The 115,343-nt window shown below is 44.7% G+C and carries 102 protein-coding genes, 16 tRNA genes, 3 rRNA genes and 4 pseudogenes (2 of these 125 cut by a window edge); 43 read left to right on the top strand and 82 right to left on the bottom strand.

Annotated elements, in window-relative coordinates; genetic code table 11:
- On the bottom strand, positions 1 to 1,526 hold the 5' portion of the coding sequence (locus tag OF158_RS12995) for a transglycosylase domain-containing protein (RefSeq protein WP_014097456.1). It extends 571 nt beyond the left edge of the window; 1,526 of the gene's 2,097 nt are visible here — the first part of the coding sequence; it begins with the start codon at positions 1,524 to 1,526; the stop codon falls past the left edge of the window.
- Between the two features lie 228 nt (positions 1,527 to 1,754).
- On the opposite strand from OF158_RS12995, the gene OF158_RS13000 reads away from it, so the two are divergent.
- On the top strand, positions 1,755 to 2,258 hold the full coding sequence (locus OF158_RS13000; protein ID WP_014097455.1) for a universal stress protein: 504 nt from the start codon (positions 1,755 to 1,757) through the stop codon (positions 2,256 to 2,258).
- Positions 2,259 to 2,556: 298 nt separating this feature from the next.
- A pseudogene (locus OF158_RS17570) lies at positions 2,557 to 2,637 on the top strand (YjcZ family sporulation protein); the annotation flags it as partial.
- A 139-nt stretch (positions 2,638 to 2,776) separates the two neighbouring features.
- On the opposite strand, the gene OF158_RS13010 reads toward OF158_RS17570, so the two are convergent.
- The 7 genes from OF158_RS13010 to OF158_RS13040 all read right to left on the bottom strand — a co-directional run bounded on the left by OF158_RS13010 (position 2,777) and on the right by OF158_RS13040 (position 10,703).
- On the bottom strand, positions 2,777 to 3,793 hold the full coding sequence (locus OF158_RS13010) for an ABC transporter ATP-binding protein (protein ID WP_035184070.1): 1,017 nt from the start codon (positions 3,791 to 3,793) through the stop codon (positions 2,777 to 2,779).
- Between the two features lie 132 nt (positions 3,794 to 3,925).
- Positions 3,926 to 4,834 (bottom strand): C40 family peptidase, encoded by a 909-nt coding sequence (locus OF158_RS13015; protein WP_014097452.1) that lies wholly within the window; start codon positions 4,832 to 4,834, stop codon positions 3,926 to 3,928.
- A gap of 163 nt (positions 4,835 to 4,997) precedes the next feature.
- Positions 4,998 to 6,608 (bottom strand): peptide ABC transporter substrate-binding protein, encoded by a 1,611-nt coding sequence (locus OF158_RS13020; RefSeq protein WP_035184068.1) that lies wholly within the window; start codon positions 6,606 to 6,608, stop codon positions 4,998 to 5,000.
- 97 nt (positions 6,609 to 6,705) lie between these two features.
- Entirely contained in the window at positions 6,706 to 7,713 is a 1,008-nt protein-coding gene (locus OF158_RS13025; RefSeq protein ID WP_017551332.1) for an ABC transporter ATP-binding protein, read from the bottom strand.
- Between the two features lie 5 nt (positions 7,714 to 7,718).
- Positions 7,719 to 8,672: an ABC transporter permease gene (locus OF158_RS13030; RefSeq protein WP_014097449.1), complete on the bottom strand. Its 954-nt coding sequence runs from the start codon at positions 8,670 to 8,672 to the stop codon at positions 7,719 to 7,721.
- 146 nt (positions 8,673 to 8,818) lie between these two features.
- A complete protein-coding gene (locus OF158_RS13035) occupies positions 8,819 to 9,748 on the bottom strand; it encodes an ABC transporter permease (RefSeq protein WP_014097448.1) in 930 nt (309 codons plus the stop codon).
- A 250-nt stretch (positions 9,749 to 9,998) separates the two neighbouring features.
- Positions 9,999 to 10,703 carry a gamma-glutamyl-gamma-aminobutyrate hydrolase family protein gene (locus OF158_RS13040; RefSeq protein ID WP_014097447.1) on the bottom strand — a complete coding sequence of 235 codons (705 nt, stop codon included), beginning with the start codon at positions 10,701 to 10,703 and terminating at the stop codon, positions 9,999 to 10,001.
- Positions 10,704 to 10,976: 273 nt separating this feature from the next.
- Here OF158_RS13040 and corA point away from each other — a divergent pair, with 273 nt between their 5' ends.
- Positions 10,977 to 11,927 (top strand): magnesium/cobalt transporter CorA, encoded by a 951-nt coding sequence (gene corA / locus OF158_RS13045; protein WP_014097446.1) that lies wholly within the window; start codon positions 10,977 to 10,979, stop codon positions 11,925 to 11,927.
- A gap of 79 nt (positions 11,928 to 12,006) precedes the next feature.
- Here the strand turns inward: corA and OF158_RS13050 are convergent, their stop codons facing one another.
- Positions 12,007 to 12,273 (bottom strand): YhdB family protein, encoded by a 267-nt coding sequence (locus tag OF158_RS13050; protein ID WP_014097445.1) that lies wholly within the window; start codon positions 12,271 to 12,273, stop codon positions 12,007 to 12,009.
- Between the two features lie 372 nt (positions 12,274 to 12,645).
- Between OF158_RS13050 and OF158_RS13055 the strand changes: the two genes are divergently transcribed.
- Positions 12,646 to 14,055: a SpoVR family protein gene (locus OF158_RS13055; RefSeq protein WP_035184057.1), complete on the top strand. Its 1,410-nt coding sequence runs from the start codon at positions 12,646 to 12,648 to the stop codon at positions 14,053 to 14,055.
- Between the two features lie 95 nt (positions 14,056 to 14,150).
- On the opposite strand, the gene OF158_RS13060 is transcribed toward OF158_RS13055, so the two are convergent.
- Entirely contained in the window at positions 14,151 to 15,134 is a 984-nt protein-coding gene (locus tag OF158_RS13060; protein ID WP_035184054.1) for an acyltransferase family protein, read from the bottom strand.
- Positions 15,135 to 15,442: 308 nt separating this feature from the next.
- Positions 15,443 to 16,144, bottom strand: coding sequence for an SGNH/GDSL hydrolase family protein (locus tag OF158_RS13065; RefSeq protein WP_017553126.1), 702 nt, complete (start codon positions 16,142 to 16,144; stop codon positions 15,443 to 15,445).
- 303 nt (positions 16,145 to 16,447) lie between these two features.
- On the opposite strand from OF158_RS13065, the gene OF158_RS13070 reads away from it, so the two are divergent.
- Entirely contained in the window at positions 16,448 to 16,876 is a 429-nt protein-coding gene (locus OF158_RS13070; protein ID WP_035184051.1) for a disulfide oxidoreductase, read from the top strand.
- Positions 16,877 to 16,895: 19 nt separating this feature from the next.
- Entirely contained in the window at positions 16,896 to 17,378 is a 483-nt protein-coding gene (locus OF158_RS13075; RefSeq protein ID WP_035184048.1) for a thioredoxin family protein, read from the top strand.
- Between the two features lie 61 nt (positions 17,379 to 17,439).
- Here the strand turns inward: OF158_RS13075 and OF158_RS13080 are convergent, their stop codons facing one another.
- Positions 17,440 to 17,835 (bottom strand): YhcU family protein, encoded by a 396-nt coding sequence (locus tag OF158_RS13080; RefSeq protein ID WP_026104608.1) that lies wholly within the window; start codon positions 17,833 to 17,835, stop codon positions 17,440 to 17,442.
- A gap of 337 nt (positions 17,836 to 18,172) precedes the next feature.
- Here OF158_RS13080 and OF158_RS13085 point away from each other — a divergent pair, with 337 nt between their 5' ends.
- The 4 genes from OF158_RS13085 to OF158_RS13100 all read left to right on the top strand — a co-directional run bounded on the left by OF158_RS13085 (position 18,173) and on the right by OF158_RS13100 (position 20,763).
- Positions 18,173 to 18,793, top strand: a complete 621-nt coding sequence (locus tag OF158_RS13085) for a DUF47 domain-containing protein (protein ID WP_014097437.1) — start codon at positions 18,173 to 18,175, stop codon at positions 18,791 to 18,793.
- Between the two features lie 12 nt (positions 18,794 to 18,805).
- Positions 18,806 to 19,804, top strand: coding sequence for an inorganic phosphate transporter (locus OF158_RS13090; protein ID WP_014097436.1), 999 nt, complete (start codon positions 18,806 to 18,808; stop codon positions 19,802 to 19,804).
- Between the two features lie 129 nt (positions 19,805 to 19,933).
- Positions 19,934 to 20,494: a GNAT family N-acetyltransferase gene (locus tag OF158_RS13095; protein WP_014097435.1), complete on the top strand. Its 561-nt coding sequence runs from the start codon at positions 19,934 to 19,936 to the stop codon at positions 20,492 to 20,494.
- Positions 20,495 to 20,526: 32 nt separating this feature from the next.
- Positions 20,527 to 20,763, top strand: a complete 237-nt coding sequence (locus OF158_RS13100) for a hypothetical protein (RefSeq protein ID WP_026683964.1) — start codon at positions 20,527 to 20,529, stop codon at positions 20,761 to 20,763.
- A 100-nt stretch (positions 20,764 to 20,863) separates the two neighbouring features.
- Here OF158_RS13100 and yhbH read toward each other — a convergent pair whose 3' ends face one another.
- From yhbH to queG, 5 genes are all read right to left on the bottom strand, one after another.
- On the bottom strand, positions 20,864 to 22,030 hold the full coding sequence (gene yhbH / locus OF158_RS13105; protein ID WP_014097433.1) for a sporulation protein YhbH: 1,167 nt from the start codon (positions 22,028 to 22,030) through the stop codon (positions 20,864 to 20,866).
- A gap of 222 nt (positions 22,031 to 22,252) precedes the next feature.
- Entirely contained in the window at positions 22,253 to 24,148 is a 1,896-nt protein-coding gene (locus OF158_RS13110) for a PrkA family serine protein kinase (protein ID WP_014097432.1), read from the bottom strand.
- 654 nt (positions 24,149 to 24,802) lie between these two features.
- Complete coding sequence (trmL, locus tag OF158_RS13115) at positions 24,803 to 25,276, bottom strand: tRNA (uridine(34)/cytosine(34)/5-carboxymethylaminomethyluridine(34)-2'-O)-methyltransferase TrmL (protein ID WP_026104609.1); 474 nt, start codon at positions 25,274 to 25,276, stop codon at positions 24,803 to 24,805.
- Positions 25,277 to 25,311: 35 nt separating this feature from the next.
- Positions 25,312 to 26,193: an amidase domain-containing protein gene (locus OF158_RS13120; RefSeq protein ID WP_014097430.1), complete on the bottom strand. Its 882-nt coding sequence runs from the start codon at positions 26,191 to 26,193 to the stop codon at positions 25,312 to 25,314.
- Positions 26,194 to 26,512: 319 nt separating this feature from the next.
- On the bottom strand, positions 26,513 to 27,643 hold the full coding sequence (gene queG, locus OF158_RS13125; protein ID WP_014097429.1) for a tRNA epoxyqueuosine(34) reductase QueG: 1,131 nt from the start codon (positions 27,641 to 27,643) through the stop codon (positions 26,513 to 26,515).
- A 375-nt stretch (positions 27,644 to 28,018) separates the two neighbouring features.
- On the opposite strand from queG, the gene OF158_RS13130 reads away from it, so the two are divergent.
- Complete coding sequence (locus tag OF158_RS13130; RefSeq protein WP_014097428.1) at positions 28,019 to 28,642, top strand: MarC family protein; 624 nt, start codon at positions 28,019 to 28,021, stop codon at positions 28,640 to 28,642.
- A gap of 328 nt (positions 28,643 to 28,970) precedes the next feature.
- On the opposite strand, the gene OF158_RS13135 is transcribed toward OF158_RS13130, so the two are convergent.
- Positions 28,971 to 29,900, bottom strand: a complete 930-nt coding sequence (locus OF158_RS13135) for a manganese-dependent inorganic pyrophosphatase (protein ID WP_017551344.1) — start codon at positions 29,898 to 29,900, stop codon at positions 28,971 to 28,973.
- 172 nt (positions 29,901 to 30,072) lie between these two features.
- Here OF158_RS13135 and OF158_RS13140 point away from each other — a divergent pair, with 172 nt between their 5' ends.
- On the top strand, positions 30,073 to 30,537 hold the full coding sequence (locus OF158_RS13140; RefSeq protein ID WP_014097426.1) for a ferritin-like domain-containing protein: 465 nt from the start codon (positions 30,073 to 30,075) through the stop codon (positions 30,535 to 30,537).
- Positions 30,538 to 30,545: 8 nt separating this feature from the next.
- On the opposite strand, the gene OF158_RS13145 is transcribed toward OF158_RS13140, so the two are convergent.
- Positions 30,546 to 31,403, bottom strand: a complete 858-nt coding sequence (locus tag OF158_RS13145) for a proline iminopeptidase-family hydrolase (protein ID WP_035184042.1) — start codon at positions 31,401 to 31,403, stop codon at positions 30,546 to 30,548.
- Positions 31,404 to 31,553: 150 nt separating this feature from the next.
- On the opposite strand from OF158_RS13145, the gene OF158_RS13150 reads away from it, so the two are divergent.
- Genes OF158_RS13150 through OF158_RS13160 form a run of 3 tightly spaced genes read left to right on the top strand, consistent with a single transcriptional unit; the run spans position 31,554 to position 33,780 of the window.
- A complete protein-coding gene (locus OF158_RS13150; RefSeq protein ID WP_035184039.1) occupies positions 31,554 to 32,351 on the top strand; it encodes an amino acid ABC transporter substrate-binding protein in 798 nt (265 codons plus the stop codon).
- Positions 32,338 to 33,030 carry an amino acid ABC transporter permease gene (locus OF158_RS13155; protein ID WP_014097423.1) on the top strand — a complete coding sequence of 231 codons (693 nt, stop codon included), beginning with the start codon at positions 32,338 to 32,340 and terminating at the stop codon, positions 33,028 to 33,030. Before OF158_RS13150 ends, OF158_RS13155 begins: the two co-directional genes overlap by 14 nt.
- A 12-nt stretch (positions 33,031 to 33,042) precedes the next feature.
- On the top strand, positions 33,043 to 33,780 hold the full coding sequence (locus tag OF158_RS13160) for an amino acid ABC transporter ATP-binding protein (RefSeq protein WP_014097422.1): 738 nt from the start codon (positions 33,043 to 33,045) through the stop codon (positions 33,778 to 33,780).
- 62 nt (positions 33,781 to 33,842) lie between these two features.
- Here OF158_RS13160 and OF158_RS13165 read toward each other — a convergent pair whose 3' ends face one another.
- A complete protein-coding gene (locus tag OF158_RS13165; RefSeq protein WP_014097421.1) occupies positions 33,843 to 34,679 on the bottom strand; it encodes a formate/nitrite transporter family protein in 837 nt (278 codons plus the stop codon).
- A gap of 667 nt (positions 34,680 to 35,346) precedes the next feature.
- Positions 35,347 to 36,396, bottom strand: a pseudogene (locus OF158_RS13170) (IS630 family transposase).
- Between the two features lie 146 nt (positions 36,397 to 36,542).
- Here OF158_RS13170 and OF158_RS13175 point away from each other — a divergent pair.
- Positions 36,543 to 36,794 (top strand): hypothetical protein, encoded by a 252-nt coding sequence (locus tag OF158_RS13175; protein WP_128890970.1) that lies wholly within the window; start codon positions 36,543 to 36,545, stop codon positions 36,792 to 36,794.
- Between the two features lie 365 nt (positions 36,795 to 37,159).
- On the opposite strand, the gene OF158_RS13180 is transcribed toward OF158_RS13175, so the two are convergent.
- Positions 37,160 to 38,320: an iron-containing alcohol dehydrogenase gene (locus OF158_RS13180; RefSeq protein ID WP_017551801.1), complete on the bottom strand. Its 1,161-nt coding sequence runs from the start codon at positions 38,318 to 38,320 to the stop codon at positions 37,160 to 37,162.
- A gap of 378 nt (positions 38,321 to 38,698) precedes the next feature.
- Between OF158_RS13180 and pflB the strand changes: the two genes are divergently transcribed.
- Positions 38,699 to 40,963: a formate C-acetyltransferase gene (gene pflB, locus OF158_RS13185; protein WP_017551800.1), complete on the top strand. Its 2,265-nt coding sequence runs from the start codon at positions 38,699 to 38,701 to the stop codon at positions 40,961 to 40,963.
- An 89-nt stretch (positions 40,964 to 41,052) separates the two neighbouring features.
- Positions 41,053 to 41,790 (top strand): pyruvate formate-lyase-activating protein, encoded by a 738-nt coding sequence (gene pflA / locus OF158_RS13190; protein WP_035184032.1) that lies wholly within the window; start codon positions 41,053 to 41,055, stop codon positions 41,788 to 41,790.
- Between the two features lie 260 nt (positions 41,791 to 42,050).
- Here pflA and OF158_RS13195 read toward each other — a convergent pair whose 3' ends face one another.
- From OF158_RS13195 to OF158_RS13220, 6 genes are all read right to left on the bottom strand, one after another.
- Positions 42,051 to 42,608 carry an NADPH-dependent FMN reductase gene (locus tag OF158_RS13195; RefSeq protein WP_014097417.1) on the bottom strand — a complete coding sequence of 186 codons (558 nt, stop codon included), beginning with the start codon at positions 42,606 to 42,608 and terminating at the stop codon, positions 42,051 to 42,053.
- Positions 42,609 to 42,626: 18 nt separating this feature from the next.
- A complete protein-coding gene (locus OF158_RS13200; protein WP_035184029.1) occupies positions 42,627 to 43,160 on the bottom strand; it encodes a DUF6241 domain-containing protein in 534 nt (177 codons plus the stop codon).
- A 118-nt stretch (positions 43,161 to 43,278) separates the two neighbouring features.
- Positions 43,279 to 44,259 (bottom strand): DUF2705 family protein, encoded by a 981-nt coding sequence (locus tag OF158_RS13205; protein WP_035184026.1) that lies wholly within the window; start codon positions 44,257 to 44,259, stop codon positions 43,279 to 43,281.
- On the bottom strand, positions 44,256 to 45,167 hold the full coding sequence (locus tag OF158_RS13210) for an ABC transporter ATP-binding protein (RefSeq protein WP_014097414.1): 912 nt from the start codon (positions 45,165 to 45,167) through the stop codon (positions 44,256 to 44,258). The genes OF158_RS13205 and OF158_RS13210 overlap by 4 nt, the downstream gene beginning before the upstream one ends.
- Positions 45,164 to 45,967: a GDSL-type esterase/lipase family protein gene (locus OF158_RS13215; RefSeq protein ID WP_017551795.1), complete on the bottom strand. Its 804-nt coding sequence runs from the start codon at positions 45,965 to 45,967 to the stop codon at positions 45,164 to 45,166. Before OF158_RS13215 ends, OF158_RS13210 begins: the two co-directional genes overlap by 4 nt.
- A 420-nt stretch (positions 45,968 to 46,387) precedes the next feature.
- Positions 46,388 to 46,618 (bottom strand): hypothetical protein, encoded by a 231-nt coding sequence (locus OF158_RS13220; protein ID WP_014097412.1) that lies wholly within the window; start codon positions 46,616 to 46,618, stop codon positions 46,388 to 46,390.
- Between the two features lie 636 nt (positions 46,619 to 47,254).
- On the opposite strand from OF158_RS13220, the gene OF158_RS13225 reads away from it, so the two are divergent.
- Positions 47,255 to 48,046 carry a hypothetical protein gene (locus OF158_RS13225; RefSeq protein ID WP_225620910.1) on the top strand — a complete coding sequence of 264 codons (792 nt, stop codon included), beginning with the start codon at positions 47,255 to 47,257 and terminating at the stop codon, positions 48,044 to 48,046.
- Here the strand turns inward: OF158_RS13225 and OF158_RS13230 are convergent.
- A complete protein-coding gene (locus OF158_RS13230) occupies positions 48,009 to 49,370 on the bottom strand; it encodes an IS4 family transposase (RefSeq protein WP_043052472.1) in 1,362 nt (453 codons plus the stop codon). The genes OF158_RS13225 and OF158_RS13230 overlap by 38 nt on opposite strands.
- 162 nt (positions 49,371 to 49,532) lie before the next feature.
- Between OF158_RS13230 and OF158_RS13235 the strand changes: the two genes are divergently transcribed.
- Positions 49,533 to 49,772 carry a hypothetical protein gene (locus OF158_RS13235; protein ID WP_035184016.1) on the top strand — a complete coding sequence of 80 codons (240 nt, stop codon included), beginning with the start codon at positions 49,533 to 49,535 and terminating at the stop codon, positions 49,770 to 49,772.
- 405 nt (positions 49,773 to 50,177) lie between these two features.
- Here the strand turns inward: OF158_RS13235 and OF158_RS13240 are convergent, their stop codons facing one another.
- Positions 50,178 to 51,215: an RpnC/YadD family protein gene (locus OF158_RS13240; RefSeq protein ID WP_014097410.1), complete on the bottom strand. Its 1,038-nt coding sequence runs from the start codon at positions 51,213 to 51,215 to the stop codon at positions 50,178 to 50,180.
- Between the two features lie 443 nt (positions 51,216 to 51,658).
- On the opposite strand from OF158_RS13240, the gene OF158_RS13245 reads away from it, so the two are divergent.
- The gene (locus OF158_RS13245; RefSeq protein WP_035184018.1) at positions 51,659 to 52,345 is read left to right on the top strand and encodes a response regulator transcription factor; all 687 of its coding nucleotides are present in this window, start codon (positions 51,659 to 51,661) and stop codon (positions 52,343 to 52,345) included.
- A complete protein-coding gene (locus OF158_RS13250; RefSeq protein ID WP_035184012.1) occupies positions 52,345 to 53,703 on the top strand; it encodes a sensor histidine kinase in 1,359 nt (452 codons plus the stop codon). The genes OF158_RS13245 and OF158_RS13250 overlap by 1 nt, the downstream gene beginning before the upstream one ends.
- A gap of 179 nt (positions 53,704 to 53,882) precedes the next feature.
- Here the strand turns inward: OF158_RS13250 and OF158_RS13255 are convergent, their stop codons facing one another.
- Complete coding sequence (locus tag OF158_RS13255; protein ID WP_014097407.1) at positions 53,883 to 54,515, bottom strand: DUF5666 domain-containing protein; 633 nt, start codon at positions 54,513 to 54,515, stop codon at positions 53,883 to 53,885.
- A gap of 292 nt (positions 54,516 to 54,807) precedes the next feature.
- Here OF158_RS13255 and OF158_RS13260 point away from each other — a divergent pair, with 292 nt between their 5' ends.
- From OF158_RS13260 to OF158_RS13290, 8 genes and pseudogenes are all read left to right on the top strand, one after another.
- On the top strand, positions 54,808 to 55,335 hold the full coding sequence (locus OF158_RS13260) for a folate family ECF transporter S component (RefSeq protein WP_026684938.1): 528 nt from the start codon (positions 54,808 to 54,810) through the stop codon (positions 55,333 to 55,335).
- 277 nt (positions 55,336 to 55,612) lie between these two features.
- A complete protein-coding gene (locus OF158_RS13265) occupies positions 55,613 to 56,446 on the top strand; it encodes a transposase family protein (RefSeq protein ID WP_226979850.1) in 834 nt (277 codons plus the stop codon).
- Between the two features lie 92 nt (positions 56,447 to 56,538).
- Positions 56,539 to 56,922 carry a hypothetical protein gene (locus tag OF158_RS13270; RefSeq protein WP_368013971.1) on the top strand — a complete coding sequence of 128 codons (384 nt, stop codon included), beginning with the start codon at positions 56,539 to 56,541 and terminating at the stop codon, positions 56,920 to 56,922.
- A 275-nt stretch (positions 56,923 to 57,197) separates the two neighbouring features.
- A complete protein-coding gene (locus OF158_RS13275; RefSeq protein WP_035185274.1) occupies positions 57,198 to 57,920 on the top strand; it encodes a GntR family transcriptional regulator in 723 nt (240 codons plus the stop codon).
- A 132-nt stretch (positions 57,921 to 58,052) separates the two neighbouring features.
- Positions 58,053 to 59,564: a peptide MFS transporter gene (locus OF158_RS13280; protein ID WP_035185271.1), complete on the top strand. Its 1,512-nt coding sequence runs from the start codon at positions 58,053 to 58,055 to the stop codon at positions 59,562 to 59,564.
- Positions 59,565 to 59,589: 25 nt separating this feature from the next.
- Entirely contained in the window at positions 59,590 to 60,717 is a 1,128-nt protein-coding gene (locus OF158_RS13285; protein WP_088775936.1) for an NAD(P)/FAD-dependent oxidoreductase, read from the top strand.
- Between the two features lie 408 nt (positions 60,718 to 61,125).
- Entirely contained in the window at positions 61,126 to 61,281 is a 156-nt protein-coding gene (locus OF158_RS17640; RefSeq protein ID WP_367387804.1) for an ATP-binding cassette domain-containing protein, read from the top strand.
- Positions 61,259 to 61,876 (top strand): annotated as a pseudogene (locus OF158_RS13290) (ATP-binding cassette domain-containing protein); the annotation flags it as partial. The gene OF158_RS17640 and the pseudogene OF158_RS13290, both read left to right, overlap by 23 nt.
- A gap of 15 nt (positions 61,877 to 61,891) precedes the next feature.
- Here OF158_RS13290 and OF158_RS13295 read toward each other — a convergent pair.
- Complete coding sequence (locus tag OF158_RS13295; protein ID WP_043052461.1) at positions 61,892 to 63,412, bottom strand: IS5-like element ISBco3 family transposase; 1,521 nt, start codon at positions 63,410 to 63,412, stop codon at positions 61,892 to 61,894.
- Positions 63,413 to 63,684: 272 nt separating this feature from the next.
- Here OF158_RS13295 and OF158_RS13300 point away from each other — a divergent pair, with 272 nt between their 5' ends.
- A complete protein-coding gene (locus OF158_RS13300) occupies positions 63,685 to 64,188 on the top strand; it encodes a hypothetical protein (protein ID WP_035183920.1) in 504 nt (167 codons plus the stop codon).
- A gap of 971 nt (positions 64,189 to 65,159) precedes the next feature.
- Here OF158_RS13300 and OF158_RS13305 read toward each other — a convergent pair.
- Positions 65,160 to 66,034, bottom strand: a pseudogene (locus OF158_RS13305) (YitT family protein).
- Between the two features lie 113 nt (positions 66,035 to 66,147).
- A complete protein-coding gene (locus OF158_RS13310) occupies positions 66,148 to 66,612 on the bottom strand; it encodes a MarR family winged helix-turn-helix transcriptional regulator (protein ID WP_035183918.1) in 465 nt (154 codons plus the stop codon).
- A gap of 145 nt (positions 66,613 to 66,757) precedes the next feature.
- Between OF158_RS13310 and OF158_RS13315 the strand changes: the two genes are divergently transcribed.
- On the top strand, positions 66,758 to 68,095 hold the full coding sequence (locus OF158_RS13315) for an IS1380 family transposase (protein WP_080966404.1): 1,338 nt from the start codon (positions 66,758 to 66,760) through the stop codon (positions 68,093 to 68,095).
- Positions 68,096 to 68,471: 376 nt separating this feature from the next.
- Here OF158_RS13315 and OF158_RS13320 read toward each other — a convergent pair whose 3' ends face one another.
- From OF158_RS13320 to OF158_RS13380, 14 genes are all read right to left on the bottom strand, one after another.
- Entirely contained in the window at positions 68,472 to 69,287 is an 816-nt protein-coding gene (locus OF158_RS13320; protein ID WP_035185124.1) for a cytochrome c oxidase assembly protein, read from the bottom strand.
- Between the two features lie 8 nt (positions 69,288 to 69,295).
- Positions 69,296 to 69,778, bottom strand: a complete 483-nt coding sequence (locus OF158_RS13325; RefSeq protein WP_035185129.1) for a DUF2243 domain-containing protein — start codon at positions 69,776 to 69,778, stop codon at positions 69,296 to 69,298.
- 353 nt (positions 69,779 to 70,131) lie between these two features.
- Positions 70,132 to 70,665 carry an ATP-binding cassette domain-containing protein gene (locus tag OF158_RS13330; RefSeq protein ID WP_061466630.1) on the bottom strand — a complete coding sequence of 178 codons (534 nt, stop codon included), beginning with the start codon at positions 70,663 to 70,665 and terminating at the stop codon, positions 70,132 to 70,134.
- 302 nt (positions 70,666 to 70,967) lie between these two features.
- On the bottom strand, positions 70,968 to 72,383 hold the full coding sequence (locus OF158_RS13335; RefSeq protein WP_014097040.1) for an ISLre2-like element ISBco6 family transposase: 1,416 nt from the start codon (positions 72,381 to 72,383) through the stop codon (positions 70,968 to 70,970).
- A 42-nt stretch (positions 72,384 to 72,425) separates the two neighbouring features.
- On the bottom strand, positions 72,426 to 72,602 hold the full coding sequence (locus OF158_RS13340) for a hypothetical protein (RefSeq protein ID WP_155375936.1): 177 nt from the start codon (positions 72,600 to 72,602) through the stop codon (positions 72,426 to 72,428).
- Positions 72,603 to 72,608: 6 nt separating this feature from the next.
- Positions 72,609 to 74,855, bottom strand: coding sequence for a DUF1430 domain-containing protein (locus OF158_RS13345; protein WP_035183915.1), 2,247 nt, complete (start codon positions 74,853 to 74,855; stop codon positions 72,609 to 72,611).
- A 108-nt stretch (positions 74,856 to 74,963) separates the two neighbouring features.
- The gene (locus OF158_RS17645; protein ID WP_080738167.1) at positions 74,964 to 75,098 is read right to left on the bottom strand and encodes a lactococcin 972 family bacteriocin; all 135 of its coding nucleotides are present in this window, start codon (positions 75,096 to 75,098) and stop codon (positions 74,964 to 74,966) included.
- A gap of 478 nt (positions 75,099 to 75,576) precedes the next feature.
- Positions 75,577 to 76,803 (bottom strand): MFS transporter, encoded by a 1,227-nt coding sequence (locus tag OF158_RS13350; protein WP_035183913.1) that lies wholly within the window; start codon positions 76,801 to 76,803, stop codon positions 75,577 to 75,579.
- Between the two features lie 121 nt (positions 76,804 to 76,924).
- The gene (locus OF158_RS13355) at positions 76,925 to 78,310 is read right to left on the bottom strand and encodes an MFS transporter (protein WP_035183911.1); all 1,386 of its coding nucleotides are present in this window, start codon (positions 78,308 to 78,310) and stop codon (positions 76,925 to 76,927) included.
- A 346-nt stretch (positions 78,311 to 78,656) separates the two neighbouring features.
- Positions 78,657 to 78,929 (bottom strand): hypothetical protein, encoded by a 273-nt coding sequence (locus OF158_RS13360; RefSeq protein ID WP_061577275.1) that lies wholly within the window; start codon positions 78,927 to 78,929, stop codon positions 78,657 to 78,659.
- Positions 78,930 to 79,057: 128 nt separating this feature from the next.
- Positions 79,058 to 79,942 (bottom strand): DMT family transporter, encoded by an 885-nt coding sequence (locus OF158_RS13365; RefSeq protein ID WP_017550135.1) that lies wholly within the window; start codon positions 79,940 to 79,942, stop codon positions 79,058 to 79,060.
- Positions 79,943 to 80,352: 410 nt separating this feature from the next.
- Positions 80,353 to 81,480, bottom strand: a complete 1,128-nt coding sequence (locus OF158_RS13370) for a zinc-dependent alcohol dehydrogenase family protein (protein ID WP_264302927.1) — start codon at positions 81,478 to 81,480, stop codon at positions 80,353 to 80,355.
- 387 nt (positions 81,481 to 81,867) lie between these two features.
- Positions 81,868 to 81,949 (bottom strand) — tRNA-Leu (locus OF158_RS13375).
- 117 nt (positions 81,950 to 82,066) lie between these two features.
- Positions 82,067 to 83,086: an LLM class flavin-dependent oxidoreductase gene (locus OF158_RS13380; RefSeq protein WP_017550137.1), complete on the bottom strand. Its 1,020-nt coding sequence runs from the start codon at positions 83,084 to 83,086 to the stop codon at positions 82,067 to 82,069.
- Positions 83,087 to 83,459: 373 nt separating this feature from the next.
- On the opposite strand from OF158_RS13380, the gene OF158_RS13385 reads away from it, so the two are divergent.
- Both OF158_RS13385 and OF158_RS13390 read left to right on the top strand, forming a co-directional pair.
- The gene (locus tag OF158_RS13385) at positions 83,460 to 83,663 is read left to right on the top strand and encodes a DUF421 domain-containing protein (RefSeq protein WP_017550138.1); all 204 of its coding nucleotides are present in this window, start codon (positions 83,460 to 83,462) and stop codon (positions 83,661 to 83,663) included.
- Between the two features lie 48 nt (positions 83,664 to 83,711).
- Positions 83,712 to 83,924, top strand: coding sequence for a YetF domain-containing protein (locus OF158_RS13390; protein WP_267471905.1), 213 nt, complete (start codon positions 83,712 to 83,714; stop codon positions 83,922 to 83,924).
- Positions 83,925 to 84,165: 241 nt separating this feature from the next.
- On the opposite strand, the gene OF158_RS13395 is transcribed toward OF158_RS13390, so the two are convergent.
- From OF158_RS13395 to OF158_RS13485, 19 genes are all read right to left on the bottom strand, one after another.
- Positions 84,166 to 84,247: transfer RNA gene (locus OF158_RS13395), tRNA-Leu, on the bottom strand.
- Positions 84,248 to 84,256: 9 nt separating this feature from the next.
- Positions 84,257 to 84,330, bottom strand: a tRNA-Cys gene (locus tag OF158_RS13400).
- 5 nt (positions 84,331 to 84,335) lie between these two features.
- Positions 84,336 to 84,410: transfer RNA gene (locus OF158_RS13405), tRNA-Gly, on the bottom strand.
- Positions 84,411 to 84,413: 3 nt separating this feature from the next.
- Positions 84,414 to 84,485, bottom strand: a tRNA-Gln gene (locus tag OF158_RS13410).
- Positions 84,486 to 84,492: 7 nt separating this feature from the next.
- Positions 84,493 to 84,568 (bottom strand) — tRNA-His (locus OF158_RS13415).
- A gap of 8 nt (positions 84,569 to 84,576) precedes the next feature.
- Positions 84,577 to 84,650: transfer RNA gene (locus OF158_RS13420), tRNA-Trp, on the bottom strand.
- 8 nt (positions 84,651 to 84,658) lie between these two features.
- Positions 84,659 to 84,740 (bottom strand) — tRNA-Tyr (locus tag OF158_RS13425).
- 8 nt (positions 84,741 to 84,748) lie between these two features.
- Positions 84,749 to 84,824 (bottom strand) — tRNA-Thr (locus OF158_RS13430).
- A gap of 4 nt (positions 84,825 to 84,828) precedes the next feature.
- Positions 84,829 to 84,904 (bottom strand) — tRNA-Phe (locus OF158_RS13435).
- A gap of 18 nt (positions 84,905 to 84,922) precedes the next feature.
- Positions 84,923 to 84,998 (bottom strand) — tRNA-Asp (locus tag OF158_RS13440).
- A 12-nt stretch (positions 84,999 to 85,010) separates the two neighbouring features.
- Positions 85,011 to 85,084 (bottom strand) — tRNA-Met (locus tag OF158_RS13445).
- A gap of 9 nt (positions 85,085 to 85,093) precedes the next feature.
- Positions 85,094 to 85,169, bottom strand: a tRNA-Val gene (locus OF158_RS13450).
- An 11-nt stretch (positions 85,170 to 85,180) separates the two neighbouring features.
- Positions 85,181 to 85,252: transfer RNA gene (locus tag OF158_RS13455), tRNA-Glu, on the bottom strand.
- Positions 85,253 to 85,265: 13 nt separating this feature from the next.
- Positions 85,266 to 85,355: transfer RNA gene (locus OF158_RS13460), tRNA-Ser, on the bottom strand.
- Between the two features lie 4 nt (positions 85,356 to 85,359).
- Positions 85,360 to 85,434 (bottom strand) — tRNA-Asn (locus OF158_RS13465).
- A gap of 6 nt (positions 85,435 to 85,440) precedes the next feature.
- Positions 85,441 to 85,556, bottom strand: a 5S ribosomal RNA gene (gene rrf, locus OF158_RS13470).
- A 176-nt stretch (positions 85,557 to 85,732) separates the two neighbouring features.
- A 23S ribosomal RNA gene (locus OF158_RS13475) occupies positions 85,733 to 88,665 on the bottom strand.
- Between the two features lie 318 nt (positions 88,666 to 88,983).
- Positions 88,984 to 90,537, bottom strand: a 16S ribosomal RNA gene (locus tag OF158_RS13480).
- Together the 16S, 23S and 5S rRNA genes with 15 tRNA genes alongside form the textbook arrangement of a ribosomal RNA operon.
- Before the next feature lie 217 nt (positions 90,538 to 90,754).
- Entirely contained in the window at positions 90,755 to 91,627 is an 873-nt protein-coding gene (locus OF158_RS13485; protein ID WP_017551383.1) for a nucleotidyltransferase-like protein, read from the bottom strand.
- A 138-nt stretch (positions 91,628 to 91,765) separates the two neighbouring features.
- Between OF158_RS13485 and OF158_RS13490 the strand changes: the two genes are divergently transcribed.
- Positions 91,766 to 92,125, top strand: coding sequence for a YgzB family protein (locus OF158_RS13490; RefSeq protein ID WP_035183901.1), 360 nt, complete (start codon positions 91,766 to 91,768; stop codon positions 92,123 to 92,125).
- A 111-nt stretch (positions 92,126 to 92,236) separates the two neighbouring features.
- Here OF158_RS13490 and budA read toward each other — a convergent pair whose 3' ends face one another.
- Both budA and alsS read right to left on the bottom strand, forming a co-directional pair.
- The gene (gene budA, locus OF158_RS13495; RefSeq protein ID WP_017551385.1) at positions 92,237 to 92,986 is read right to left on the bottom strand and encodes an acetolactate decarboxylase; all 750 of its coding nucleotides are present in this window, start codon (positions 92,984 to 92,986) and stop codon (positions 92,237 to 92,239) included.
- An 85-nt stretch (positions 92,987 to 93,071) separates the two neighbouring features.
- A complete protein-coding gene (gene alsS / locus OF158_RS13500) occupies positions 93,072 to 94,760 on the bottom strand; it encodes an acetolactate synthase AlsS (RefSeq protein WP_035183899.1) in 1,689 nt (562 codons plus the stop codon).
- A 193-nt stretch (positions 94,761 to 94,953) separates the two neighbouring features.
- Here alsS and alsR point away from each other — a divergent pair, with 193 nt between their 5' ends.
- Positions 94,954 to 95,841, top strand: coding sequence for an acetoin biosynthesis transcriptional regulator AlsR (alsR, locus tag OF158_RS13505; RefSeq protein WP_014097391.1), 888 nt, complete (start codon positions 94,954 to 94,956; stop codon positions 95,839 to 95,841).
- Positions 95,842 to 96,035: 194 nt separating this feature from the next.
- On the opposite strand, the gene perR is transcribed toward alsR, so the two are convergent.
- The 3 genes from perR to OF158_RS13520 form a co-directional block, all read right to left on the bottom strand.
- On the bottom strand, positions 96,036 to 96,485 hold the full coding sequence (perR, locus tag OF158_RS13510) for a peroxide-responsive transcriptional repressor PerR (RefSeq protein WP_014097390.1): 450 nt from the start codon (positions 96,483 to 96,485) through the stop codon (positions 96,036 to 96,038).
- A gap of 211 nt (positions 96,486 to 96,696) precedes the next feature.
- Positions 96,697 to 97,251, bottom strand: coding sequence for a cob(I)yrinic acid a,c-diamide adenosyltransferase (locus OF158_RS13515; protein ID WP_017551388.1), 555 nt, complete (start codon positions 97,249 to 97,251; stop codon positions 96,697 to 96,699).
- Between the two features lie 309 nt (positions 97,252 to 97,560).
- Entirely contained in the window at positions 97,561 to 97,965 is a 405-nt protein-coding gene (locus tag OF158_RS13520; protein WP_014097387.1) for a potassium channel family protein, read from the bottom strand.
- Positions 97,966 to 98,108: 143 nt separating this feature from the next.
- Here OF158_RS13520 and OF158_RS13525 point away from each other — a divergent pair, with 143 nt between their 5' ends.
- From OF158_RS13525 to OF158_RS13545, 5 genes are all read left to right on the top strand, one after another.
- Complete coding sequence (locus OF158_RS13525) at positions 98,109 to 99,401, top strand: glutamate-1-semialdehyde 2,1-aminomutase (protein WP_017551390.1); 1,293 nt, start codon at positions 98,109 to 98,111, stop codon at positions 99,399 to 99,401.
- Between the two features lie 823 nt (positions 99,402 to 100,224).
- The gene (locus tag OF158_RS13530; RefSeq protein ID WP_225620911.1) at positions 100,225 to 101,112 is read left to right on the top strand and encodes a sulfonate ABC transporter substrate-binding protein; all 888 of its coding nucleotides are present in this window, start codon (positions 100,225 to 100,227) and stop codon (positions 101,110 to 101,112) included.
- Positions 101,109 to 101,891, top strand: a complete 783-nt coding sequence (locus OF158_RS13535; RefSeq protein WP_014097384.1) for an ABC transporter permease subunit — start codon at positions 101,109 to 101,111, stop codon at positions 101,889 to 101,891. The genes OF158_RS13530 and OF158_RS13535 overlap by 4 nt, the downstream gene beginning before the upstream one ends.
- A 16-nt stretch (positions 101,892 to 101,907) precedes the next feature.
- Positions 101,908 to 102,696 (top strand): ATP-binding cassette domain-containing protein, encoded by a 789-nt coding sequence (locus OF158_RS13540; RefSeq protein WP_014097383.1) that lies wholly within the window; start codon positions 101,908 to 101,910, stop codon positions 102,694 to 102,696.
- 514 nt (positions 102,697 to 103,210) lie between these two features.
- Positions 103,211 to 103,852 carry a YitT family protein gene (locus OF158_RS13545; protein ID WP_014097382.1) on the top strand — a complete coding sequence of 214 codons (642 nt, stop codon included), beginning with the start codon at positions 103,211 to 103,213 and terminating at the stop codon, positions 103,850 to 103,852.
- A 104-nt stretch (positions 103,853 to 103,956) separates the two neighbouring features.
- On the opposite strand, the gene OF158_RS13550 is transcribed toward OF158_RS13545, so the two are convergent.
- Complete coding sequence (locus tag OF158_RS13550; protein ID WP_225621000.1) at positions 103,957 to 105,228, bottom strand: MFS transporter; 1,272 nt, start codon at positions 105,226 to 105,228, stop codon at positions 103,957 to 103,959.
- 130 nt (positions 105,229 to 105,358) lie between these two features.
- Between OF158_RS13550 and OF158_RS13555 the strand changes: the two genes are divergently transcribed.
- Entirely contained in the window at positions 105,359 to 105,739 is a 381-nt protein-coding gene (locus OF158_RS13555) for a hypothetical protein (protein WP_035183893.1), read from the top strand.
- A gap of 250 nt (positions 105,740 to 105,989) precedes the next feature.
- On the opposite strand, the gene OF158_RS13560 is transcribed toward OF158_RS13555, so the two are convergent.
- Positions 105,990 to 106,268, bottom strand: a complete 279-nt coding sequence (locus OF158_RS13560) for a YqhV family protein (RefSeq protein ID WP_014097379.1) — start codon at positions 106,266 to 106,268, stop codon at positions 105,990 to 105,992.
- A 237-nt stretch (positions 106,269 to 106,505) separates the two neighbouring features.
- Between OF158_RS13560 and OF158_RS13565 the strand changes: the two genes are divergently transcribed.
- Positions 106,506 to 107,585, top strand: a complete 1,080-nt coding sequence (locus OF158_RS13565; protein ID WP_014097378.1) for an aromatic acid exporter family protein — start codon at positions 106,506 to 106,508, stop codon at positions 107,583 to 107,585.
- Between the two features lie 155 nt (positions 107,586 to 107,740).
- Here OF158_RS13565 and OF158_RS13570 read toward each other — a convergent pair whose 3' ends face one another.
- From OF158_RS13570 to OF158_RS13605, 8 genes are all read right to left on the bottom strand, one after another.
- Positions 107,741 to 108,610 carry a MurR/RpiR family transcriptional regulator gene (locus OF158_RS13570; protein WP_035183891.1) on the bottom strand — a complete coding sequence of 290 codons (870 nt, stop codon included), beginning with the start codon at positions 108,608 to 108,610 and terminating at the stop codon, positions 107,741 to 107,743.
- Positions 108,610 to 110,079, bottom strand: coding sequence for a PTS transporter subunit EIIC (locus OF158_RS13575; RefSeq protein WP_014097376.1), 1,470 nt, complete (start codon positions 110,077 to 110,079; stop codon positions 108,610 to 108,612). The genes OF158_RS13570 and OF158_RS13575 overlap by 1 nt, the downstream gene beginning before the upstream one ends.
- A 17-nt stretch (positions 110,080 to 110,096) precedes the next feature.
- Positions 110,097 to 110,984 carry an N-acetylmuramic acid 6-phosphate etherase gene (murQ, locus tag OF158_RS13580; protein ID WP_035183889.1) on the bottom strand — a complete coding sequence of 296 codons (888 nt, stop codon included), beginning with the start codon at positions 110,982 to 110,984 and terminating at the stop codon, positions 110,097 to 110,099.
- On the bottom strand, positions 110,975 to 112,054 hold the full coding sequence (locus tag OF158_RS13585; RefSeq protein WP_035183885.1) for a DUF871 domain-containing protein: 1,080 nt from the start codon (positions 112,052 to 112,054) through the stop codon (positions 110,975 to 110,977). The genes murQ and OF158_RS13585 overlap by 10 nt, the downstream gene beginning before the upstream one ends.
- 331 nt (positions 112,055 to 112,385) lie before the next feature.
- Entirely contained in the window at positions 112,386 to 114,134 is a 1,749-nt protein-coding gene (locus OF158_RS13590) for an ABC transporter ATP-binding protein (RefSeq protein ID WP_014097373.1), read from the bottom strand.
- 100 nt (positions 114,135 to 114,234) lie between these two features.
- The gene (locus OF158_RS13595) at positions 114,235 to 114,765 is read right to left on the bottom strand and encodes a nucleoside tri-diphosphate phosphatase (protein ID WP_014097372.1); all 531 of its coding nucleotides are present in this window, start codon (positions 114,763 to 114,765) and stop codon (positions 114,235 to 114,237) included.
- Between the two features lie 154 nt (positions 114,766 to 114,919).
- Complete coding sequence (locus OF158_RS13600) at positions 114,920 to 115,174, bottom strand: YgaB family protein (protein WP_014097371.1); 255 nt, start codon at positions 115,172 to 115,174, stop codon at positions 114,920 to 114,922.
- A gap of 146 nt (positions 115,175 to 115,320) precedes the next feature.
- Positions 115,321 to 115,343: the 3' portion of a gamma-type small acid-soluble spore protein gene (locus tag OF158_RS13605; protein ID WP_014097370.1), read on the bottom strand. 208 nt of this gene lie beyond the right edge of the window; the window shows 23 of its 231 coding nt (coding positions 209-231); the start codon falls outside the window, past its right edge; its stop codon occupies positions 115,321 to 115,323.

The following is a 115,343-nucleotide window of genomic DNA, read 5'->3' on the forward strand; positions in this document are numbered from 1 at the left end:
ATGTGCGCTTCGGAACGTTTTCCGTTGTTTGGAAACGTGGTGTAGGCCTCTGCAATGTCTTCGGGGGAAACGCCGTTTTGAATATTCCCGAGCGCAATGCCGAGCTGCTTATCCTTCTTTGTGACCGGGATGCCGAATTTTTTCGCCGACTCGTACCCTTTTTCCACCCCGATTTTATTCAACAGCCAGACAGCAGGAAGATTAAGCGATTTTTCGACCGCCATGTACATCGGCACTTTACCGAGATATTGGTTGTTATAGTTTTTCGGCGCATAACCGCCTTTAAACGTCATTTCTTTATCTTCTAGCATCGAGTCGGGGCTGTACCCTTCTTCAAGCGCCGGCGTATAAACGGTAATCGGCTTCATGATCGATCCGGGTTGCCGTTTCAGCTGCGTTGCCCTGTTGAAGCCGCGGAATACTTTTTCTCCCCTTCCTCCGACAAGCCCGCGGACGCCGCCGGTTGACGGATCTACAAGTATTGCGCCGCTTTGGATGATCTGACCGGATGTGCCGGAAGGAAAGAGTGATGATTTCTGGTAAACATTTTCCAATGCTTTTTGAATATTTTGATCCATGGCGGTATAAATTTTATACCCTCTTGTTAAGATCTCTTCCTGTGTCAGTCCATACTGATCGATTGCCTCGTCCAGCACCGCATCGACGTAATACGGGTATTTGCCTGTCAGTGCATCTGTTTTTTTATCTTTTAGCACAAGCTTTTCGCTTTTTGCCTGTTTATACTCGGATTGCGTGATCATCCCGTACTCTTTCATGGCGAAAAGCACGACATTACGGCGGTGAATGGCGCGTTTATAATGACGGTACGGGTCGAGTGCATTCGGTGAATTAACAAGGCCCGCCAAAGTTGCCGATTCGGATAAGTCCAGATCTTCCACGTCTTTTCCAAAATATTTATTGGCCGCTTTTTCAACACCCCAGGCGCCTTCCCCGAAATAGACCTGGTTTAAATACATCTCCAAAATTTCTTTTTTTGTGTAATGCTTCTCAATTTCAATCGCCAAAAAAAGCTCCTGAATTTTCCTTTTTAATGTCCGTTCCGGGGAAAGCAGCGCATTTTTCGTTAACTGCTGGGTAATGGTGCTTCCCCCGGCAGCCGCCCCTCCGATCCGGATATCTTTTAAAAGCGCGCTCAAGGTACCGATGATATCAAACCCATGGTGTTTGTAGAAACGGTGGTCTTCGATGGCTACCACCGCATTTTGCAGGTCTCCCGGCATTTTTTTAATCGATACGCCTTCCGAGCGGTTTGCCGAAATTCTGCTTGCTGTGTCCCCGTCTTTGTCATAAATAACGGTCGTCTGTTCCAGCCCTTTTTTTAACTGCCCGACATTCGCGCTTTTTGCATAATAAGCAAAAAAAGCTAAAAAGCCAAGCAATGAAAGAGAAGCTGCCAGAATGATGATTTGAGTCATATGGGCTCTTTTCCAAATTTTTTTGAACCCGTCCCAAAACACCCGGAAATAAGGTTTGATTTTATCTATATAAGGTTTGAATTTGTTCATATCTGTTGATGTCCTCATCTTTCCCCAATCTGTGAACCTTCTATCTCAAACACCATGCTGATTTGCCCTTTAGCAAAAGGATATTATGAATGGCCGGAAAAATCAATGACAACTATAGAAAATACAGTGCTTTAAAACCGTAAAAATGCACTGAAACCGTTTTTTTCCTTCTGGTTCCGGGTAAAGAAAAGAGGGTGTTTCAAGCCATACATGAAAGGATGATGGTACATGTACAAGCATATTGCCATTGCATACGATGACTCAGAGGGGAGCCGGAAAGCGCTGGACAGAGCCTGTTCATTGGCCCTTGCCTTAAGAGATATAAAATTATCCGTTGTCCACGTGAACCAGGAAAGTGAAGTGGCAGCACCGGTACCGGATGAAAACATCGGCGTGCCGCCAACCATTTCCGTGCCGGGGCTGGACGGTCGGGTTTACCCGGTTGACCCACCGCCGGTTGATGAACCTTCCACACAGCAATTCATCTTAAACGATGCGGAGGAAGTCATGAATCATGCCCGCGAATTATTAGATGCAAAAGGGGTCAAAGCCGATACCCATATTTTAGAAGGCAAGGTGGCCGACAGCATCATTGATTTCGCCCGCAACGAGAATGTAGACTGCATCATTACTGGAAGCAGCGGAAAAAATGCTGTGAAAAGTCTATTCATTGGAAGTGTGAGCAAAAGCCTTGTAAAAAATGCGGAGGTGGATGTGCTTGTCGTGAAATAACCAACCATCGGCACCGCTAATGGCAAAAATGGAAGGGAAACAACTATTTTGACAATAGACAAAAAATTGTATCCCTATAAACGATAACAGATTGGCAAACATGATCGCATTCTGGTGGAAAACCGTGGCGGACGTACAGGAAAGTCGCAATTCCAGAATGCTTTTTTGTATTCTTTGATAAACGTCCAAACTTCTGTCTTCCGTCTTGCATACATTAACATTGCATGACGGAAAGATGGAGGTGAAAAATATGGGCTTTTGGGGCTGCGGATACGGCGGCTATGGCGGTGGCTATGGCGGCGGATACGGCAACAGCTTTGCGCTGATTGTTGTACTGTTTATTCTGCTGATTATTGTAGGTGCCGCATACCTGTTCTAAGAACCGAGGCCCGGCCTTATTGGGCTTGGGCCCGGCTTCTTTTTCCCAAACGCTTATAAGAAAACCATTCGTACGGTTTCTACATACCACTCCCGCGCTGTTCCACCGGCTTGCCGCAGCTGCATGTCTTTTCAAACAATCAAACTTTTCCTACCTGATTTGCACTGGAAGAAACGGTTGCTGCCGGACTGCCCTTTCCATCGTAAAGATGACATGCGACATAATGGTGGTCTTCAATCTCCAGCCATTCCGGTTTTACACTTGCACATATATCCATTGCTTTCGGGCATCTTGTCCGGAATACACACCCGCTCGGCGGCGTAACCGGGCTCGGGATTTCCCCTTTTAAAATAATTCTTTCCCTTTTATCTTCAATTTTCGGATCCGGAATCGGAATGGCCGACAGCAACGCTTCCGTGTAAGGATGCAGCGGTTTGCGGTACAGGCTCTTGCTCTCCGTCAATTCGACTAGATGGCCGAGATACATGACGCCGATCCGGTTGCTGATATGCTTTACCATCGATAAATCATGGGCAATAAACAAGTAGGTGAGGTTTTTTTCCCTTTGCAGTTTTTTCAATACATTGACAACCTGGGCCTGGACAGAAACATCCAGTGCGGAAATCGGCTCATCGCAAATCACAAACTCCGGGTCAAGCGCGAGCGCCCTTGCAATCCCGATCCGCTGCCGCTGCCCCCCGCTGAATTCATGCGGGTACCGGCCTGCATGCTCTCTGTTTAGCCCGACTTCTTCGAGCAATTCATATATTCTTTCAAGCTCTTCACGTTTGTTTTTATAAATGCCATGGACTTCAAGCGGTTCAGCAAGGATCTCGCGGACAGTGGAACGGGGATTCAGAGAAGCATACGGATCCTGAAAAATCATTTGGACATTTCTTTTCATCAGAAAACGCTCCCGCTCATCCAGTGCGTGGATATCTTTGCCGCCGTAAAGGATTTGCCCTTCAGTTGGGGTGTAAATCCCCATCATCAGCCGCCCTGCCGTCGATTTTCCGCATCCCGATTCCCCGACAAGCCCGAACGTTTCCCCTTTATAAATATCAAAAGAAAGATCGTCCACCGCTTTTAAAAATTGTTTCTTCCCAATCTCAAAATATTTTTTGACATGCTTGACTTCCAACAGTTTTTCCATCATGGTGCACTCCCTTCACCCGGCTGCTGTAACCCGTATTGCTTTTGCGGCAGGTTTGCCGCATTCTTCCGGCCACCAACGCCGCGCTGCACTTCATTCGCAACCAGTTGCGTTGCGGTTTCCCATTGCGCGGCTTTACATCCAGTAACGCCGCGCACAGCATAGTTCTTTTTCGTAAATCGTTCCTTCCATATCCAGCAGTTCAACAGGCCGGCCTGTTTTCGGCGAGTGGAGTAGCTTCCCCTCCCCCGCATAAATCCCGACATGGTGGATGGCGCCTCTTCCTTCCTCATGGGCAAAAAATAAAAGATCGCCGGGTGCGATGCTTCCAAGCGGGACGGCTGCTCCTCCTTTTGCCTGTTCATGGGCGTCACGGGCAATGGTCCTGCCTGTCGCAGCAAGCACCATCGTATAGGAAAATCCTGAGCAGTCATAGCCATATCCGCTCATGCCGCCCCATAAATACGGCAGGCCGAGAAACATTTTTCCGGCGTCAAGCATATACCTGTTCTGGCTGCCGGGACTGCTCCCTTTCAACTGCACATCTTGTTTTTTGAGCGATGCCGGTTTCCCGTGCACCGTTTTTACAACGAACTGGTCCTTTGTTTCATCCACTACAAAAAAACGTGTTTGAAAGCTCACTTCAAATAAAGGGAGTTGATTTTCATCATAGAGCATTGCAAATGGTTTTTTGACGGCACAAACAGCAGCATCTTGCGGCCATCCTTCTCCCTGCTTCAGCTGGCAGCGGGGAACCCAGCCGGGATAGCCGTCCGGATGTTTGCTGGAACGCTGTTCCGGAACAGAAATATACGCCCACTTCCCCTCTGTTTTGTGGACAATGACTTTCCGGCCGTAGAGCACCTGTGTCTGGATTTTATTTTTCCGCCAAAGTTCGTGCCGCTGTTCCAATGAGAGGCCGGTGAGCCACTGCTTCATATTCGCCGGGTTCCGGAGGGCTTCTTCGTCTCCGGCACCCGGTGATTGTGCGGAAGTCCAAACGGTGGCGACAGGGGTATCTACCAAATAAACTTGCTTTCCCATGTTCAACCCCCTTTCCCTCAGATTTCCATTTTGGGCAGTATCAAGCGGGAACTCCCCCGCTTGATACTGCCCATTCTTTTCCATTCGTCCAGACAGCCGGGCTGCGGATAATGCCTGCCATATGGCTCTCATGGGCAAACCGTCCCCTGCCAAAAACAGAACATTATTTTACATTGGCCCATTTCAGTTCAAGATAGCCGACAGGGTGGCGGACAATGCCTGTTACATGATCTTTTTGCAAAAATACCTGGTTGTAAAAATAGAGCGGGAAGATCGGCAAGTCGTCAAACAGCATTTTTTCCGCTTCGTGCATCAGCTCGTAACGTTTCGTTTCATTGGTTTCATTTTTTGCCTGCTGGATCAACTGGTCATATTTCTTATTGCCCCATCCAGTCCTGTTCATCGCTTGCCCGGTTGTGAAGCTTTCGAGGAAGTTAATCGGATCCCCGTAATCAGCAAGAAATGAACTGCGGGACAATTGGAATTTCAATTTTTTCTGCTCAGCCTGGAAGACATTCCATTCCATATTGGCAAGTTTTACCTGGATGCCGAGATTTTCTTTTAGCATCTGTTGGATTGTTTCAGCAATTTTTTTATGAACCGCGTCCGTGCTGTAAGTGAGGGTGACCTCAGGCAGTTTCGTATACCCCTCTTCTTGCATTCCCTTTTTCAGGAGGGTTTTCGCTTCTTTTGCATTTGAAGTATACAAATTGCCGCCTTTTTTCCGGAAGTCGTTGCCGTCAGGTTCGGTAAACCCGTAAGAAACAAAACCGTAAGCCGGCTTTTCATCATTTTTTGTGACATATTTGACAATTTGTTTCTGGTCAATGGCCATCGCGAATGCTTTCCGGATATTTTTATTCTGGAACGGTTCTTTATTGACATTAAACCGGTAAAAATAAGTGCCGGCCTGGTCCTCTACTTTCACTTTTCCTTCCTTAAACAGCCGGGCTGCCATATCTGCCGGAACATCTGAAACATCCAGTTCCCCGTTTTGGTACATTTGGTATTCAGTGTTCGGATCGTCAACCTCCGCCCATTTCACTTTATCAAGTTTTACATTTTTGGCATCCCAATAGTTTTCATTTTTTTCCATGATGAAATGGTCATCGTGTTTCCATTCTGTGAGCTTAAACGGCCCGTTCGAAACATACGTTTTCGCTTCTGCAAACCATTTCGGATTTTTTTCTGCCACTTTCTCGTTGATCGGGAAGAAAGCAGGGTTTGCGATGACGTTCAGAAAATAAGATTGCGGCCCGGTTAACGTGACTTCCAGTGTTTTGTCATCGGCCGCTTTCACTTTGACGCCGTCTTTTGATCCTTTTCCGGTGTTATACGCCTCCCCGCCTTCAATAAAGTATCCTAAAAATGCGGCAGGCGAAGCGGTTTTCGGGTCGAGCATTCTTTTCCACGCATATTCAAAATCACCCGCTGTCACCGGATCCCCATTTGACCATTTTGCATTGTCCCGGAGGTGGAACGTATACGTCTTGCCTCCATTTGTGACATCCCAGCTTTTTGCAATCGCAGGGTGCGGCTTATTGTCTTTGCCGAGGCGGACAAGCCCTTCCATTAAATTGTTCAGTGCATTCCATGAAACGGAATCGAACCCGATTGGCGGGTCAAATGAGGTGGGCTCAGACCCGTTGTTTAAATTTAATACCTTTTCTTTGCTGCTTCCACCCGGACTGTTTTTTGAGCTTGACTGGCTCGTACAGGCAGCAAGCGAAGCAATAAGCGCCAAACTGACAATCATACTCCAAAATTTCTTCATACATTTCCCCCTTTTCTTTTCCGCATTGCGGGCAGCCCTGACCCGTTTGTCCCCCTTGCAGTATCTGGGCGCCGTAAATGCCTGTTTTCTATTTCATCTACAGGCGTACACCCGTAGTTGAAAACGCAAATTTTGCCCGTTCGTCCTGCAGCCAACAATAAACCTGATGGGAAGCTGATTTTTTCGTGCGAAAAGGTTCCACACGGCTGCATACTTCCATTGCCATTGGGCATCTCGCCGTAAACGGGCAACCGGGAGGCGGCGCAAATAAATCCGGCGGCGTACCGGGAATCGGAATCAGTTCTTCCTCTTCCATATCAAGCCTTGGGACCGAGTTTAGCAATCCTTTTGTATAAGGGTGTTCCGGATGATAAAAGATTTCTTCTCTTGTGCCGGTTTCGACAATCTTACCGGCATACATCACCGCTATCCGGTCGGCAACCTGGGCCACAACACCGAGGTCGTGCGTGATCAAAATAATGGATACGCCCGTCTCCCGCTGGATTTTCTTAAACAGTTCAAAAATCTGCGCTTGAATGGTGACATCCAAAGCAGTAGTCGGTTCGTCCGCGATAATGATCTCCGGATTGCAAATCAAAGCCATCGCAATCATGATCCGTTGGCGCATGCCGCCGCTGAACTGGTACGGGTATTGTTTTAACCGTTCATGCGGGCTCGGAATGCCGACCATGTGCAACATGTCAATGACCGTTTTTTTCGCTGCCTCGCGGGATAGATTTTGATGCTCCTGAACCGCTTCAAGCAACTGGTTCCCGATGGACAAAGTTGGGTTCAGACCTGTCATCGGATCCTGGAAGATCATGGAGATTTCCGCCCCGCGGATTTTCCGCATTTGCTTTTCGCTGTATTTTAAAATATCCGTTCCTTTAAAGTGGATCGAGCCGCTTAATTGTTTCACATTATTATTGGGAAGAAGCTTGAGGATCGCTTGCGATGTCACGCTTTTGCCGCATCCGGATTCACCGACAATGGCAAGCGTCTCGCCTTTGTTTAAATAAAAGTTCACCCCGCGCACAGCCTGCACCGTTCCGCCGTATGTCGAAAACGAAACGTGCAGGTCTTCCACTTCCAGAATCTTGTTCATTTCCGTCACCTCCTCAGCTTCGGATCGAGCGCATCCTGCAGCCCGTCGCCAAGCACATTAAATGCGAACATCGTCAGCGAAATAAAGAATGCCGGGAAAAATAAGCGCCACCACTCGCCCGTTAAAATCGCCGACAACCCGTCATCCGCCATCACGCCCCAGCTCGCATGCGGCGCCTGAACCCCCAATCCTAAAAAACTGAGGAATGCTTCACTGAAAATGGCACTTGGCACGGTCAGCGTCATTTGGACAATAATTGGGCCCATTGTATTGGGGAGCAGGTGTTTGCGGATGATCCGTGACGTTTTGGTGCCGAACGTTTTGGAGGCCATTACAAATTCATAGTTTTTTATCTGTAATACCTGGCCGCGGACAATCCTGGCCATGCCGACCCATCCTGTTACGGTAAGCGCAACAATAATTGTGCCGAGCCCCGGCCCCATCACAACCATCAACAAGATCACAACAAGCAAATAAGGAAGGCCGTACAGCACTTCAATAATCCGCATCATCACTTGGTCGGTGCGACCGCCTTTGTAACCTGCAATACCGCCGTATATCACCCCAATGAAAAATTCAATGATAGCCGCCATAAACCCGACAAACAGCGAAATACGCGCGCCATACCATGTTCTTGAAAACATATCGCGCCCGAGCTGGTCGGTCCCGAACCAATGCTCCTTGGAGGGCGGCAAATTCTGGTTCGTTAGTGACAGTTTCGTCACGCTTTCAGGTGCAATCAGCGGGCCGATGATGGCCATCATGATCAAAAGAATCAGCACGACAAGGCCGAGCATCGCGAGCTTATTTTTGGCAAGCCGGTTCCATACATCATGCCAGTATGATATGCCCGGCCTGACAACGGCTTCCTGCATTCCGGCTTCTTTCTTTTTCGGGACAAACCATTCATCCGGAATCTCTGAAATGGTATCCACTCTATCCTGATTGGCTGTTTGCAAGATGTCCACCCCTTATTGCTCTATTTTATGCACCAGATTTTGTGAATCGGGACGATGGTTGTTTTTGCTCGCCTGCACCTTGTGTTACGAAAAGCCAAGGCCCGATACTTATGTAAAGCCGGGCTGCTTCTTTTCGAAACCAGGGCTCACTGTTCTTTTTTATGTAATTTGATCCGCGGATCGAGAATGCCGTACGCGATATCCACGAGAAACAGCATAATAATCAAAAAAATGCTGTAAAATACGGTTGTCCCCATGATGACAGGATAATCCCGATTATTGATGCTTTCGACAAAATACTTTCCCATGCCCGGAATGGAGAATATTTTTTCAATGACAAAGCTTCCCGTCAAAATGCTCGCCGTCAATGTCCCTAAAATGGTAATAACCGGCATCAGCGCATTTCTGAGGGCATGTTTGATGATAATTTTAACAGGAGAAAGACCTTTTGCACGGGCGGTTTTGATGTAATCCTGCGTCAGCACTTCCAATAGGCTTGACCTTGTCAGGCGGGCGATGATGGCCATCGGGCTGACTGCCAAGGCGGCAGTTGGCAGGATCATATGCGCCGGGGATGTCCACGTTGCAGCCGGCAGGATTTTCAGATTGACCGCAAACTCCTGGATTAACATCGTTGCCAGAATAAAGTTCGGAATCGAGATGCCAAGCACGGCGATGGTCATCGCCAGATAGTCGATGATGCCGTTATGTTTTAATGCAGCAAAAACGCCAAGCACGATGCCGGATAAAACCGCAACCAGAAGTGCTGTCATACCAAGTTCGAATGAAACCGGAAAGCCCCTGCCCAGCATGTCGTTTACCGTCTGGGACGGCTGTTTGATGGACGGGCCGTAATCAAATAAAAGAATGGATTTCACATAATACAAATACTGGATATAAACCGGCTGATCCAGATGGTACTGCGCCTCCATATTTCTTTGCACGGCTTCGGATGTATTGCGTTCTTGGTTAAAAGGCGATCCCGGAATGGCCTGCATCATGATAAAAGTCAGGGTGGTGATCACCCACAGTGTGACAACCATGGCGGCAAGCCTTTTGAGTACATACTTTGCCATACGCAGACACCTTCTCACGTTTAAAATGGGCATACTGTTGTGGTATATTTTTATTATTAAATAAATAGACGAAAAATTCAATAGCGTTCAATATTTATTTTAATTCCACAATATCAATATTTTCGGAATACAGGAAGCGCTTTTATTTTTTCTTGTTCTCCACCGGTAGAAGACAGGAGTTAAGCAAGCGCCTGCAAATTTTCCGGTTTAAAAAATACGAGGAGGCAAGCATTTCATAACAGCAAACGGACTAAACGGTTTTACAGGAAGCGATAAAGGCGGAAAATATTTTCAAGGAAACAGGATCCTTTATGGCGGCCAAAGCTTCAGGATGCCACTGAACGCCAATCATAAAACGGGCATTGCGATTTTCCACCGCTTCAATGATTCCATCAGGCGCACGAGCAGAAACCATAAGCGGCGCTTTCACGGTCCGGACTGCCTGGTGATGAAAAGAGTTTACTTTCATCGTTTCGCTTCCGGCCCATTTTTCCAGTAAACTTCCCGGCAAAACATGGACCGTGTGGGAAAGATGGGAACGGGCGGCCCGCTGTTTGTGCTGCAACAGCGGGGGTTTTCCCTGGCTGTAAATATCCTGGAACATATCCCCGCCGGATGCAACAGCGAGAATCTGGATGCCCCTGCAAATGGCGAGAATCGGCACATCCGCCTGAATCGCAAACCGGCATAGCGCAATCTCAAATGCATCGCGGCCGGGCTCAATTTCACCGAGCCCCGGAACCGGCTCTTCCCCGAACCAGGATGGATCTACATCACCTCCCCCGGAAAGCAGAATTCCGTCCGTTTTGGACAATAATAAAGGGATGTCCGCTTCACCGCCGGCCGGAAGCAATACCGGGACGCCGCCCGCCATGCGGACAGCCTTGATGTAGTCATCAGCCAAATACTGGGAAGTCTGATTGGCACTGCATGTAATGCCGATCACCGGTTTCATTTTTCATCATCCTTTCGCATTTTTTGTATCAACAGCACGGGCGCCTGTCTTTGCGCCCGGTTTTTCTGCCAGGCCCAGCGTGAATGGCCGTGACGTTTATGTTCTTGCTGCTTTCGATATCGCGGATGCCCTTCTTTTTTCGCGCCCGTTATCCCGAAAAAAAGACGAGCGAATTGCCTTTCATTTTGATTTAATGCAAGGCCGTCTGCGACATAGTAAAATAATGCTAAACGGACGATTGGCAAACCTCATGTGAAAAGGATGTGCCTTTTTATGATACATATTATGGCGATGACAAAAGAAAATGTACTGAAAGCCCCCGCTTCCATTGAAGAATTGGAAGGGACCAGCTGGAAATGGTATTGGATTGATTTCGACCAGCCTTCACAAGAAGAAATATTAAAACTGCGCCATCCGCTCGGTTTCCATCCGCTGGCCATCGAAGACTGTATTCATAAGCTGCAACGGCCGAAACTGAATGATTACGAAGACCATGTCTTTTTTGTATTCCAAAGCCTGAATCCCGACAGGCTGCAGAAAGAAGAATTGAACCTGTTTCTCGGGGAGCATTTTGCCGTGACCTTTCACCATCTCCCGTCAAAAGAAATCAGCGAAGTGCGGGATAAGCTGAAAAAAACGGATAAACCGGGCAAATGGGGGCCGGCCATTATTCTTTATGAAGTACTGGACAAGATTGTCGATCAATATTTTCCTTATTTGTATAAGATTGAAGACCGTCTGAATGAAATTGAAGATAACTCAAAAAATGAATCGATGGAGGATCTGCTTACAAGCCTGTATTCAACGAGGCATGATTTGCTTGTGTTAAGGAATACGATTATGCCGATGACGGATCTTGTGTACCGGATGCTGAATTCCCATACGATTCCAGGCATTCAGGAAAAACGCGCGTATTTTCATGATATCCATGACCACTTGCTGAAACTATCCGGGATGGTGGAGTCCAATCGTGAGTTTACGACCGATATCCGGGACAGTTATTTGTCTTTAAACTCACACCAAACGAACCGGGTAATGAAGATTCTTACCATTTTCACTACGATTTTTATGCCTTTAACTTTTATTGCAGGGGTGTACGGCATGAATTTCAAATATATGCCCGAACTGGAATGGAAATACGGTTATTTCGCTACCCTTATTGTCATGTTTCTGATCGGCGCCGGCATGACTTACTGGTTTTTCAAAAAAGGCTGGCTGAAATGAATTTGCAAACACCCCGCATCCGCCCAGAATAAAGCAGGACTGGAACAAGGTGCAAAGCAAAAAAGCGGAGGCGCCTTTTTCAGGCATGGCCTCCGCTTTGGTACACAAAACCCGGTTCCGCCCCGCTCCGGTCCGCCATTTCGTTGGCATGGTCAATATAGCGGTGCAGCGCAAACAGGCATCTTTCAATTACGTTATAGTCATGCGAAAAATGATAAGCATGTAAGACATGCTCAATTTTTTTGGAAAGAAAATCATCTTTCGTCCGCACCATCAAAATCAGCAAATTATCCCATTGCGAGCGGTGTGTGTAATATAAAGCGCGGTCATAATCAATGGGATTCATCCCGGCTCCCCCTTTCTTGTGCATTTGCTTGAAAAAAGCAAATCCTAATAAAAGGAGTCAACATTATTGTATGTGTTTTTCCTGATTTTGCGCGCTGAAAAACTTGCCTGGAGGGAAAACAAAAGGCTGTTATCATTTGGAATGCATTTTGCTGGTTTTCAGCCCGTGGCAAGCTTTTATGCAGCCGGGTCAGAATCATTCGGATCTTTTTTACCGGAAATAACGGGTGATTTCCAGTGCTTTGTCGCCTGCTCGTGCGCGGGCTGTTTCATTTCTCGTGATCATGCGAAAATCCTTCTTTGTGTCCTCATGTTTTTTCCCTTTCATTCATACATTGGAAAAAAGGGTGACTTTTAAAGGGAGGAACATTTCATGCGTGATCATGAAAGCCTGCAATATGCGATTGATGAGATAACGGAAATCGCGTCCGGTTTTGGGCTTGACTTTTACCCGATGCGCTACGAAATCTGCCCGGCGGATATTATTTATACTTTTGGCGCTTACGGCATGCCGACCAGGTTTTCGCACTGGAGTTTCGGTAAGCAGTTTTTCAAAATGAAGTTACAGTATGATCTCGGGCTGAGTAAAATTTATGAGCTTGTCATCAATTCCGATCCGTGCTACGCCTTTTTGCTGGATTCCAACACGCTTGTTCAAAACAAGCTGATTGTGGCGCATGTTTTGGCGCATTGTGATTTTTTCAAAAACAATGTCCGTTTTCAAAACACGAAGCGTGATATGGTGGAGAGCATGTCTGCAACGGCGGAAAGAATCCGGGCATATGAGCTGAAATACGGTAAAAAGGAAGTGGAGCAATTTATTGATGCCGTGCTGGCAATTGAAGAGCATATCGACCCGTCGCTCATGCGGCCGAAATTGAACTGGAGCATGGAAGACGCGGAAGAATGGGATGAGGAACCGAAACGCAAAGAGGGACCTTATGATGAATTATGGTCGCTTGATGAGAAAAAGCCGGAACAAAAAGCAGTGAAAAAAACGAAAAAGTTCCCGCCACAGCCGGAAAAAGATATTGTCCTTTTTATTGAACAATACAGCCGGGAATTGACGGAATGGCAGCGTGACATTATGACCATGATCCGCGAAGAAATGCTCTATTTCTGGCCGCAGCTCGAGACAAAAATCATGAATGAAGGGTGGGCCTCTTTCTGGCATCAGCGAATCATGCGCGAACTTGATTTGACAACAGATGAAGCAATTGAATATGCGAAACTGAATGCGGGCGTTGTCCAGCCGTCCAAAACCGGCATCAATCCGTATTATTTGGGAATCAAAATTTTTGAAGATATTGAAGAACGCTGGAACAACCCGACGGAAGAAATGAAAAAACGGGGCATACGGCCTGGGACCGGGCGTGAAAAAATATTCGAAGTGCGCGAAATTGAAAGCGATATTTCATTTCTGCGCAATTACTTGACAAAAGAACTGGCCACAAGGGAAGATATGTATTTGTTCCAAAAACAGGGGCGGGACTATAAAGTGGTGGACAAAGAGTGGGAACATGTACGCGACCAGCTTGTCAGCATGCGGGTAAACGGCGGTTTCCCATATTTGACCGTTACGGACGGAGACTACCGGAAAAACGGGGAATTGTATATTAAACACTGGTATGAAGATATTGAACTTGATTTAAAATACCTGGAAAAAGTGCTGCCCTACCTTTACCAGTTATGGGGCAGAAATGTCCACCTCGAAACGGTTGTGGAAGAAAAGCCGATTGTCTTCTCTTATGACGGAAGAAGCGTGCAACGAAAATATTTGTAAAAAGGCACGGGCCCCGTTTCATGCCTGGGGGCAGCCTGTAAAAAAGCGGCGAAAAACCATTTGATTTTCCGCCGCTTTTCAGATGTTTTATTTTTCTACAACCGGAGTTCAATAATCGGCCTTGTAAATTTCCGGATATAGTAACTGCCGAGAAATAAACAGATGCCAAGTGAAAAGACAATCAGCAGCAGGTAATTGCCCGCCAGCCAGTCAAGCACATTGGGGGAAGCGGCTGCCTCTATTGTCTTTATGATAAAACCGTGCAGCAAATACACATAAAGCGTGCGCTCGCCGATTTTTGTCCACTTGTACCCTTTGCTCGGGATTAACAGGAAGAACCCGAGAATAACAAGCAGCGTGACAGCATATTGGGCCAGCCGGATCAGCCCGCTAAACCAGTATTCCATCCCCATGCCTGCGTAAGAAGTATCGCCAAGGAGCCACGGCACGGCATCTTTCGGGAAAAACTGGCCGGTTGCAAGCGTGATGGCACACAGAATCAAAATGCCAGCCACCGGCGCGTAAGGAATATTGCGGATTTTTTGCAAATGCCTTCCTTCCAGCAAAAAGCCGAGCAAAAAATACGGAAAAAATACGAATGTGCGGGAGAGGCTCAGAAAACTTCCGGCCTCATCCCAGTAGCCAATCCCAATGCCGAGCGCTGCCGCAGCCGCAAGACCGAAAAAGTGGAAACGGGCAAACAAATGGAGCATAAGGTTCCAAAAAAACAAACTCAGCAAAAACCATAATGTCCAGTGCGGTTCCAGAAAGTTTACCGTCAGGTGCGATTCTTCGCCTGTATAATAATAATAAACGGAATAAATACATTGAAAAATGAAATACGGAACCAAAATCTTTTTAAAAGATTTTGAAATATGGCCTTTTTTTCGGTATGCTTTTGAAAAATAGCCTGAAATAAGAATAAATGCCGGCATATGAAATAGGAAAATGACGGTATACAGCGTAAAGAGGAAATTGTCTTCGGTTTTAAACGGGCTGATCAGGTGCCCGAGAACGACAAGATAAATCAGAATAAATTTTGCATTGTCAAAATACGAATTTCTTTTTGCTGCTGACATCTGCCATCCTCCGTTCCTGTTGTACAGCAAGTATTGCGATGTCGACGCCTTTCGTTTTCTATACCCCCTGCACGGCAAAATGAATCAATATTCATGCAGGAAACCCTGCGGTTTCTATTATACAAACTTTATATTACAAAACGGTAAAAATTCATTTAAACCAAGATGATTTTTAACAGCATTGCAAAAAGGCCGGTACCGGCCTTTTTGATCGCAAATATGGTTGGTTTGTTTTGTGCAAGGGGTGGGCAGCATCTGTGACGCTCTGGAACGGCCGGCCAGGAACCCCTCCTGCCTGCTTGTATTTCTTAAATTCCGCTCCCGGCTTTTTGCCCGGCAAATTGTGCAGTTAAGTCCGTATAAATTTTTTTCGCCATTACTTTATAACCTTCTGCTGTTAAATGGATGCCATCATCACTGATGAGGCCCTTCAGGTCACCGGCTTTTTTGATCGCTGTCCGAACATCAATGGCCGGGACGTTCAACTGTTTGATGAATTTTTTCAGGCACCTGTTATATTGGCCGTGCCAGTGTTCAATGCCGCCCGACAATCCAATCCAGTGGCCGATGCTTTTCCCAAAGCGGGCGCTGATGGACTGGTAGTAGCGTTTCGGGTCAAGCGGCGGCAGCGTTAGCAAAACGGGCGTAATGCCCTGTTCTTTTACATTTTTGACTAAATGCCTGATATTGTCCGCATAACGCTCAAGGGGCACAACCGGGACATGCGTATCATCTGGTCTCTCTGCTACTTCGTTCCATTTGAAATTGCAGTCATTACCGCCAATACAGATCAGCACGACATCGGGATGCTCGCCGATTACATCTTTGCCGAGACGCTGGACAAGCAGGTCGGAATTATCATTGAACACCCCTTTATTGACAATCTCTGTGCTGCTGTCGCCAAAATACTGCTGAAGCACTGCGGGATAATTGTCTTTTAAAATCCGGAGCCTTCCTTTTATACAAGTTACACCTCTTGTAATACTATCCCCGAAACAAACAATTTTCATTTGAGGCCCTCCCTTGAATGCATAATCATGCAAAAAGTCAGAACGATAGACATCATTTATTGTAAACTTGCCGGGCTGATTCGACAAGTGATTGCACCGTCCACGGGCAAACGCCCTCCGCTTTTCTTTGTCCAGCTGTGGCTCCTAGCCCCTAGGGTCGAATAATCCGTCCGTCATGAAGTAGGGGCTTCATTCCGGCCGAAACATTCGCCGGCCGGGGCTAAACAGTCGCCTCCGCTTTTCATTTTTTGGGTTGGATACTATAATTTACAAGGAAGGGATTGATGAAAAGGAGGTAAGGGGTTGAGTAGAGGACGGAGGGAAGAGGTTTGGTTTTTTGCCTGGGCGGTTTCGGTGGTTGCCACGCTCGGCAGTCTTTATTTTTCAGAAATTAAAGGGTATGAACCGTGTGAACTGTGCTGGTACCAGCGCATTCTCATGTATCCGATGACGGTCTTGATCGGGATTGCCGTTGCCAGGAAAGATTACCGCATGTCGCTTTATACCGCTGTTTTGTCCGGAATCGGCATGTGTGTGTCACTTTACCATTACTGTCTGCAAAAACTTGCCTTTTTTTCGGACAGGCTTCCTGCATGCGGCCGCATCCCCTGTACGGCGGAATACATCAACTGGTTCGGCTTTATCACCATCCCCTTTTTGGCTCTCACAGCGTTTGTGCTGATTTTTATTTCAAGTCTCATCGTTTGGAAGCAGGCTCGCGCTTCCCATTAAACACAACTGGAGGATTATAATGAAAAAAATCATCCTTTTTTTGGCCATTGTTCTCATTGTTTTTGGCGGGATTGCCGGAATCACAAAGTACAAGCAATCCAGGCAGGCGAAAAACAACCCGTATGCACCTGCAAAAAGTGTGAGCAAATTATCGGCGGAAACGCGCGACCAGCTGGATGACCCCCTTTACCAGAATATTATTTTGCCAAAAGAATTGAATCATGATTTAAAATCCGGCAAAGCGGTCACCGTTTATTATTTCATGCCGACCTGCCCGCATTGCAAACGGACTACGCCTGTTGTATCACCGCTCGCGAAAGATATGGGCATCGATTTGAAGGAATTTAACCTGACTGAATTTGAAAGCGGCTGGGATGACTACAAAATCAAAGCGACACCGACGATCGTCCATTACAAAAACGGCAAAGAAGCCGCACGCCTTGTCGGAGAGCATACAAAACAGGAGTTCCGCCAATGGTTTAAAGCACATGTAAAAAAATAAGGCTGCGTGCTTGCAAGGAACCCTCAAAAAAATAATGCCCGGTTTTTCCGGGCATTATTTTTTACACAAGCAGGCGATTGGCTGCTTTTTTAAACATGCTAAACGTATCCGTATGCTTCTTCTGAAAATGGGAAAACGAAAAAGGAAAATGCAAACCAAACTGTTCAAGCGTAAATTTATTAAATTCAAACAGGCCGGCGTAATGCTCGTCCCGCTTATTCTCTTCCGTTTCCAAAATGGAAATGATGGTCTGCAGACTGGCAATCATCTGATACCCTGCTTTTAAAGTGCCGATTTGTTCTGTTGGGTCATCCGGCAGGGCAAGCACCCTGTCGCGCTGGAATGCGGTGATCTCCTCATCCGTAAAGTAATCAGGAAATACTTCTGTAAACATATGGCGGACCAATTCCGCGATCTTATCCATCTGTTCTTCCGTAGCAGCATAAACGATCTTCACAGCAGTCCCACCCTTTTTGAAAAATCCATATGTAAGCCAAATCATAGGCGCAATATAAGTACAGCATAGCATAGGAAAACGGGAAAAAAGTATGGTAAATGTGACCATGGCCCTGCCCCCTAAAAAGATTGGATTTTTTCTGAAAAAGCGGGACAAAAGCCCAAGCCTCATAGCCGGACTTTCTTCCAACAAAGCAACCTGTTTTTAGCTTTTTGACGAAAGTCGAAAATTGGAACCGTATACAAAATTTTATTTTCGACATTCTTCTTTTATCTTCGCAGGAAATCAGATAAAATAAAGACGTTTGATAATGAAAAGGATATGAGGAGGATCTTACATGGTATTTAAAAACAAGAAAGACAAGTTTACAGTGCTGTTTGGCCATATTTCGACCAACCTCCGGGAAGCCACCAATTACTTTGCCGACTATAAAATCCATAATAAAGACGATTTAAAAATTTTTACTGAAAAAATGAAAGAATACGAAACGACCGGGGATACTTACGTCCATGACATGATTCTGGAACTGAACGATGCCTTTATCACCCCGATTGAACGGGAAGACCTTTTGTCACTAACGAACAGCCTCGATGACGTGCTGGACGGCATTGAAGAAGTTTCCGGATTATTTGAACTGTACAATATTTACCAGGCGGACGATTTTATGGTCGAATTTGTTGAAATGATCCGCCGCTGTACCGACGAAATTGAAAAAGCAATTGACATCCTTTTTTCGAAAAAACTCGACAAGATCCGCCCGCATGCCATTAAAATTAAAGAATTTGAATTCCATTGTGACGAAATTTTAAGAAAATCATTAATTCACCTCTTTCAAAACGAAAAAGACCCGATTCGCCTGATCAAATATAAGGATTTGTATGAAAAGATGGAAGATGTGGCCGACTACTGCCAGACGGTGGCCAACATTTTAGAGACGATTATCATGAAAAATGCGTGAGGAGTCTGCTGAATGGATAGCATTTTAGTATTAACTGTCTTAATAGTAATTTTTGGATTTGGATTCGACTTCATCAATGGATTCCATGACACGGCTAACGCGATTGCAACGGCCGTTTCGACAAAAGCATTAAAACCCCGGCATGCGATCGTAATGGCCGCGCTTATGAATTTTCTCGGCGCCATTTCTTTTACAGGTGTTGCCGAGACCATTACGGAAAGTATTGTAAACCCGTTCACCCTTGCAAACGGACAGGTGGTCATTTTGTCCTCACTGATGTCAGCGATTATTTGGAATTTGATTACATGGTATTTCGGCATTCCGAGCAGTTCTTCCCATGCCATCATCGGATCCATTGCCGGCGCGGCGATTGCCTCGTCAGGTTTTCATGTAATCGAATATCGTGGTTTTATCAGCATTATTGAAGCCTTAATTTTATCCCCGATCCTCGCTTTTACGGTCGGTTTTACGGTTTACAGCATTTTTAAAGTTGCATTTCAGAATTTTAAGCTTGCGAAAACGAACCGACACTTCCGGCTGATCCAAATTTTCACCGCCGCTCTCCAGTCTTACTCCCATGGGACAAATGATGCCCAGAAATCGATGGGGATTATCACAATGGCTTTGATTGCCAACCATTATATTGCCGAGAACCATATTCCATTCTGGGTCCAGGTCGGTTGTGCGGCGGCAATGGGGCTTGGGACATCGATCGGCGGCTGGCGGATTATTAAAACGGTCGGCGTCAATATTATGAAGATCCGGCCGATTAACGGGGTTGCAGCCGACTTGAGTTCAGCTTTCATTATTTTTGGTGCAACATTTATCCACTTGCCGGTCAGCACCACCCATGTCATTTCTTCTTCCATTCTCGGGGTTGGTTCGGCCCACCGAATTAAAGGGGTCAAATGGGATACTGCAAAAAGAATGGTGATCACTTGGGTCATTACCCTTCCGATTTCAGCCGTTTTATCCGGTGCGATTTATCATATTGTAAACCTTTTTTGGTAAAACGGGCTGAAAAAAGAGCAGCGTTAAGCATGCTCTTTTTATATGCAAAAGAAATTTACATAGACAATTGAAAAATTTCCATTTTATGATACATTTTTAATAAACCATTCAGAACTGCGGGGGATAGATGTGAGAATCGAAGACATATACCGGAACTTGCCACTGCTTGAAACGGACCGGCTTGTTTTAAGAAAGCTCAAGCGGGATGACGTGCTCGATTTATTTTCCTATGCGTCAAGAAGTGAAGTAGCAAAATACGTGACGTGGGATGCACACCGGTCTGTCCGCGATTCGAAAAATTTTATAAATTTTGTGCTCAGCCAGTACCGCGAACACAAGATTGCCCCCTGGGGAATTGAAGACAAAGAGACACGAAAGCTGATCGGGACGGTCGATTTTGTATGGTGGAAGCCGGAAGAAAGGACGGCCGAGATTGGCTATGCCCTTTCTCCTGAGCACTGGGGAAAAGGCATCATGACAGAAGCCGCTAAAAAGCTGATTGCTTTCGGGTTTGAACACATGTATTTGATCCGCATCCAGGCCCGCTGTTTTGCAGAAAATATCGCGTCGGCCCGCGTCATGGAAAAAGCCGGCATGACCTATGAAGGCACTTTGCGCAAAGCCGTTTATAGAAAAGGAAAACATTGGGATCTCAAAATCTATTCCATTTTAAGAGAAGAGCATTTTTAACGGCCATAGCATGAAGGAAAGGAGATATCCCTATGGAATGGACAATAGACGACAGAATTTATGATACATTTTGGGAAGCTGAGGAAGTAGGATTCTCCAGTGTTAGTGATATGGGGGAAGGAAGAGGATTCATTACGCCTGATTTGAAAGTTGCAAGTGTCCTTTCCTACGCTTTATGTGGATTACCGGATGTAACATACCTTGTTCATACAGAAGAATTTTTGGAAGATGGCATTCTTAAATATAAGATATGGGTAGAAAACTTATGAGATCACAGCACGCGGCACACACAGAATCAGGTGAATCACCCGTTATCGGCACCCGCAAAAATAAGGGGCCCGCATCAGCCGTTGTGCAGCCCCTTTCTTCTTATGCCAAAGCTTTGTCTGCTTCCTTTGAAAAGAAACTTTTCATCGCATGGAAAACATCTGCTTTTTGTTTCAGCACGTAATATTTAAATTTCTCATCTTTAATATTTTTATAGGCCGACATGAGGGTGCTATGGCGGTTGTACTGGTTCACTTCCCCGTAGTAGAACATATTCGAGACTTTCATAATTTCCTGGACAAGTTTCACGCAGCGCGCATTGTCTGATGTCAGGTTGTCGCCGTCCGAAAAATGGAAAGGATAAATATTAAAGCGGTACGGGTCATATTTTTCATTGATCAGGCTGAGCGCTTTCCGGTAAGCCGATGAACAGATCGTGCCGCCGGACTCCCCTTTTGAAAAGAAATCTTCCTCTGATACGACTTTTGCCTCTGTATGGTGGGCGATAAATTCAATTTCCACGGTCTCGTATTTCGTCCGCAAAAAACGCGTCATCCAGAAGAAAAAGCTGCGCGCCATATACTTTTCCCATATCCCCATACTTCCACTTGTATCCATCATCGCAAGGACAACCGCTTTTGATTCCGGTTTTTCCACTTCATTCCATGTGCGGAATTTGAGATCTTCCGGCACGATCGGGTGAAAGGCCGGTTTGCCATTCATCGCATTCCTTTTAAACGCCGACATCATCGTCCGTTTTTTATCAATATTGCCCATTAGCCCCGTTTTCCGGATATCGTTAAACTCAATCGCCTCTACCGTGTTCTCATCTCGCTCTTTCCTTTGAAGATTTGGCAGTTCCAATTGGCTGAACAATGCTTCCTCGATTTCCATCAGAGATACTTCCGCTTCATAATAGTCTTCTCCCGGCTGGTCGCCTGCTCCCTGGCCTTTGCCCGGTCCCTGCTCGGGGGAACCGTCGCGTGCAATGATATCGCCGACTTTGGAATCGCCCTGGCCCTGGCCGACATGTTTATTTTTATCATAATTATAGCGAATTTTATATTCGTCCAATGACCGGATCGGTATTTTAACAACATCCCGGCCGTCTGACATAATGATGCTTTCTTCCGTAATTAAGTCGGGCAGATTGTTGCGGATGGCTTCCTGGACCTTTTCCTGATGTCGGACCTGGTCATCATGCCCTTTGCGGTGGAGCGACCAGTCTTCCTGTGAAAGAACAAAATGCTTCTGATCCTGTTTATCCATGCTCATCCTCCCTTTTTTGAAAAATTTGCCGAGAATTTCGCCGTCACCATACCGGATATCCTAACATATGCTATTTTGGCGTTTAAAAACTTGGATTATCACATTTATGATTACTCTATCTTATGCAATAGGGCAGAATATTTGACATTTTTCTTTTAGAAACAGGCTAACGCCGGATAAGGAAAAAACCGGGCTGATATCGCCCGGCTTCCGGCTGCCGGATTACCGGTTCAGCAAGCTCCCGACATAGCGCAGCAATTCATTGGCCGATGTGGAATTATAGCCGTAATCATCAATTAAACGCGCCACCACTTCATTGATCTTCTTCAACTGCTGTTCATCCGGCGTTTTTGTGGATGTTGTAATCTTGACAACGTCTTTTAAATCCGCAAACAATTTTTTCTGGATGGCTTCACGTAGCCGGTCGTGTGAATTATAATCAAACCGTTTCCCTTTTCTCGCATAAGCCGAAATGCGGATGAGGATTTCTTCCCGGAACGCTTTCTTCGCGTTTTCCGAAATGCCGATCTGTTCTTCGATCGACCGCATCAGTTTTTCATCCGGATTAATTTCTTCGCCTGTTAAAGGATCATGCAGCTTCACTTTGTTGCAGAATGCTTCTACATTGTCGAGATAATTGTCCATCAGCGTTTTTGCTGACTCTTCATACGAATATACAAATGCTTTCTGCACTTCTTTTTTGGCAATTTCATCGTATTCTTTCCGCGCTAAAGAAATGAAATTCAAATACTTCTCTTTCAATTCCGGGGTAATCGACGGATGCTGGTCAAGCCCTTCCTTCAATGACAGAAGCACATCGAGGGCATTGATGGATTTCATTTCTTTTTTGATGATTGTAGAGGAAATACGGTTGATGACATAGCGCGGATCAATCCCGAACATGCCTTCATCCTGGTATTCATTTTTCAGTTCCTTTACATCCTGTGAATTGTACCCCTCTACTGCCATCCCGTCATACAAGCGCATTTTCTTAAGCAAATCGATATCCGCCCGCTTCGGTTCGCGCAACCTTGTTAAAATGGTAAACATCGCCGCAACTTTCAGCGTATGCGGAGCGATATGAATATCCGCCACATCGCTTTCCCGGATCATTTTTTCATAAATTTTCTCTTCCTCGGTTACCCGCAAATTATACGGAACCGGCATGACAATAATCCGTGAGTGCAAAGCTTCGTTTTTCTTATTGGCAATAAAAGAGCGGTATTCGGTCTCATTCGTGTGCGCGATGATCAATTCATCAGCAGAAATCAGCGCAAACCGGCCTGCTTTAAAATTTCCTTCCTGCGTCAGCGACAACAGATGCCAGAGAAATTTCTCATCGCATTTGAGCATTTCCTGAAATTCCATAATGCCGCGGTTGGCCTTGTTCAGTTCGCCGTCGAAACGGTAAGCGCGCGGATCCGATTCGGAACCGTACTCGGCAATGGTCGAAAAATCAATGCTGCCGGTTAGATCCGCGATATCCTGCGATTTCGGATCCGACGGGCTGAACGTGCCGATCCCCGTCCGCTTGTCTTCGGAAAAAAAGATCCTTTCAACGAGCACGTCTTCAATCCTTCCGCCATACTCTTCCTCCAGCCGCAGCATATTCAAAGGAGACAAATTGCCTTCAATCCGGATACCGTATTCCTCGTAAAAATCCGCCCGCAAATGTTGCGGAATCAAGTGAAGCGGATCTTCATGCATTGGGCAGCCTTTGATGGCAAATACAGCGCCCTGTTCAGTCCGCGAATACGCTTCAAGGCCCCGTTTTAACATTGTCACAAGCGTCGATTTTCCGCCGCTTACAGGTCCCATCAACAATAAAATCCGTTTTCTGACATCCAGCCTTTTCGCAGCCGGGTGGAAATATTCTTCCACCAATTTTTCAAGCGCCTCTTCCAAACCGAATAATTGATGGCTGAAAAAACGGTATTTTTTTACTCCGTCCACTTCCTCCACACCGGCATCCTTAATCATATTGTAAACTCGGGAATGAGCGGATTGTGCAACCCATGGCTTTTCTTTTAGCAAGTCAAGATACTCCCTGAACGTTCCTTCCCATCTCAGTTTTTCCTCTTCTTCACGGTAGTTTGTGAGTTTCCTCAGAATATCCATTTCGTACCTCCCCTTAGTCTTGTTGAAGAGACGTTTATATAATCTATGCCCCCAAGCGAGGGAACATGATAAAAAGAGACAACCTTATTCGGGACGAACGGACAGCGATAAACGCGAAAAACGAATAGGAAAAATTTCGTTTAGGGAGATTCTGGTGGATAAGGTACGTTCAAAAATTGAAAATAGGTGCATCTTTCAGTGAAATGGGCTATAATGAGGGGCAAAGAAGGAAAAACAGGGAGGATATCGAAGTGAAAACGTTCCTTATTATATTGGTAGCGATTTCATTCTTGTCCGCCATTTTCACGGCTGGATACGAAGACAAAGGGGAAAACTTCCGCGAGCAAGAGCCGGAGTATTAAAATGCTGCTCAAAGATTTTTTTGCACCGGGGATCTTCCGTGGGCAAAAGGCCAGGTGATCCCGACCATTTCCGGCAATGGCGCTTCCACACACGAAAGGCCGGGGAAATTCAGCCTGGCAGTGTGGCAGGGATTTTGAGCGGGCAAGGCCTAGAAAAAATGCAGCTTAAAACATTCGGAAGGGATTTTTCACCGGGATCTTTCGTGAGCACGGGCCGGATGATCCCGACCATTTCCGGCATTGGCGCTTCCACACACGAAAGGGCCGGGCGATGAACCAGCCCGGCCCTTTGTCATTTTAATCCTGGATAATGCTGCTGCCGCAACGCTTCATATACAAGGATGGCGGCAGTATTGGAAAGGTTAAGCGACCGCACTTTGTCTGTCATCGGAATACGCAGGCAGCGGTCCTTATTTTTTTCAATCAAGTCATTCGGCAGCCCCGAGGTTTCCCGGCCGAACATGAAATATAAATTTTTGTCCGGATCGCTGAAATCAAAATCCGTAAACGGCTTTTCGCCAAACGTCTCAATGTAGTATACTTCGCCGTCCGCATTTTTTTCAAAAAATTCTTCCAGTGAATCATAATAGACGATATTCACATGCTTCCAATAATCCAGCCCGGCTCTTTTTAACATTTTATCATCCGTTGAAAAGCCGAGCGGGCGGATCAGATGGAGCGTTGTCCCGGTCCCCGCGCAAGTGCGTGCAATATTGCCTGTGTTGGCGGGAATTTCCGGCTGGTACAATACAACATGCAAGCTCAACATTTGTCACCTCGGGACTTATTATAACACGTTTCTCAACTATCATCTTCAATGGTAAAAAACTTGTACTTGATATTCGGCGTATAGGCGGAAGAGTCTTCATACGTCCAGTACCGTTTACGGCTATTGGTCGTATGGGCATTCACAAGCGGCATCCCGTAATAATCATAACCCGTGACAATGAGCGTATGGTCAAACCGGCCGTCCCCCTGGAAATCGATACAAATGACGTCACCGTACTTCAGCTCCTGCGGTGACGAAACTTCCTTTGCGCGCAAACCGGTTTTAGAATACTGCAGGTATGTCTTAAACGAATGTGCAACCGTCCAGCTGTAACTCCAGTTATTGTGCATCATCCACCAGCCCTGTGCCCTGTCCGGGTATCCGCGCATCGGTGCCCCGCCGGCGTGAAGGCATTGCGAGATATAGTTCGTGCAGTCATCCGTAAACGATTTGTAAGCCGGATTAAAACGGTTCCACCACTTTTCCGCATACTGGACAGCTTTCATGCGGTCATACACGTATGCGATCCGTTCGCCGCCAGCTGCTCCAGTTTTCTGCTCCTCATCATCCGGCAGAGGACCGCACCATTCCGGAATGTCCGGCACAAGTTCCTCGTCTTCATAAAGCCTTCCATCGTAAAAAGATGCTTTTCTTTCCTCCACTGCTTCTTCAATGTAAAAAGCCGCTTTTTGTTTGATCATATACTGCATATGCACCGTATAATAAAGAAAGCTGTGGCTTCCCTCCTGGTCAGCCCGGGTTACTTTTGCTTCCGCTTTCACCTTTACAATCCGGGCATCCCGATTTGAAAGCCCCGTCTTTTTTCGTTCAATATCTTCAAATTCCCGCTCTGTTCCTCGCCCGGTAAAGTGAGCAAGCCTGTTTTCAAGATGTGCCTGGATTTGTTCTTTCAATCAGAAAACCCCCTCTCTTCATCACTATATGATGAAAAAATGGGGGAAATCAGTATCTGTATATTTTCGTGCTTTTTGAAAACGCAAAGATTCTTTTGTTTTGCTGAAAATTTGCGTTGGCGCTGCTTTTGGCACATAAAAAAGCGGCAGCCGTTATCAAGGAACGTGATACATTCCTAGAGCTTTCTTGACGCAGTACCGTTCCATGTGACGATTTTTTACCCGTATCCACGAAAGAAGCGGCATCAAAGTTTATCCTGAAATAGGCACCGGCTGATTTTCATTCTCCTGCTGATGCCGCGTGCACTGCGATGGACGTCTAATCGAAAAATGCAAGGCCTTTTTCGATTTCATTGCGGGCATCCGGATCTTCTTCCTGTTCGCGTGCGGAAAGAAGTGCAGCTTTTGCTTCTTCCCCGCCGATTTTCCCAAGCGCCCAGCCTGCCGTCCCGCGAATAACCGGGCGCGGATCTTCCTGCAAAATTCGGATCAGCTCCGGTACTGCGCTTTCTTCCTTAAAATGGGCGAGCGCGATAATCGCGTTTCGCTGGATCGGCTTTTTCCCGCGCCACGATCCTGCCATATGGCCGAACCGTTCTTTAAACGCGCGGTTGCTGAGGCGGAGAATCGGTTCCAGAAGTGGCTTGGCCGCTTCCGGTTCCGGCTCCATTTCCTCATGAAAATGAAAATCAATCCCTTTGTTTTTCGGACAGATTGTCTGGCACGAATCACAACCGTACACGCGATTGCCGATTTTCCCTTTAAACTCGTCCGGCAAGTAATCTTTTGTCTGCGTTAAAAAGCTGATGCACCGTTTGGCATTCAGCTGCCCGGCAGAAACAAGCGCGCCGGTCGGACAGACATCTAGGCATTTCCGGCAGTCACCGCACTGGTCCTCAACAGGTGTATCCGGTTCAAACGGAATATTGGTAATCATCTCGCCTAAGTACACATAGGAACCAAATTCCGGTGTGATGATCGAACAATTTTTTCCGCTCCAGCCAATGCCGGCCCTCTCGGCTACCGCCCGGTCGGAGAGTTCCCCTGTATCGACCATCGATTTGCAGCGGGCCCCTTCCACTTTTTCTTTAAGAAAATCTTCCAGTTTCGAAAGCTTGTCCCTTAAGATGGTGTGATAGTCCTCGCCCCAAGAAGCCCGGCAAAAGATCCCGCGGCGTGCGCCTTTTTTCCCTTTCGGCGGATTCTTGATTTTGGACGGGTAGGCGAGCGCAACGGCAATAATCGACTGGGGCGAATCAAAAATTAAAGAAGGATTCACCCTTTTTTCAATATCTTTTTCCTCAAAGCCGGACTGGTAGCCGAGTTCCTGTTGACGGATCAGGCGCTGCTTCAACTCCGTAAACGGGTCTGGAGAAGCAAACCCGATTTTGTCGATTCCGATCGTTTTGCTGAAGGCAATGACTTCTTTTTTCAATTCGGCCGTATCCATGATTCACCTCCCCCAAAAACAAACAATTTATATAAAATGAACTTAAGTTTTTGCATTCAGTCCGACCACCAATTTGCATGACGAGGACTTTTTGTACGGCAACAAGCGGCAATATGCGTATTGCTGCCATTAAAAACGCGCCATCATCAACTATAAAAATGATTGTCACAATAAAAACGCAGGGATTCTCCCCCGCTCTCCGGGTGAAACACTGCGTTGCTTCTTACATACATCAAAAAGATATGAACATTATATTAAAGACATCCGCTTCTGTAAAGAAACGCGGGGATCCGTCCATCAAAAAACTGTTACCCCTGTTACATTTTCCACCAACAGGGTAATGCAATAAAAAATAAACAAAAAGGGGTGTAGAAATTGTTCGGCGAAATTATAAAACTTTCGCTCGGTTTTTTTGCGGTGATGAATCCGATCGGGAATATTCCAATCTTCATTTCATTAACTGGTGGATATTCCTTAAAGGACAAACGGAAAACCGCCCGCAAAGCGGTCATTGTTTCTTTTATCATACTAACGGTTTTTCTTTTTCTTGGAAAATTATTGTTCGAGGTCTTCGGGATTACGATTCATGCGTTTCGCGTTGCAGGGGGGATCTTAATCTTCGGGATTGCCTACAGCCTGCTGCACGCTAAAAATGCAAGATCGCAAAGCCCGCATCCGAATGAGCGGAAAGAAGTTGAAGCCCGGGATGACATCTCTATTACACCGCTTGCCCTCCCGATCCTGGCCGGGCCCGGGACGATCGCAACCGTCATGGCGCAGACGTCTTCCCATTCCCTGCCAAACCTGGCAAGTGTTTTAATCGGCTATACCATTGTGCTCGCTTTAACCTTTGTATTGTTTTATTATTCATCTTCGATTATCTCTAAGCTCGGGCAAAGCGGCCTTAACATTATAACAAGGCTGATGGGGCTGATTCTTGCCGTCATGGCGGTTCAAATGATCGCAAGCGGCATCCACGGGCTGTTCCCGAAGCTGTAAAACAATCCGCTTCCATATACGGAACATATGGATATCTGCGTCCCGTTCTGGTCCCCCGGTTGAAAAAACGGTGCCGGTTGCGGAAACAGCGGGGTTCCGCAAGCCAAAATTTGAAAAGGCAGCACAATACCCAAGGATCATACGGGTATCTGAGTCGCATTCCGATCCCCCGTTGAAAAAACCGGTGCCGGTTGCGGAAACAGCGGGGTTCCGCAAGCCAAAATTTGAAAAGGCAGCACAATACCCAAGGATCATACGGGTATCTGAAAGCCCTGTTCCGGTTTCTTGGAATGAAAAAAGCCGGTGCCATGTGTCGGCACCGGTTTTTTCAGCTATGAAAGGATTCGGTTAAAACCGGAACAATTTGTTTTTTCCGTGATACAACGCCTTTTAAAGTGGCCGTGTTGTTTTCCAGCTTGACATTATAGGCTTTTTCCACAATATCCGCCGATTTGCCGAGTGCAAGTGCGACGGAATCGTTTGTTAAAATATCCGTTACAACAAACAGGAACAAATCAAGCCCTCTGTCTGTAATCTGCGCTTGGATCGCCTGTTCAATTTCCGCCTGTTTCACGAGCACGTCATTTGTATCAACGGCATTTACCTGGGCAATCACCACTTTATGGCCAGCCATATCAAATTCTTTGGAGTCAAGTGTAATCAGCTGTTCCACCGTTTTGTCACTTAAATCCGCGCCGGCTTTCAGCATTTCAAGGCCGTATGTATCTGCATCCACACCGGCAATTTCAGCCAGTTCTTTCGCTGCCTTCACATCTTCTTCCGTGCAAGTCGGGGATTTAAACAAAAGCGAGTCGGAGATGATCGCAGAAAGCATCAGGCCAGCTATTTCTTTACTGATTTCAACCCCATTCTCTTTGTAAAGTTTATTTAAAATCGTTGCTGTACAGCCGACCGGTTCCGCACGGTAATAGAGCGGGTCGCTCGTTTCAAAATTGGCGATGCGATGGTGGTCAATGACTTCAAGGACCCGCACGCTGTCAATGTCGTCCGCGCTTTGCTGGCGTTCATTATGGTCCACAAGAATGACATTTTCCACTTCGTTTGCAACCGTTTGAACGAGGCGCGGCGCTTCCATGTGGAATGTTTCCAATGCGAATTTCGTTTCATTGCTCAATTCTCCTAACCGGACCGCCTCCGCGTCAACGCCCAATTTTGTTTTTAACGCTGCATAGGCAATCGCTGAACAAATCGCATCCGTATCCGGGTTTTTATGGCCGAAAACAAGTACTTTTTCCATTTCTTTGCTCCTTTTCTAAAAAAATATGAAGGAAATCTGGCATAGACATTCCTATTATAAAACATTTCGGGAAAATTTTTAAACATTGTCCGCTGGATGGATCAGAAAAAATCGGAACGATCCGCTTTTGCCCATCATACGATATACCGGTTGAAAGTGAGGAGGGAATCCAATGTTTGTCCATCCGTTTGATGATCATGCCGGTTTGAGAAACACACAGCCTGACGCCGGGAACCAGCAGGCAGTATGGCTCGCCAATCTAATCCAGGCAATAAACGGCGAATATAGTGCCATCGCCTGCTACGAGCAAATCGCAAGGAGAGCCCCGTCTGCTGAAGCCCGTAACATCATTATGGAAATCCGTGATGATGAGATTCGCCATTTCCAGACATTTTCGCAGTTTTACACGAACCTCACAGGCAGAAGGCCGCAGCCGCAAATCAGCGAAGCCTGCCCTTCCACTTACAAAGGAGGGCTTGAATTTGCCGTGAAAGACGAACAAAACACGGTCGATTTTTACAGAGAATTGGCGCGTTCCGCAAATAGCCCTGCCATGAAGCAGGCGTTTCTTGAAGCGGCAAGAGACGAACAGCATCACGCCGTCTGGTTTCTTTATCTGCTCATCAATATCCGCTGACCGTGCGCTCAAACACTTGCCAAAAATTCCCGGATCACCCGCACAAATTCATGGGGCTCTTCAAGGTACGGCTGGTGTGAGCTGTTTTCAAACATATGGAATTTTGCCCCCGGTATGAGCCGGCTATAGGCCCTCGTTGTTTCCGGCCTGGCTTCATCGTAACGCCCGCAGGTAAATAAGGCAGGCAGCCTGATCTCATGCAGGCGGCCTGTTACGTCAAATGTTTTCAAATTGCCGGACGGGTAAAATTCTGACGGCCCCCACATCGTCAAGTATACTTCTTCATTCGGACGGGCAAATTCCGATTGCAAGACGGCCGGCTTTTCTTCAAGACGGTTGACAAATTTTTTATAGAAAACTTTCATTGCCTCTTTGTATTCCGGAGAGGATGTCCGCCCCTCGCGTTCTGAACGCGCCAAAATTTCCTGGACATCGGGCGGCAGCTGTTTCCGGTGTTCATCCTGATCCTCTTTCCACTGTGGAGCGCTCAGGCATGGCCCGGAAAATATAACGCTTTTTACCCCTGCCGGCTGCTTCAGCAAATAGTTTGCCGCAAGCATTGTTCCCCACGAATGGCCGAGGATGTGGACTTTATCCAATGCAAGTGCCTCACGAAGCCGGGCAAGCTCCTCTGTGAATCTGTCAATTGTCCAGAGTAAGGGGTCATCCGGGTGGTCTGATCTTCCGGAACCGAGCTGGTCGTAAAAGACAACCGGCCGTTCATCCCCGAGTGCTTCAAGGGCAAAAAACGGCATATGTGTCCCACCAGGCCCGCCGTGCAATACGATAAGCGGCGTTTTGCTTCCGGTGCCCGTTATTTTGTAAAAGACATTCCCTCCCGTGACTTTCACATATCCTTCTGCCATATTGGGTTAACCACCTTTCGCTTTCCCTCATCCATATTTTACTATACAAAGCCTTTTTTCTGGATATTTTTTACCCCTTTGTTTACAATACAAAATGCTGGTTAAAGCATAGCTGTAGACTGTAAAGATAATAAAAAGGGAGTTGACAACATGAGAAAATACATCAAATGGCTGGCCGTGTTTTGCTTGCTGCTTGCGTTAACGGCATGCGGAAAAAATACGGACAACCAGAACGCTTCAAAATCCAATGACTTATACAGCCAGATCAAATCAAAAGGCGTCCTTTTGATCGGGACAGAAGGAACATATCCGCCATTTTCTTTCCATAAAAACGGAAAATTAACAGGCTACGATATTGATGTTGCAAAAGAAGTTGCAAAACGGCTCGGATTAAAAGCCGAATTTAAAGAAACCCAGTGGGATGCCATGTTTGCCGGGCTCAATTCCAAACGGTTTGATATGATCGCAAACCAAGTCGGGATCCGCGCAGACCGCCAGAAAAAATATGATTTTTCCACACCATATACGATTTCAAAAGCCGTTGTCCTTGTACGCAAAGACAATACGAACATCAAGTCCTTTGCTGATTTAAAAGGCAAAAAATCAGCCCAATCGCTTACAAGCAACTTTGCCACTATTGCCAAGAAAAATGGTGCCAATATTGTAAGTGTGGAAGGCTTTAACCAAGCGATCCAGCTTTTGACTTCAAATCGTGTGGATGCAACGGTCAATGATTCCCTAACTTATCTGGATTACAAAAAGCAAAAACCGAATGCTGCCATTAAAGTTGCCGCCACCGCAAACGATGCCAGCAAATCCGCTCTTTTGTTCCGGAAACATTCAGGAAAATTGACAGACAAAGTAAATGATGCTTTAAAAGATATGAAAAAAGACGGCACACTAACAAAAATTTCAAAGAAATGGTTTGGTGAAGATGTTTCCCAATAACCTTGCGTTTATCAGCAGCAACCAGCTGCATTTGGTGCAAAGTTCCCTTCTGTCGATGCTGAAGGGAGCTTTGCATTATACGATTCCATTAACGATTATTACTTTCTGTATCGGTCTTGTGCTGGCACTCGCCACGGCGCTGGCACGGATTTCCGGCATTAAAATACTGGAATGGATTGCCCGAATCTATGTCTCAGCAATCCGCGGAACCCCGTTGCTTGTGCAATTATTTATCATTTTTTACGGGCTGCCGTCTGTGCACATTACCATTGGTTCTTTTCCAGCCGCCATTATCGGCTTTTCGCTCAATGTCGGCGCGTATGCATCAGAAATTATCAGGGCAGCGATTTTGTCGATTCCAAAGGGACAATGGGAAGCAGCCTATTCGATCGGGATGAACTATTCACAGGCTTTGAGAAGAATTGTACTCCCACAGGCCGTCCGCGTATCGGTACCGCCACTTTCTAATACGTTTATCAGTCTCGTGAAGGATACGTCTCTTGCTTCCTTGATTTTGGTGGCCGATCTGTTCCGTAAAGCCCAGGAAATTGCCTCCACCACTTATCAATTTATGCTGCTGTATGTCGAAGCGGCCTTTTTGTACTGGGTGATTTGTTTGATTCTCTCAATAATCCAGCAAAAATTGGAAGGCCGTTTTGATAAATACATCAGCAAGTAAGGAGGGACCTGTATGATTCGAATAGAAGGGTTACATAAACAATTCGGCAACCTTGAAGTGCTAAAAGGAATTGACTTAACCATTGAAAAAGGGAAAGTGATCGTCATCATCGGCCCATCCGGTTCTGGTAAAACCACGCTGCTTCGCTGCATGAATGCTCTTGAAGTTCCAAATCAAGGCAGAGTACAGATCGGTGATGTATCCGTTGACTTTTCCCAACATCCCGGTAAAAAAGAACGCGCGGCTTTGCGGCAAAAATCCGGCATGGTTTTCCAACAGTACAATCTTTTCCCGCATAAAACGGTTCTCGAAAATGTGATTGAGGGGCCTATCATTGTAAAAAGGAAAAACCGCCAGGATGCAGTAAAAAAAGCTGAAATGCTGCTGGAAAAGGTAGGCCTGCTTGATAAAAAAGATGCGTATCCGGCAAGCCTTTCCGGCGGTCAGCAGCAGCGCGCCGGGATTGCGCGGGCGCTTGCGATGGAGCCGGAAGTAATGCTGTTTGACGAACCGACATCCGCACTGGACCCGGAACTTGTGAGCGGCGTGCTAAATGTGATGAAGGAGCTTGCTGAAGAAGGGATGACAATGGCCGTTGTCACACACGAAATGCGGTTTGCCCGCGAAGTTGCAGACAAGGTGATTTTCATGGATGGCGGTGTCATCCTGGAGCAAGGCAAACCGGAAGAAGTATTCCATCATCCAAAAAATGCACGGACCAAGCAATTCCTGCAGCTGATTCAAAACTAATGAAACGGATCAGGTTTTTCGATATAAAACGAGCTGCCCTCTATCAGGCAGCTCGTTTTATATTACTTGATTTTTTCAGCCGAAAAAGGGGATACGGTGTGTGTGTCAACAACAGCAACCGGCACTTTTTCTTTTTTCTTTGATGTTAAGAAGGCGTACATGGCACCGACAAAGACGCCGCCGCCAATCATATTGCCGAGCGTTACCACACCAAGGTTGTGCAAAATGCCCACGAGTGTAATGGTATCCGGGTATGGTGCGGCAAGTGCCAGCGAGAACAGCACCATATTGGCAATGCTGTGTTCGTAGCCTGAAATGACGAAGCCAAACACGAGCAGCATCATCGAAGCGATTTTAGCCCCGTCTCCCTTTACGTTTATCGGAACCCAGAACCCTAAACAAACAAGCCAGTTACAAAGAATCGAACGGAAAAACATTTGGGCCGTCGTCAGGCTAATTTTCCCACCAACAACCGACATTAAAAACTGGCTGTTATCCGAATCCGCATAGAGTCCGCTGTAATGGATAAACAGCGCGAAAATCGCCGCACCGATCAAATTTCCGGCATACGTTGCCACCCAGTTTGTGAGCGCATCTTTCCAAGTTGTCGCTTTTTTTACCGTGCTCATTGTCATCATCATCGTATTGCCGGTAAAAAGCTCGCCGCCGCCAAACATAATAAGCACAAGCGCTGCGCCAAAAAATATTGAAGCCATAAAGGAAGTAACCGGAGACTTCGCATCAAAAAACGGCTCAGCAAGACGGTAACATATTATAATGGCAAAACCGATGAACATACTTGCCAACGCTGCTTTTGTCACATAACGAAGCAAGGATTCTTCCAGATATTTTTTCTTATTTAATGCCATTTGAACAACAGATTCAACGGCCTCGTACATAAACACCATCTCCAACATGAAAAATGTTTAATTGTGAATCATATCACAAACAACTGCCTTTCTATCATATCCCCTTTTTCCCTGTTTGTGTTTGTATATATTTTGAACGTTTATGAAGCGATTACACGAGAAAAGACTATTGATAGGCCGTCAGAGCTGCCCTATTTTACAAGCCAAAATCCGAGAAAATATTATATGTATATAATATTCATATTTAACAAAAAAGTATTGCTATTAAAGTCCTTTTTCATTAAAATAAGTTACAGAAAGAGAAGATTTGAGGAAGGATATAGAAAAAAATTAATTGAACGGAAAATTGCGGAGGGTACAAATGCTGCAAAGTCATTCTTATCGAATACTACATAATAAACTCAGTTTGGTTTGTCTTCTCCTTATTTTATTCATTCCTTGTGTGGAAATCATACAATTACTTATCAACCAAATCCAGTTTGGTGATAAGTGGGATCCTGCTTTTGCATTTTTCCTGACAGGCTCAAGCAGAGCGCATGGAGCACAAATCGTCTTAATTTGGTTTTTGCCAATTTATTTCTTGATTGCTTTTTCGGACGATGCCATATTGGATTATAAATTGGGATACAGAAATGTAGTCGTTAATAAAATCGGAATCAAAAAATACTGTTCAGAAAAGATACTATATAAGATGAACTTAAGTTTTTGACAGCTCTAATCTAACAAGCAGCCGGTCAATGACTTCTTGGCTCTTTTGGCTGGCTTGTTTCATAAATTCCGCCACGTGGGAGCGAATTTGGTAAAATTTGCTGAAAAAGACGTTGTTTACGACATCTTGCTTTAGCCACTTCCATAATCCTTCCACTGGGTTCTACTCAGGGCTGTATTTAGGAAGAAAAACAAATTCCATTCGTGGATTTTCTTTCAGGAAATCCTTGATAAATTGTGATTGATGCACTTTGCTGTTGTCCAAAACCATTACAATTTTACCTTGCGGGTATTTACTTAAAATGAGTTCTACAAAACGTCTAAAGGCCAAGGAATTACTTTTTTCTTCTTCATAGTGCGTAATTTCGCCGGTTTCATAGTTTATGGCAGCGAACAGCTTTGCACCCTTATGCTGGCCGTATGTTTTGATTTTTCGCTGCTGTCCTTTTGGGAACCAGTTATACTGCAGAGCCTGATAAGCACGGATGAATGCCTCATCTTCGAATAACAGGTGATCGATGATCCCATTCTCCAGTTGCTGTTTTAGCTTTAGGAAAGTGACTTCTTTGAATGCTTTTTGCTCTTCAGGATCTGCTTTTGCCAAAGTATATGTGGCCTTTGTATAGCTAAACCCAAGCCGGTGTAACATTTTAGAAACGCCCCTTGGGGTATACGACTGTTGAAATTCACGCTGGATCCAATCGGCGATTAACGGGAGCGTCCAAGTGTATTTTGCTTCGAACCCAACTTCTGCAGGGGTTTTGTTTATAATGGTTTCGGCCAACTGCTTTTGTTGATCTTCCGTTAATTTCTCAGGTTTACCTGTTGGTTTTTTCATTTGAAGGCTGGAGATTCCTCCTTCTTCATAAGCATGACAGTAATTCATGACCGTTTGCCGGGTACGTCCTATAATCTTAGCAATTTCTGGATAAGTCCGGCCTTCTAAATGTAACAGCACAGAGAGATAACGCTCATAAAGATGTTTATCCCTTGTGTTTTGCATAGCGTTTCGCAATTGTTCAAGTTCTTGATTCAACATTTTTTCTCCGCCCTTTTTAGGATAGTTACAATCTATATACCCAAAAAAGGACCGAGGAAGTGAGCAAAAATGATTAATTCGTTTTATATAGATTAAAAAAAGATAAGAATGGAGATTACTTCATTCAACATTCCGGTTATTACAGAGTGGGAAAACAACTGCAAGAAGGAAAATATAGATTGTCTTTTGTTGACCATGAAAAAACGCATAACCGAAAACCATTTGTACAAATCACCTCATCAGATGGTACTATCCGTCAATCTTATTCATTTGAAAAGAAAAACCAAAGACAAATTAAATTGAACCTTAAAAATCAGGAAATATTAGAAATCCATAAAGGTTTCTCAAATGAATACCAAAATTACGTTATTTTGCTACAACCGCTGAGCAAATCATAAATTCCAAAACGGGCGATGAACGTACGATTTGTGTGCTTGTCGCTTTGTCTAATTTTACGTAACCCCTCCTAGGTAAACCATCAGGGAGCCATTTGCTTTGAATCTCTCGTATGGTTCTTCTAAAGGGGATTTTTTTCGTCCCTCTCCAATCCAACAGGCTCATCTTCCACTTGCCCAGAACCTGGTATGCATTGCGGGCGGTGGTTGCAATCCGGAAAATTTGCGCCAGCTGTTTTTTCCGTCGCGACATGGACGCCTGTCTTTTGAAAAAAGGTATAGACAAAAAATACCTGCAGGCCGGACACTTGGAAAAAGTGCCCAGCCTGCAGGTGCCAGTTTACTCAAATTCCCCTCCGTCTTCTTCCTTACATCGCTGCTTTTATAATCGCTTCCACTTCTTTTTGTGTTGGTTTGCGCGGGTTTGTGGCTGCGCACGCGTCCTGCATCGCATGCTGGGCGAGGATTTCGATATCTTCTTCTTTAGCCCCGAGTTCTTTAAAGCCTTTCGGAATGTTCAGCTGTGCTGCCAGCCTTTCAATTGCTGTAATGGCTTTTTCCGCCGCTTCGTCGACGCTCAGGCCATCCGTCTTCTCACCCAGTGCAACGGCAATTTCTGCAAATCTTTCTTTCCGCGCAATCAGATTGAAACGGCACACATGCGGGAGCAAAATCGCATTGCAAACGCCGTGCGGCAAGTTATAGAAACCGCCGAACTGGTGCGCAATCGCGTGGACATAGCCCAAAGATGCATTATTAAACGCCATGCCTGCCAAATACTGCGCATATACCATTTGTTCACGCGCTTCCATATCATTGCCGTTTGCAACAGCCTTTGGCAAATATTGCGGAATAATTTGGATCGCTTTAATGGCGCATGCATCTGTTACCGGTGTGGCCGCAGTTGAAACATACGCTTCCACTGCATGGGTCAAAGCGTCAAGCCCCGTTGCCGCAGTTAAAGACGGCGGCATCCCGACCATTAATAATGGATCATTAATGGACAAAACCGGTGTCACATGTTTATCTACAATCGCCATTTTCACTTTCCGACTCGTATCGGTAATAATCGTAAATTTTGTCATTTCGCTGGCAGTCCCGGCTGTTGTATTAATTGCAACGAGCGGCACCATTGGTTTTTCAGAACGGTCCAGCCCTTCATAATCATGGATTTTGCCCCCATTGGCCGCAACGAGCCCGATCCCTTTTGCACAGTCATGCGCGCTCCCGCCGCCAAGTGAAACGATTGAATCGCAATTTTCTTCATGATAGGTTTTTAACCCGTCTTCCACATTTTTGTCTGTCGGATTTGGTTCAGCCTTCGGATAGATCGCCACTTCCAGGCCGGCTTCTTTTATATAGGCTGCAATTTTTTCGGAATACCCCAGTTGGTGGAGCCCTTCATCGGTTACAATCAGCGGTCTGCGACACCCAAGATTTTTCAGCCTGTTTCCAATTTCTTCTGCCGTCCCCTGTCCAAACAAGTTTACGGAAGGCATTTGAAAATCAGTACGTAATCCTGTTAACATCTTTCCCCACTCCTTTTATGTAACTGCTTACATGAAAAATATAACGCAAACGCTTTCATCTGGCTGTGCCAATTTTGTGAAATATTGAGCATGTTACCAAATCACAAACTCTCCCCAAGAAAAATAATCATGTGAAAAACTGATCAATTTGTGTTATAACACGCTTTCATCGCATTTTTCTATTATATATCTACGGCCAAATGTTTTGAACATTCTTTGACAACTGCTTTTTTTGGCCCCAAAATGTGAACGCTATCACTATCTTTTTAAAATCGACCATGCTAAAATGAAAGCGTAATAAGAAATGTTCACTATTTAACAAACAAACATCCAATTCTGAAGGCAGCTCATTAATAGGCTTAAAGGAGGCCATTTAAAATGACTGAACAATTACTGACAAAAGCAACGCTCTCCAAAAAACAATGGGAAGGCTTCAAAGGAGGAAACTGGCAAAAAGAAATCGATGTAAGGGACTTTATTCTGAAAAATGTAACCCCTTACGAAGGCGATGAAAGCTTTCTTGCCGGCCCGACTGAAGCCACTTTAAAATTATGGGATCAGGTCATGGAACTGTCGAAACAGGAACGCGAAAAAGGCGGCGTCCTGGATATGGATACGAAAATTGTATCTACCATTACATCGCATGGCCCGGGCTATTTAAACAAAGAACTTGAAAAAATTGTCGGTTTCCAAACCGATAAACCGTTCAAACGTTCGATGATGCCGTTTGGCGGAATCCGGATGGCAGAAAGTGCCTTAAAATCTTACGGCTATGAAATTGATCCGGAAATCAAACATATTTTTACAGAATGGCGGAAAACCCATAACCAAGGTGTATTCGATGCCTACACACCGGAAATCAAAGCTGCACGGCATGCCGGCATTGTAACAGGCCTTCCGGATGCTTACGGCCGCGGCCGCATTATCGGCGACTACCGGCGCGTTGCCCTTTACGGTGTAGATTATTTAATTGAGCAAAAGAAAAAAGATCTCGATTTAATCGGCTGCGGCTTGATGACAGAAGAAGTCATCCGTGAACGTGAAGAACATTCGGAACAAATTCGTGCATTGCAAGAATTGAAACAAATGGCACAAAGCTACGGATTCGATATTTCCGAACCGGCTTCAAACGCACACGAAGCTTTCCAATGGCTGTATTTCGCGTATCTGGCTGCCATTAAAGAACAAAATGGCGCGGCCATGAGTCTTGGGCGCACATCCACTTTCCTTGACATTTATATTGAAAGAGATTTGAAAAACGGTGTCCTGACTGAACGGGAAGCACAAGAACTCGTCGACCACTTTGTCATGAAACTCCGCCTCGTCAAATTTGCAAGGACGGAAGATTACAATGAACTGTTCAGCGGCGACCCGACATGGGTAACAGAATCGATCGGCGGCATGGCTTTGGACGGCCGTACACTCGTTACGAAAAACTCGTTCCGCTTCCTGAACACGCTTGATAATCTCGGCCCTGCGCCGGAACCGAACCTGACCGTGCTCTGGTCGACGAAACTGCCGGATAAATGGAAACAATATTGCGCGAAAATGTCGATCAAGACAAGCGCCATCCAATATGAAAACGATGACTTAATGCGTGAAGAATACGGCGATGATTATGGCATTGCCTGCTGTGTATCGGCGATGCGGATCGGCAAACAAATGCAATTCTTCGGCGCCCGTGCCAACCTGGCAAAAGCTTTGCTGTATGCGATTAACGGCGGCGTTGATGAACGGTATAAAATGCAAGTCGCACCTCCGTTCCAGCCGATCACATCGGAATATCTCGATTACGATGAAGTCATGGAAAAATACGATCGGATGCTAGACTGGCTTGCAGGCGTTTATATCAATGCTTTGAACATCATTCATTATATGCATGACAAATACAGCTATGAACGGCTTGAAATGGCATTGCATGATCGCAATGTACTGCGCACGATGGCTTGCGGCGTTGCCGGCCTGTCTGTTGCAGCCGACTCTCTAAGCGCCATCAAATACGCGAAAGTAAAAGTCATCCGTGACGAAGACGGCCTTGCCGTTGACTATGAAGTCGAAGGCGATTACCCGAAATACGGTAACAACGATGACCGCGTCGACCAAATTGCCGTCAATCTCGTCAAATCGTTTATGCAAAAACTGCAAAAATATCCGACTTACCGGAACGCTGTCCATACTTCTTCGATCTTGACGATTACATCGAACGTTGTATACGGCAAGAAAACAGGAAGCACTCCGGACGGCCGGAAAGCAGGCGAACCTTTCGCACCTGGTGCAAACCCGATGCACGGCCGCGATTCCCACGGCGCAGTCGCATCGTTGACATCTGTTGCGAAACTGCCTTATAAATATTCGCTTGACGGCATTTCCAACACTTTCTCGATTGTCCCGGAAGCGCTCGGACACGAAGAAGAAACACAGGTCTCCAACCTGGACGGCATGCTGGACGGCTATATGGCGAAAAAAGCGCACCACTTAAACGTCAACGTCCTGCATCGCGAAACATTGCTGGATGCGATGGATCATCCGGAAAAATATCCGCAATTGACGATCCGTGTATCGGGATATGCGGTAAACTTCATCAAATTGACAAGGGAACAACAACTTGAAGTCATTAACCGCACGTTCCATGAAATGATGTAAACTGATTCGGGCGGCATGCACCTGCGTGCCCCCTCCCCCCTATTAAACACTTAACTTATGGGGAATCTATATAGAAGGATTTGATTGAGATGAACATGACAACGCGCATTCATTCCACTGAATCGTTTGGCACAGTCGACGGGCCTGGCATCCGCTATGTCGTATTTACGCAAGGCTGCCCGCTGCGCTGCAAATTTTGCCACAACCCGGATACATGGAAAATCAATGAAGGCAATGAAATGAGCGTCGAAGAGATTATGAGCGATGTGCGCGATTACCTGCCTTTTATTAAAGCTTCCGGCGGTGGCATTACAGTGAGCGGCGGCGAACCACTTTTGCACCTCGATTTTCTAATCGAATTGTTTAAAGCGTGCAAAGAAATTGGCGTCCATACTGCCATTGACACAGCGGGCGGATGTTTCTCGCGCAGTCTCCGGTTTATGGGAAAACTGGATGAATTGATGAAATATACAAATCTTGTGTTATTGGACATCAAGCATATTGACCCGGAAAAGCATAAATGGCTGACGGGCATGTCAAATGAGCATATTCTCGATTTCGCCCGGTATCTCGCTGACAAGCATATTCCGGTCTGGATCCGCCATGTGCTCGTTCCCAGCGTCGATTCAGAAGAAGATTTGCAAAAAACATCTGATTTTATCCATTCGCTGCCAAACGTTGAAAAAATTGAAATCCTTCCGTACCATAAGTTAGGCGTCTACAAATATGAGGCGCTCGGCATCGACTATCCCCTCAAAGGTGTCGAACCGCCGACAAAAGAACAAGTTGCACATGCGGAACAGATTTTAAAAAGGGAATTGCAGTAAAGAAAAAGCGCCGGCTGTCCGCCGGCACTTTTTTATTCCGCCTAAAAGAACGATACAATGTTAAGAAAGTGGAAAAACTTAGAGCTCCTCTCCCCTGAAAAATTGCCCCGGGGTTTTTTATCCTTTTGCTGGTAACGCGTCATACGGCAAGATAAACGGCAAAATGGTCGCCTTCCTTCGCCTAGAGCACGTCTACCTAAGCTTCGCTGATGATCCACTATCGCCCATGCGCAACGGCCACGGCACTAGGCAAAAGTGCATCATCCCAAATTTCCAGGATTGCCTCCGGAGAAAGCTTTTCTCAATTGCAACAGTTCATGCGCAAGCTTTCGGATGCGTGCCTGGATATCGGCATTGATGATTTCATTGTCCTCATTAAAATCATCATTGTGGATAAAAACATTGCGGACTGCACAGGTGGCCTTTAAAAAGGTTAACACCGGTTTCAGCTGGTATTCAGCAACAAGAAAATGTTTGTCCGAGCCGCCGTTCATCACAATGCCGCATACTTTGGACTGAAAAGCATCGCGGTGCAAATGGTCGAGCAGATTTTTCAAAGCGCCTGTAATGGACGCCTGGTAAATTGGCGAGCCAAAAACAAGGATATCCGCTTCAAGCATTTTATTAACGACCGCAATCGTATCATCATTGTAATAAGAAAGTGGAAACCCTCTTGCAAACTCCACTTCATAATCTTTTAAATCGAGCAGTTCAGTTTCCGCTTCCGGATCTTCCGCTTTAATTGCCATAAGCACCTCATATACACCAATGGAGGTCTTCTCACCGGTAAGCGAGCCGGATATACCTAAAATTTTCACCGTTTCCACTTCCTGATGTCATTTGAAATTTTCCTTAATATATGCCGCTTCTTCAGAAGGCGTCAACCGCCGCTCCGCTTTTCCGATGTTGCCTTTCTGGTAAGCCCAAATCTCATTATGGGCCTTCACCGCATTGCTGAAATCGCCTTTTTTCCACGGTTTTAATATACTGAGCAGCATATCCTGCAGTTCTGTATCCGCAAAAGTTTGATTGCTAATTGCCGAATACAGGGCGTCCACCTTTTCTTTTGTGATTTCGGAAGCTCCCCATTTTTCATTTGCCGCCACTTTTTGATGCGTCATATTATGTACTTCCTGCACCAATGCTTCTTCGCTCATGCTTTTGTATGCCGAAAGTTTGCGCTCAGGCGTCTTCTGGCGGAAGCTTTCCTGTATAACCGCTTTTGCAGCCGTCTCTTCCTCTGCAGCCGGTTTTTTCGAATGTGCTGCCTCCGTTGCAATCGCTTCTCCTTTGTTAAAGTAAAAATAAGTGACACCTGCAATAAACATAAACACAGCAATCCCCATCCCAACGACAAACCGTTGAAACACAGCATCTCCCCCTTTGCTTATCATACGAAATTCGTGCTGCCCCGTAAAAAATCCTGCTTTATCATTGTATTAATGCAGCGAAAAAATTTTACCGGAAATTGGCGGAATTCCGTTTTTCTTAATAAACATCCCGTTTTGTAAACACAACAAAAGAAACCACGAGCGAGAGAAAAAGCCACACAAGCAGCACAGCAACCGAAAATCCGAGCGTCATGCCTGCAACAGGCGGGCTTGTACCATTGAGATAATTTGTCAGCTGCAAATTCACCATAAACAAATATTTTGCGCTTGGCCAAGCCGATACCATGTTGGTCAAAATCGCGCCGGCAATCAATGAGGATAACATAATTCCCATTACGGCGGCCGTGCTGCGCAACAGGACAGAAAGCATAAACGTGAGGCTGCCTGAAACGACGCAGACAAACCAGGCAAGGCCGAACGCCATGAGCAAATATTTCCATTGCGGGACAGCATGCACATGTGCAGTAAGGAGCTCGTCCCCTTTTATCGTAAAACCGGTAAGCATTGGCATGTTCCAGCCGCGGTAGCCGAATACTATTCCGGAAATGGCATAGGTAAAAACGGCTGTGCACAGCAAAATAAACGAAACGGACAGCAGCATGGCAATGTACTTGCTAAGCAGGATGCGCCATCTTTTCACAGGGCGCGTCAGCAATAATTTGATTGTCCCGCTGCCCGCCTCAGCAGACACAATATCGCTTGCCGCCACCATGACGAACAGTGGCAAAAGCATGCCGATCGCATTTTCAATAAATACCCGCATAAACGTCGGGGCGCCCGGCGCGTTCGGATTGATGTTGTGGTTGAGATAATATTGTTCCTGGCTCAATGTGATACGCAAATATTTTTTAAAATCATCAGAAAGGCTTGCCGATCCGAGCCGGTTTTGCGTATCGACAATTTGTTTCTGGAGCTTAACCCGCCAGTCGGTTGTCCCGATTTTTTCCTGCAGCGCTTTCGATTCTTTGTACTGCGCGTAGGTAAAAATGGGAACAAGGCAGGCGATAATCAGCATAATGACAAGAATCCGCTTTTTCTTCCAAAGCTTCAACTGTTCATTGTATATAAGTTGGATCATTTTTTCCTGCCCCCTGTCAGTTCCAAAAACAAATCTTCAAGCGCCGGCAGCACGGCCTTCATTTCTTTCACCCTGACCCCGTTTTGAACGAGCATCTCGTTCCATAAAGCATTTTTTTCTTCATCATAAGGGGTCACAAGGAGGCCGTCTTCCCCTTCTGCCACCTGTGTCTCCGCCTGAAGCAAGGTGCGTGCTTTCTCTATTGGCGCAACTTTCCAAAAGGTACGCGCTTTTTCGGAAAGCAGCTCGTGTACATTCCCGGTCCGAATCACCTGGCCGTTATGGATAATGGCCACTTTGTCGCACATCAGCTGCACTTCGCTTAACAAATGCGAAGAAACGAGGACGCTTAAATGCGCTTTTTCGGCAAGCGACCGGATAAATTCGCGCATTTCCCGGATGCCTGCCGGGTCAAGCCCGTTTGTCGGTTCATCAAGAATCAAAAGCTTCGGGTTTCCAAGGAGCGCCTGGGCAATGCCAAGCCTTTGCCGCATGCCGAGAGAGTATGTTTTTACTTTATCATGGATCCGGCCAGTTAAGCCAACGAGCGCCGCCACTTCATCCAGCCTGTTTCTCGGAATGGACGGATCCATCCGTGCAAAATAGGCAAGATTTTCATAGCCGGTCAAAAACGGGTACATCTCCGGATTTTCGACAATGCAACCGAGATTTTTCATGGCTTCCGTAAACTCGGTCCGTACGTTTTTTCCGCCGATCAAAATTTTTCCCGAAGTCGGGCGGATCAGACCTGTCAGCATCCGAATCGTTGTTGTCTTCCCTGCCCCGTTCGGCCCGAGAAATCCGAATACCTCTCCCGGCATCACTTCAAAACTGATGCCTTTGATGATTTCTTTCCTGCCAATTTTTTTATGGACATCGATAACCTTAAGTGCGGGAATCGTCGTCATTTCGCTTTCTCCTCCCGATAATGGATCAGGGAAGCAACACGCTCTCCGATCAGTTGATAACCGGCCGTATTCGGATGGAATTTGTCACTGTATAAATAGTCGTTTACATTTTGTTCAAAAAGGTCAAACGTCGGCACATAGATGACTTTTGGAAAGTCAGACGCGACAGAAGCAGAATCAAAGTTCCATTTTCTGACGATCGCAGAGGTCGTTTTCGCCTCGGACAAATCGATAAAAGGATTATACAGCCCGACATGATAGACGATTGCCGTTTTGTTCACCGCCCGAATTCCTGCATAGATCTGTTTTAAATTGGCCAAATAAGGCTTTTCCAGCTTTTCGATATAGGCGGTATTCAAATGGTCAAGCGCCTCTCCGCCCGCAAACAAATCATTGCCGCCGATGGTCAGCAAAATGATATCCGCGCTCTTGAGTTCGCGTTTGATCTGCGGTTGTTTGAGCTGTTCAAGCAGCCCGCTTGATGTAAGCCCTTTGATGCCATTGTTTTGGAGTAGAACAGCCTTCTTCGTTTTTTTCTTTAAACGATCCGCAGCATCACCCGCATATCCCTTTCCTGCTGTATCTCCCGTTCCCCTTGTGAGTGAGTCGCCGATTGCTGTAATCGTGATTTGTTTCGTACCACCCGCTTTTGACGTGTTATTGCCGGTTCTGGCAGTTTCCGTCTTTACGCCTGTTGCTTTCGTCTGCTGGTCTTCAAACACCATCCACAGGCCGGCCAGAAACAACAAGGCTGACACGGCAGAAACAATAGAGATGGCGGAAATTAAATGCTTTTTCATTTCGCTATTCCTTTCTTTCCTGTTTATAACTTAAAGGATAGCAAAGGAAGCCGACTTTTTAAAATCGCGTGCTCCAAATAAATGCACAAGGTCCATTCTAAAAAAAGCGTTGTCCGGTTTCCAGGTAACACCCTGCAGAAATGTTTGATTGCTGCGGGCTCTCTCCCAAAATACAGCGCTGATGGGTTTTACGGAGACGAAACAGTGCAAGTTGCCAAGTACTGTAAAGGAAAGCGGATATAGAATTATGAACCGGCGACAGCGGGATTGGCTGGTGTTGCCCAACAGTGTTTAAAAAGGGATCAAAAAGCGTGGAAAAAGTTTTCAAAAAACCATAATAAGATTAAAGAATTTTGTAAGAATAATGAATATCCAACAAAATAAAAAAACTGCTGGTATATCGTGGATTCTGGGAGTTTTTTACAAGTAAATCGCAAATAAAGCCGCCAAAACAGCCATAACAAAGTAATCATTACTATCCATTTTCGTACCGTTTTTAACAAAAACACTTAAAGCCCAATGCAATATTGTTCCATCAGCCGTCTTAGAAACGAATTTTTTGCCGATATTGTAATACAGCACTTTGAATAAGGCAAATGCAATTGAAAGAAACAAATAAAGCAAGATAAACTTACCAAAAAACAAAAGCATTGCCGTCACTCCTATATTTAGTATTCTTCAATCAATAACTTAATTTTACCAAAAACGTCTATAAGAGAAAAAGGGACATTTGTAATGGCTTTCAATAATTTTTGCGCAAATTTTACACAAAGGTAAACAAAAATCTTGATAAATTGTTGGTTTAGAAGATACATTCGACACCCGACCACCGGTACGCGCTCTTTTCGCGTCAAAATCAATTATGATCAGGGACATTGCTTTTGGCGACACATGAAAAAGTAATGTTTAGTCCAACTTATATAAAAAGATGATGTTTTCTTTGACAAAAAAGCTTATCAAATTAGTGATGAAATTTTCATTCAATGTAGATAATATACATAGGATCTAGTATAATATAGATAGTCCGTTAATTAGTAGACAGCTTAAAGGAATAAGTAGGTAAATTGGAATATCATGTATAAAATTGGAACTCAAAAAAGAATTTTATGTACCTTAAACAACTGGCAGGAGGAGAAATCGTCCCTGAAGATCAAGACAGCAATAATAGAACAAAGTCCCTTAAAAATAACTGAAAATTCTCCAACATCAACCCAACACTGTAATTATTTTATAGAAAGAATATGGAATGAAAAGCGATTTTCAAATTTATGCAAAGGAGGTAGACCGGTGCTAAATACGCATAATGACATAAAGCAAACATATTATGCAGAAATCAAAGAAAAGAAGATTAGTTCTTATGGAGCTTATGCAAAAAAGGGAAAGGGAGTCAAACACGAGATAGGAAAAATTTATTTTGCCAGTGACTTATTAAGAGGGAAAGAAAAAAAGTTATATAAAAAATCAGGAAAGGTAAAGGTGTACAATATGTTTACAAGTTTAATGACCTACGAAGATTTAAAATCGCATCCGAAAGAACGACAAACGGAAATTTTAACGAAATGGAGGGAGACCTATTCAGAGAATGAAATAATAGAAGCATTAGGTATTGAAGAAGAGGTGTACTATCAATTGTTGACTGATTTAGGACTTGAAATGAAGAAGAAACGGACAATTCCGCACTCAAAACCGGACGCTGATCCAAACCAAGTGATTCCATTTAATGATTTAAAAAAGCTTCCAAAAAAAGATCAATGGCTGCTTATATCCGAATATACAGAAAAATGGAACGCCCAATCAATTGCAAAAATTTGGGGGAAACGAGATTCTTCCGTTCATAATTATAAACACAATCTGAAAAAATTAGCCCTCAAAAACGGGTGGATAGATGAATATAAGAAAGATAAAGCACAGGAGAATATAAAAGATTTTACGCCGGCTGCTGTGGAATCCGGACAAGAACCAGCTGGAAATGCAGGGGATGAACGTGTTGACCAACTGATGAGTGAGTTTAAGGAAATGAAAATGTTGATTAATAACTTACTCAACTTTCGCAGACTGAAACAGGTAGGTATACCTTGATATAATTCGGCAGACCCGCAATCCATTGTTGTAGTTGACTTTTGATCAGTTGTTGAATTTTCTTATTACTTTTATCCAGAGTATCTTCAAGAATCTCGACTAACTGCTGCAATGCAACAGCCCAATCAAGGTCATCTATTTCATCACATAATTCATAAAACATGCCACCTAATGTTCTGTCATCTACACTGCAACGGTTTTGCCATGACAAGACAATATACCTTGCAAACACAATGGTCGTGTGGCTGATAAGCGCGTCATATGAACGACTCTGGAATTCCTTTTGTAGTTTTAATAGGGACTTTGTTGTTTTGAAGAAAACCTCAATATCCCAACGCATCCCGTAAATACGGATGATTTCCTGGTCACTCAGTGTACAGTCTGTACTCAAAATCGCCAACCAGTCGCTTTTCTTGTTGCGGTTGCGAACAAAGACAACTTTAATTGGCACGCCATTGGCCTGCGTTGTATGGATGGAACGCAAGATTCCTTTCTTTCCACTAGTCGGTTTAGCTAGACGATACAATTCATCTAGGCTAACACGCTTACCATCGACAAAATAGCGTTGTTTTAATTTTTTGACCATACCAATTACGTCAAGACCTTGTTCTGTAATCTCCTTGATGAGAGGTTGTTGGGTGAACCACGAATCCATTAGAACATAGGAAGCATCGATACCAGAATTCATCGCCCGGGCAATCATGCCAGGAATCTGTTCTGGTGCCGTTTGTAATGCTTCTTTTCGGCGCTTATAACCGGAGCTGCGTTTATCGATATTTTCGGATATGCCGTTGATCTGGCTCTTTTTCGAACTCAATAATGAGAAGTCAACGGGTAGGAATGTTGCGCCATCAGACCATCCTAATGTCAACATGCGGAATCCTTTGTAAAAACGCATTTTTTGAGATGCATGATCAAAGCAGCGAGCCAGAAGCTCAACGTGTTTGCTTCGGTTCCGGTCATAAGATGAATCATCTAAAATCAATACTTTCGGACGGTCATGACGTGTCAATTTCGAAACTTTTCCAATCACTGAGGCAACCAGTGAAAGGAGGAAACGACGCCAGTTGAACGTTGATTGGTTGAGAAACCGATAAACGGTATCTTTGGCTGGAATGTCTGTAGCTTTCTTACTTTCCAACATCCTGAACCAGTTTTTGTTTTCAAAGATCATACAAAAAATCAATTGAAAAATGTAGGCACAAGAAAAACCAAAGGACTTCGTAATACCGGCGATTCGCAAGTGTTTCAACATATTCAACTCTTTAAATGTTGATTTTATTTCATTTGGTAGTTGATTATTCAGGCTGTTTTTCGCTATCATAGTAGGAGACACCTCTTCTATTTGGTAGTGATTTTCGATAAATCAACTATACCAAAAGTAGAGGTGTTTTTTCATATATTAATTTTACTGTCAAGTGCTGTATCTGAGACGTAATAGACATTAGCCAGCACTGAATTTATTATGATTTTCTAGGTGCGAAAGTTGAGTAACTTATTATCTTCAAATAACCAAGTTGCCGTTGAAGAAACAGAAAAGATAGCTGAACGTGACGCAACAGAAAATGAAGAAAATAATGAAAAACCGGAGTCCTTTACGATGAATTATGAAAATGAAACAGAAGGATTTATTATCTTTCAAGACTTAAAACGGTTCATCGCAGTTTTGGAAAAAAATCCGGATCGATTTAAAGTTGAAGTGAAGTTAACTCGAATTGAAGAATAATTTTTCCTGAAGAATTTGGGCTAATTAGAAAATCAAACGAATAGCCGGGATGTAGAATACTGGCGCTACAAAAATTACCATTGAATATAAAAATGGATAAAAAAATGCTATGTTAAGTGATTTTTACTGCAAACGTCAGTTCCTTTTTTATCTATTAAATTTTTTTAAAACAACTAGGTAGCACCCAAGAAGCTCATTTTTTAAAAGCCACACGCTAAAGTCAATTTTGCATGTGGCTATTTCTTTATTTAGTGTGAAATCTTTCAAAGAGAACTCTTTGGGTGCTAATATTGTTAAGTGCTTTGCAATCTTAAGAAATTTTCAGTGGCAATTAATGAGTGCTCCTCTAAAATCACTATTTCTTTGATTATATAGAAAGGCAGCCCATCCCTTGTCTCAATTCATTTAGTTATTCACACATTTTTTAATTTTTTTCACTTCATCTATACTGAGTTTTACCATTTTTGCAACTTTTTCAACTGAAAATCCTTCCCTTAATAACTCGGCTGCCAAATTCCTTTTTTCTTCCATTTTCCCTTTTTCAATCCCTATTTCAATTCCTTCTTCCTTCCCCTTTTCAATCCCTTTTTCAATCCCTTTTTCTATCCCTATTTCAATTCCTTCTTCTTTCACAGTTTTCAGATACTCTGCAAATGTAGGAGCTTCTTTAAGCTCTTCAGAATACAGCATATGGTTTGCCTCCTTTTCAATGTGAATAAATAACTCTTTCGTTAATTGTTTTGTTAACTCACCAGGAAGATACAGAAGATAGTCAATAAAGTAACAAAGCGCTTCCGCATAATTAGAACTAAGATTTTGGTTGGATAAGATGAATTCTTTTAACAATTTTTTCTTAACTTCATATCGTTTCTGATAGTTCTTTTCCGTTAGATGAAGGTAAATACCCGCCAATACTGCAATGGCAAAAGGGTTCGTAGACTTTTTCAAAGAAGGAATGTCCGCTTCATTAAACTTATAAGTGTTAAAGCGATACGTAAGTTCAGTGCCGTAAAAGGAGTATTGGAACGGCTCTGAGTTATTTGATTTAGACAAATCGGTCAAAATCGCAATGGAATAAATGTTTTCTTGGAAGCGATCAAACAAGCGATAAAAATAAGTAAACATTCGTTTGGAAAAGTCCGGATCTTGTTTTTCTTGAATTTCAATGTGAATGAATACATATTTTTCTTCGCCGTTTTTCAAGGAAACCTTTACAATTTTGTCTGCAATTCTTTTCCCTTTTTTATGCTTGATGATGACTTTGTGCAGTTCCTGTTCGAGAAAAACAATTCCTTTTCCAAAATCAATGGTCTCATACAAATCAGGTGCAAAGAATAAAATAAATTCCTCAAACAGTTCACTTATAATTTTCTTCCAAAGCCCGTCGTAATCAGTTCCGGGTAAATAGTTTACCTTTTTCTCCAGAATAAGTACTTCTCCCATTATTTTACCCCATCCTTTGCTAAAATTGAATTATTAATCATATTATACATGATAAGAACGTTTGTTTCCACAAAATTTTTCGACCACTATATTGTGCTCCACCAGGTTTTATCCATAGGCCGAATGAAGAACACCGGAAGCGATTAAACGCACACTACCCAAAGTGGTATGGCAATTTAGGCAGTGGAAGCTTTTTTCAAGGAACGGAGCTGAACAACTTCGAAAGGGCCAGCATTGCCAGCAGCTCCACCCACCTATCAAATCATTCAGTTCATTCATTTTTTGACTTTGAGGCAATGGGCCGGAAGAGTTTAAAAACCGTTTCAACGCACTTTGATTTTTCAAACAAAAGTACTGACTGCATTCCTTTCAAAACAGAAAATTGTTAAAATAATGATGGGAATGCACTTTCAGAAGGAGCTGGTCCAGAATTGTCAAAAATCATGATTGTGGAAGACGATGTGAAAATTGCACGGGTGCTGGAGCTCGAATTGCAGCATGAGCACTATGATACCGTTTGGGTAGAGAACGGATCACAAGCACTCAACCTGCTAGAAAGCGAAGATTGGGATTTGGTACTGCTGGATGTGATGATCCCCTGCTTGAGCGGTCTCGAGGTTTTGCGGCGCTACCGTATGAGAAACAGCCGGACACCGGTCATTTTGCTGACAGCCCGCAATTCTGTCCTCGATAAGGTGAACGGGCTAGACCATGGTGCAAATGACTATATTACAAAGCCTTTCAATATTGAGGAATTGCTCGCGCGGATCCGTGCCGCGCTGAGAACGGGTGCACTCCATACCGGCAAATCCGAAAACAGCAAGAAACACGAATATGCCCTTGCCGATTTGCTTGTCAACACGGCAACAAGGCAGGTGACAAGAGGCGGCAAACCGATTGAATTGACAAAACGGGAATTTGATCTTTTATGCTATTTGTTAAAGAATAAACGCATTGTATTAAACCGAGAACAGTTGTTAAATGAAGTATGGGGATTTGAATATGCGGGAGATACGAATGTTGTAGATGTTTATATTGGCTATTTGCGCAAAAAAATTGACCACGGGCACGAAACAGCGCTGATCCACACAGTGAGGGGCGTTGGTTATACAATGAAGGAGACGGGTTAATGTCGATTAAGAAAAAACTTTCGGCATTGCTTATTCTCTGGTCTTTTATTGTGCTCTTTGCCGGCAATACCATTGTATTTTTGGCGTTTCTTTATTTTTCAAAAGACCGGTTGGAAACAAGCCTGGAGAACAGTGCTGAACAATTAGCTGAAAGTGTGAGCAGCGTGGATGCGCTTTTTTCCGATCCGGAACCGATATTGCAAACGCATGTACCGGATGAAGGGATGATCCGTTTATTTAATGCACAGCACCAAAAGGTTTATGTAAAAGCCGATGAAGAAGACCTGTTGTCCATCAAACCGGTGTTTCCGAAAGATGACCAAACCCGTACTATTAAAGGTGAGGATTTCACTGCTATTGTGGCCTCCTATCCGATCATGGAAAACGGAAAATACCTTGGAATGTTGGAACTCTCCGTGGTCCCCGAAGACATATTTGAAGACAGCCGACTGCTGCTTACGATCTTACTGGCCTCCTCTGCTGTTTTAATTGTGCTGGCCGCATTTGTAGGTGTAAAAACTTCCGGTCTGTTCTTAAAACCGGTCTCAACGATGATGAAGACGATGGCGGATATTGAAGAAAACGGCCGCTTTGAAAAGATCCCGCTTGCCCTGAATCATCACGATGAACTGTACCAAATGGCGCTTACCTTTAATGCCATGATTGACCGGCTTGAGGCCATGTTTAAAAAGCAGGAGCAATTTATCTATGACGCCTCCCATGAACTGAAAACACCGCTTACGGTTATTGAAAGCTATGCTGCCATGTTACGGCGCTGGGGAAAAGATGATCCCGAAATCCTGGCTGAAGGGATTGCCGCCATTTCGGATGAAAGCCGGAGACTCAATTCGATCGCCGAGCAGCTGCTTGCGCTTGCCCGTAGTGAAGATGTTTCGTATGAGTTGCAACCGGTTGATGCCGCCAATCTTTGCAGGCAAACTGCAAAGCGGCTCAGCCAATCATCCAACCGCAGCATTTCTGTGAAAGCTGAAACACCCGGGCTGTATGCATGGACCAATGAAGAAAAGTTTGTCCAGGTGCTGGTCATCCTTTTGGACAATGCACTGAAATACAGCCGCTTTCCCGTACAGATTGAAGTGGGAAGCGATAATGATTTTGTGACGGTCACCGTAATAGATCACGGCACCGGCATTCCAAAAGAAGACTTGCCGCATCTCTTTGAACGGTTTTACCGGGTCGACAAAGCGCGAACACGGGGAACCGGCGGGACCGGACTGGGCCTTTCGATCGCCCATTCAATTATGACCCAGCATGGCGGGGGGATTAAAATTGAAAGCGAAGAAGGAAAAGGGACGCGGGTGTGCCTGCAGTTTAAAAAAGTGGTTGATGCCTCATGATCCATCCAGACGGCTCCGGTTTCTTGCGGAGGCGGCCGGGATTCCTGCTGTTTGCTCTTGCCTGTTCCGCTTTGATTCATCCCCTGCATTCATTTTTCAAAAAAGCAAACCGGTATAATTTGCAAAAAAACTGCCTGGGTTTTGGCAGTTTTTTACTCGTGTATTCCTAATTTTCACGGTCAGTCATCATAGCCATCAAGAAATTCGTCATCAAGTTCTGCAGATAAAATTTTATCATGTTCATCAAGATCCAATTCGACTGGTACACCCTTTAGACTGCCACGGTAGCCGTCCCGGTCAAGACGGTAGAAGTGCCCCTTTGTAAAGCTTTTTGTTGTGCCATTCGCCTCAACCTTCATTGATTCTTTTTCGTCTGATACGATAACAGCTTTCACATCCATTGTCCGTTCTGTTTCGATTTTTACCGCTTCTTCTCCTGACGCCTTCAATTCAACAAGCACGCCTTTTTTTAACGGCAAGGAAAAATCTTCGACTACTGTTTGATTCGTCAACTTGAATGTTTCGCTTCCGCCGAACGGAAATGAAACGGTAATGCTTTGTTTATCCAGCGCAGTGACTTTGCCTTCTGTTTCGCGAATGACTGGATTAGCTGTTTTGCTCTGCCCGCCTTCTTTATTAACTGTGTAAGAAGCAACAGGTTCCTCTTTTTTTGCTTCTGGCGCAGAAATGGTTTCGGCTGGGTCTGAATAAACGACTGGCCGTTCTTCTTTCATATTCATTCCGACAGCAATGCCGGCTCCCCCTGCAACGGAGAGGACTATTACCCCGATTAAAACTTTTATCCACTTCATTACGGTTCAATCCCCTTTCACTTGTTTGTTACTATATATTAGTCAGAAAATTTAATAAGACCTTAAGCAAAATTTAAGAATTGGATAAGAATTTCAGCTTTTAACAAACAATCAGGAGGCAATAACGAAGCAGATCTATCCCCTGTTTCATCAAGCATTCGGCCGCTTTATCCCCCCTTTTTTTTCACATTGACAACATCTTCCCTGCGGAGGATAATAAAACTATAAAACTATTGTGAATTTGATGTTAACGTCTGTACATGGGGTAGGTTTACATAATGGGGGTTAAACAATGAATGTTAAAAAAATCGTGTTTGCCGGTCTTTTTATTGCATTAGAAGTGATTTTCACCCGTTTCTTGTCCATACAAACACCAATCATACGAATTGGATTTACTTTTATTCCTACAGCTTTGTCTGCTGTCTTATTGGGACCGTTATTTGCAGGAATAACAGCTGGATTGGCAGATATCATAGGAATGGTGCTATTTTCGGGAGGAGCTGCTTATTTTCCTGGTTTCACCCTCTCTGCGTTTCTGTCAGGTGCCATTTACGGCTTGTTTTTATATCGAAAATCCGTGCGATTTTGGAGAGTATGCATGGCGGTATTGATCATTACAGTTGTTGTTAATCTTGGATTAGATACACTATGGCTATGGATGCTAACCGGAAAAGGGATATTAGGCTTATTGCCAGCAAGATTCATTAAATCCGTCATTATGTTCCCCATACAGGTAATACTGATCCAAGTCGTGTGGAAATCTCTTGCGGTTAGCTTAAGGCTTGAACCCTCCCACCACTTCCCCAACGGTTTTAGGTAGGGCATTTCTTTTTGAATCCAGCACTTTATGGGGAGACTCGTGTTTATGGGGAAGTTTACGCGGTGCCTGATCCTACAGCTCTGAGGAGTAAAAATTTTTCGTGATAATTTAACTATTCCCCCCCCCAAAAATGCGGCTAAATATGTAATAATTTAAATAATTAGAGCTTGCTGGACGAATATTTTGGCATGGCTTAGTGACAAGTCGAATACAAGCTAAAATTTGATTCGTTCAGCAAGCCCTAATTAAACTTGGCTGTTTTGAGGGGGTTTTTATTTTGGTTACTAGAAAAGAAAAAAGAAATCGTGAAAAAGAAGCAAATTATTTTTTCGAGTTCCTTAAAATTCAGAAGCATTTTTTCAGAGACCTGATGAATAACCTAAAAAAGGTAGCAGACCACCGACATCAAAGCTATATCACTTATGGTCCAGAGGTCCTTTTATTTACGATGATGTTGAAAAATATGACCGGCCTAAAATCCATGAGAAACATGAGTGAGAGTTTTAATAAAGAAGAATGTATTAAAAATGTAGGGAAGGTGTTAGGCTTAGATTCTCTTGAAGAACTTCCACATTATGATACAATTAACGACTTTTTATCTGGCTTAGATGTAAATGAATTAGAAAAAATTAGAACGTATATGATTAAAGAATTATTGAAAAAAAGGTCTCTCGAGTCTTATCGAATTGAAGGAAAGTACTGGGGTGTCATCATTGATGGAACTGGATTACACACCTTTCATGAGAAACATTGTAAACACTGCCTGAGACGGGCATATACAAATAAAGAAACAGGAGAAACGAACGTACTTTATATGCACCATGTACTTGAAGCCAAGCTTGTCGTGGGGGATATGGTCTTCAGTATTGCCTCCGAATTTATCGAAAATGAATCAGAAAATGTTTCTAAGCAAGATTGTGAATTAAAAGCCTTCGACAGGCTGGCAAAGAAAATAAAAAAATATTTAAAAGACTACCGATTTGTATCTTGGGAGATAGTCTCTATGCATGTGAAACGGTATTTAATCTGTGCAGGGCGCACAAATGGAAATATATATGCAGATTTAAGGAAGGGAGAATTAAAAGTATCTCGACGGAGTTTAAGGCAATAAAAGAGCTGGAACAAAGTAAGGATCAGAATTCATTAGTTTGGGTGAATGATATTGCCTACAAAGACAGAACGGTCAATCTGATGGAGGCCACAATGAAAACAGAGGATGGGAAATCGAAAGAGTATGTATTTATAACGGATATTAAAATCACGAAAAAGAACGTGGAACGACTCATCGCTGCAGGAAGAAGCCGCTGGAAGATTGAAAATCAAGGATTTAACGAACAAAAAAATAATCGTTACAATATAGAACATGCCAATAGCCAAAACTACACAGCCATGAAAAATCATTATTTATTAGTTCAAATAACAGATATTATTAGACAGCTGTTTGAAAAAGATTCGTCAATCTTAAAAGCACTCAAAAAAACGGCAAAAGAAAAATCCTCAAATCTGTTGGAATCGTTTCGGATACGCATTTTAACAGACGAGGATTTCACCCATTTAAGTAAGCCAATACAAGTAAGGTTTACTTAATGGTTATATTATAGCAAAGGATGTGATGTAAAAAAAGGTTTTTTTGAAGTTATCCACAATTTTAAAAAAGAAATTTGCAAATTCGGCTCTTTTTGACTTTGAAAGCAGAAAAAATAGATGGAAAAATTTTCTAAATGTGGATAAGTCATTTTATCATAAAACATCTAAAAATTGATGAATTTACTCTTCAGAACTGCTGATCCTAAATAAATATTGACAATTGTGATTTTTGTTATTATACTAACTTATAAAGTTATAACTTTTGGAGGAGCAGCATGCAAATCGACAAAAATCTACCAACTCCTTTATATCATCAGGTACAAGAAATTCTTGACAAAAAAATATCCATTGGCCAATGGGAAGAAGGATTTCAAATACCTACCGAGAAAGAATTGGCGCGCATCTTTAACGTAAGTGCAATTACTGTGAAAAGAGCGGTTCAGGAATTAGTAAAGAAGGGCAAACTGTATCGTGTTAGAGGAAAAGGTACTTTTGTATCGAAGAAAACAGAAGAAAAAAGCATTTTGGATGTCGTGACATTCGGTAGCGAAGAAGTGAAGATGAGCCCACATAAATTGCTATATTCTTCAATTGTTCAAGCTGATGATGTCATTTCAGAAAAGTTAAAGTTGAAAAAAGAGGATCAAGTTATTCAGATGATTCGCCTTAAATATGAGAATGATGAACCTGCTGCGATAGAACACACTTTTTTAGTTCATGATTTGTGCAGAAACTTTTTACCTGAAATGACAGAAAAAGAACTTATATACAACGTGGTTCAGCAAAACGGGGTTAGTCTAGACAAGGTGAAGATCAACTTTTCGTCTATCAGTTCGGATTCCTACGAGGCTAATCTTCTAAAAATAAAAAAGGGCACACCCCTTTTTGTTATAGAACGGGTGACATTTACCGAAAAAAACGTCCCTGTAGAATATTCCAAGTTCGTCATACGTCATGATAAAGTCGATTATTATATTGAAGTTAGTCTCAACATGTAAGTGAATTTGGATAAAAAATGTTAGTGATATTTTTACAATCAAAAGTTATAAAAATATAAAGTTATAACTTTATATTTTTACCTAATAATGTCAGAAATTAAAAATTTAAACCAAAATTAAGGAGAATAAAGAATGCGCGATTCCGAAAATGCTGTAAAGAACCAAAAAGTCCAGCCATCCTACTTGCCGCCGCAGAAAGGTTTTTTTGGCCACCCTAAGGGTTTGTCGACGTTATTTTTTACAGAAGTGTGGGAACGTTTTTCTTATTATGGCATGCGTGCTATTCTTCTTTTTTATATGTATGACCAAATCGTACATGGAGGCTTGGGGTTGTCTCAAGGTACGGCTGCCGCCATCATGTCCGTATACGGGGCTTTAGTCTTTATGTCGGGTATTATTGGAGGATGGCTGGCCGACCGCTTGCTCGGCACATTCCATTCTATACTGTTAGGCGGAGTATTCATTATGTTAGGCCACATCGCTTTAGCTGTACCGGCCGGAGTAGTGGCTTTGTTTATCTCAATGGTTCTCATCATTGTCGGAACGGGGCTTCTCAAACCAAATGCCTCAAATGCAGTCGGACATTTATATACCCAAGATGATATCCGCCGGGACGCCGGTTTCAGCATATATTATATGGGCATTAATATTGGGGCTTTTATTGCACCTTATATTGTTGGAACATTAGGACAAAAGGTGAATTATCATCTCGGTTTCGGAATGGCAGCAATAGGAATGGCATTGGGCTTGATTATTTTTTTCTTAACAGCTAAGAAAAATTTATATGAAATATCCTTCAGGCCTATGAATCCTGTAAAAAGTGGGGAAGTTAAGACTCTTTCTTTAAAATTCGTCAGCGGTGCGATTGTGATAGCTCTTTTACTAGTAGTCTTGCAACAGATGGGTATTTTGACCATACACTTCTTTGTCAACTGCATTACGATTGTAGCGATTATTATTCCAATTTTGTATTTTATTGTAATGCTGACGAGTAAAAGAACTACAAATATAGAAAAATCTAGGATTCGTGCTTATATTTTTCTATTTATTGCTTCCGTTTTCTTTTGGATTATTGATGAACAAGGATCAACGACGTTGGCTGCATTTGCAGACCAAAGAACGAACTTGAATGCTTTTGGGTTTATGATTCCGTCGTCTTGGTTTCAGTCTCTGAATCCTATTTGTACAGTCATTTTGGCACCGACCTTTGCCTTTATTTGGATCAAAATGGGACATAGGCAACCGAAGACCCCGCGAAAATTTGCTTTTGGGCTCATTTTTGCCGGACTGTCTTTTTTAATCTTAACACTGCCCTCGCTGTTATACGGTACTGATGTTAAGGCAAGTCCTTTCTGGCTTGTGGCAAGTTACTTCTTAGTCATTGTCGGTGCCATGTGTTTGTCTCCGGTTGGTTTATCAGCCACAACAAAACTCGCACCAGCGGCATTCTCAGCACAAACGATGAGTTTATGGCTGATTTCCGACGCTACGGCTCAAGGGATTAATGCTCAGATCGTGCCACTTTTCAAACCGAGTACCGAGTTCAACTATTTTGGTCTCGTAGGCGGAATGATCATGATTTTAGGTATCATCTTATTCTTCTTCGCACCAAAAATTCATCAAATGATGCGTGGAATAGATTAATTCACATAAAAAAGGACTGATGAAAATGAAGGTTGTTGTATTAGGAGCAGGTATCGTGGGAGCAAGTGCTGCTTATCATTTAGCTTTAAAGGGTGCGGAAGTTATTAACATCGATAAAAAACATGAAGGACAAGCAACCGCAGCCGGTGCAGGGATTGTTTGTCCATGGCTTTCCCGTGTAGAAGATCCAGCTTGGTACAATATGTCGAAAGCCAGTGCCTGCTATTATCCAACCATCGTTTCCCTCTTAGAAGCTGATGACGAAACGGAGTTAGGTTATGCCGTTGTTGGCGGGCTAAGTGTCAGTAGGGATATTGAGGAATTAAAAGAGATAGAGAGAAGGATAAAAGAAAGAAAAAAACAGACTCCAGAAGTAGGCGATATTACTTATCTTGCGCCGGGTGAACCACAAAAATTGTTTCCGCCACTAGCCTCAGATTATGGCGCCGTACACGTGACGGGAGCGGCTCGTGTCGATGGACGTCTGATGCGTAAGGCATTATTAAGTGCAGCACGGAAACATGGTGCCATATATTTACAAGAAGAGGCAGATTTGCTCACTGTCGAAGGGAAAGTGACGGGTGTTAAAACCAAATCTGAGACGATCACAGCAGACCGTGTCATTGCAGCTACAGGGGCATGGACACCATATCTATTGGAACCGCTGGGGGTACAATTGCCGATTGAACCGCAGAGGGGACAAATTATCCATATTAGTTTACCGGAAGAAGATACTTCAAAATGGCCGGTCGTTCTTCCGCAAACAAGTTACTATCTTCTTGCATTCAACGATCATCGCGTTGTCGTAGGAGCAACGAGAGAAACAGGCTCGGGTTTTGATTATCGCCTGACAGCTAGAGGAGTGAGTGAGGTTCTGAATGCAGGGTTAGATGTGGCCCCAGGCTTAAGCGACGGAACGCTTCATGAGATTAGAATCGGTTTTAGACCTATGGCGCCAAGCCATATCCCGATACTCGGCTTCATTCCTCAATATGAAGGATTAGTGATTGCGACGGGATTAGGCGCATCAGGATTAACCATGGGTCCATATTTTGGCAAGCTGGCAGCCGAACTTTCTTTAGATCATCCCATCGAAGATATTGATTTACAGCCGTATGCTCCAAGTAAGTTCTTGGCAAATGTAAGCAAGTAAAAAGATAGAGTAAAGCAGTCTTTTTGATGCTTTACTCTATTATCTTTTATTTCGGATCGAGTGGATTAGATAAGAAAGTTTTCATATTTAATAGTTTACAAACCAAGTTGTAATTAGCCTATGAACAGTTGTTTCTGCTGGCATTTGATTATGGAAGTTATCAGAACTGCCGGGTCTTTAGATAAATAGAATGTCTCTCCATTTTTCCACTCGTCTACCCCTTCAACTAAAATTTGACACACGCTTGACTAAAATTTGATTAGTCTTTATAATATAAATACATTTATTATTATAAAAATCATGGTTATGACATATTTAAGTTTGAGAAACTAGATAGATAACAAATCTATTTTTAAATGAGGTGATGCTACATTGGGAGAAATCATAAAGTTTAATCACGTTACAAAAATGTATAAAAAAACAACCGCTTTACACAATTTAAGTTTTAGTATTGATTCCAACGAAATTGTTGGATTATTGGGACCAAACGGGGCTGGAAAAACCACAATTATCAAATTAATCGCCTACCTTAACCTATCCTACAAAGGGAGAAATATTAATTAACGAGAAAGTAAACAAAAAGAAGAACCCGATTATATCTTGCATCATGGAAGGTAATAGAAATTTATATTGGAAATTAACCGTTAAGGAAAATATTGAATTTTTTTTGGCGTTAAAAGGGATAAATTATAAAACGAAAAAAGAACAAATCGAAACGCTGATAGATGAATTTGAATTAGGTTCTAAACGAAACGAATTGGTTCAAAATTTATCCAGAGGTATGCAGCAAAAATTATCTATTCTTATCGCACTATTGGAAGACTCACAAATCATTCTCTTGGATGAGCCTACTTTAGGTTTAGATGTATCTACATTAAGAGATTTAGAAGAACTGATTCCTAAAATACCTTCTCAAATGAATAAGTCATTGGTCATTACTTCTCACAACATGCGTTTTGTTGAAAAGGTCTGTAATAAAATCCTAATTATTCGAAAGGGACAGTTGATCGCAGAGAAAACAATTGATGAATTTAAAAACATGGTTGATACTAAATTGGGGACAGTTAGAGTAAAGGACTTGAATGGATTAGAAGCGGAACTAAAAGAACATAGCATACCGTTTACAGAAGAAAAGATCAAATATATTAGGGCTTGCTGAACGAATCAGATTCTGTCAGATACAAGCCAAATTACGGTTATTAAAATATAAAATAGTGTTGTACAAAAATTTCAAAAAAAGAACCCTGAGCTTCCGCTCCAGATTCATTATAAGGAATTGAAGGGCTACTACTGTTTCACTGGTCTCCTGAAGGCGTGCTCGAATAAGGCCTAGCCCATACTTGCGCTTGCCTTCGCCAAATTTGCTTTCAACGGCATTACGTTCGGAGGCATCCTGCCTTGCCACGCGTTCTAAGGTTTTGTCTTCCGTTTTGGATGGGCGTCCCAACCTTGGCCCACTCAGACGAATGCCAAGAGATTTACAGTATGCTAGGTTGTCACGGTTTCGGTAGATTTTATCTGCTAAAATCGCTTCTGGATAAAATCCGAACCGGTTGTAGTAGTTCTCAATAGATTCTCTAAGGGTGATCCCTTCATTGTAATTTTCCCAGTCGAGTTGCTCAATCAAGGCATAGCCATCTACAACGCTAATGGCGACTTTTGAGCCGAATTCCACGTTCGCTTTTGCCTTGCCACGCACAATTGGACGGACATGCGGCTGGGAAATGCTCACAATCCGGTGGTCAATCCGATGTGTTTTCTTTTTGTACATTTCTGCCTGTTGGCGGTAAAGTTCATGAATCACGAGGAGTTGTCGGTATTCATCTTTGCTCAAAAGAGACAGGGAGCTTTGGGAAATGAGATTTCCAATGATCTCCAGATTCCGTTTCACATATCCAAGTTGTTTGCCGACAGCTTTCCGGATTTTCCGGGCTCCAGCTTTGCGTTGCTTAGCGACAGAAAGATAGTCCCTGCGGGCTCTTTTTCTGTAGGTCCGTGGCTTTGGTAATTTTCCTTTGTGCGGTTCATGCAGTACATCAATGATATGTTCCAGTTTCTCACGGGCTTCGTTCAAAAGCCCCAGATCAGTAGGGTAAGCAATATCAGCCGGTGCACAGGTTGCGTCCAGAATGAGCTTTCCTTTGTTCTTCGTTTTAGGAGAAGCCGATCCAGTTGAATTCTCTTCCGAAGCAGGACCGGAAGGTTGATGATCACCACTACTATGATCGTCATCATCATGGTGATCATCATCGTTGTCATTTTCCTTAGATGCTTCTTCCGATTGGCGTTCTTGTTCTTCCAGAACAATCCATTCATTCAGTTCATTGATGATGTTTGCACCCAAACGTTTTCTAAAACGAGTCATCAGAGAATGATCGAATGGGGCTTTTTCCTGGAATTCAGGCAACCCGATAAAATACTGAAGATACGGGTTTTCCGTGATCTGTTCGACTGTTTCCCGGTCAGATAGCCCAAGCCGTTCTTTGATATAGAGAGCCCCAAGAGCAACTCTGACAGAATAAGCCTTTTCACCTTTGAACTTTTTCTTGAAGGACTTGGCATACTTTTCTTCAGCCTTCCACCAAGGGATTAATTCAGCAAGACGGACCCAGCGATTTTCTTTATTTAATTTTCCACCGAATGGTAGAAAAAAATCTTCTACAAAAGTTAATTGATGTTCAGTCTTTTTGTACATCGTAACGGCCTCCAAGTGCAAGGTTTTTTACACGTTTCCTATAAAATCCTTACACTTTATATTCGACAAAAGTGGCCAAAATCCTTGTCAAATCTGGAATTTTTGTTTATTCAGCAAGCCCTATATTATTTCCTTTAAAAATGTATCTCAATTTATCGAAATATTAGATCTTTGTAAAGAAAATGGAGAAATTATTGACTTTCATTACGGGCAATTAGAATTCGAGGATCTATTTTTAAAAATAATTAACGATAGCGAGGGCGGTCAAATTGTTGCTGATGAAAGCATACATAAAGAAAGAAGCCATTCTAGCTAAGAGATATTTAGCAAACAGTATAGGCGGCGGCATTACGATCTTTCTAGTGTTTCTACTCATATTCTATGGATATTCTGGGATTGTGGGATTCAATCTAGGTAGTGATACCAAAGAGAGCCTTATATTAAGTTTTACGATCTGGATCCTCGCCCTATCCATCTATCAAAATATAACGGATTCAATTGAGGAAGAAACACAGATTGGAACAATTGAACAACTTTACCTATCGAGGTACTCATTTCTATTCGTAATTACCGTAAAATCCATTGCCATGTTGGTCATCGATTTCGTACAAATTATTGTACTGTTATTATTGATGATGATTGTCACCCAGACATTCTTAAATTTCCAAAATATACTTTCTATTATTTTTGTAACCTTCTTTGTATCCCTCAACTATTGGGGGCTGGGGTATGCTTTAGCTGGTGGGGTCTTGTTGTACAAAAAAATGAGTACTTAACTACAAATCATGCAGTTCGTGCTGCTTGGACTCATGTTTATACCTGCTGAATCCCACACACTATTTAAGCTGATTCCCTCTGTTTGGGGATTAAAATTACTAAAAGATATAATGGTTAGCAACACGAGCATCATAACTTTTTCAATGATATAAAATGAACTTAAGTTTTTCGCGTCCAAAATTCATTACAATCAGGTTAGACATTGATCTTGCAACACTGAAAAAGTAATATTGTTTTGTTCAAATTATAGAGTGACTTTATTTTTCTCATCGTTCCTAGTTTATTTTACCTGTCTGTTGGAATACTCATTTTCAAAAAAGCATTAGCCAAAGCGGTTGAAAAAGCAATCTTGGGTTTTCACTAAGTGAATGAAAAGAAAAGACTTAGCACGCAGAAAAGCTGCCAAAATAAAATGTTTACCCTTCAAACCCGAAGGCTTAAGAGGTACCGCTGTAAACAAAACATCACTTTTTAATCAATCGTATTTCGTGCCTTCGGGAAGAATTTCCATCGCTTTAAATCTGTATATATTGCCTAGATTCAGGTTCATGACTTTCCAATTTGAACGTGGAAGTCGCTGATGTTGCCAACATTGCGGGTAATGTTCTAGGTAAAAACATCTTTTAGACATCCCCCATTTTTAACGGCTTAATTTTGGGGTTTATTTTTGGATCCATTAGACTACAGGATTGAAAAATGTAAGTGTGCTTAAATCTTTGAGAACCGGTTAAGAAAAACCGGGGTGACGACCATGTCGATTAATATTCACGGCTTGTCGCACGGTCGAAGCACCAGTCATGATTAGATGCTTCAACCGGTTTTCCAATATCATTTGCAAAAGCAACACCCCTTCCCAATTTTTCTCTTATATCATCAGCATATTCTTTTTAAGTTTTTTAAATCTAAAAAATCACAGGATATTACCAATTGAAACAAGAAGATACCATGACAATCGGTGATAATATTTAAATTAATGTATGTTTCGTTTTTTGAAGTTACCGCCCCTCACTTCTGAAACATCGTACACAGTTACAAAAGCATGCTTATCAATTTCATAAATAATTTCTTTTATTTTGCTATCCTCTAATCGGTTAATGACACATGTAATTTCTTTGAATTGTTCGTTTGAATAACCGCCTTCAACCAAGTTATACGTTGCACTACGTCCCAAGCGGTCACGTATGGTTTCAACCATTAATTCAGGTTGATCGGTGATAATTTTAAAGGTTTTAGAACCGCTTAACCCTTCTTCAACAATATGAATGACTTTGGAAGCAATAAAGTAGACAATTGCAGAAAGAATTGCTCCTTGGAGGCCAAATACTATGGCGACAATAATAAAAACAAACATGTTTAAAAATAAGATGAGGTCACTTGACCCAAAAGGCAATTTTCGAGAAAGTAGTACCGCTAACATATCAATCCCGTCTAATGCACCGCCATTCCGTAACGCCAACCCCATTCCAAATCCGATAATAATACCCCCAACAACGGTTATTATCATGTATCACCTTGAATAATAGCAGGCAGGGGACGCATAAGTCTTGTACCAATAGCTAGTGAGGCAATACCTATCATTGAATAAATAGCAAAGCTTTTACCAATTTGTTTATACCCTAAAAATACAAACGGAATATTTATTACTACAATCAGAAGTCCCAGGGGCAATCCAGATAATTGAGAACCCACGATACTTAGGCCTGTTACCCCACCGTCCGATACATTATTTGGGATCAATACCGTTTCGAGTCCATATGCTGCTATAAAAGCGCCTATCATAACAGCTAATGCTCGTGATACCTTTTTAAGTCTAATGGTTCTTTTTTTCTTAGTGGTTGTATTCATTTGATTTCCCCTTTTCAACGATTTTCTCTTTAACCCATACACTTATTCATTTATTGTTTTAATTGCCACGGTAGTGCTTATTTCCAATTTCACAAGTAATGCCTGACAATAACTTAGTAACCATATTCATTAAGGTGATTTAAAAGTTCCTGCTGTATACGAAGTAAAGACTGAATATCTTCTTCAGGCATTTTTTCTATTGCGTAAATCATCGCTTGATAAGGAATTGCGTTCTTACTTGATTTCTTCGCCAATTCCTCCCCTTTCAATGTTAACTGTAGCTTTACTTCCCTTCGATCTTCTGTTGAGAGTTTCCTTTCTATTAGACCCATATTAACCAATTTATCAATACCAACACTTATTGTACTCTTTGATAATACAAGCCTTTCTGCCAGCTCTTGCTGTGTGGATTCAGGAAAAGCGAGTAAAGTATTAAGGATGGATAGTTGTTGGAGAGACAAGCCAAAATTTTCCGCATTCTTTTTCGCTAATTTAGCTGTAAATTTGCCAATAGCCGTTAATAATTGATAAATCTCCATGGCTTGCTTCACTTTCGGGTCATCATAGTTTAAGTCCATTTTACTCACACCTTTAAGAAGTAGTTCATTTATAAACTGCCTGAATCCGTGACGAAATTTTCACTTAACGTTAACCCATTCGCATGAAATCTAGTATAATAAGCATATCCATTAAATTTAACTCATTCCACATTCAGGTGATCTAATGAAAAAGTTAGTGATAGAAGCCACGAAAGAACGAATTGTTGCCCAAAGCGGTTTAGCGATAGTAGGAAATTTACTAAGTCTAACGAATTTAGCTTCCAGGTTAAATGCCTATCGACTCCCTGATATTTCCAGAAATCCCGTCTGTTCCAATGGTGATGTGGCCAAATCCTATATTGGCCTGCTTTGCCAAGGAAAAAGCGATTATGACAATATTGAAACCTTCCGCGAAGATGCCTTTTTTGCACTGGCTTTGGATATCCAAAGGGTTCCTTCCAGCCCGACTTTAAGGCAGCGACTGGACCAAGCTGCCTTGACGGAAAAATGGAAAGCGATCTTGCATGAAGAATCGCTGAATCTGATCCGCAATACAAATGCGGAAATTAGCCCAGTTTACGCCAAAGACAAGCCGTATATCCCGGTTGATCTGGATGTCTCCCCTTTTGATAACTCCAAAACAAAAAAAGAAGGAGTGGAAAGAACCTATAAAGGCTGCGACGGTTATGCACCTATGTTCGGTTACATTGGGCAGGAAGGCTACTGCCTGCATGTTGAGATGCGAAAGGGAAATGACCACTGCCAAAAAGGTACGCCGAATTTTATCAAGGAAACCATCCAATCTGCCAGGAGATTAACGGATCAGCCATTGCTTTTCAGGCTTGATTCCGGAAATGACAGCCGGGATAATCTCATCATTTTCTTGGAAGAACATGCAAGCTTTGTTATCAAACGCAATCCTCGTAAGGAAAAAGCAGAAGACTGGCTTCATATTGCCCAAAAATATGGGATCTGCTGTGAAGAACGGGAAGGAAAGAAGGTTTACCTTGGATCCATCCCCGAAACCATTCAATTAAAAGACCAGATACGAACCATCCGAAAAGTCTTTAAAGTGATCGAAAGAACCATCTCAAGAGACGGCCAGATTTTTTTGATTCCCGAATATGAATTTGAAACCTACTGGACAGATCTTGAAGTGCCGCCTCATGTGGTGATCTCTCTCTATCATGACCATGGCACATGCGAACAGTTTCACAGTGAAATTAAATCAGAACTGGATCTGGAACGGTTGCCATCGGTCAAATATGAAACGAATGGCCTTGTGCTCCATTTTGGTGTATTTGCGTATAATTTACTTCGTTTGATCGGACAAGAAAGCTTAAAAAAACAAGATGCACCATTGAAAAAGAAAGCAACACGAAGAAGAATCCGAACTGTCATCCAGAATATGATTACACTGGCTTCAAAGCTTGTTTACCAAGGTCGGCAATGGAAATTAAAAGTGACGGCGACCAACAAATGGTTGCCGACTTTTGCTCGCTTATACGATGCCTTTTACTAGACAACCAGGGTAATAAGCGATAAGAAGAAAAGCCTAAATAAACCAGAAAACTTGCAAAAAAATGGAAATTTGCAGGTTTATTTTTCGTGCCTAAAATAAATGAAATAGGAAAAAATTTACCTACCAAAGTTACAAAGATATATTTTATGAATAATCAGTTACATCTAGAAATCCACACTTGGGAAAACTACCTATTACCGATGTTTGTTAGATTTTCGTCACGGATTCAGGAACTGTTTTTATATAAACTATTTTACCCTAAAAAGGGTAAAAAGAAAAATGGACTGGATCACTTTATCGGATCCAGCCCTGATTGTTATGAATATTTCTAAATGAATAGGGACATCATCATTCATCTTCATTGTTTTTTCACATTTTAATCTACATATTTGCCGTTGCTTATGGCTGAACTGCGGGGGCGGGCTGCCTTAAACCATTGCAAACAAAGGATATAGATTATTACCATGTCAATAGCGTCTCCCCCATAGTACATGATCATGCCCCCTACTTTTGCATCTTCTAATGGGATTCCAACAGGAGGGTTTGCATAGATATATTTTGATAATATGTCATGACCAGCCAATGCAATAATCAATACAATCGCGCGGTACAAAAAAGAAACCTGGTGTGGCATTGGATCAAATGAAATCATTGAAACCGTAAATAGATAGCCTGCAACAAATACATGAAAATGGATGAAGAGATGTAAAAGCATGCTTTCGTGCATGAACGCGTATAATTGAGTTGTATACAAAACCCAAAGCCCTCCTATGTCTAGGAAGGATGCAACAACGGGATGGGTATACAGGCGAGACGGCCAGCTCCTTAAAACCCTTGTAAGACGTCTCCCATTGGGAATGCTAATCGTCCGCAAAACAAGCGTCATCTGTGCAGCTAACACCATTAGCAATGGTGCCAGCATACCTAAAAATAAATGGCAGATCATATGGGCTTTAAAATCCACTAGCGCACGATTTGCTAACGGTCCTGTAATAGAAATAGCGACGAAGAAAATACTTAAAGTAAAGCATACTGTTCGATAAAATGACCATGGTTTAAAACGCCGACTTGAAAAGATTACAGCATAGAAATACAAAATCAACAGCATCACAAATGGCAGAAATATCAGTAGTTGAGGGAAAATCCCGGCGCCAAAGTAGTTAGAAGGATGGATATGATCATAATGATTCATAGAACGGTTTACCTCGATTTGTTTTGTGCCCAAAAAATAAGAATAAGACCTATCATGATGATCATCACTGCACTGATGTTCCATACTAAATCGTACACAATCACATTTTCAACATAACGAATTTGATGGATTCGCATGATTTTATGCTGGATGGTCCCATCGTATAGCTGAAATCCACCAACCCCAACACATACGCCACCCCACCATTTAAGCAGCCATAATCCATTTCGGCGGCGAAGATCAGCAAGCATAAACAGACCCCCGATCGTCGTAAACCAACTAAACGCGTGAAACAGCCCATCTGATACCAATCCAATAGCAGTCGAGGATTTGTCATAAAAATGGTGCCAATGTAGTATTTGATGAAAGACAGCCTCATCAAAAAAGGATACGAGGCCGATGCCAAATATGAATCCTGACCAAAGATTTCGTTTTGAAAAAGCGATACGATTTGCAGCATTTCCATTTTCTTTTTTATGAACCCTCTCCATTGCCATCGATCACTCCATATCAGTTCTTCCATCTGTAATATTATTTCCAAAATCATATGGAATATTTCGCGTTTGCTGAAAGAATCCAATTTTGACTTTGTCAGCAAGCTTTGCCTCAATATATAGAAGAATGCATCTGTCGAAAATACGTAAATTCTACTGGAAACCTTATTTTTGGAGCAGAAGTTATCTCCTCTTATCAACTGAGGGGCATCATTAGAAAAAATCAAGAAGTCCTAATAAATGAGCGGCTGCCCCCCACTAAATCAAAGATTTAGAAAGGGACCGCACCGCAATAATTGGTCAAATACCAATAGATGGCACAGCAATTTGTCTTAAAAATTTTATAACATTCAAATAAACTCAACCCTTCCGCATACAGAAGACACGGCTGAATCGTGAGTAGCAATAATGATGGTTTTTCCTTGCTTATTTAAGTCTTGCAGAATGCGAAGAACTAAATCACGGTTTTCAGCGTCTAACGATCCCGTTGGTTCATCTGCAATGATAAGCTTAGATGGTTTTAAGAGAATACGCGCTATTGCAACTCGTTGTTGTTCACCTCCCGACAGTCTGAAGATTTTCTGGTTAAGGGAAGCATCAAGCCCTACTCTGCTTAGTGCCTCCCGTTTTAATTTATTTTTTTCACTCAAGGATTTTCTCGAATAGGCAAAAGGAATTTCAAGATTTGCATGAATGCTTTCTCCATCAATCAATGCGAAGTTTTGAAAAAGATAAGAAATGTAATTACGTCTAAATAAATTGGCTCGATGAGATCCAACTCGTGGAGCATCCTTGCCAAACAGCTTTATTGAACCACTATTTGGCCTTTCGAGTAAGCCGATTAAGTTTAACACGGTAGTCTTTCCTGAACCACTTTTACCCATTATCGGTATGTGTCAAGTTTTTCTCGACAAGGTTTAAATATCGGGTATTCCAAGACACTCTTTTTGTACACTTTCGGCTACCGTGCTTTACTTGCTCGGTGTAATTTTCGGAAAAGATGTAATATTTCCGTATAAAGATGGATAACGGGGATGTTGAGGCGCGCGAAATTCACTCGCTTTCCGCGGTCGGCCGGCGAGCCTCCTCGCTCGTACCTCGCTGCGGGGTCTCTCCTGGCTCGCTTTTCCCGCAGGAGTCTCGTAAATTTCGCGCGCCTCAACGATCAGTCCCCACTGAGCCAGGCTTAAAACGAAAGCTCTAATATTTTGCTTAAATGTCCCATTGCCGATGAACTGCTTGAATGCAGGGCAACTGATCCGTGCTTTACGCCCACTGACGGGCGTACAGGCTGCTTGAGCAGTTGAGACATCCTGATGAATTGTTTCAAGTTCCGTTGCTTTCTCTCGCTTCTTGAACGGTGTTTCAGATAGACTTCTCTCAATGTCCCATTGAGTATGCCTTGTTTGATTTTCACCATGGCTTCTGCGCCAAGTTCACTCCAATGCATGCCCCTTTTTTTCATCCTGAAGGAGATATGCCTTTGATTCGATTCCATCGCTCCTAGGCCTCTCGCACCTTCCGGCACGTTTTTCACCCTGTCTCTCCAGTCAAAAATGCGGTCCCAGTTTTTCAAGATATACGAACGGAATTCCTTGATTTTCTTGAGAGCCTTTTTATCCGTCAAGGTGCTTTCGTGCGTATCCAAATATAACGTGAGTTGGTCCAGGTCATGCGTTCTAATCGCTTTTCTAATTTGCTCCTTGATCTCGCTCTTTCCGCCCCCAAATGTCCTTATGATGGCTTGTGCAACGTGGTAGGTATCCAGCTGGTTGAGCACCGGAAATTCCGACTGTGAGAAAGCTGTTTGAAACCGTTCAGCTGTGTATCCCGCACCTCCATCACTGTTTGTAATGACATGCGTTTTTTCGAGGGAGTAGGTGTTGGCAGCTGTGGCTTGGACTTCATCCCAAAATGTCTGGATGGCTTCCGTTGTCATGATGACTGTGGGCTGACGCAGGGAGACCCTTTTACCATTGGTTTGCCATCCCTCATAGAGAATGGCGTGGTGGACTTCCATACTCTGTTTCTTTTTTAGTCCCCGAACGAATACACCATCTGCTTCAGAAAACAGGTAGTCTACCTTCTTCCCCTCAGGCAGGGAAACAGCTATTTCTAGCTCTTCTACAAGTGCCTTATCGGCTTCCGCCTGAGTTTTCCCTACGTGTTTTACCATGTTCCCTACAGTTGTGTGACTAAGACTCACTGCTGTCCACTCTTTTAAAATATCAGCTACTTCCCGATAGGTGTTCTCACTTGCCAACTCTGCCACCTTTAATTCCACTAACGGGCTGTATCGTTGGTGTGGTACCAGCCCTAACCATTCATCCAGAGGATAATGGGAATTTCCTCTCTTGTCATGCATTAATGAACGTTTAAAGGTCACACTTCCAAATAGAAACTGAATGTTTCTGTTATCACTCCGGCAGTACACCCAGCCCTCCTCTAACTTCTCCTGTTTAATTATTTTATCTAACTCTTCAAATATTTCCCCAACCCATTGTGTAAAAGCCTTCTGCATCAGAAGTTTAAGCTGTTCTTCAAATTCGATAAGACTCTTTGTATCCTTTAATAATCCAGCAATTATTGATATAATATCCATGGGAAGACCTCTCTCTCTAGATGTTCATCTTGAAGTGTACAATTAGATGATAGAGCGTCTTCCCATTTTTTTCCACTCATATGCCCCGTCGAGTAAAATTTTACACATACCCATTATCGCAACCATATCTCCTTCTTCAATTGATAACTGAAAGTCGTCCAGTACGACATGGTCATCGTATTTTTTAGTGATATGAGCAAGTTCGCAGATTGTTCCCATGGAGCGTCACGCCTCCTCTTTCAACATCTTTGCAAGATTACTACGTTCAATATAGGTTAAAGCAACAAAAGAAACCATTATTTCAATCAACATAAGAATAGCGTTCAAGATAATGAAATGTATCGGTTCCGGGTTTAAAATAAACTCGCCAATAACCAATTGAAAAAACCATGTTCCTACTAATAAAAAGCCATATTCTTTATAGGTATAAATAAACCCGACCCCTAATAATCGACGAACAAGGAATTTTTGACGATATTTAGCAAAGAAAATGACTATATTCTGCACGACTAAAATTAATGAGCAACTAAGCATAGCAAAAGTTTGAAGCATTAATATATTTAATTGATGTTGTAAATCAGCAATGCTTTGCTTAATAGCACCGTTTATGCTAACGAGATGATTTAAATAGGTATTAAGATGAAATTTTTTTAATGTTGGTTCGAGTGTTTGCATTGTCTTCTTCGCGTTATGATCATAAAGCTTTATCTTTAAGGATGATGTTTCATCACCACTGATAAAGCCCATACCATCTAAATCCGTACTATTTTTCTCAGTAACTACATTTATGATTGGGTCGACGATTACGTTATGTTGGCTCGGAAATACGAGAGGATCAAAAGTATTCAACCGTTGATTCTTCTTTAGCCAGATAATCTTAATCTGTTGATTCTCAATCCAAGGTGCCACAAGTTCATGTCCGTGTACCATAAATTTATAATTTTCGTTCCGATCTTGATGAACGTTTTTAAGAATGAGTCGTTTTTTATTTTTGTACTGTTCCGGCACAAGAACAATCCACGACTTTGTTTGTTCAACTATACGAATGCGCTGCCCTTTGTCACTATAAAGAGGAAATTGTTGCAAATAATTTGGGTTAACCGATACTGTCCGAAATTCCCCTTCAGGTAAAGGTTGTGTTAGTGCATCTGTTTCATAACTGGATGCATCTATATATAAAGCACCGGAACGATTGAGATATGGATATAAAAATTGAGTGTGAATATACTGCTGGCTCCCGTTCCCCATTATAAGTTCAACTAAACCGTATCCTATTCTACGAGGATAGAGTAGCCCGTATTCTGATGCCACCCCCGTGTTCTTCCATATCTGTAGTTGCTTTTGTTTATCTTTTAATTGGAAGTAATTATTCATTGCACTGGATGCTGCCCCCAAGACCAATAATATGCAACATACTTTCATCACTGTATTAATGACTAAAATACTACGCGTTCGTCTGTGATTCTTAATGGCGTCGCTCACACGCACGGTATAAATATATGGAATCACGATAAGTGAGGCAATCACCGTGGTGCCGTAAATCATTAGTTGACTCTTAAATAACGTGAATAAAAATAAAGTATTCGCGCCCTTCATGATTACTGCGATCAAAAGACAACCTGCCGTTAAGAATAGAAAAGTTCCAATGATTAATCGACCGATCAACCAGTACCAACCTTTGATTAAGCCGATTCCGTGTAGTTTCATCACGCCAATTCGTTTGGCAGAATAAAAACTATAGTAAACAAGCAGCAATATAGTAGCCACGAAAATCAAGTAGGGAAGATAATGAAAACTGCTGATAACCGTTGAACCTGAAATGCCGAAGTTATCAGGAATGCTGCTTTCATTCCCTTGAGTAAACTCTGTTTGCACAAATGGGCGAATCCCTTCGTGCGTTAATTGAGCATTGATCGATTTCATAAAATAGTGAACGAATTTTTCGTATTGATCAGAGCTGGTTGTCTCCACGATGTAACGACCGGATGCTGGTAAATCAAAATCAGCGGCTCTTTTTAAGGGCTGGATTGATCGAATGGGATGCTTGGCAAATGTTTTTAATAGACCAACTTGTTGTTGATCTTGTGTTTTTTCAGAACTTAAAAATACAGCATGACCGTTCATCTCTTGTAATGATGGGTAATGTCCTTCTTTTAGAGAGAACAAACGAAACAGATTTGTTGAATGGGATGCCAGTATAAAAAAAGTAATTTGTGGTTCATCTTTACTGTTGTAACCGGTTCGAATTAAATTTACATTTGTTCTTTGAGCTGCCTTGTTCAATAGTGGATATACACGATCCCAACTGTTTGGTCCCAAAGTTATGGATGAATCTGGAACCCAAAATGTTTTTCCTATCTTTTCTACAGATTTGGTTGAGTGCTTCACATCATTGACGGAGACTTGGTAATACGCATCAAGAAATGAACAAAAAGCAAGGAGTAGGAAAAACAAAATTATTATTTTTTTCATTTATTTTCTCCTATCTCATAACATCATTATTATGTAGGCGGTAAGAAAACGTTTACTATTAGACTCGCGTTTTCTTCCTATTCTATTATTACTTTTTTAATATGTTGCTCAGCATGCGTGCGTTTCTGCAGTCAATTTACCAACTATTGAAGATTTCGCCCATTTACCGGGTTTTACTTTCCCACTAGAACTTGTGAGACTACCACTCGTGCAACTAGCAGAGTGAATTTTAGATCTATGCATATAATTCGTCTAAACTCTTTTTTTGGCCACTAATACAAATTCAGTACCGTAGTTCCAAGTACCACCACCTTTACTAACAGACGAGAATGGTGTAATAACATAACCTTGATCACTTGAAGGAGTATCATTTGTTAGGTCTACTGATCCTTCTTCAGCTCAAAAAGATGGAATAGCAAAAGACAGAGACAACAGCATAGCAGCAGGAACAGCCATAAATTTCTTCAATGAACCTCATCCCCTCTATAAAATTTAGAAAAAAACAATTTTTGTTCCATATAAGAAGACTATCACTTGATAAATAAAAATGTCGTCAAATTATGTCATGTTTACCAATTTTTTAAATAATTTTCATGTGGACACCAATACCCACCTGCTAGTTGTTCTTTCAGTTTATATTTTTTTACTTTTTTAGCTCTAAACCCATTCTTCCACAGGGTCTGATAAGAAAAAATGTTAACATCGCAATTATACAAATATGTTAACTAGAAAATCGCTCCTTCTCCGGGTTCATTTTTCTTATAGACCGATCTAATAGTGGAATGAGGGCAACCAGGATAAAGATTATCCCGCCAATTGTAGCCACCATTTTATATCCAAAAATCTCAGCCAAAGGAACTGCCATCACCTGACCAATGGGGATTGTAATAAAAGCTCCTAAGTCATCAAAAGCAAGTACCCGTGAAAGTTTATTACGTGGAATCGCTTGCTGTAATGTTGTATCCCAGCCGATTCCAGAGATCGTTTGTCCAACCCCCGCGATTGCTGTAACAATTAATAAATAAGGTAATGCGAATCCCTGACCAAGGACGATCAAAGGTATTCCACCGAAAGCAACGGCAATCAAACTGTCCCGAAGAGGATACCGGAGTTGTAATTTCAGCATCACTAGACTAGCTATAAGAAGACCCACTGCTTTTATACTTAATGTTAGACCCCATCCAGTTGAACCAATGGTATTTTTAGCAATAATAGGTCCAAGCACTTGCCACACACCTATTTGGACTGCATTTATTAAAGCAAAAGCTCCCGTTATTAACCAAATCCAACGACGCTTTCGAAAGTAACTCCACCCCTCGCGTATTTCGTGCATGAACGAAGTTTTCGAAACAACAGGATGTGAAGGAATATGAACTCTACTCATAAAAATAGAGGCGATAAAAAAACTGACCGCATCAATTGCAATCCCCCATCCTCCTCCGAAAATTGCTACTAAAGTCCCTGCAAGAGCAGGACCAACAATTTTAGATGCACTCCGTGATAAATTTAACAGTGAATTAGCTTGTTTGATATGTTTTCTTTCCACCAATTCAGGGATAATACCTCGCATTGCAGGGGAAGTAAAGGCTCCTAATATACCATTTATAATTGCCAATGGGAAAATCGTATATGGATTTCCGCCTGCAAGGACGATAATGGCAATCCCCATTTGAGAACATCCGGAACCGAGGTTACTTAGGCGTATTAATTTATCTCGTCTGTAACGATCAGCAATACTGCCACCGATAACCAGCATCAAAATATTAGGGAGAACCGCAGCCGCCAGTATATACCCCAATAGATGTTGGCCCTGCTTAACTTTAAGAATTGCAAAAGCAAGAGAAACAGGAGTCATCGCACTTCCGAATAAAGAGACTGTTTGCCCTAAGAAAAACCACTTGAATTTTTCACTAAGTGATAAAGTATTAAATATTGACTGATTTCTCAAAGCGAGCCCTTCTTTCAATTGTTATCGGATAGGGCCCCTTTGTATGAGGCTTTCTTTTGGTAAATGTCTGATCACTTTTCCAGCCATCAATATTCTGCTTGCCTGTATATTCTTTTTCATTTTAAAGGTGAACCCTGTTTTTTCCAAAAAGTTGCGGTTCAGATAGACTCTCTATATTTTCGAGTGAACGTCCTGTCGTTTTTGGCGCCAGTAGTGCGATATCCAATACGACAATCAGCATTGCTATTGCAACAATAATAAACATCGCTGTTGCACCTTCATTTTCCAGTACCGGGAGCAGCATAAACGGCATGAGGCCGCTCATAATGCGGCTGATGCTGTATGCCATTCCGGTAGCACTCGCACGGATTTCAGTTGGAAAGATTTCCGCCTGCAGTACGTGGAAAGCATTTGAAAAGATATTGCTGCAAAGTGTATAGGCAAATCCAAATACAATGACCAGAAAAGGCGAGCCGCCGATCCCAAATAAAACGCCAAATACACCCATACAAACAGCGGAAAAGCACACCAGCCATTTACGGTCCATTTTTTCGATAAGCGGAACAGAAAGTAATGATCCGAGCGGGTAGCCGATAAATGACAAGGCAATATACTCCAGTGAATGCGTGACGGTGTAGCCCTTTGATGCGAGTACAAGCGGTGCGAGCGTCCCAAAGCCGTAGTAGCCAATCGTTTGGAAAATTTGAAAAATGTAAAGCATGACCGTACTTTTCCATAATCTTTTTTGAAAGACCGCACTCAAAGTACTTCCCTTTGGCGTTTGATCTGCAGGCTCAGATTGCAATTTTGAAACCATCCCGGCCTCTTTCTTTCCTTCCTGAAATCTCTCCAGTAATGCAACTGCTTCCTGCATTCTTCCTTTTGTGGCAAGCCAGCGCGGAGACTCCGGAAGCGACCGCGCCGCTATCAAGACGAAAACACCCCCTGCCGCCCCAAGCAGGAACACCCATCTCCATCCATCCAATCCCATTGGGCTTAAAGGTACAAGGACACGGGAAAGAAATCCTTCAACAGGAACGGCGAGAAAACCAAGCGTATACGCCCAGACAATATATTTCCCGCGTTTTACCGACGGAATCAATTCGCTTAAATATGTATCACATAACGCCGGCTGCGCGCCCAGGCCCATTCCTGCCAGGAACCGGAAAAAAATGACCGTGCCGACATTCGGGCTAAAGGCAATGAAAATAGTAAAAAGACTATAAATGCCGATATTGAGCATAAACGCCCGCTTTCTGCCGTAACGGTCCGCAATATGGCAAAGGAAAATAGCCCCGATAAACATCCCCAAAAAGCTGGAGCCCAGCAGCAAAGGCATAAGTGAAGCAGAGACATGAAATTCTTCACCTAATACACTGGAGAGCACCCCTGCAAGAAATAACTCAAAAAAATCAAAAAATAATCCCATTCCAATTACCATGGTTGCCCGTCGTTGCACTTTTCCTACTGACAGTCTGTCCAACTGATGCCCGATCGTCTGATTCAACGGTCATACCTCCCTGAATTGTCATTTTTTAGCTGAATGAAACTTCAACTTAATTGAATCGGTCGCTAATATTGTATGGATTTCTAATATTTCAAAAATTAAATATCTCTATATTAGTATTTTTTATTCAGCTCGTCAACCCTTTTTGCAGATTTTTTAGAGATTAAAAAAAGTGGAAGCCTTCTATTTTTGGCAATCAACAGGTATCCCAAACGGACGGCGTGAAAGCGAAATGCAACAGCAATATGCGGGGTCCCATAAACGCACTCTTTTAAAAGAATGGGAAAGAAGCGGAGCTGCAGAGGATAAAGAACATGTATTGTGACCGGTAAAATGATGGTGCAGCTCAGCCATATGAAAAAGTGCCGCGATTGCGGGCGTCGGTTGAGATGGCAAAAACTGATGTGTAGCTCGACCATATGAAAAAGTGCTGCTGAATTTTTGCTGCCATAAACAATCCAACCACCCCCAAAAAAAAATAACCGTTCCCATCCCCTAGATCAAACTGCGGATAAGAAAGCCAATTTAGGGCTTGCTGAATAAGCAAAATTCCTAGATTTGGCAAGGATGCTGACAGCTTTGGCAAAAATTTAAATACAAGGGGATTATAAAAATCCAAAGAAAAGCTTGCACTTGAAAACTGATTCAATGTATAGAAAAGACAGAATCGCATTTTCGAAGTTCTTCTAGAGCTTACTGACAAAGTGGGGACAAACGCAGAAGCGGATTCGTTCAGCAAGCCCCAATTTATACTTGTCTTTGTGTTGCCGGGTCTTCCTGTCTGTTTTTTCTTACTGTATAGGAGACAGCTAAAAAGATGATGGCGATGCCGGCTGCCTGCATATAGGACGGTGCGAAACCAGTGATGAAAATATCAAGCAAAATGGCAACGCACGGATCAAGATAAGAAAGGGCTGAGATGACGGACGTGCGCAAAAATCGGATGCTGCCATAAAACAGCAAATACACGATACCGGTATGGATGACACCTGTCAGCAAGCTGAATGTCCAGTTTTCGGGAGTGAGCCCAGTGTATTTTGAAAAGTCGACAAAAGGCGCCAGCATGATGACCCCGATGAATGTTTGCAGAAACGTGACGAGGTATGGACTTGCCTGTTTGATCCTTGTGCCGATCATCACTGTACCTGCATAAAAAATCGCCGCACAAAATGCGTAAACCGACCCAACCAGGAGAACGTGGCTGAACGCAGAGGAAGCTGTTACGGTAATCATGATGGTGCCGATAAAGGCCGCCAAAGTGGCAAGCAGTCCGCCCCATTGGAATTTTTCCCGGAACAGCGTCCAGCCTGCAACAAGCACAATGAGCGGAGCTGTATTGTAAATGGAAATCGCGGCGGTGACAGAAGTTTTTTCAAACGCCAAAAACAAGAAAAGCCAGTTGATGACAAGCGTAACACCTCCGCCTAAAATAAAGAGCATCTCTTTTATACTCCAGCGCTCTTTTTTGTACTGGCCGGTCGCAAGCCAGTAAACGGCTAAGATTGCTGAAGCACTCACACAGCGGACGAAAACGAGTTCCAGTGCGGGCAGGCCCGTATACTTAGAGAAAAATCCGATTGAACCAAAAATCACCATGGAGATGCTTAGTTTTAAAAATGCCGGTTTATTCATGAAAGTAATCCTTCTTTTATGTATAAGGTCTTATTTTCAGTATAATTTGTATTGAAAAAATTGTAAATAAAAGGCCTAGCACTTTGCGTGGCGCCAAGCCTTTTGTAGACCACGTATATGACCCTGCCGCCATCCTCCTCAAAGCGGATGCTGACGAAATCCTATATTTCTCCTCAAACCATTTGCGAATCGCTGGATTCAGTCAGGAAATCAAAATTTTTGCCGTTTTATAAAATGAACAAAATATTCCAGCCTTGTTATCTGCTGTACCAAGTCGTCATCATGCAAATGGGTGCTCGGACTTGATGTAAATACTTAAGTTCATTTCTAGTTGCTTGATCTCTTCTTTATTGTGTTTTAACATGGCTGCCACTTTATCGGCACGGGACACCTTTTCTGGCAATCATCTTTTAGTCGAACCGAATCATGATTCTAGATGAATCCCCTTTAGCCAATTTGTCGAAACCCTCATTTATCTCATCCAAAGAAATGACATCACTTACCAATTCATCCACTGGCAAGCGGCCGTTTTTAAAAAGCCGGATATAATTTGGAATATCCCTTTCTGGAACACAGCTACCGATATAGGAACCTTTTAGCGTCCGTTCCTCAGCCGTCAGCGTTACATAAGGGAAAGAAAAATGATGTTTTGGATCCGGTAGTCCTGTCGTAACGGTTGTGCCACCGCGCTTGGTGATGGCGTATGCCGTTTCCATCGCCGGGACTGCACCTACCGTCTCAAAAACAGTATCCAGTCCCCCGCCAGTTGCTTCACGTATTTTCTCAACAACATCTGGATCTTTGGAATCAAATACATCTGTTGCTCCAAACCTTTTTGCCAACGCAAATTTATTTTCATTGACATCTACTGCTACTACACGGCTCGCCCCTGCTGATACAGCCCCGATTAATGCGCTTAATCCGACGCCGCCCAAACCGACAACCGCAACTGTGCTGCCCAACTTAATCCGGGCTGTATTCACGACTGCCCCGACCCCCGTAATGACAGCGCATCCAAAAAGGGCAAGCTTTTCAAACGGAACGTCTTTTTCAATTTTAATCAAAGAACGACGGGACACAACAGCATATTCTGAAAAAGCGGATACGCCGAGATGGTGCATGATGTCTTCACCATTTGCATGCAGCCGGATGCCGCCTCCTGGTAAAGTACCTGCCGCGTTTGAAGCCGCACCCGTTTCGCATAATGCAGGGCGTCCCTCCTTGCACGGCAGGCATTCGCCACAGCTTGGTACAAACACACAAACAACATGGTCACCCGGCGCAAGATCCGTCACACCTTTACCGGTTTTCACCACTTCACCGGCAGCCTCATGCCCAAGAGCCATCGGTAAAGGCCGGGGTCTGCTGCCATTTATAACAGACAAATCCGAGTGGCACAAACTGGCCGCCTTCATCTTGACAAGCACTTCTCCTTGTTGCGGTTCATCGAGTTCCAATGTTTCAATTTTAATCGGTTTGCTTGCTGCATATGGCATAGCAGCACCTGATTCCCGTAGTACAGCAGCTCTGATCTTCACTCTCACCCATCTCCTCTGAAATTCGTTATGTATCAGCGCACTTGAACGGTTTTCAAAGCCTACGAATATCACTTATATGCTTTGTTTTCGGCGAATTGGGATTGCTGAACAAATCTGGAACGCCCGGAACTAGCTGATATGCTTCATAGCCTTGATAAGTATAGTGATTTGTGTTTAGATTCGCTATTATTAAATTCTTTATTTTATTTTACGACTGAATAATGAAAAAAACAAATAAGCAGCCTTTAGTAAATGCAAACCGAAATTCATCCCTTACCTTCTGCCCTTCACCGATTGAAGAGAGTGACTTCTTCCGGAAAATGAAAAAACGCTCCTTACTAGATTATAAGGAACGTTTTACCGAAAAACTGAAATGTGATCTTTTGATACCGGTGGTCGGGGTCGAACCGACACTCCCGAAGGAACACGATTTTGAGTCGTGCGCGTCTGCCAATTCCGCCACACCGGCATGATCCTATGAATCTCAAACAAAACTGTTTGTTATGTCACTTTTATAATTATATCCAGATCGTAAAAAATGTCAATAACCATTGTGTGAAAAAGGGAAGCAAAACAGCTCCCCTATTCACATATGATCTTCCTTCAGTTCACTTAGGATCTCATAAGACCGCAGCCGCTCTTCATGGTTGTAAATATGCGATACAAACATCAACTCATCGACCTGTGTATCATCCAAAAATTCTTCCATTTTCTCTTTGATTGTCTGTTTTGAACCGATAAAAGCATATTCAAGCTGACGCAATGCCGCTTCTTTTTCAAACGGAGTCCAAATCCCGTTCATGCTATCGACAGGCGGCTGCAGCGTCTGCGATTTTCCACGGATAACGCCGAGGAAAAACTGGTACAGGCTTGTTGCGATCCTTTCTGCTTCTGCATCTGTGTCAGCTGCTACGCCATTCACACACGCAATCACATATGGCTTTTGCAAATACTTGGACGGTTTGAAGTTCTCCCGATAAAGGTATAAAGCATCAAACAATTGCGCTGGTGCAAAATGGCTTGCAAACGAAAACGGCAGGCCGAGCCTGGCAGCAAGTGTGGCACTGTATGTACTTGACCCAAGAAGCCAAACCGGAACATCCACCCCTTCTGCCACGACGGCCCGTGCATACGTCCTGCGTTCTTTATCCGAGAGAAAATAGTTCATCAGTTCTTGGACATTATCCGGAAAATCCATTTCCCCGCCCCTTAAATTCCTTCTGAGCGCCGCAGCTGTCAATTGGTCTGTACCCGGCGCACGGCCAAGGCCGAGATCAATTCTGCCTGGATAGATGGAACCCAGTGTTCCAAACTGCTCAGCCACGACAAGCGGTGCATGATTTGGAAGCATCACACCGCCAGACCCGACACGGATGGTTTTCGTCCCTGCCGCTATATACCCGACTAAAACAGCCGTTGCAGAGCTGGCTACTCCCACCATATTATGGTGCTCCGCGAGCCAGTATCGTTTGTAGCCCCAATTTTCAACATGCTGTGCGAGGCTTAGGCTATTTTTAAACGAATCTGCCGGTGTCTTTCCAGATAAAACGGGGATCAAATCTAAAACCGAAAATGCAACGTCATTCAACTTTTTTTGACTACCCATTGTCCGCTTCCTTTCCTTCTACTCGTGAAGATAGATCTATTGTAAAATAACAGATTCCCAAAACAAAATGATTTGCCTAACCTGTCCGGTGTATCCCAATGATGAGAACGTTCGTTTATGATACTGAAATTAAGGGAAAATGCAATGAAAAACAGTGCTCGTATGATCGGACCCATGGGCGTTGGGTGTTTCGGGTACAAGCTTCCCAATAGAAGCAGCAGAAAGAGCATTGGTATCCAAACTTCATGAAGTTGGCGAAATGGAAAATAGACTGCTTGTTGAAGCAGTATGCATAACTGGATCAATCGTTGGAAAGCCCCGTAAAAGTGAACAATCGAGAGAAAACCGGACCTTTTAAAGGAGGGGGTTAGCGATGCAAATTGGCATGGACTTATTAAAATTGATTATGGGCTTTCTTGCGCTCATTTTTTGTCTAAAATGTACCGGCGCCAAAAGCATTTCAAACCTTACGCCAATCGACTTCATCTGGAGCATAATGCTGTCTGAAATCGTCGGCAACGGCCTTTATGACCCAAGTGTAAAATGGTACTACATTCTTGTGATGCTTTCTGTTTAGGTCATCATTAAAATCATTTTTGACATCCTCATTTATCGCTATGATAAACTGGAAAAATTCCTTATCGGGGATAAAACGGTGATTATCGATAAAGGAAAAATTAACAAAGTCGTACTGAAAAAAAATAAAATTGATATGAATCAACTGTCGGAGTTATTGAGAAAGCAGGGCGTATTTTTGCTTGATGAAATTGACCAGGCCTATCTTGAAAAAGATGGGACGATTACGGTAAAAAAAAGAAAAAACAACCCTAGTAAATAGTAGGCTGCCCAGTTCTGTTCTCATTATAAAAGGAAAATCTAAGATAGTATTTCCAAACCTTTCTTATTAGATCAATTCCCTTTTTGTACAAGTTAAACAACTATAGATACTCACAAGTGTACGCTTTCAAGCAGCCACTTAAATTGGCCTCGGCTTCAATAATATAATTGCAATAAAAAAACGCTTCTCTTTATCTTGAGAAGCGTTCCATTTGGCATCAGCTTTCAATGTGATGCTATTATACCGGTGGTCGGGGTCGAACCGACACTCCCGAAGGAACACGATTTTGAGTCGTGCGCGTCTGCCAATTCCGCCACACCGGCATGATATGATGGAGGCGGCAACCGGAATCGAACCGGTGATAAAGGTTTTGCAGACCTCTGCCTTACCTCTTGGCTATGCCGCCATCAATGGAGCGGAAGACGGGATTCGAACCCGCGACCCCCACCTTGGCAAGGTGATGTTCTACCACTGAACTACTTCCGCATACTGGGCCAGCTGGATTCGAACCAGCGCATGACGGAGTCAAAGTCCGTTGCCTTACCGCTTGGCTATGGCCCAATAAATATGGGGCGGATGGTGGGAATCGAACCCACGAATGCCGGAGCCACAATCCGGTGCGTTAACCACTTCGCCACAACCGCCATCATAATGGCAGGGGCAGTAGGAATCGAACCCACACTGGAGGTTTTGGAGACCTCTGTTCTACCTTTAAACTATGCCCCTTTAAAAAATGGAGGGGGACGGATTCGAACCGCCGAACCCTGAGGGAGCGGATTTACAGTCCGCCGCGTTTAGCCACTTCGCTACCCCTCCATATTGCGTGGTGCCGGCCAGAGGACTTGAACCCCCAACCTACTGATTACAAGTCAGTTGCTCTACCAATTGAGCTAGACCGGCCAAATGGTGGCTCGGGACGGAATCGAACCGCCGACACAAGGATTTTCAGTCCTTTGCTCTACCGACTGAGCTACCGAGCCACAATTATGTAAAATGGATGGCGGTCCCGACGGGAATCGAACCCGCGATCTCCTGCGTGACAGGCAGGCGTGATAACCGCTACACTACGGGACCTTTATATGTAAATTGCGGGGGCAGGATTTGAACCTGCGACCTTCGGGTTATGAGCCCGACGAGCTACCAGACTGCTCCACCCCGCGATGATAAAATGGTGGAGGATGACGGGATCGAACCGCCGACCCTCTGCTTGTAAGGCAGACGCTCTCCCAGCTGAGCTAATCCTCCAGTTATAATGATGACCCGTACGGGATTCGAACCCGTGTTACCGCCGTGAAAGGGCGGTGTCTTAACCGCTTGACCAACGGGCCATATGGATCATGACGGAGAGCAAGGGATTCGAACCCTTGAGACAGCTTTTAGCCGCCTACACGATTTCCAATCGTGCTCCTTCGGCCTCTCGGACAGCTCTCCATGATGGCTCCGCAGGTAGGATTCGAACCTACGACCGATCGGTTAACAGCCGATTGCTCTACCACTGAGCTACTGCGGAATACAAGCCCGGCAGCGTCCTACTCTCGCAGGGGGAAACCCCCAACTACCATCGGCGCTGGAAAGCTTAACTTCCGTGTTCGGGATGGGAACGGGTGTGACCTTTCCGCCATCGCCACCGGACCTTAATGACAAAAATCATTATAACAAAGTTTTCATTTCTTATCAACAGGAATTATGTGATTCCCTGAAAACCGGATGGGAGAAAAAACTGTAAACGGAGAATGCGTTTTTACTTCTAACTTTGAGAATTGTCTAGCTCCAGCGCACCTTTTTCAAGGCGGCCTTCACTTTTCTATTTGGTTAAGTCCTCGATCGATTAGTATCCGTCAGCTCCACGCGTCGCCGCGCTTCCACCCCGGACCTATCAACCTGATCATCTTTCAGGGATCTTACCAGTATAAACTGTGGGAAATCTCATCTTGAGGGGGGCTTCATGCTTAGATGCTTTCAGCACTTATCCCTTCCGCACATAGCTACCCAGCGATGCCTTTGGCAAGACAACTGGTACACCAGCGGTGCGTCCATCCCGGTCCTCTCGTACTAAGGACAGCTCCTCTCAAATTTCCTGCGCCCGCGACGGATAGGGACCGAACTGTCTCACGACGTTCTGAACCCAGCTCGCGTACCGCTTTAATGGGCGAACAGCCCAACCCTTGGGACCGACTACAGCCCCAGGATGCGATGAGCCGACATCGAGGTGCCAAACCTCCCCGTCGATGTGGACTCTTGGGGGAGATCAGCCTGTTATCCCCAGGGTAGCTTTTATCCGTTGAGCGATGGCCCTTCCATGCGGAACCACCGGATCACTAAGCCCGACTTTCGTCCCTGCTCGACTTGTAAGTCTCGCAGTCAAGCTCCCTTATGCCTTTACACTCTGCGAATGATTTCCAACCATTCTGAGGGAACCTTTGGGCGCCTCCGTTACCTTTTAGGAGGCGACCGCCCCAGTCAAACTGCCTGCCTGACACTGTCTCCCACCCCGGTAAGGGGTGCGGGTTAGAATTTCAATACAGCCAGGGTAGTATCCCACCGATGCCTCCGCCGAAGCTGGCGCTCCGGTTTCCAAGGCTCCTACCTATCCTGTACAAGCTGTACCGAAATTCAATATCAGGCTGCAGTAAAGCTCCATGGGGTCTTTCCGTCCTGTCGCGGGTAACCTGCATCTTCACAGGTACTATAATTTCACCGAGTCTCTCGTTGAGACAGTGCCCAGATCGTTACACCTTTCGTGCGGGTCAGAACTTACCTGACAAGGAATTTCGCTACCTTAGGACCGTTATAGTTACGGCCGCCGTTTACTGGGGCTTCAGTTCAGAGCTTCGCCTTACGGCTAACCCCTCTCCTTAACCTTCCAGCACCGGGCAGGTGTCAGCCCCTATACTTCGCCTTGCGGCTTCGCAGAGACCTGTGTTTTTGCTAAACAGTCGCCTGGGCCTATTCACTGCGGCTTCCCGGGGCATACACCCCAAAAAGCACCCCTTCTCCCGAAGTTACGGGGTCATTTTGCCGAGTTCCTTAACGAGAGTTCTCTCGCTCACCTTAGGATTCTCTCCTCGCCTACCTGTGTCGGTTTGCGGTACGGGCGCCTTTCACCTCACTAGAGGCTTTTCTTGGCAGTGTGGAATCAGGAACTTCGGTACTAAAATTTCCCTCGCCATCACAGCTCCGCCTTGGCGCGAAGGATTTGCCTCCGCACCGGCCTAACTGCTTGGACGCGATCAACCAGTGTCGCGCTTGCCCTATCCTCCTGCGTCCCCCCATCGTTCAAACGGTGAAGAGGCGGTACAGGAATATCAACCTGTTGTCCATCGCCTACGCCTTTCGGCCTCGGCTTAGGCCCCGACTAACCCTGAGCGGACGAGCCTTCCTCAGGAAACCTTAGGCATTCGGTGGAAGGGATTCTCACCCTTCTTTCGCTACTCATACCGGCATTCTCACTTCTAAGCACTCCACCGGTCCTTCCGGTCCGGCTTCAACGCCCTTAGAACGCTCTCCTACCACGGACACCAAATGGTGTCCATCCGCAGCTTCGGTGATACGTTTAGCCCCGGTACATTTTCGGCGCAGCGTCACTCGACCAGTGAGCTATTACGCACTCTTTGAATGATGGCTGCTTCTAAGCCAACATCCTGGTTGTCTAAGCAACGCCACATCCTTTTCCACTTAACGTATACTTTGGGACCTTAGCTGGCGGTCTGGGCTGTTTCCCTTTCGACCATGGATCTTATCACTCACAGTCTGACTCCCAAGCATAAGTTTTTGGCATTCGGAGTTTGTCTGAATTCGGTAACCCGATGAGGGCCCCTCGTCCAAACAGTGCTCTACCTCCAAAACTCTTCGCTTGAGGCTAGCCCTAAAGCTATTTCGGAGAGAACCAGCTATCTCCAAGTTCGATTGGAATTTCTCCGCTACCCACACCTCATCCCCGCACTTTTCAACGTGCGTGGGTTCGGGCCTCCAGCAAGTGTTACCTTGCCTTCACCCTGGACATGGGTAGATCACCTGGTTTCGGGTCTGCGGCCTCATACTCTTTCGCCCTGTTCAGACTCGCTTTCGCTGCGGCTCCGCTTCTTCAGCTTAACCTTGCATGAGACCGTAACTCGCCGGTTCATTCTACAAAAGGCACGCCATCACCCGTTAACGGGCTCTGACTACTTGTAGGCACACGGTTTCAGGATCTCTTTCACTCCCCTCCCGGGGTGCTTTTCACCTTTCCCTCACGGTACTAGTTCACTATCGGTCACTAGGGAGTATTTAGCCTTGGGAGATGGTCCTCCCGGATTCCGGCGGGATTCCTCGTGTCCCGCCGTACTCAGGATCCACTCGGGAGAGAACGAAGTGTCAGTTACAGGGCTTTTACCTTCTCCGGCAGGCCTTTCCAGGCCGCTTCACTTACCCCGTTCTTTTGTAACTCCCATATGAGTGTCCTACAACCCCGGAAGGCAAGCCTTCCGGTTTGGGCTGTTTCCTGTTCGCTCGCCGCTACTTGGGAAATCGCAATTGCTTTCTCTTCCTCCGGGTACTGAGATGTTTCAGTTCCCCGGGTGTGCCCTTCCTGCCCTATGGATTCAGGCAGGAATCCTGTCCGATTAAAGACAGGGGGTTTCCCCATTCGGAAATCTCCGGATCAAAGCTTACGTACAGCTCCCCGGAGCATATCGGTGTTTGTACCGTCCTTCATCGGCTCCTAGTGCCAAGGCATCCACCGTGCGCCCTTTCTAACTTAACCATAAAAAGGTTTAAATCCAAAAATAAGCGATTCTCGGTTTACTTGGTTTGTTTCTCCTATCCGGTTTTCAAAGAACACATACTGAAGGATTGAACCTTCAAAACTGAACAAAACGGAAACGTCAAACTTAATTGTGGAAAACGAAGTTTTCCTTTTCTGTCTAGCTCCGGGCGCTATCGGCTAGCGTATTTCTACGTCTTCTCCCTACGATAAGTCAACATCGATTCGCCTTTAAGGCTCATCGTGTTTCCTTTATCTCAGTCGAAGACTACGAAATCCGTACACCGATGAACGAGCGCCCTACGCTTTTCCCCTTAGAAAGGAGGTGATCCAGCCGCACCTTCCGATACGGCTACCTTGTTACGACTTCACCCCAATCATCTGTCCCACCTTCGGCGGCTGGCTCCATAAAGGTTACCTCACCGACTTCGGGTGTTACAAACTCTCGTGGTGTGACGGGCGGTGTGTACAAGGCCCGGGAACGTATTCACCGCGGCATGCTGATCCGCGATTACTAGCGATTCCGGCTTCATGCAGGCGGGTTGCAGCCTGCAATCCGAACTGGGAATGGTTTTCTGGGATTGGCTTAACCTCGCGGTCTCGCAGCCCTTTGTACCATCCATTGTAGCACGTGTGTAGCCCAGGTCATAAGGGGCATGATGATTTGACGTCATCCCCACCTTCCTCCGGTTTGTCACCGGCAGTCACCTTAGAGTGCCCAACTGAATGCTGGCAACTAAGGTCAAGGGTTGCGCTCGTTGCGGGACTTAACCCAACATCTCACGACACGAGCTGACGACAACCATGCACCACCTGTCACTCTGTCCCCCGAAGGGGAAGGCCCTGTCTCCAGGGAGGTCAGAGGATGTCAAGACCTGGTAAGGTTCTTCGCGTTGCTTCGAATTAAACCACATGCTCCACCGCTTGTGCGGGCCCCCGTCAATTCCTTTGAGTTTCAGCCTTGCGGCCGTACTCCCCAGGCGGAGTGCTTAATGCGTTAGCTGCAGCACTAAAGGGCGGAAACCCTCTAACACTTAGCACTCATCGTTTACGGCGTGGACTACCAGGGTATCTAATCCTGTTTGCTCCCCACGCTTTCGCGCCTCAGCGTCAGTTACAGACCAGAGAGCCGCCTTCGCCACTGGTGTTCCTCCACATCTCTACGCATTTCACCGCTACACGTGGAATTCCACTCTCCTCTTCTGCACTCAAGCCTCCCAGTTTCCAATGACCGCTTGCGGTTGAGCCGCAAGATTTCACATCAGACTTAAGAAGCCGCCTGCGCGCGCTTTACGCCCAATAATTCCGGACAACGCTTGCCACCTACGTATTACCGCGGCTGCTGGCACGTAGTTAGCCGTGGCTTTCTGGCCGGGTACCGTCAAGGCGCCGCCCTGTTCGAACGGCACTTGTTCTTCCCCGGCAACAGAGTTTTACGACCCGAAGGCCTTCTTCACTCACGCGGCGTTGCTCCGTCAGACTTTCGTCCATTGCGGAAGATTCCCTACTGCTGCCTCCCGTAGGAGTTTGGGCCGTGTCTCAGTCCCAATGTGGCCGATCACCCTCTCAGGTCGGCTACGCATCGTTGCCTTGGTGAGCCGTTACCCCACCAACTAGCTAATGCGCCGCGGGCCCATCTGTAAGTGACAGCCGAAGCCGTCTTTCCTTTTTCCTCCATGCGGAGGAAAAAACTATCCGGTATTAGCCCCGGTTTCCCGGCGTTATCCCGATCTTACAGGCAGGTTGCCCACGTGTTACTCACCCGTCCGCCGCTAACCTTTTAAAAGCAAGCTTTTAAAAGGTCCGCACGACTTGCATGTATTAGGCACGCCGCCAGCGTTCGTCCTGAGCCAGGATCAAACTCTCAGTAAAGATGTTTGATAAAAGCTCAAAAAGAATTTGACGTTTCGTTTTGTCCAGTTTTCAAGGAACAATCCGTTTTGACAGTGACTAAATTATTATACCATCATAACGAAGTCTTTGTCAATAACTTTTTTCGTCTTTCGTCGTTGCTCTTTCATGTTCATCAGCGACGTATATAACTATACCAAGTTATTTATTATGCGTCAATACTAAATTTGATATTTTTTTATTGTTTTTTTGGAATCCGGTACCGTCTATGGAAGATTTCAGGCCCCTTTGTCGGCACTGTAATTTCCTCGATCATATTTTTTTCAATTAAAAATTCAAGCAGAACAGGCAAGTCAATACTGTACGATTGAAGGCCTGGATGGAAAAGCAGTTCGTCAATTGTCCATTCTTCCCGTTCTTCCATCAGTTCCAGTAAATGCTGCGCGCCAAACGATGTCTTCGAATAAATGTGGAATTCACTCGCAAGAAAGAGCAGTTCAAGGCGCTTTTCCAGCGACTCTTCACTTGTTACCAGTTCTTCGTACAACTTGAAGATTTGCAGATCAATTTGCTTTACCTGGTTCCAGACGGTTATTTCCGGGTGAAAGCCGTTTTCGATCACCGCGAGTCTGGCGAGATGGTGCAAGGCGTGAATGATGTGATTATAGGCATCGAGGTACTGGCGCTGTTTGAAGAAGTCTTTCCCGTTTAAATACCGACGGATCAATTTGGCAAATTCCGTGCCGATTTTGACCTTTCGTTCATGAAACGGAAAATCCCTTACTTCATCTTTTAAACGTGCCATGTACTCATTCCGGTCAAATAAGATCAGCCCTTCTGTAATCCATTCAAATATATTGCTGTTTGTCCCGTACAGCATCCACTCTTTCAACTGGTTCTCTGCCACGACATATAAGGCGGCTTTTTTGTCTTCATAGCGGTAATGCTTGACGTAGAGCGGCTGGTCCTGCTCTTTGACAATGATGAAGAGAATGGCGTCGAACAAATTGGTTGCGGCATCTTCATCCGGCTTTTTTTCAATATACAGGACAGAAAGGGTATTTGGAAGGCTTGCCCTTTCCTGGTAAATCGGCCTTAAAATGTCTCTCATGCGTCATTCCTCCATCATGCTTTCTATGAACGTATTTCTGCAAATCCCGGGAAATCCCCTGCAAATTTTCGAAACAAATTTCAGTATATTGCATTCCTTCCTTTTTCGCCAGTTATGTTATATTAAAAGAAAGGGGGAATGGTATTGGCAAAGTATTCAAGCAAAATCAATAAAATTCGGACATTTGCCTTAAGCTTGATTTTTTCCGGATTTATCGTCATGTATATCGGGCTGTTTTTCCGGGCGCATCCGGTTGTTGTAACCCTTTTTATGCTGTTCGGCCTGTTCTTTATTTTATTGAGCACAGTGGTTTATTTCTGGATCGGCATGCTCTCGACGAAAGCGGTGCAGGTTGTATGCCCGGGCTGCGGCAAGCCGACAAAAATGCTGGGCCGGGTAGATATTTGCATGCATTGCAACGAGCCGCTGACACTGGATCCTGAGCTTGAGGGAAAAGCGTTTGACGAATCATATAATCGTAAGCGATTGCAGAAGTGACAGGCGGGGTGGAGATGAAAAAGCCTAGGTTGCCGGAGTCAGGCAAGCCCCGCCCAATTTGAAGAAACCCGCATCCGGTTTTCGCCGGATGCGGGCCGTCTTCGCCTTCGTTCAGCCTTCTGTCTTTTCCAGTTCCTCTGCCAAATTGGCGCGGGAAAGGTTCGCATTTAAAAAAGCGTCTGTTTCCGGAAGTTCCAGATGCATATGCGTTTTTTTGCTGATCCGGATCGTCCCGTAGTCAAGCACATAGTCAAAGACATGGCCGCCGCCGGTGCGTTTGTCGTCAATAAAATGGAGGTGGAAGCCGGCGACCGCGATTCCTTGTGCAAACATCGGCGTCCAAAAACCAGCAAGCGTTCCTTTTGTATTTTCAAACGAGTAAACCGGCTGGGATTTGACCGCTTCCGTCATGGGAACCGGTTTTTCCTGGTAGGAGACGGTTCTTGTGTTCATTTTTTTAAAAACACCGTCCACACGAATGGCATAAAATAAATTTTCGCTGCGGACGAGATCTTTGATCAAGTCTTCCAGTTCGGGTTTTGCTAGAGGACCTTCAGCTGTATAGGTGATATCCTCCGAAAAATGTGCAAGCGAGCAAAACGGTGACTTGTCTTCAGGCTGTACACGTTTTGCCGTCCCGTCCTTCAGCTGATAGAACGCATTGTCAAAGGCAATCAATTCCCCGTCCAAATGGTTGAAAGTGCCGATGCCGAAATCGCCGAACTTTTTTAATTCAGCAAACGTCTTGTCGCTTTCGTATACGCCGTCAAGAAGCGATGTCATCGTGGACAATTGGTATACTTCATCGGTCCGGCTTGTTAAAATTTGCTCTGTATTTTGATTTTCTGCAGCAGTACGCATGGTAAACCCCTTCTTTCTATCGTATCCTGAAAAATTTGTGCCGACTGAGTCCAAGTTATAGCAGCTGCCCGCCGCTAGTAAGTGATTATACCAATTGGTTAGGCAGCAGTTTTTTCGCCAGTTCCAGGTTGTCGCTATAATCAACCGGGACATCGACCACGACCGGGCCTTCTGAGTCCAGCGCTTCCTTCAGTACAGAAACCAGCTCATCAGGTGCATTCACCCGCAAGCCTTTTGCGCCGTAACTTTCCGCGTGTTTTACAATATCAACGGGGCCGAAGTCCGCTCCCGATGTGCGCCCGTATTTCATTTGCTGCTGGAACGCTACCATGTCGTACGTGCCGTCGCGCCAGACGATATGCACAAGCGGCGATTTTAAACGGACGGCCGTTTCAAGTTCCATGGCGGAGAACAGGAAGCCGCCGTCTCCGGAGATCGATATTACTTTTTCATCCGGATTGACAAGCGTTGCGGCAATCGCCCACGGAAGCGCAACCCCGAGCGTCTGCATGCCATTTGAAAACAACAGGCGGTTCGGTTCATATACCCTGAAATGGCGCGCCATCCAAATATAATGGGAACCGACATCGCATGTCACGGTCACATGGTCATCAATCAACGAACGCAAATCGTGAATGAACCGGAGCGGATGCACAAGATTTTTATCCGCCTTTTCCGATGGTTCGTCGCGCAAATTCAGCTGGTTGCGGAGATGTTCCAAAAGTTCCATGGACTTACTGCTCATATTTAAACGGGCCAGCTGTTCTTTGATGCTGTCAACGCTCGCTGAAATGTCACCGACAAGTTCGATTTCCGGCTGATAATCATGATCGATATCGGCGCGGATTTCATCGAGATGGATGATTTTTCTTTCCCCTTCGCTGTTCCAAAACTTCGGATCGTACTCAACAGAATCGTAACCGATCGCAAGCACCACATCCGCATGCTCAAGCAAAATATCGCCCGGCTGGTTGCGGAACAAGCCGATGCGGCCGAAGAAACGGTCTTCCAAATCTCTTGAAATCAAGCCTGCCGCCTGGAATGTTTCAACAACCGGCAATGCGATTTTTTTCAGGAGGGACCGGACCGCATTCACGACTTTCGGGCGGCTCGCACGCATCCCGACCAGAATGACCGGCAATTTGGCATGCTGGATCGCTTTTACAGCTTCTTTAATCGCTTCTTCATTTGCTTTCCCGAGTTCCGGGCTTTCAAGCGGACCCAAAGCTTTGACAGACGCCGGCTCCATCAGCACATCCTGCGGAAAGCTGATAAAAGCTGCCCCTGCCTGTGCCGAAGCGGCAGAACGAAATGCATTTGTCATCACTTCCGGCACTGTATCCGGATGAACCACTTCCGCTGCGTATTTTGTAATCGGCTGAAACAGGGATACATTGTCCATCGACTGGTGCGTTTTTTTCAGCCTGTCTGCGCGTGGCACGTTTCCTGCGATTGCAACGACAGGATCGCACTCCGTATTCGCAGTAGCAAGCCCGGTGGCAAGGTTGGAAGCCCCCGGCCCGCTCGTTACCAGGCAGACACCCGGTTTTCCTGTTAAACGCCCGATAGCAGCGGCCATAAAAGCGGCATTTTGTTCGTGGCGGCATACAATCAATTCCGGGCCGCGTTCTTTCAGTACATCAAATACGGCATCGATTTTTGCGCCCGGAATGCCGAAAACGTACGGCACTTCCTGTTTTTCAAGGCAATCGACAACCAGGTCTGCAGCTGTTTTTTTCGTCGTATTGGTTGGATTTGAATTCTTTTTTTCCACAGTTCCCACTCCCAAGGACAGCCCTATTTTGAACTTTCCCCCGTTTATTACAGGGGAAAACGTTCATCTATAGGCTGAGCGAACTTGTTTCTATCTATACTTTACACCACACGAGGAAATGTTTAAAATATATTATTGTGCTATAAATAATATATAATAAATATTAATCCCAATGAGGGAGGAGGAAATACAGATGGAACTGCGCCATCTTCATTATTTTTTAACGGTCGCGGAAGAACTACATTTCGGAAAAGCAGCAGAGCGGCTGCAAATGACCCAGCCACCGCTTTCCCAGCAAATCCGGCAGCTGGAAGAAGAAATCGGGGTGGACCTTTTTATCCGCAATAAACGTCATGTTGAACTGACGATCCCGGGAAAAGTTTTTTTAAAAGAGGCCAAGCAGGTCCTTGAGCAGCTGGACAGGGCAGTGGAAAATGCACAGCGGGCTGAGCGGGGGGAATTCGGGAATGTGGTAGTCGGCTTTGTCGGTTCGGCGACTTATGACATTTTGCCGGCTATCGTCCGGGAATTCCGGCTGAAATATCCGAAAACGGCCGTTTCCCTTCATGAGTTGTCAACCCCGGACCAGATTCGGGCGCTGCATCGGAAAGAAATCGATGTCGGCCTGCTGCATCCGCCGATTCATGATCCTTTAATTGAAACGGCTGAGATCCAGACAGGTGCGGCTGCCCTTTCAATGCCGAAAAACCATCCGCTTGCCCAAAAGGAAAAAATCCGCATCGAGGATCTGGCGGACGTCCCGTTTGTCGTTGTGTCGCGTGATATTTGGCCGGGCCTTTATGATGAATTTCTGTCTCTTTTCAAGGACGCCGATTTCAGCCCGAAAATCGTCCAGGAAGCCACCGAGTACCAAATGGTCGTCGGCCTTGTGACAGCCGGAATTGGAATCGGGGTGCTACCACGGACAGCCGAAAAATTATTTAATCTCGATATTGTGTACAGGGAGATTGAAGGGCACCCGTTAAATGCCGTTTTGTCCATTGCGTACCGGAAGGAAGACCAAAACCCGGCCCTTGCCAATTTCTTAAACATCTCCGGCCGGGTGGCAGCAGAATTTTAATGGATTTTTGACCGATTGCATAAATACTAATGAAAAATCCGGCCTCCCAACGAAAGAAGAGCCGGATTTATTGCATAAAAGTGTATAAAGTTGCACCGCTAAAACTTTTTAAAAACCTTGCTTGCGGTTTATCAGGTCCCGGTTTAAAGCCGCAAAAAAAGAACCGGACGAACCATTTCGCCGGCATTTGCGCTTTATTTTGCTTCCAGGTAACTGTGCTTTTTCATACATTCCGGACAGGTACCGTAAATTTCCATACGGTGATGGCTTACTTTAAAACCGGTCACATGCGCGGCAAGCTGTTCCACTTCATCCAGGCCAGGATAGTGAAAGTCGACAATCTTTCCGCAGTCTTCACAAATAATATGGTAATGGTTGGATGTGACAAAATCAAAACGGCTTGAAGCATCGCCGTAGGTCAGTTCCTGCACCAATCCGATTTCCTTAAAAACGCGCAAGTTATTGTAAACGGTAGCCACACTCATATTCGGGAATTTTCCCTCAAGAGCCTTATATATTTCATCGGCGGTTGGATGTGACATGGATTCAATTAAGTATTCCAATATCGCATGACGTTGAGGGGTAATACGAACGCCCGACTGTTTCAAGGTTTCCAGTGCTTTATTCAACTGTTGCTCGGACACCGCCATGCACCTCTTTTCTAACAATTATCATTCTTAATTTATAATCTTTATAAAAAGTTTACAAAATAAACCCCTGTTTTGTCAAACAAATTAGCGAATCAATCCGCCGGTAATTTGCTTTTTCTGCGCTCTTTGGGGCTCAAAAAAGAAGGAAACCCGTTCATTAGGATGCCTTTTTTCAGTCGGGAGTATGTATAACCACACACCCTTGCTATTCCTCAAGCGGTTGGAGCGGGCGGTCTTTCACCCCAAGACAGTAATTGATATATCTTGCCGCAACGAACAGGAAATCGGACAGCCGGTTTAAAAACGACAGCACAAGCGGATTTACACCATTGACCGCAACACTTGCCCGCTCCGCCCTTCTTGCAACTGTGCGCGCCGCATGCATCGCCGCTGCTGCCGGATGCCCGCCCGGTAAAATAAAGGTTTTTAACGGTTCCAATTTTCCATCCCATTTGTCAATCAAAGCCTCAAGTTCATCGATATATGCCTGTTTCAATTTCCAGTGCACTTCTTTTCCCTCGGGCGTGGAAAGCTCCGCACCGGCATGGAACAGCATCGTCTGAACCCTGCTAAAACATTGTTCCATTTCTTCTTTTTCCGGAAATTGTTCGCCGTGCAAAAAACTGAGTGCAACGCCGATCGCCGAGTTCGTCTCATCCACTGTTCCGTATGCTTCAACGCGCGGATCGTTTTTCGCTGCTCTTATTCCGTAAACGAGCGATGTCGTCCCTTTATCCCCAGACCTTGTGTAAATTCTCATCATGTCCCCTCCGCATCAATTTGATGGATCAGCCGTATATAAACGCAGCCACGCTATTTTTTCACTCTGCCCTTTCCCGTAAAACCATATATTAGTTTTGTATCACGAATTCGTAAAAATTGCCATAAAAAAAGAAACCGAACAAGTCGGCTCAAAGATATCGTTATTTTTTTGAGGAGGTAATATACACTATGAACCCACGGCAAATCCGCGTGGACAAAAGCCGCCCCGACCGCAAAAATAGGCACCGGCCACATTTTAATCTTCCCTGGCAGACAACTGCCGGCATGTGGGAATCCTCCTGCCAGGCTATTTTCTTTCCGAGTCAAAAGCAGATCTTACGACAAACGCCGCCGGGATGGTATAGCCGATTAACGCTTCAATGATAATAAGAATCCGCGCAGCCCCGATCGGCACAATATCCCCGTACCCGACGGAGAACAGCGTGACAGCACTCAAATACATATAATCGAGCAGCGTGTGAAAATCATGCCCTTCCAACAGCTTTCCGTGATGGAGCGCAATTTGAAATCCCATCATATCGAGCAGTAAAAACAACAACCCGAACCCGATCATGATATTGGTGTAGGTAAAAGCAAGAAAAAGGAAACGTTCAAATGAAAGCTGCTTCGCGCGCCAGGACGTCGGATAAAACAAGGTGCGCAGGCTCATTACAATACAAAGGACAACCAATATGCCGAGAAAATAAAACATGCCCGATACCCCCGGCGCCTTTCAAGTTTGTCCTTTCATTGTATGCCTCCGCCGACCGGGTTATGACAGTCTTTACGGGAAGAAAATGGAAGGCTACAATAGAATGGTGAAATTGGCCAATGCCAATGAGGAGGGAACGATAAATGGATTTTTCAAAATCTGAAATCTTGTATAAAGAAGCACTTGAGCATATTGTCGGCGGCGTAAACAGCCCGTCCCGCTCGTACAAGGCGGTGGGCGGCGGCGCCCCGGTTGCCATGGAAAGGGGAAAAGGCGCGTATTTTTATGACGTGGACGGCAACCGCTACATCGATTATCTGGCGGCATACGGCCCGATCATTACCGGCTTTGCCCATCCGCATATTGCTGCTGCGATTAAAAAAGCAGCCGACAACGGCGTTTTGTTCGGCACGCCGACCCCATATGAAGTGCAATTCGCGAAAATGCTGAAAGAAGCAATCCCGTCCCTGGACAAAGTCCGCTTTGTCAACTCGGGAACAGAGGCGGTCATGACAACGATCCGCGTTGCCCGCGCCTACACGGGCCGCGACAAAATCATTAAATTCGAAGGCTGTTACCACGGCCATTCCGACCTCGTGCTTGTCGCCGCCGGTTCCGGCCCGTCGCAACTCGGCATGCCGGACTCGGCAGGGGTCACAAAGGCGATCGCAAACGAAGTCATCACCGTCCCTTATAATGATGTGGAACCTTTTAAACAGGCACTTGAAAAATGGGGCGATGAAGTGGCAGCCGTACTGGTTGAACCGATTGTCGGCAACTTTGGCATTGTGCCGCCGAAACCGGGATTTTTGGAAGCCATTAATGAACTGTCGCACAAAGCCGGCGCCCTTGTCATTTACGATGAAGTGATCACCGCTTTCCGCTTTATGTACGGCGGCGCGCAAAACATGCTCGGTGTTACCCCGGATTTAACCGCCATGGGCAAAATCATCGGCGGCGGACTGCCGATCGGGGCATACGGCGGCCGTAAAGACATTATGGAAGAAGTCGCCCCGCTCGGCCCTGCTTACCAGGCCGGAACCATGGCCGGAAACCCGGCTTCGATGCTTGCCGGAATCGCCTGCCTAGAAGTGCTCCAGGAAAAGGGCGTGTACGAAAACCTCGATCGTCTCGGTGCCATGCTTGAAAAAGGCATTTTGGAAGCAGCCGAAAAACACGGCGTCACCATTACCATTAACCGCGTAGTCGGCGCCTTTACCGTTTACTTTACGGGCGAAAAAGTCGAAAACTACAAGCAGGCTGAAGCATCCGATGGTGAGCTGTTCGGGAAATTTTTCAAACTGATGTTGAAGCAAGGCATTAACCTTGCCCCGTCAAAATATGAAGCCTGGTTCCTCACAACCGCGCATACGGAAGAAGATATCGCAGAAACAATTAAAGCCGTCGACTATGCTTTTTTACATTTAAAAGGATAATCCTTTAAAAAATACACTGTCCCATCTCTGGGACAGTGTATTTTTAACTAATGCCGTGATAGATATGGGGAAATTTTTATAACGCTTATTATCTTTAAACAGAAGTTTTACTTTGTTATAATTTAAAAGATATAAACTAATCATTTTTTTGGAAGGCGAGAACAATGGACTTAGTAATTTTTATATTAGCAATATGTATCATTGTATTTGGGATATCAGGATTTTGTTTTTGGATGGCTTATAGAAACTTAGTAAAACTATTAGAACAATGCAAAAAACCAAAATAACAGCCTCTCAGATGATGAGAGGCTGTTTTAAATCCCCCATGACCCGTAACTTTGTATGCGTTTTTAACCACGGCTGTTTAGGTCCCCATTTGTGACAGGCCTTATCCATTCCTAACGTGTAAGCATCTTTTAAACCTTATTCGCTCAGGTAATTCGCACTGCTTCCCAAAGCACTACATTAAAAATCGCCATCATTGTCTGTGCCGGTGTAGCAGCATTCCCGGCCTTCCCTTCTTAAATGATACCATTGGAACTTTATTCCTCATTTGATGATAATTGGGCTTTTTTGCTTTCAACCGTTTTTATGATTTTTTAACCGGGACAGGTACCTATTTAAAATTTGTGTATATGTTATAAAGAATATTGCGCAAGTTGTGAACAGCCAAAGAGAATATGGAATGAAGGGAAGTGTTTTTTCAATGATGAAAAATTTAAACAAACGCGTATGTTTCATGTTATTTAGTTTCATACTTGTTTTCGCCTTACTAGCAGCCTGTTCCAATCATGGAAAAAAAGAAAACAAAACTGCACAGACAGTGAAATCTGAAAATACAATTAAAATCGGCTATCAAAAAAACTGCCCGCTTTTGATTTTAAAAGCAAGCGGCACCTTGGAAAAAAGGCTGAAACCGCTCGGCGTAAAGGTGGAATGGTACGAATTCCAGTCCGGAACAGCGCTTCTCGAGTCCTTGAATTCCGGAAATATTGATTTTGGCAGGACGGGGGACTCGCCGCCGATTTTTGCACAAGCTTCCGGTTCCAATCTGAAATATGTCGGGGTCGGAAAATCAAAATACGAAGGTGCAGCCATCTTGGTGAAAAAGAATTCCACAATCCGTTCCGTGGCAGATCTGAAAGGAAAAAAAGTCGGGTTTGCAAAAGGAAGCAGTTCCCATTATTTTCTTGTCAAAGCACTCGAAAAAAACGGCCTTTCGTACAAGGATATCACGCCGGCTTACCTGCAACCGGGGGATGCCAGAGTCGCCTTTGAACAAGGCACAATCGATGCATGGGTCATATGGGATCCGTTTACCGCCGATGCCGAAGTAACAGGCCATGCACGGACACTTGTAACAGGAGAAGGATATACGACGGACCGCGATTATTTTCTCGCCACTCCGGCATATTTGAAAAAACATGAAAAAATCGTCCAAATCGTCCTCGATGAAGTAAAAAAATCGAGTGCCTGGGCAAATGAACACCCTGCCGAATTAACGGAATTACTTTCAAAAGCCCTCGGTATAGACCAAAAAGCGATCAAAATCGCAGTAGACAGAAGGGAATACGGCCTCGATCCGTTTACCCCGGCAATCATCCAAGAACAGCAACAGATCGCCGACAAATTTTACGAACTGAAATTGATCCCGAAAAAAGTGAATGTAAAAGACAATATTTACCATTTCAAAAAGGATGAAGGAAAGTGAAACATTTTACCGGCTTTTTCATCCAAAAACTGATTCCATGGGGCATCCCGGCCGTGATCATCATCATTTGGCAAATTTTTGCAAAAGAAGGCATCGTATCACCAAAAATTCTGCCGGCGCCTTCAGATGTCCTGATTGCGGCAGTGGAACTGGCAAAAAGCGGCGAGCTCGGGCATCATGTCTGGATCAGTCTGCTGCGGGCTGTGACCGGTTTTCTGATTGGCGGAAGCATCGGCTTTATCCTTGGTTTGGTGAACGGGCTGTTCCGCACAAGCGAATTATTGCTCGATACTTCTGTCCAAATGCTCCGTACCATTCCGCATCTGGCGTTAATTCCGCTTGTCATTTTGTGGTTTGGGATCGGGGAAGAAGCGAAAATATTCCTCGTTGCCCTGGGGGTGTTATTTCCGGTATACCTCAACACTTTCCACGGCATCAAGTCCGTTGATAATGGATTAATTGAGATGGGGAAAATTTACGGATTAAAGGGCTGGCGGATGTTTGCCCATGTCATTTTCCCGGGCTCCCTTTCCTCCATTTTGGTTGGCATTCGGTTTTCATTGGGCGTGATGTGGATTACATTAATCGTGGCCGAAACCATCTCTTCCACATCCGGTATCGGATACATGGCGATGACGGCAAGGGAATTTATGCAAATGGATGTCATTCTTTTAAGCATTCTACTGTATGCCCTTTTCGGGAAATTGTCCGATGCTATCGCCCGCTTTTTTGAAAAAAGATGCCTGAAATGGCATACCAGTTACCAGGAACAATCTTGAAATCGGAGGGACAAATATGGAGAGCTTCCTGCAATTCGACCATTTAGAAAAACGCTATGGAAACAGGGACGTTTTGAAAAATATTACATTATCGGTCAAGAGGGGGGAGTTTATCGCCATTGTCGGCAAAAGCGGCTGCGGAAAAAGCACGCTTTTGCGGCTCTTGTCCGGTTTGGAAAAGCCGAGCGGCGGGCGGATTCTGATCGACGGGAAACCGCTCGGAAATCTGAACAGTAAATCGTGCATGGTCTTTCAGGACGGGCGACTGTTGCCGTGGAAGCGGGTGATCGACAATGTTGTCCTCGGTCTGGATGGCGATCACAAAAAGGAAGCAATCGAAGTATTAAAACATGTCGGGCTTGAAAACTATACCGATGAGTGGCCGGGCAAATTATCCGGCGGACAGAAACAGCGGGTGGCGCTGGCACGCGCGCTTATGCATCAGCCGGAACTGCTGTTGCTGGACGAACCGCTCGGCGCCCTCGATGCATTGACCCGGCTGGAAATGCAAAATCTGATCGAAGAAATCCGCAGATTAAACAGTTTTACCGCCCTGCTTGTAACCCATGATGTGGAAGAAGCCGTGGCTTTAGCCGACAGGGTCGTCCTGCTGTCGGACGGCATCATTGCTGAAGATGTCCCGGTGAAACTGCCAAGGCCGCGGCAAAGAGACCGCGAATCTTTTGCCGCTCTCGTCAACAAAATCCGGAACCGGATTATGGGCGGCCCCGTGCAGGCACCGCCCAAACAAGCGAACAGTTTTTCAGACAGCCGTTCTGTTTATCCCCTGCCCGGCACCCACTAACCCGGGGAATGGCGCTTTATGACCCGCGCCACTCCCCGTCTGCTGCTGCGTTTTTAACAGCCTCATAAAAAGCCGTAATAGCTGTAACTGAACGGCCTGGAGAGTTCAGCATGCTAAACGGCTAAATCCCGGTTCGGCACGGCAACACAACATCAGGAGTGGCCGTGTTTTTCTGCAGAGACAAGCGCCGGCCTTCTCTCACGTTTCAGAAAACTGGCATAGGATATCTGAGCGTGCGAGAGAGGCATTTACTCCTTCTCTCCCGTTTCAAAAGAGGTCCCTCCCGGCCGCATGACGCAAACCGCGCCCGCCAGTAAAAAAGAACCGGCTTTAGCTGCACAGTCAGAATCCCCCTCCACATACGGGGGGTTTTCTCTAAAGTGTGCTTTTCATCGGTAGCGGGTGAGCTTTCTCATGCACTCCCCCGCACTTTCTTGAAAGACCGGCATGTGGCCGATTGTACAAGCATATAGTAAATTGTAAGGCATTCTCATTCAGTTGAGGGATGATTTTCTTGAAAAAGCAACATAGCCGGAATGTAAAAAAATTGTTGATGATTATGGCCGGGGCTGCCCTTCAAGGCTACTCAATGGGTGTATTCTTATTCCCAAATGCCATCCCATCAGGCGGGGCCGGGGGGCTTACAGTGCTCTTCCACCACTGGTTCCACGTCCCTCTTAGCATTGCACTTTGGATGCTGAACTCCTCCATGCTTGTATTCGCCGTGTACTTTTTAAGTGCTGCCAGTGCAATGGGTACGCTTCTCGGGATTACGGTTACATCTGTTTCGGTCAATCTTTCCGCATTTTTATGGGAAACACCATTCCATAACGAATGGCTTGACCTTGCCTTAGGCTCCGTATTGCTCGGCATCGGCATCGGCATTCTGCTCCGGCAAGGTGTTTCCAACGGCGGCATCGGCATTGTTGCCCTCATCATTTCCAAATACAGGAGCGTCAATCCGGCCACCCCACTTTTTATCATCAACGGGCTCATTTTTATTCTGACGGCGTATGTGATCGACTGGGAAATTGTCGTACAAGCCGTCATTTGCCAATATGTGTCAACCAGAATTGTCGGCTGGATTTATCAATTTTCCTTTCAAGCCATTTACTTAAAGCTTCCCTTTCTTCCGTTAGGCTGGCGAAAAAAATAAACGGGCCAGGATCGATGCCGGCAATTCATGCACAAACCACTCTTATCATCCCAATTGAAAAAATTACCAGCATCCGGATTCCATCCCGTTCTTGAAAAATCCGTTTACCTGCCGCCCACCGGTTCCAAAATGGTGTGCCGGCTTCTTTTCTTTTTTTCTTCCCCGCCGGATGAGCCTTTTTCAGTCTGCGGGCGGATCAATAATAACGACAGTAACCCGACTGCAAATGTAAAGCAGGCAATCGAGATAAACATCCCCGGCCGCGACCACGCCATCAGCCTCCCGAACACCGGCGGCCCGACAGCCACCCCGAGAAACCGGACAGATCCGTACAGTGACGTGACAAATCCCCGTTTTTCTTTTCCAACGGCATTCGTAATAAAGCTGTTGACACACGGCAAAATGAGACCGGTGCCGAGGCTCCCAATAGCAAGGACCGGAATAAACAGAAAAAGCCCTCTGAAAAACGTAAGAAGCGCGTAAGAAAGGGTCATCAGGCAGAAGCCCGTGACAATCAGTTTTTTCATCAAGCGCTGGTTTTTCCCGATTTTGCTGCCGGTAATATAAGATGTGGTACACATGACAAGCAGCGGAATCGCCAGAATCAGCCCTTTCATCACACCGTCAATTTTATAACTTTTTTCCAACACATTGGATAGGAAAAAAAGAATACCAAAAAGGGTAAACAAGCATGTCGCGCCTGCAAGATAAGCAGTGCATAGCCACCGCCCGTCGTCTTTAAACACACCGGCAAGTCCTTTTACATATTTCCCGAGCCCAGGTGGTTCTTTCTTTTTTGGTTTTTCTTTAATAAAGACCCATGTTAAAAAAATGGAGACAACGACCACTACCGGAAAAGCAAAAAACGTGCCGTACCATACGAGCAATGCGATCAGTGCCCCTAATATCGGAGACAGCACTTTTCCAAACCCGTTTGAGGCTTCCACAAGGCCGAGCACCCGGCTTTCTTTATCGCCTTTAAACAGATCCCCAGTGAGGGCCATGGCGATTGGTGCTGTACCGGCTGCCCCGATTCCCTGAAGCGTGCGGCCTGCCAGGATCCAGGCGAAAGCATGGGAAAACAAAGCGGCTGCGATTCCCGCCAGAATGCCGCCTGCCCCGTATAAAAACAATGCCGGCAAAATTACGGCTTTCCGGGAAAAGCGGTCGGAAAGATAGCCGAGCACCGGGATGAACACGGCCGCCACAATGGAGAAAACGGAGATCGTCAAGCTTGCCTGAAAGGAAGTCAAGTGAAGTTCAGACTGCATTTTCGGCAGGACAGGAATCAGCATCGAATTGCCAAGCGTCATAATTAATGGAATGGAGCCGATTGCTGCCACTGTCATTACAGAAGGTTGTTTGCTTGCCATAATATCCTCCCCGGATTTCAATTTTTGCTCTGTTAGATTATCCGGAAGCAAACATTTTATTCTTTTGCCCAAACGAATACTGCAGCCCATTACGGGAAGGATATGGTTACCTGTTACGCAAGGAGGAAAAAACGTGAAATTATTTATGGAATACATTTTGGAGGAAATCGAAAAGATCGGGGTGCAGCAAGGTTACAGGGTCTCTTTGTCGCAAAAGATAGACGAGCAGAATTATATTCGCGGTGTGATGCAATTTTTTGACAGCGGATTTGACATTTATTATGCTTTGATTTTCAGTTTCCCCGAAAGCCATCCGAAGCTGCAGTATACGTTCTGGGTGCTGAACCAAACCGGAAACCGGGCTGTGATCGAAAAAGACGGATCCGGGGAAAAGATGATGGAGACGGTCAAGGAAACGGCATTGAAAGAAATCCATGTCAACCTGATGGAAGGCGGCGAAATCCGGCATCTGCTTAAAGAAATAAAGCAAACGATCGGCACTTGCCCGCAATAAAAAGGGGTGCTGCTTAAAGGGTTTGAAAAACAGGGAGCTGCCGGGTTCCTCCCTCATTACGCTGCCAGTGGATGCAACAGGTTCCGGCCTAAAGGCATAGGGGTTTACGGCCTTCATGACAAAACGGGGCTTTCGATTGCGGAGATCCCCCACGGCAAACCGAGATCCCTACTGTAACCCGGCATTACCATCCCCCAACAAGCCGGCCGGTTGCTCACTCCAGCCCTAATCCGCTTTCTTTTCACAAAGCTTACCCGTTGCTTTTAATCCCGTACAAAATGCAGCCAACCCCGGCCAGAATCCACAGCATTTTGGCAAACGAGATTTTATCGGAAATTCCGATCACCCCGATCGCCGTTGTCGTAATTAAAACAACAGGCCCGACAATAGCAAGAGAACTGTTGATGAGAAGCGCTTTTTCCACTTGATTGTATTTGAGCATCAAAATGGCCGCGGAAATTTCGATCATTCCTGAGATCAGCCTGAGCGCAGCCATACTAAGCACATACTTTTCAATCAGCCACAACATCGTTTCCCCTCTTCATACGCGCATTTTGGATTCATTTACCTCATGTATATTCCGTGCCGAGCAAAATTAGGACAAATTCTCCGGTCTTATCCCACGCACGTCTTCCGGCAAACATGTTATAATGACAAAATCAAAGGGTCTGCCGGTTTAAAAAAATTTTTGGACGGAAATAGTTTAGTGCAGCCTTTTGGAACATATCATGTAAATATCTTTGCAAGGAAGAAAGGAATTGCCAATATGAGGGTTGGAGCCCGCATTGTCAAAACAGGAATTGCCATTACGATTGCGTTGTTTATCGCGCAATTATTAAAAATGCCGTCCCCGGTGTTTGCCGGGATCGCTGCCACTTTTGCGATTAAACCTACGATATACCGGTCTTACCGGTCCATTATCGATCAGGTCCAGGGCAATCTGATCGGCGCTTTGCTCGCGGTCATTTTTGTCATGGCCTTTGGCAACCATTTTTTAGTCGTCGGTCTCGGGTCTGTGTTGATCATCATTTTAATGTTGAAACTGAAGCTCGATGATACGGTCGGCCTCGCGCTTGTAACCATGATTGTCATTATGGAAACGCCAAGTGACAATTTTCTGCAGACGGCCGGCATCCGCTTTGCGACATTGTTTATCGGGATTTTCAGCTCGTTTCTTGTGAATTTGATTTTCCTGCCGCCGAAATACGAGGCCCGGCTGTATGTCCGTCTCACCCATGTGACAGAAGAACTGCTCAAATTCATCCGGATTGCAGCGCGCCAGGAAGCCGATTACCAGCTTTTAAAAGAAGAACTTCCCGACATTAAAGAGCGGGTGTACAAAGTAGAGCAGCTGTACACTTTATTTAAAGAGGAAAAAATCTACGGGAAAAGCAACAGGATCGAGCGGCAGCGGAAAGTGGTGCTGTATAAAGAAATGGTGGCCATTTTGAATTTAAGCTATATTATTTTAAAACGGCTGCACCAGTACAAAGCGGATATTGCCGGGCTGCCAGAAACATTCCGGAGCATGCTGCAGGAACAAATGGAATACCTTGTGAACGAACATGAAAAATTGCTGCTCATGTTTCTCGGAAAAGTCAAAGCCCATGCGCAAAAATGCGATACGGCTGACAAACAGCGGAATGAGCTGATGGACATTTTTCTGCAGAACTTAAAAGATGAGACTTTCCGCGCTGATCTCCAGTCCTATCACGTGATGAACTTGCTGGCGCTGCTTGTGGATTACCAGGAAGAGCTTGAACATCTGGAAAAATTGATCACCGTGTCCCAAACCTATCACCACGAACAATCAGAACTCAATCTTGACGAATTGGAAGACCAATAGGGGACGGCAGGCCAGCCGTCCCCTATTGGATGCACGGCCCTGTTTTCATCCCGAGCCGGTGCGCCTTAGATTTTGCACTTTTAGTAAAGATTTTCCGCTTTTCGAAACGGCCGCTTTATTTGCTGCGCTTTTCACGCCGGGCTTATGGCCGGTTTTTAGTTGTTTTCTTTGCGGAAAAAAGTCTGGATATTGATTTTTGAGTTTTTTAAGCGGCCCATGATTTCATGGTAATGCTTTGCAACATAGGCGAAGTACAAAACATCAATCGTGAACAGTTGTGCAGCCAGGGATGTGGTTGCTGCGCTTCTCAGCAGGACCGCTTCCCCGCCATGGTGGATCAAAGGCGCATCCACGATACTGGCAAGCGTACTGTCCCGTTTTTGTGTGATGCCCACTGTAAAAAGCCCGTTCTGTTTGGCAATCTGCGTCAGCTTGATAGCTTCATTGGTTTCGCCTGAATTTGAAATCGCCACAAACATACAGTCTTTGGAGGCGTTGATCAAAGAAGAACCGAGCAGATGGTGATCCAGCGTGTGGACCACCGGCTTGCCAATTCTTGAAAACTTATGCGTGAAGTCTTCAGCTGCCACATGGGAGGCGCCAATTCCGTATACGTATATGGCCGGGCTTTTATCCACCATGGCCGTTATCTTTTCAATGCAGCTGGTCTCAAGAAGATTTGCGGTTTGTGTGATCGACTGATTAAACCGCAAAGCCAACTTATCAGCAATCATGGCAATATCTTCATTCGGTGTGATATCCGTATAAATTTCCCGATCCAGCCCCCCGGAGGCATCCGCATACAATCTGATTTTTAATTGTGAAAAGCCGGACAGCCCGATCGACCGGCAAAAACGCACAACGGTGGCCGGGCTGACACCTGCTTTTTTCGCAAGTTCGCTTGTATTGTCATTGACCGTTTCCACAGCATGGCTGAGAATATACTCGCCGAGCTTTTTTTCTGATTTTGACAGACTGGTTAATTTGGATTTAATTTGCAGAATAATATTCTCATCCAATTCCATCACTCACGATCTGCGTCGGTCTCCTTCATCGCATCTTTCGGAATACCGAAGAAATAAGTGGCAACGAAGCCCCCAATATAACCGGCTACCAACCCGGCGATATAACCGAGCCAGCGTCCGTGCGCAATCAACGGAATTAAATCAATCCCGCTTGTGCCGATTGCGATCGCGCCGATATTACCGATGCCCGCGATCACTGCCCCGCCGATGCCGCCGCCGATACACGCGGTAATAAATGGGCGCCCAAGCGGCAAAGTCACACCGTAAATTAACGGTTCGCCAATGCCCATAATGCCAACCGGCAATGCCCCTTTAATCAACTGCACGAGTTTTTTATTTTTCCGGCACCTGATCCACAAAGCAATCGCCGCGCCGACCTGCCCTGCGCCTGCCATTGCAAGGATCGGCAACAGCGGTGTCATCCCTGTCTTATTGATCATTTCAATATGGATCGGGGTGAGGATCTGGTGCAGGCCGAACATGACCATCGGCAGGAAGAAAAGCCCCAGTATAAATCCTGAAAAAGCGCCGCCGACTTTCAACACCCACGTGATCGAGCCAACAAGAGCGCCTGATACCGCGCCTGCAACCGGCATGACGATGAAAATAGTAAAAAGTCCGATAACTAATAATGCAATTGTTGGCGTCACAATGATATCCACAGCATTTGGAACAATTTTATGCAGCCTTTTTTCAACAAGCGCTAAAATCCATACTGCAAAAATAACACCGATGATCCCGCCTTGTAAAGGGGAAAGGGCATCTCCGTTAAAAATATTCGGAAGCGGATTTTTCGGATCCATGCCGGTTAACATCGTCACAGCCCCGATGACCCCGCCAAGGCCCGGTGTCGCCCCGAACTCATTTGCACTATTAATTCCGACATAAATGACCAAATAGAGATACAATCCGTTTTTAATAATGTTTAATGTCGTAATAACGGACACCCAGTTCTGGCTGAGGGCTGAGGAGTCCGCAGCCATGATATTTTGGAAAATGGCAGCAACCCCGCCGATAATCCCGGCGCCGACAAAAGCCGGAATAAGCGGTACAAATATATTGGAAATCGATTTTAAAGCCCTTTTGAAACCGTTGCTTTTATGTTTCGCCTTTTCCCTTGCCTTTACTTCGGCCGCTTTGGCTTCCGCCATTTCGCGGTTTGACCGCCCGGCATCTTTATGGCCTGCTGACTTCGGAAAATTTTCCCCAAGTTTTACACCGGCCTCGTGCACCATGAGGTTGGCGACTTTGTTGACAATGCCGGGGCCAAGCACGACCTGGAGCGTTTCATCCTCCACGACGCCGAGCACGCCGTCAACCGCTTTCAGGCCTTCGATATTGACTTTACTGTAATCCGCTATGGTAAGCCGGACTCTTGTCATGCAATGGATGATCTTTTCGACATTTCCCATGCCGCCGACATTTTCGTAAATTTCCCTTGCCAGTCGTTGTTCTTTCGTTTCGGTCATTTTTTTCATCCCCCGGTTTAAACGATTTTTCTAATAAAACCATTTGCCTGTGCCATTTTCTCCTCTGCCTCTTCCTTGGAAAGATGGGTTAACAACATGACAATAGCCAGCTTCACATTTTTGCCGGCTGCGTAAAAAGCCTGTTCAGCTGCTTCATAGCTGCATCCGGAAGCCTGCATAATAATCGATTTCGATCTCTCCACCAGTTTTACGTTTGTCGGTTTGACATCCACCATTAAATTTTCGTATACTTTTCCAATTCCAACCATTGCAGCAGTTGAAATCATATTCAATACAAGTTTCTGGGCGGTGCCCGCTTTTAGCCGGGTTGATCCCGTCAACACTTCAGGGCCGGTTTCCACTTCGATCGGAATATCGGCATGCCGGCTAATTTCAGCATTTTTGTTACAGGAAAGCGATGCCGCCACAGCACCGGCTTTTTTCGCGTAGTCCAGCGCGCCAATCACATACGGTGTTCTGCCGCTTGCCGCAATGCCGATGACTGTATCCTTTTCTGATAAATGGATGTGCTTTAAATCTTCTTCCCCCATCTCTTTCGAATCCTCCGCCCCTTCAACGGCAACGGTCATGGCCGCAGGGCCGCCTGCGATCAGCCCCTGCACCATGGACGGGTCCGCACTGAATGTCGGCACGCATTCGACAGCATCGAGAACGCCGAGCCGCCCGCTTGTGCCTGCTCCGCAATAGATCAAGCGTCCACCCTTGTTAAAAGAACGGATAACGGCTTTTACCACTTTTTCGATTTGTGCTAGTTCTTTCCCTACACGGATTGGAACCGTTTGGTCTTCCTCGTTCATCAATTGCAAAATTTCCTTTGTGGACAACGTATCGAGATTCATTGTCTTTTCGTTGCGCTGTTCTGTGGCGAGTTTTTCTAAGTCCATTCGTTTTCACCTTCATTGTCCGTCATTTTAAACCGTGTACCCGAACCAATAAAATCAAGGAGCGGCAAGTCGCGGCCGGCAATCTGCCCGATGACGTTTACTTTCGCATCGGCAGGCAGGTTCCGCTTTGTGATTTGCAATTCCCCTTTGTATCTTGCGTACAGGTTATTGTCGAGCGTAATGCTGCCTTTGTTGCGGGGAATGTTGTTTTCGGGCTCGATATCGTCCTTTTGGTTGCATGTTCTCGACTGCTCGCTGCGGATCGCGTCCCTTGCCACATCCATCCGGTTCCGGTGGTTTTTAAAAATATACGGGCGCCATTTCGGATCTGCAGCCGTTGCATGAAGCAGTATGGTATCATGGCAAAAAAATTCCCCGATCTGGCTGCGGGATTGCGGCGTTAACCCCGGATCCCCGATATAAGCATGGTCAACCGCATAATCCCTTAACAGCGAGCAGATGGCTGCCAGCGGATTTTGATGGCGGTGGATTTCTAATGTCGGCAGGGATTCGTATAAAGGAAATCGTAGCTTTCCATCGCCGGGCGCAAATGCCGTAATGCTGAATCCTTTGCTTTTCAGCCATTTGTTTTTTTCGTAAAACCAATTTTCATCCAGTCCGGTTCCGGGCCTCGGATAATAATTATGCCAGGCCTCAAGCCGTCTGAAATTAGCGCCGTGCTGTTTCAGCTGCTCATAATCCTGTTCCGTTAATGTGCTGGCGTTTAATCCGACCGTCATCGTGTTCGACAGGCGGGCAACCTGTTCCCAGCTGACACCGGCATCGATGCGCAGGCCATTGATACCGCTTTCAATAATGCGTGCAGGATCATCAATGGACAGTCCGATATGGTGGAGCACGTTTCCAGAGATGTCGATCATGACTTTCATCCCGTTCCGTTTTGCAGCCTCCAAGAGCGGAGCAAGCCTTTTCCGGTATTGGGACGGGTCATCTTCCGGTAGCTGTAAGGATGTAAATATCCCTTCCATTCCAATTGCTGCCATTCGGTGAATGCAGGCTTCCTTCTCTTCTGACCAGTCTTCATTCAAGTATATTGAAAATCCAAGCAATCATGCATCCCTCCTTTGATACTATTATATGCACTTTGAAACAATATTTCAACATATTTTTATTATTATATTTATAAAAGAAATTTTGTTTCATTTCCTGACAAAAAAACGGAGGCCCCGCGTTTTTAAACGGGATCTCCTCCATTTTTTGCCGACGAGCGAGCGCCCTCCGCTTTTCTTTGTCCAGCTCCGGCTCCTAGCGGCTAGCGGATTTTTACGTCTTCTCCTTTCGATAAGCGGGCATCGATTCGCCTATCGGCTCATCGTGTTTCCTTTATCTCGGTCGAAGACTACAAAATCCGTACGCCGCTGTACAGTCGCCTCCGCTTTTCTAATCATCCAGTTGTTGGATTTGGAATAGGTTGTAATAGAGCCCTTGTTTTGCCATTAATTGTTCGTGGGTGCCGGTTTCTTTGATCTCTCCGTTTTCAATTAAGACAATGCGGTCTGCGTGGGTAATGGTGGACAGCCTGTGGGCAACGATCAAGGTCGTCCTGTTGCGCGCCAGTTTTTCAATGGCTTCCTGAATCAAATGCTCGCTTTCTAAATCAAGCGCGGATGTCGCTTCGTCAAGAATGAGAATCGGCGGGTTTTTCAAAAATACACGCGCAATCGCAATCCGCTGCTTCTGCCCCCCAGACAATTTAACACCCCGCTCGCCCACCGTTGTTTCATATCCGTCGGCAAGATTCATAATAAACTCATGGGCGTTCGCTGCTTTTGCCGCCTGTACGACTTCCTCGTCCGTCGCCTGCGGATTGCCGAGCAAAATATTGGATTTCACCGACTCGCTAAACAAAATATTGTCCTGCAGCACCATCCCGATTTTATCGCGCAGGCTTCGCACTTTAAACGTGCGGATATCCTGGCCGTCCAGATAAACGGCCCCTTTTGTCACATCATAAAACCGGGGGATGAGGCTCACAAGGGAAGACTTACCTCCCCCGCTCATCCCGACAAAGGCAACCGTCTCCCCTGCCCTGATCTCAAGATTGATATTTTTCAGCACCGGCTCTTTTTCATCATCATACCGAAATTCGACACCATCAAACCGGATATTGCCGCGTACATTCCTGCACTCCACCGCGTCCGGCCGGTCATCAATATCATATTTTTCATCCAGCAGTTCAAACACCCGGTCCATTGAAGCGAACGCCTGCGTCAGCGTCGTGCCGGAATTGACGAGCCTTCTGAGCGGACTGTACAAATTATCAATATAAGCGATAAACGCCGCGAGCGTACCGACAGTAAGGCTGCCTTTAATCACGAGATAGCCGGATACAAAAATAATGAAAAGCGGCGCGATATCGGTAATGGTATTCACAACCGCAAACGATTTAGCTGTCCAGCTTGTGTGTGCCAATGCTTTTTCCAGAAAATTGTGGTTATGCTTGTCAAACTGCTTCTGCTCATGGTCTTCAATGGCAAAACTTTTAATAACAGCCATGCCTTGCACCCGCTCATGGAGATAGCCCTGCACCTCTGCGAGCGCTTGCGACCGTTTCCTCGTCAAAAAACGCAAATTGCCAAAAAAATATTTGACCGAAAAAATATAAAACGGAAAAACGGCGAGTGAAATTAAAGTCAGCCGGGCATCCATCATAAACATCATGACAATCGCAATCAGAACCGTTGTCATATCGAGCCAGACGTTCATCAGCCCCGTAATAACAAAATCTTTCGTCTGCTCGACATCATTCATCACCCGGGAAATGACTTCCCCTCCGCGCGTGTTGGCATAAAACCGGAAACTCAATTTTTGAAGATGGGTAAAAAAGCGGTCGCGGATATCATACAATATTTTACTTGCCGTCCACTGCGCAAAATATTGCCGGTAATATTCAACGGGTGGCCGGACGATAACAAAAATGGCAAGCATAAAAGACATCACCCAAACAAGCTTATGCAGCTTCTCGTCCGGTGAAAGCCCGTGGTTGCCGATAATATCATCGATCACATATTTAATCAAAAGCGGGATTAAAAGCGGGATCGTAAACTTGATGATCCCGATGATGATCGTCGCAACGATTTGAAACCAATACGGCTTTACAAATTTCATGTATCTTTTCACACTACCCATGCGATGAACCTCCTAAAGCAAACAAAACGTACCATTTATTTCCCTTATTTTTCAAATTTACGCATACAAAAAACCTGTTGGCGTTCAACAGGCGGTTTGCTTAACGCAAATAGGTCAGGTAGCGTTCGTACCAAATATCAATAAAATCGGGGCTGAACGGTCCCTTCCGCTGCCGGATCCAGTGAATGAGAATGTCCACGTTTCGCTTTAAAATATGGTCGATGACATCGGGATAGCCCATTTTTTTGCGATGGTATTCATATTCATCCTCATCCAGCAAAGTAAACGTCATATCCGGATAGACTTTGATGTCGAGATCATAATCAATATATTTTAACGCTTCACTGTCGTAAACAAACGGCGACCCCAAGTTACAATAGTAGTAGACGCCGTCTTCACGGATCATGCCGATAATATTGAACCAGTGGTCGGCATGAAAGTAGCAAATTGCAGGTTCTCTCGTAATCCATGTCCTGCCATCCGATTCGGTTACCAAAGTCCGGTCGTTTCCCCCGATCACTAGGCTTTTCGTGCCCTTCAAAACGGTTGTTTCTTCCCATATCCGGTGAATATGGCCGTTATGCTTATAGCTTTGAATTTGGATTTTATCACCTTCTGCCGGGATTCCCATCATCTCATGCCCACTTTCATGATTGTTTATATGTAAACCTGTGCCCACTACGTGCCGGAATAAAACTTATGTAATCAATCGATCTGTTTTCTATCTATTATAACGGTTTCTGAACGCGATTAAAACTAAACAATCCTATTTGAAATAGGATTGTTTATGTGCAAATTTTTGAACTGTGGTAAACTCGGATCAGTTCAACCGTCTGCGATTCAAAAACTTTTTCAATTTCCTGCAATTCTTTATTCATCCGGCCAATTTCATCAAGGATATCTTCCGCCATTGTTTCTTCCTGCAACTTCAATAGTTCGCTTTTCACTTCGTTGCATCTCTCCATTTCCGATTGCAAAAACAGCAGCCTATCCATCGTGTCCATTTGCTGTGCGACAAGCCGATTAAATTCTTCCATCAAAGTTTTTTACCCCCTAAAGGATGAATTGAACTTTTCATTTACACATATTCTCGATGGGAGGGCAAAATCCTTTGACTTCTTTTGTCGAACACCGCAGCCATAAAAAGAAAAAAGAGGCCCCCGTTCGGGAAACCTCTTTCTATCGGTTATTGCTGGCCGAATTGTCCAG

This window comes from Weizmannia sp. WK01 (assembly GCF_025905465.1).
Lineage (GTDB): Bacteria > Bacillota > Bacilli > Bacillales > Bacillaceae_C > Weizmannia > Weizmannia faecalis.

Bases quoted from the DNA above. Each gene is read 5' to 3' on its own strand.
- OF158_RS13275 (WP_035185274.1), top strand. From the start codon at position 57,198: ATGCAAATCGACAAAAATCTACCAACTCCTTTATATCATCAGGTACAA.
- OF158_RS13145 (WP_035184042.1), bottom strand. From the start codon at position 31,403: ATGGCAGAAGGATATGTGAAAGTCACGGGAGGGAATGTCTTTTACAAA.
- OF158_RS13560 (WP_014097379.1), bottom strand. From the start codon at position 106,268: ATGTTGTGGCTGATTGAAAAGTATGTGCTTAGTATGGCTGCGCTCAGG.
- OF158_RS13525 (WP_017551390.1), top strand. From the start codon at position 98,109: ATGGATTTTTCAAAATCTGAAATCTTGTATAAAGAAGCACTTGAGCAT.
- OF158_RS13210 (WP_014097414.1), bottom strand. From the start codon at position 45,167: ATGACGACGATTCCCGCACTTAAGGTTATCGATGTCCATAAAAAAATT.
- OF158_RS13160 (WP_014097422.1), top strand. From the start codon at position 33,043: ATGATTCGAATAGAAGGGTTACATAAACAATTCGGCAACCTTGAAGTG.
- OF158_RS13090 (WP_014097436.1), top strand. From the start codon at position 18,806: ATGGATAGCATTTTAGTATTAACTGTCTTAATAGTAATTTTTGGATTT.
- OF158_RS13230 (WP_043052472.1), bottom strand. From the start codon at position 49,370: ATGATAGCGAAAAACAGCCTGAATAATCAACTACCAAATGAAATAAAA.
- OF158_RS13315 (WP_080966404.1), top strand. From the start codon at position 66,758: ATGAAAAAGTTAGTGATAGAAGCCACGAAAGAACGAATTGTTGCCCAA.
- alsR (WP_014097391.1), top strand. From the start codon at position 94,954: ATGGAACTGCGCCATCTTCATTATTTTTTAACGGTCGCGGAAGAACTA.
- OF158_RS13380 (WP_017550137.1), bottom strand. From the start codon at position 83,086: ATGGGTAGTCAAAAAAAGTTGAATGACGTTGCATTTTCGGTTTTAGAT.
- OF158_RS13280 (WP_035185271.1), top strand. From the start codon at position 58,053: ATGCGCGATTCCGAAAATGCTGTAAAGAACCAAAAAGTCCAGCCATCC.
- OF158_RS13490 (WP_035183901.1), top strand. From the start codon at position 91,766: ATGGTATTGGCAAAGTATTCAAGCAAAATCAATAAAATTCGGACATTT.
- OF158_RS13540 (WP_014097383.1), top strand. From the start codon at position 101,908: ATGGAGAGCTTCCTGCAATTCGACCATTTAGAAAAACGCTATGGAAAC.
- OF158_RS13155 (WP_014097423.1), top strand. From the start codon at position 32,338: ATGTTTCCCAATAACCTTGCGTTTATCAGCAGCAACCAGCTGCATTTG.
- budA (WP_017551385.1), bottom strand. From the start codon at position 92,986: ATGCGTACTGCTGCAGAAAATCAAAATACAGAGCAAATTTTAACAAGC.
- OF158_RS13385 (WP_017550138.1), top strand. From the start codon at position 83,460: ATGCAAATTGGCATGGACTTATTAAAATTGATTATGGGCTTTCTTGCG.
- OF158_RS13015 (WP_014097452.1), bottom strand. From the start codon at position 4,834: ATGGGAAAGCAAGTTTATTTGGTAGATACCCCTGTCGCCACCGTTTGG.
- OF158_RS13180 (WP_017551801.1), bottom strand. From the start codon at position 38,320: ATGTTAACAGGATTACGTACTGATTTTCAAATGCCTTCCGTAAACTTG.
- OF158_RS13205 (WP_035184026.1), bottom strand. From the start codon at position 44,259: ATGATCCAACTTATATACAATGAACAGTTGAAGCTTTGGAAGAAAAAG.
- OF158_RS13570 (WP_035183891.1), bottom strand. From the start codon at position 108,610: ATGGAATTGGATGAGAATATTATTCTGCAAATTAAATCCAAATTAACC.
- OF158_RS13065 (WP_017553126.1), bottom strand. From the start codon at position 16,144: ATGAAAATTGTTTGTTTCGGGGATAGTATTACAAGAGGTGTAACTTGT.
- OF158_RS13260 (WP_026684938.1), top strand. From the start codon at position 54,808: ATGAATGTTAAAAAAATCGTGTTTGCCGGTCTTTTTATTGCATTAGAA.
- OF158_RS13295 (WP_043052461.1), bottom strand. From the start codon at position 63,412: ATGTACAAAAAGACTGAACATCAATTAACTTTTGTAGAAGATTTTTTT.
- OF158_RS13135 (WP_017551344.1), bottom strand. From the start codon at position 29,900: ATGGAAAAAGTACTTGTTTTCGGCCATAAAAACCCGGATACGGATGCG.
- OF158_RS13035 (WP_014097448.1), bottom strand. From the start codon at position 9,748: ATGGCAAAGTATGTACTCAAAAGGCTTGCCGCCATGGTTGTCACACTG.
- OF158_RS13345 (WP_035183915.1), bottom strand. From the start codon at position 74,855: ATGAAAAAAATAATAATTTTGTTTTTCCTACTCCTTGCTTTTTGTTCA.
- OF158_RS13590 (WP_014097373.1), bottom strand. From the start codon at position 114,134: ATGGGTAGTGTGAAAAGATACATGAAATTTGTAAAGCCGTATTGGTTT.
- OF158_RS13055 (WP_035184057.1), top strand. From the start codon at position 12,646: ATGCGTGATCATGAAAGCCTGCAATATGCGATTGATGAGATAACGGAA.
- OF158_RS13245 (WP_035184018.1), top strand. From the start codon at position 51,659: ATGATTGTGGAAGACGATGTGAAAATTGCACGGGTGCTGGAGCTCGAA.
- OF158_RS13575 (WP_014097376.1), bottom strand. From the start codon at position 110,079: ATGACCGAAACGAAAGAACAACGACTGGCAAGGGAAATTTACGAAAAT.
- OF158_RS13020 (WP_035184068.1), bottom strand. From the start codon at position 6,608: ATGAAGAAATTTTGGAGTATGATTGTCAGTTTGGCGCTTATTGCTTCG.
- murQ (WP_035183889.1), bottom strand. From the start codon at position 110,984: ATGGACTTAGAAAAACTCGCCACAGAACAGCGCAACGAAAAGACAATG.
- queG (WP_014097429.1), bottom strand. From the start codon at position 27,643: ATGGATACGGCCGAATTGAAAAAAGAAGTCATTGCCTTCAGCAAAACG.
- OF158_RS13365 (WP_017550135.1), bottom strand. From the start codon at position 79,942: ATGAATAAACCGGCATTTTTAAAACTAAGCATCTCCATGGTGATTTTT.
- OF158_RS13110 (WP_014097432.1), bottom strand. From the start codon at position 24,148: ATGGATATTCTGAGGAAACTCACAAACTACCGTGAAGAAGAGGAAAAA.
- pflB (WP_017551800.1), top strand. From the start codon at position 38,699: ATGACTGAACAATTACTGACAAAAGCAACGCTCTCCAAAAAACAATGG.
- OF158_RS13325 (WP_035185129.1), bottom strand. From the start codon at position 69,778: ATGGAGAGGGTTCATAAAAAAGAAAATGGAAATGCTGCAAATCGTATC.
- OF158_RS13250 (WP_035184012.1), top strand. From the start codon at position 52,345: ATGTCGATTAAGAAAAAACTTTCGGCATTGCTTATTCTCTGGTCTTTT.
- OF158_RS13565 (WP_014097378.1), top strand. From the start codon at position 106,506: ATGAGGGTTGGAGCCCGCATTGTCAAAACAGGAATTGCCATTACGATT.
- corA (WP_014097446.1), top strand. From the start codon at position 10,977: ATGATACATATTATGGCGATGACAAAAGAAAATGTACTGAAAGCCCCC.
- OF158_RS13255 (WP_014097407.1), bottom strand. From the start codon at position 54,515: ATGAAGTGGATAAAAGTTTTAATCGGGGTAATAGTCCTCTCCGTTGCA.
- OF158_RS13515 (WP_017551388.1), bottom strand. From the start codon at position 97,251: ATGAGAATTTACACAAGGTCTGGGGATAAAGGGACGACATCGCTCGTT.
- OF158_RS13150 (WP_035184039.1), top strand. From the start codon at position 31,554: ATGAGAAAATACATCAAATGGCTGGCCGTGTTTTGCTTGCTGCTTGCG.
- OF158_RS17640 (WP_367387804.1), top strand. From the start codon at position 61,126: ATGTATAAAAAAACAACCGCTTTACACAATTTAAGTTTTAGTATTGAT.
- OF158_RS13010 (WP_035184070.1), bottom strand. From the start codon at position 3,793: ATGATGGAAAAACTGTTGGAAGTCAAGCATGTCAAAAAATATTTTGAG.
- OF158_RS13520 (WP_014097387.1), bottom strand. From the start codon at position 97,965: ATGTTTTATTTTCTCGGCATATTGGTTGTCCTTTGTATTGTAATGAGC.
- OF158_RS13000 (WP_014097455.1), top strand. From the start codon at position 1,755: ATGTACAAGCATATTGCCATTGCATACGATGACTCAGAGGGGAGCCGG.
- pflA (WP_035184032.1), top strand. From the start codon at position 41,053: ATGAACATGACAACGCGCATTCATTCCACTGAATCGTTTGGCACAGTC.
- OF158_RS13100 (WP_026683964.1), top strand. From the start codon at position 20,527: ATGGAATGGACAATAGACGACAGAATTTATGATACATTTTGGGAAGCT.
- OF158_RS13165 (WP_014097421.1), bottom strand. From the start codon at position 34,679: ATGTACGAGGCCGTTGAATCTGTTGTTCAAATGGCATTAAATAAGAAA.
- OF158_RS13060 (WP_035184054.1), bottom strand. From the start codon at position 15,134: ATGTCAGCAGCAAAAAGAAATTCGTATTTTGACAATGCAAAATTTATT.
- OF158_RS13335 (WP_014097040.1), bottom strand. From the start codon at position 72,383: ATGGATATTATATCAATAATTGCTGGATTATTAAAGGATACAAAGAGT.
- OF158_RS13330 (WP_061466630.1), bottom strand. From the start codon at position 70,665: ATGGGTAAAAGTGGTTCAGGAAAGACTACCGTGTTAAACTTAATCGGC.
- OF158_RS13310 (WP_035183918.1), bottom strand. From the start codon at position 66,612: ATGGACTTAAACTATGATGACCCGAAAGTGAAGCAAGCCATGGAGATT.
- OF158_RS13595 (WP_014097372.1), bottom strand. From the start codon at position 114,765: ATGGGAATCCCGGCAGAAGGTGATAAAATCCAAATTCAAAGCTATAAG.
- OF158_RS13140 (WP_014097426.1), top strand. From the start codon at position 30,073: ATGTTTGTCCATCCGTTTGATGATCATGCCGGTTTGAGAAACACACAG.
- OF158_RS13285 (WP_088775936.1), top strand. From the start codon at position 59,590: ATGAAGGTTGTTGTATTAGGAGCAGGTATCGTGGGAGCAAGTGCTGCT.
- OF158_RS13240 (WP_014097410.1), bottom strand. From the start codon at position 51,215: ATGGGAGAAGTACTTATTCTGGAGAAAAAGGTAAACTATTTACCCGGA.
- yhbH (WP_014097433.1), bottom strand. From the start codon at position 22,030: ATGGATAAACAGGATCAGAAGCATTTTGTTCTTTCACAGGAAGACTGG.
- OF158_RS13040 (WP_014097447.1), bottom strand. From the start codon at position 10,703: ATGAAACCGGTGATCGGCATTACATGCAGTGCCAATCAGACTTCCCAG.
- OF158_RS13270 (WP_368013971.1), top strand. From the start codon at position 56,539: ATGAAAACAGAGGATGGGAAATCGAAAGAGTATGTATTTATAACGGAT.
- OF158_RS13215 (WP_017551795.1), bottom strand. From the start codon at position 45,967: ATGAAAAAGCATTTAATTTCCGCCATCTCTATTGTTTCTGCCGTGTCA.
- OF158_RS13340 (WP_155375936.1), bottom strand. From the start codon at position 72,602: ATGGGAACAATCTGCGAACTTGCTCATATCACTAAAAAATACGATGAC.
- OF158_RS13320 (WP_035185124.1), bottom strand. From the start codon at position 69,287: ATGAATCATTATGATCATATCCATCCTTCTAACTACTTTGGCGCCGGG.
- OF158_RS13025 (WP_017551332.1), bottom strand. From the start codon at position 7,713: ATGAACAAGATTCTGGAAGTGGAAGACCTGCACGTTTCGTTTTCGACA.
- OF158_RS13220 (WP_014097412.1), bottom strand. From the start codon at position 46,618: ATGCTTTTGTTTTTTGGTAAGTTTATCTTGCTTTATTTGTTTCTTTCA.
- OF158_RS13085 (WP_014097437.1), top strand. From the start codon at position 18,173: ATGGTATTTAAAAACAAGAAAGACAAGTTTACAGTGCTGTTTGGCCAT.
- OF158_RS13485 (WP_017551383.1), bottom strand. From the start codon at position 91,627: ATGAGAGACATTTTAAGGCCGATTTACCAGGAAAGGGCAAGCCTTCCA.
- OF158_RS17645 (WP_080738167.1), bottom strand. From the start codon at position 75,098: ATGCATAGATCTAAAATTCACTCTGCTAGTTGCACGAGTGGTAGTCTC.
- OF158_RS13050 (WP_014097445.1), bottom strand. From the start codon at position 12,273: ATGAATCCCATTGATTATGACCGCGCTTTATATTACACACACCGCTCG.
- OF158_RS13075 (WP_035184048.1), top strand. From the start codon at position 16,896: ATGAAAAAAATCATCCTTTTTTTGGCCATTGTTCTCATTGTTTTTGGC.